Here is a 115,343-nt window from a genome sequence, read left to right as displayed (position 1 = left end):
CGAAGCGGTCGGGGCGTTCTTCGAGGATATCCTGATCGGTCAGGGGGGCTGATGGCTGTCGCCCTTTTGCGTTCAAGCGCAAACAGCCGGCTTTAGCGCCGCCCCTCGACGGCCATGCGCACGGCCAAGCCTGTGAGCACCGTGCTCATCAGCCAGCGTTGCACGATCTGCCACACTGGCCTGTTGGCGAGAAATGCCGCGATGGAACCCGCCATGACAGCGATCAGCGCGTTGACGCTGACGCTGATGACGATCTGGGTAAAGCCGAGCACAAGGGATTGGGTCAGCACGCTGTCATGGCCGACGGGGTCGATGAATTGGGGCAACAGTGACAAGTACATGACCGCGACTTTGGGATTCAACAGGTTGGTGACAAAGCCCATGGTGAACAGCTTGCGCGGGCTGTCCTTGGGCAGGTCGCGCACCTGGAACGGCGAGCGGCCGCCGGGCTTGACCGCCTGCCAGGCCAGGTAGAGCAGGTAGAGCGCGCCGCCGAGGCGCAGGACATCATAGGCGTAGGGAACCGCCAGGAGCAGGGCGGTGATGCCCAATGCGGCGCAAAACATATAGACGACAAAACCCAGTGCCACGCCGCCCAGGGAAATCAGTCCGGCCATGCGTCCCTGGCAGATCGACCGCGAGATCAGATAGATCATGTTCGGCCCGGGCGTCAGCACCATGCCGAGTGAGATCAGGCCGTAGGCAAGCAGGTTGGACAGTTCGGGCATGGCGTAGCTCCTTGAGGCCGATGGGAGGCATCTGGATGGAGCGCAGGATAATAGAGGGGGCGATGTGAGCCTGTTAGATACAGATTGACTGACAAAACGTCATACAGCGCTCGCCGTTGTGATTCGGCCCAATCGGTCACGATTGGGCTTTCTCATCCTCGGGAAATGCTCTCTGCCTGATTCTTACCCGGCCTGGTGGTCTTGCGGCCCATCATGCAGCAGATGAAAGATCTCCCGCTTCATCCGGATAAACCCCGGGTCCATGACCATGTCCAGGTTTCTCGGGCGACCGATGGGCACATCCAGCACCTCCTTGATCCGTCCTGGCCGGGCGCCCATGACGAAGATGCGGTCACCCAGCAGGATGGCTTCGTCGATATCATGGGTCACGAACAGCACGGTCTTCTTGGTGTTCTCCCAGACCTTCAGCAGCAACTGTTGCATCTGCAAGCGCGTCTGGCTGTCCAGCGCGCCGAAGGGCTCATCCATCAGCAGGATCTGCGGGTCGTTGGCCAGGGCACGGGCTATCGCGACCCGCTGCATCATTCCCCCGGAAAGCTGCTTGGAATAGTTATCGGCAAACTTCAGCAGGCCGACTTCATTCAGGTAGTAGTCCACCGTCTCGCGGCGCTCCGCGGTGGCGATGCCACGGCGCTTGAGGCCGAACTCGATGTTCTTGCGCACCGTCAGCCAGGGAAACAGGGTATAGCTCTGGAACACCATGCCACGGTCGGCACCCGGGCCGTCGACCAGTTGGCCGCCGACGTAGATGTCGCCCGAGGTGGGCTCGGCCAGTCCCGCCGTCAGGTAGAGCAGGCTGGACTTGCCGCAGCCCGAAGGCCCGACCAGCACGGCGAACTGCTGGTCGGGGACCTCGAACGAGACCTTCTCCAGGGCGGTGAAGGTGCCGCCCGAAGGCGTTTTGTACTGCAGGCTGACGCTGTCGACACGCAGGCGCGGGGCGGCGCTGGGGGCGATGTTCATTGGCGTGACGAGCCGGGGGGATGTTGCCGTTACTGAGCCCATGCGGCCACCTTCAAGCGAAGAAGTCTGAACAGTTGATCGGTGACCAGCCCCAACAGGCCGATAACAGCGATCGCCAGGAAAATCACGTCGACCTGGAAGCCGCGCATGGCCTTGAGGCTGAGGTAGCCCAGGCCGCTGGAGGCCGCCACCAGTTCGGCCACGACCAGGTAGGTCCAGGCCCAGCCCATGGTCACCCGCAGGGTATCCAGCACCCCCGGCAGTGATGCCGGGGCGATCACATGCAGGACCGCATCCATGCGGTTGGAACCCAGGGTGTAGGAGGCGTTGACCAGGTCCTTGGACACGCCCTTGGACACGTCGGCAATCATCACCAGTTGCTGGAAAAACACCCCGAAGATAATCACCGAGACCCGTTGTTCCAGGCCGATGCCGATCCACAGGATGAACAGCGGCACGAACGAGGTGACCGGCAGGTAGCGGATAAAGTTGACCAGCGGCTCGAGGAACGCCTGCACCACCCGGAAGCTGCCCATCAGCAAACCGATGGGCACCGCCACCAGCGAAGAGATGATAAAACCGACCATCACCACTTCCACACTGGCCCAGACATGCGGCCCCAGGGTGCCGTCACGGCTCAGGCGTAGCGCCGCCTCCAGCACGGCGCCCGGGGTGGGCAGGAACATCGCCGGCACCACGCCGCCATAGGACAGCACCGCCCAGAGCCCGATCAGCAGTACCCAGGCCAGCCCGCTGGCGCTCCAGACCACCTGGACCGGCAAGCCGGTCTTGGGCGTGAGGCAGCGGTTCAACCACGAATTACGCTTGGACATGCCGCCTCCTATTTCGGGGTGATGAAGCGATTGTCGATCAGGTCGGCGTAGCTGACGTTGTAAGGCTTGCCTTGCAACTCGCTGGCGGTCTCGTTGGCCAGCTTGAGCACGCTTTCGGCGGCACCCTTGCTGCCATTGCTGCCCAGCAGGGCTTCGCTCATGGCCTGGTCATAGAAACGCACGCCCTTGGCCGCCGAGGCGAGTTCCGCCGGGTCCGCCAGGTAGCCGCCGACGCCCTTGGCCATGATCGCGTAGGCTTCCTTCGGATGTTCCTGGGTGTACTTCACCGCCTTGTACAAGCCGGCGACCAGGGCTTTGACATCCTCCGGTTGTTTTTCGACGACATCGCAGTTCAAGGCCACCACATCGACGATCACCCCAGGGGTACTGCTGCTGTCGATCAACACCTTGCCGGTGTGTTTTTCGCGCACGGTGCTCAGGTGCGGCTCCCAGGTCACGGCGGCCGGTACGCGGCCGGCGATAAAGGCGGTGGCCGCGTCGTCGGCGGTCATGTTCTGGATGGTCAGGTCGCTCATCTTCATGCCGGCGTTCTTCAGCAGGTAGTTGAGCCAGAACTGCGAGACGGAGCCTTCATTGACGGCCACGGCCTTGCCCTTGAGCTCTTGCAGGCTGTTGACGTCCTTGCCCACCAGGACGCCGTCGCCGCCATGGCTTTCGTCCAGCGCGGCGACGGCCTTGAAGCAGAATTGCGGGCGGTACTTGAGGATTTCATCCAGGGTCGACGCCGAGCCGGACAGTTTGCCCGAGGCCTGCGCGGCCATGTACATGGAGGCTTCTTCGATGGTCGGCAGTTCCACGGTCAGGCCCTTGTCCTTGAAGTAACCCAGGTCCTGGGCCAGGTACAGGGTGCCGTAGCCGACCCAGGTGGTGTGACCGATCGACAGGGTGCCGGCCTGGGCACCACCGGCAACGCCGGCGGCGATAGCGGTCAGGGCCAGCGGACGTATGCAGCGCGAGACGAAAGACTTGATCATTGAGCACTCCCGGAACGTTGGTTTTTAGTTCGTATGTGTCGGGGCAGTGGGGCAAGACGCCAAAAACTGAACAACCTGGGGTCTCTGACGGACCTTGTGCCTCTGTTGGGGCGAGATTGATATTGGCTGATGTGGCGGGCCAGGAAAATTAGTAAATATGTCGTCGCTAAAGAGGAAAAAACTGGGTAGGCCTGCTGGGACGAAAAGCCTCTGCGGCGGGGGTTCTGGCGGGCGGGCAAGCTGAAAAACGCCGCCGCCCGGCTCCGGGTGGCAGCGTTTTTCCTTGGGGGCTGCAATCAACCGGTCAGGCGCTCGTTGTCGCGAATGCCGGCGGCGGTCAGGGGGGCGCGCAGCAGGATCAGATCGGCGGCCTTCTCACCGATCATGATGCACGGTGCATTGGTGTTGCCGCTGATCAGGGTCGGCATGATCGAGGCGTCGACCACCCGCAGCCCTTTCAGGCCATGGACTTTCAAGTCCGGGCCGACCACGCTCATGGGGTCGACACCCATCTTGCAGGTGCCCACGGGGTGGAACACCGTCGAGGCGTAGTCGCGCACGTAAGTCAGCAGTTGCTCATCGGTCTGTACGGCCTCGCCGGGCAGCATCTCCTTGCCGCGAATCCCGTCGAACTGCGGGGCGGCGAGAATGCGTCGGGCCAGCTTCAAACCTTCGATCAGCACCTTGGCGTCGACGGGATCGGAGAGGAAGTTGAAATCGATGACCAGCTTGCGGTCACGGTCCAGGTGCAGCGCGCCGATGCTCTTGGGGCGTAAGACGCAGGTGTGCACGGCATAGCCGTGGCCCCATTCGAACAGCCGGCCGCGATGGCTGCGATAACCGGGGACGAAGTGGAACTGCACGTCGGGCAGAGCGTCCGCCAGGGGCGTCCGGGCAAAGCCGCCGGCCTCGACATAGTTGGTGGTCAGCCAGCCTTTTCTGGCCAGCAGGTAGCGCAGCGGCGCGCTGAGGATGCTGGGCAGGGACCCCAGTGAAAAGCCCAGCGTCAGCGGGCTTCTGGAGCGAACGGTGACCAGTCCGTCGATATGGTCCTGCAGGTTCTTGCCGACGCCGGGCAGGTCATGCTCGACCTCGATCCCGGCGGCTTGCAGCTCCTGCGCCGGGCCGATGCCGGAGGCCAGCAGCAACTGCGGGCTTCCCAGCGCGCCCGCGCAAAGGATGACTTCACGGCTGGCATGCAGGGTTTGTCGGTTGCCTTCCACCTCGACCCTGACGCCTTTGGCCGTGCGCCGCTCAAGGATCAGCGAATGCACGGTGCAGTCGGTGACCACGGTCAGGTTCGGGCGATCGATCACCGGCGCGACAAAGGCCCGGTAGCTGGAGAGGCGGCGGGCATCCTTTTGCGTCAGGTTGTAGATGCCGCAGCCCTCGAGCTGCTCGCCGTTGAAGTCGTCGTTGCGGCGCAGGCCCAGGCGTTCGGCGGCCTGGACGAACAGCTTCGACAGCGGATTGGGATCGCGCGCGGCCTCGACGTTCAGCTCACCGGCGCTGCCATGCCGGCGCGGGTCCTGGCCGAGCCGGTTGTTCTCCGACTTCCTGAAGTACGGCAACACGCTGTCCCAGTCCCAGCCGGGGCAGCCGGCCTGCGCCCAGCGATCGTAGTCGCTGGCGTGGCCGCGAATGTAGATCATGCTGTTCATCGAGCTGGAGCCGCCGAGGGCCTTGCCCCGTGGGGTGTGCAAGGTCCGGCCGGCGAGGTTCTTCTGCGGTGCGGAGAAAAAGTTCCAGCTGTACTTTTTGCTCTTGTACAGGGTAATGGTGCCTGCCGGCGTCTGGATTCGCGGGCTGTTGTCGTGGCCGCCGGCTTCGATCAGGCAGACGCTGAGGGTCGGGTCGGCACTCAAGCGGTTCGCCAGTACACAGCCGGAGGAGCCGGCACCGACGATGACATAGTCGAAGTGCGTGTTCATGCGCTTTTCCCTGCTAGTTGATGGATTGACGCGGGCGGCGACGCCGGCCCGCGAGGTCGTGGGCTACCCGGGATTCAGCGCAACTGAAACCAGGTGGTCTTCAACTGGGTGTATTTGTCGAATGAATGCAGCGACAGGTCGCGGCCGAAGCCCGATTGCTTGCCGCCGCCAAAGGGCACGCTGACGTCCAGCGCATCCACGGTATTGACCGACACGGTGCCGGCATTCAAACGGGCCGCCACGCGATGGGCGCGGTTGAGGTCGTCGCTCCACAGCGACGCGGCCAGGGCATAGATATGGTCGTTGGCCATCCGTACGGCATGGTCTTCATCGTCGAAGGCGGTGATCGCCAGCACCGGGCCGAAGACTTCCTCGCGGGACAGGCGCATGTCGGGGCTGACCTGGGTGAACAGCGTCGGCTGGATGAAGTTGTTCGAGCCGTTGATCGTCAGCCGTTCACCACCGGCTACCCGTCGGGCGCCGTCGGTACTGGCTTGGCCGATGTAGTCCATCACCCGAGCGGCCTGCCGGGCGTCGACCATCGCGCCCATCCGGCTGGCCGGGTCCAGCGGATCGCCAGGCTGCCAGTGGCGGGCCTTTTCCTGCAGGCGCTCGACGAACTCGTCGTGGATGGAGCGCTCGACCAGCAGGCGCGAGTTGGCCGAACAGACTTCACCCTGGTTGAAGAAAATCCCGAAGGCGGCCTTTTCCGCCGCCAGGTCCAGGTCCTGGCAATCGGCGAACACCAGGTTCGGGCTTTTGCCGCCACATTCCAGCCAGACCTGCTTGAGGTTGGATTGCGCCGCGTACTGCATGAAGTATTTGCCGACCTGGGTCGAGCCGGTGAAGGCCAGCGCGTCGATATCCGGGTGCAGGCCCAGGGCGCGCCCGGCCTGTTCGCCGAGGCCCGTGACCACATTGAACACCCCGGGCGGCACACCGGCTTCAAGCGCCAGCTCAGCCAGGCGCAGGGCGGAGAAGGGGGATTGCTCGGCGGGCTTGAGGATCACGCTGTTGCCGGCCGCGAGGGCCGGCGCGACTTTCCAGGCCGCCATGTCCAGGGGGAAATTCCACGGCACCACGGCGGCGATAACGCCCAACGGCACGCGGGTGATGGTCGCCAGGGTGCCCGGGCCGGTGGGCGCCACCTGGTCGTAGAGCTTGTCGAGACTTTCGGCATACCAGGCAAACACCTGGGCCGCGCCGGGAACATCGAGGGTGTAGGCATCCATGACCGGTTTGCCCATGCTCAGGGAGTCGAGCAACGCCAATTCCTCGCGATGGGCCAGGATCAGCTCGCTGAGTCGCAGCAGAATCGCCTTGCGTTCCCTGGGCAGCATCCGGGCCCAGGGCCCGCTGTCGAAACTGTGGCGGGCCACCCGCACGGCCTTGTCGATATCGGCGTCCGCGCAGGCCGTGACCCGTGCGAGCAAGGCGTTGGTGGCGGGGTTGATCACGGCGAATGTGGCGCCGTCCTGCGCTGCATGGGCTCGCCCGTCAATCCAGGCGACATCGATCAGGCGCTGCTGTCCCGCCAGCCGTTGCCACGTGTTCAAGTCAGTCACTGCACCCTCCAAAATAGCCTCTGATGGGCTATGTCCACGATCAGTCGTGCCGATAGTGGGGGAAGTGCGCGGTCCACGAAATGAGTAAAAATGTCTTCGCTATCGATAAAAAAACTCACCAGGCGTGCGCCATCTCGGTGCACGCCTGGAGAGGTTTTTTAGCATCAGGCCCCAGGAATTTACTGGTTTCTCGCGTCTCGCGAACACCGCAAAATCGGCTGGATGCACACGCCGTCAGGGCCGTGCGCGCGGTACGGTTTTTACCGCTGGCGTATAAGCTTCTGACGACCCGGCCCGATTCTTGATGGGCGATGTTGATGCATTCGCTTTGCCACTTGCGAGGTAGCCATGGCCGCTTACAACTTGCGACAACTCAAATATTTCGTCACCACTGTCGAGTGCGGCAGCGTCGCCGAAGCCTCACGCAAGCTCTATATCGCCCAGCCCTCGGTGTCGACTGCGATCAAGCACCTGGAAGAAAGCTTTGCCGTGCAGTTGTTTATCCGCCATCACGCCCAGGGTGTGTCGTTGACACCCAGTGGTGCGCGTTTCTACCGCAAGGCCCAGGAACTGCTGCGAGTGGCCCACGAGTTCGAGCAGAACGCCCTGGCGGACAACGACGTGGTCGCCGGGCAGATCGATATCGGCTGTTTCGAAACCGTCGCGCCGCTCTATCTGCCGCGCCTGATCGCCGGCTTTCGCGACCGCTGGCCGGGGGTGGAGATCCGTATTCGCGATGGCGAACAACAGGAGCTGGTGCAGGCGCTGACGTCGGGCAGTATCGATCTGGCCATTCTTTATGAACATGACCTGGACAGCACCATCGATACCGTACCCTTGATGGCGCCGCAGCAACCCTATGCGTTGTTACCGGAAGGGCATCGTTTCGCCCACCAGGCCAAGGTTTCGTTGCACGACCTGGTGCTGGAGCCGATGGTGCTGCTGGATGTGCAACCCAGTCGGACCTACTTTGTGAGCATCTTCGAGGAGCTGGGCCTGACCCCGCATATCCTGTTCAGCTCGCCTTCCATTGAAATGGTCCGGGGCATGGTCGGGCGCGGGTTCGGCTTTTCAATTCTGGTCACCCGGCCACATTCCGATTACACCTACGACGGGCAGAAGGTGGTGCGCGTGCCGTTGGCCGAGCAGGTCACCGGCTCCGGGTTGTCCGCCGCCTGGTTGCGCCGCGGGCAACTGACCAAGCCGGCGCAGTTGTTTGTCGATCACTGCCGCGAGGTGCTGGCGCCCAAGCTGGACGCCTGAGGGATCAGGTTCGCAGCGCCTGGATCAGGCGCTGGAGCATGGCATCGCAGCCCTGGAGCTGCTCGAGGCTGACAAACTCATCGGGCTTGTGGCCCTGGTCCATGCTGCCGGGGCCGCAGACCACGGTGGGGATGCCGATGGCGTCGAACAGTCCGCCTTCGGTGCCGAAGGCCACGGTGCTGAACTCGTTCGATCCACAGAACTGCGCGATCAACCGCGCGGCCTCGCTCTGCGGGTCGGTGGCCAGCCCCGGGTAGGCCGAGAGTTCGGAAAAGCGGATGCTGCTGGCTTCGTTGACGGCACGCATTCTCGGCAGCACCTGCTGTTCGGCGTACTGCTCCAACTGTTCGGCGACCTCACGCGGGTCCTGGCTGGGCAGGGCGCGTACCTCGAAATCGAAGCGGCAGTCGGCGGGGACGATATTCAGCGCCTTGCCGCCGCTGATCACCCCCGTCTGCACGGTGCTGAAGGGCGGATCGAAGCGCGGATCCTGCAGATGCACGGCGCGCAGCTGCGAACCGATGCGGCCCAGTTCGCCGATCAGTTCGGCGGCGTATTCGATGGCATTGACGCCCTGGGGCGCATACGCCGAGTGACAGGCCGCGCCGTGGACATCGCAGCGCATCGCCAGTTTGCCCTTGTGGCCGAGCACCGGCTTGAGTTCGGTGGGTTCGCCGATGATGCACAGCAGCGGCTTGTGCGGTCGCTGTTCAAGTTCGGCGAGCAGCGAGCGTACGCCCAGGCAGCCGACTTCCTCGTCATAGGACAGGGCGATGTGCACCGGCAGGCGCAACGGCGCGGCCAGCAGTTCCGGCACGGCCGCCAGCACACAGGCGATATAGCCCTTCATGTCGGCGGTGCCGCGACCGTAGAGCTTGCCGTCCTTTTCGCTCAGCTCGAACGGTGGCACCGTCCAGGGTTGCGCATCCACCGGCACCACGTCGGTATGCCCGGACAGCACGATGCCCGGACGGTCGTCCGGGCCCAGGGTGGCGAACAGGTTGGCCTTGCTGCGCTCCTCGTTGAAGATCAGTTCGCAAGGCACATCCAGCCGCGCCAGGTAGTCGCGGACAAACTCGATCAGGTGCAGGTTGGACTCGCGGCTGGTGGTGTCGAAGGCGATCAGCGCGGCCAGTAGATCGCGGCTGCTGTTCATCTATTCATCCCCGGGCACGCCGTAGCTCGGCGCCTTGGTAGGGTCCAGGGCGCGGACGATGTAGTCCTGCACCTGCGGGCTGTAGTCGGCCCACAGTTGCGCCAGTTTGCCGACCGGGTCTTCGTCCGCCCAGTCGACCCGCAGGTCGATGATCGGCCAGACCAATTCGCCGACCACCACCATGGCCGCCGAATGCACCGGACCGGCTTCGCCACCGGCCGCCACCGCGGCTTGCATGGCGGCGATCAGGCGGTCGGCGAGTTGCCCGCCGCTGGTCTCGAAGGTGTACACCAGGGCTTCGATCACCCCCGGGTTCGCCAGCATATTGCCGGCAGCCACGCACTGCTCGCCGGACAGTGCGTGGTGGCAGCCCAGGGTTTCGCTGCCGCTGAAGTGCGCGGTGTTGCCCAGGTGATCGATAGCGGTCAATTGTCGGAATTGACTGTAGCCATTGCGGGTCAGCGCCTTGTCCAGGGCTTGCGCCGGCGACAGCCCGAGCTCCAGCTGGTCGAGCACCTGCGGGCCGAGCGCTGGCAGGGTGATGTTCTGGGTGGCGACCGCCCCCACGCTGGGGCGCAGCCAGGGGCAGCGGGCGCCGACGGCAATGCTGGAAGAACTGATGGCAATGCCCAATTGACCTGTTTCGGCACAACGGGCGACGATTGAAAACGTCATGGTGGGTTGATCCTGTTTCCGTCCAGAGTCGCCATCCGCGCCCCGGACAGCCTGCTCGGAAGCTGTTCGGGCGCGGAGGGGGTATGACTGCATTCTGTCCATCAGTGGCAGCGGGCGAAACGAGGTTTTTTATGGCGCTTGGTTAAGTAAAAACTTGTCAGTGGACGTCGGGCGTCACAGTCGGTCGTACTCACGGGCCGTGCGATCGACCGCAATGAGTGTCTTGTCCACCAGTTCATCGAGCTCCGCCCGCGTGGCGATCAGGGCCGGCGCCATGATCATGCGGCCCAGGGTCGAGCGGATGATCAGGCCTTCCTCGAAACCGAGGGTGCGGCAGCGCCAGGCGATCTCGTTCTCGTTGGCAAAGCGCTTGCGGCTGGCCTTGTCTTCGGCGAACTGCAGCGCGGCGACCAGGCCGACGCCCTGGATCTCGCCCACCAGCGGATGTTCGCCGAACACTTCCCGCAAGCAGTTCTGCAGATAAGGCCCGGTATCGGTTTTCACCTGCCGGACCACGCCTTCATCGCGCAAGGCCTTCAAGTTGGCAATCGCCACTGCCGCCGCCACGGGGTGGCCGGAGTAGGTCAGGCCGTGGGCGAAAACACCGCCTTTTTCCACCAGGGCTTCGGCCATGCGCCGTGAGAGGATCAGGCCGCCCATGGGGATGTAGCCCGAGGTCAGGCCCTTGGCAATCGACAGCGTGTCGGGTTCGAAGCCGAACGTCTGGTGAGCGAACCATTCACCGGTTCGGCCAAAGCCGCCGATGACTTCGTCGGCGCACAGCAGCACGTCGTACTGACGGCAGATGCGCTGGATTTCCGGCCAGTAGGTGGCGGGGGGAATGATCATGCCGCCGGCGCCCTGGAACGGCTCGGCGACAAAGGCGGCGACCTTGTCGGCCCCCAGTTCGAGGATTTTCTCTTCCAGTTGGCGGGCCGCGCGCAGACCGAATGCTTCCGGGCTCAGATCGCCGTCGTGGGCGAACCAGTAGGGCTCGTCGATGTGCGCCACATCCGGGATGGTGCCGCCCATTTCATGCATGAACTTCATGCCGCCCAGAGCGGTCGCCGCCAGGGTGGAGCCGTGGTAGCCGTTCCAGCGGCCGATCATGACTTTCTTCTCCGGCTTGCCCATCACCTGCCAGAACCTGCGTACTGTGCGGATCAGTACCTCATTGGCCTCGGAACCGGAGTTGGTATAGATGGCATGGCTGTAGTGGGGCGGCAACAGGCTGAACAGCAGCTCGGAGAGTTCGATCACCGCCGGGTGGGTGGTGTGGAAGAACATATTGTAATAGGGCAGTTGTTCCAGCTGCGCGTGGGCGGCGGCGGCCAGGTCCTTGCGGCCATAGCCGAGGTTGGTGCACCACAGGCCCGACATGCCGTCCAGGTAGCGCTTGCCATCATTGTCCCAGAGTGTCAGGCGGTCGCCGCCGACCATCACCCGCGGGCCTTCCGCATTGAGCGCTTTCTGGTCGACGAAGGCATGGATGTGGTGGGCGGCGTCGGACGTCTGATAGTCGCGGGTGCTGCGATTGGGGTCGAGTTCGGCGGACATGGCTTTTCTCCGGGGGGCGGGTGAGGTGACTAAATAATATTTGGCACTGAAAAATATTTTTGTAAAGAAAATATTTGTTGGTGGAAAAGTATTTCCGTAGGCTTGGCCCTACGAAAAATAACCTCAGGACCTACATGAGCGGACTCAGAGAGCGGCAAAAGGAACAGCGCCGGCAAGTGATCGCCGAGGCCGCGCTGGTGCTGTTCAAGGCCAACGGTTTCGCGGCCACCAGCCTGGAGCAGATCGCCAACCAGGCCGGTGTCTCGGCACCCACGGTGGTGAATTATTTCGGCGGCAAGCAGGAGATTCTCGTGGCCTTGCTCAAGGCCCCCGACGAGCAGGCGATACGCGAGGCGCGTGCCCATCTCGACGACACCAGCGACCCGCTGGAGGCCCTGTGCGAGCTTGAAGGGCTGATGACCCATTATCAGTTGCAGGCCATGCCCGCCTCCCTGTGGCGGGAGCTGGCGCCGTCGCTGTTTACCGGCGAGCTGTCCCAGGCCTTGCAGCCGTGGAACAGCGCGGTCATTGAAGAAACCAAGGCGCTGCTGGTGCACTTCCAACGCCAGGGCAAAGTGCGCGACAGCGTCGATATCGAGGTGGCGGCGACACTGTTCAACCAGTACGCCAACGTCGCCTTTATCCGCCTGGCCACCGAACCGACCCCCGACCGCGACGCCCACGCCCGGCACATGCGCAGTGTCCTGGGGCTGATGTGTCACGGCATGCTGGTCCGCCAGGACAGCTCCGTTCCAGCGCCGGCCTGAGGTTTCCCCCAGGCCTAGTTTTTTCCTGTCTTGCGACGACAAAAATCATAATTTCGCTATTCCCTGTATCTGCACAGAATGCCTGCACACCCGCCTTCGAGAAGGACACAGGCATGACAGCTGGAATCATTGAAATCGATACGCTTGTTGTGGGCGCCGGCCAGGCCGGCGTGGCCATGAGCGAGCATCTGAGCAAACTCGGCGTGCCGCACCTGGTGCTCGAACGCAATCGTATTGCCGAAGCCTGGCGCACCGGCCGCTGGGATTCGCTGGTGGCCAATGGGCCGGCCTGGCACGATCGTTTTCCAGGCCTGGAGTTCGATGACCTCAGCCCGGATGCCTTTGCACCGAAAGAGCGGGTGGCGGATTATTTCGAGGCCTACGCTCGCAAGTTCAACGCACCCATCCGCACCGGTGTGGACGTGAAGAAGGTCGAGCGCAACAGCGGCCGGCCAGGTTTCACCGTGGAAACCTCCGAGGGTGTGATCCAGACCCGTCGCGTGGTGGTGGCCACCGGGCCTTTCCAGCGCCCGGTGATCCCGGCGATCGCGCCGCAGGACCCCGGCCTCCACCAGATTCACTCCGCGCAGTACCGCAATCCCGGGCAATTGCCCGCGGGCGCGGTACTGGTGGTGGGTGCCGGTTCTTCGGGGACGCAGATCGCCGATGAGCTGCAACGCAGCGGCCGCACCGTGTACCTCTCGGTGGGCCAGCACGACCGGCCGCCGCGGGCCTATCGCCAGCGTGATTTCTGCTGGTGGCTGGGAGTGCTCGGCGAATGGGATGCGGCGGCCATGAAGCCGGGCCGGGAGCACGTGACCATTGCCGTCAGCGGTGCCGAGGGCGGGCGCACGGTGGACTTCCGCGAACTGGCCCAGCGCGGCCTGAAACTGGTGGGCCTGACCCAGTCGTTCCATAACGGTGTGGTCAGCTTCCAGGCCGATCTGGCGGACAATCTGGATCGGGGCGACGAGAATTATCTGGCGTTGCTCAATGCCGCTGACGCCTATATAGAGCGCAACGGCCTCGACCTGCCGCCAGACCCGGAGGCTCGTCGCACCTTCCCTGATCCCGAGTGTGTGACCCGGCCGATTCTCCAGGTCGACCTGGCCGAAGCGGGCATCACCACGATTATCTGGGCCACCGGCTTTGCCACCGATTACAGCTGGATGAAGGTCGATGCCTTCGACGACAAGGGCAAGCCACGCCATCAGCGCGGTGTGTCCAGCGAGTCGGGGATCTACTTTCTCGGGCTGCCGTGGCAGTCACGCCGGGGTTCCTCGTTTATCTGGGGCGTTTGGCACGATGCCAGGTACATCGCCGACCAGATTGCCATCCAGCGCCAATACCTCACCTATCGCGATGCCGCCCAGCGCGAGGCGGATGTGGCCGGTGCCAGCCCGTCGGCGATCCGGTCCGCCGTCAGCGCTTGATGCCCGCCAGCCGCACTGCGCTGTGCGGCGTTGTCTTTCTTTTGAGGAGTTATCAATGTCCACGCCCACCCATACGCGTATCCGCATGTTCAACACCAAGGACACCTACCCGAACCAGTCGCTGGACAACGACCTGTGCCAGGCGGTCCGCGCCGGCAACACGGTCTATGTCCGCGGCCAGATCGGCACCGATTTCGACGGCAACCTGGTGGGGCTCGGCGACCCCGGTGCGCAGGCCGAGCAGGCGATGAAGAACGTCAAGCAATTGCTCGAAGAGGCCGGCTCGGACCTGTCCCATATCGTCAAGACCACCACCTATATCATCGACCCGCGTTACCGCGAGCCGGTGTACCAGGTGGTCGGCAAATGGCTCAAGGGCGTGTTCCCGATCTCCACCGGCCTGGTGATTTCGGGGCTTGGCCAGCCGCAATGGTTGATGGAGATCGACGTGATCGCGGTGATCCCCGACAACTGGCCAGTGCCCCAGGCCCAGGCCTTATCCGGCGGCCAGGCCGAGGAAGTTGCGTAGCGGCGTGACCCGTGACAGCACGCAACGCTCCAGCAGCCATAACGTCAGCATGGAGGCGCCGAGCAAGGGCAGGTACAGGCCGAGCAGCACCAGCACACCGAGCATGACCGCCGGATACCGGCTTTCGGCCAGGGCCGGCGGTGCGCCGAGGGCGCCTTGCGGACGTCGGCGCCACCAGAGCACCAGGGCGCTGAGGGACAGGGTCATCAGGCCGCAGGTGGTGAGCAGCCCGAGCAACTGGTTGGCCAGGCCGAACAGTTGGCCTTCGTGGACTGCCACGCCGTAACCGATAACCCGATCAAGCAGCGGTCGTTGGCTGAAGTCGACACGCTTGAGCAGCGTGCCGCCGACCGGGTCGAGGGTCAGGTTGACCCGCTGCGGGCGGTTTGCCGTGTCGGAGCGGGCGGTCCATTTCGGCGACTGCGCCGAGGGCGGTGTGATCAGCACCGGTGAGGGCAGATCCAGCGCCTGGACCATTGGCACCAGGCGCTCCAGCGGGCTGTAATCCGGAGTGCCGGGTGTGCTCGTCGGCATCGGCATATCGTGGTGCATGCCAGGCATATTGGCGTGCTCGTCGGTCATGGGCATGTTCATCGCCCGCCGCTGGGCCATTTCCGAAGCCCGGCCGGTGGTCCAGTCCTGTTCCACGGCGTGGCTCGCGGCCCACTGCCGGACTTCCTTGAGGGCGCCGCCCCAGACGGTCGCCCAGGGCAGGCCACTGAGGATCAGCAGGACCGCGAACAGCGAGATCCAGAACCCGACCACCGCATGCAGGTCACGCCAGAACAGCCGGCCACGTTGGCCCAGTCGCGGATAGATGACCCCGGCCAGGCGACCGCCTTTCGGCCACCAGAGATAGAGGCCCGAGAGCAGCATGACGAGGGTCCAGCTGGCGGCCAGTTCCACCAGTGCCGAGCCCAGGCCGCCCATCAGCAACTCGCCGTGCAAGTGGAACAGCTGGCGGGTGAAGCGCTCGTCGTCGGCCACCTGGTGTAGGACCTTGGCTGTCACCGGATCGACATAGACCCGCTGCAACGCATCGCCTTTGCCCACCAGGATCTGCGCGGCGTCGGTCGGGCCGTCGGGCAGTTGATAGGCGTTGAGCACGCTGCCCGGCACCAACGCCAGGGCTGCCTCTACCTGTTCGCTGATCGGCCGTCGTGGCGCATCGGCCTGGACCCGGTTGTAGGGACTGTCGAGCAACGCGTCGATCTGCGGACGGAACAGGTAGATCGAACCGCTCAGCGACAGGGCGAGGACAAAGGGGATGCAGAACAGTCCGGCATAGAAATGCCAGCGCCAGATCAGCCGGTAGAGTCCGGCGCGGTTGTTGGCCGTTGTGAGAGTGGTCATGGGGCGAGGCTCCCGCTTTGGTGAGCGGCGTCGTGCAGTGCCAGATCAATAGTCATAGTTGAGCCCCAGGAAGGCGGTGCGCTGCTGATAGGGATGCGGGCTGACGAAGTACTTTTCGTTGCCCAGGTTGTCGACCCCGGCCGAGGCCGTGAGGTGCGCGTCGATCTTGTAGCTGGCCTTGACGTCGAACACGCTGTAGCTGCTGATCCCGCCATAGGTGTCACGGTTGCTGTCGGTGTTCAGCAAGGTGCTGTAGGCGCCGCTGGAATAGCGGTAGCCAAGGGCGTAGGTCAACTTCGCGTTCTGGTGGTAGACCGCCGAGATCCGGCTGCGCCAGCGCGGGATACGCGGGAACTCCTTGCCTTCGGCGGCCGGCGCCAGGCTGTCCTGCTGCACCTCGGATTCGGCGTAGGTGATGCTGCCCGACAGGTCCAGTCCGTCGAGGCCGATGTCGTGGGCATCGAGGGCGGTTTCCACGCCACGAATGCGCGCGCGGTCGATATTCTCGACCTGGGTCAGGTTGGGGCTGACCGTGGTGTCGGTCTGCGAGAACAGGGCGTTGCGGCGATTCTCCTGGAACAGCGAGACGCGCATCTGGTACTGGCTCCAGCTGTACTGCGTGGTCCAGTCATAGGATTGCACGTCCTCGGGTTTGAGGTTGGGGTTGTTCTGCACCAGTTGGTTGCCGCTGGTGACCTGCTGGAACAGCTCGGTCACCGTCGGGTAGCGCACCGCGCGGCCGTAGGAAAAGCGTGTTTGCAGTTCCGGGGTGATGTCGAAGGCCAGCGCCGCCTTGGGCGAGAAGTTGTGGCGACGCTGGTCGGGGTAGCTGACCTGGGCCGGGGTGGTCGCGGTGTTGAGGTTGAAGCCGTCGAAGGCCTCCCAGTATTCCTCACGGCCACCGAGGGTCAGGGTCCAGCGCGGTGCCAGTTTCCAGACGTCCTGCAGGTACAGCGCCTGGGTACGGGTTTCGCCGCCGGAGGCCGCGCTTTTCGCTCCACCGTTGCCGTTCTGCCAGTCGCTGACCTGGTAGGTGTCCTGCTTCAGCAGGTAGTCATCGATGTGATAACCGAAGGTGACTTCATGGGCCTGGCCGAACAACGGTTGCGGCCGCCAGATACCGCGCAGCTCGCCGGTCTGCCAACCGGTGCCGTCCTGCACCTGGCGGGTACCGGCCGAGGTCTGGCCATAGTTGGAAGCCGAGCGCGACTCTTCGTTGAGGTACTGGTAGTTGCTGTAGGCGGCATGCCAGTCGAACGGGCCTTGGGTATCGCTGCCCACCGACAGGGCGTTGAGGATATGCAGTTCGTCGGTGCTGCCGGGGTTGAGGCCGGACACCGTGTAGGCCTTGCCGCCGATATTCACCGGGCCGTTGTAGAAGGTCTGGCCGGTGGCGCTGTTCGTCAGGTAGCTGTCGACGCTGGTATGGGACTCGTCAGCCCACAAACCCAGGGTGTAGATCGCGGTGACGTCCGGGTTGATGTCCCAGCCGAGCTTGAGCTTGCCCTGGTCCTGGACGCTGTGGTCGATGGCGTAGCCGCCGAACACCAGGCGCTGATTGCCATTCTGGTCGGTGTCCTGCTGCGCGCCGCTGACGTGGGTGGCCGAGGCCGCGGCGGTCCTGCTCGAGAGGTTGGAAGTGGCAAAGCTCATCGGCTGGCCCTGGGCGTCGAGATGGTCGTAGGAGACCCAGGCCGAAAACGGCCCGACGCGGTTGCCGCCGGCCAGGCTGACATTGCCGCTGTTGTAGTTCTCGTGGGTGCCGTAGAGCTTGAAGTCCTGTTGCGCGCCGGTGATCGCCGCGTGGAATTCCGGGCGGGTCGGCATACGGGTTTCCAGGGTGACCACGCCGCCCAGGGAGTTGCCCGGGTAAAGCGCGCTGAACGGCCCGTACATGACGTCGACCCGGGAAATCTCGCTGGGCGACACCAGGCCCCAACGCGGCGGGAAGCTGTAGCTGTTGCCCAGCAGGTTGGAGAGCAGCAGGTCGTCGGCGTAGACCAGCGACTGGGCGCTGGACACGGTCCCGGTGGTGCGGGTGGAGACGATGCCGTTGCGGTCGCCGATATAGCGTTCGCGCACTTCGATGCTCGGCAGGTATTTCAGGGCTTCGGCCGAGGTCATCAGGTTGACGCTGTCCTGGATCTGCTCGGCGCTGCGGCTTTCCACCACCGCCGGGGCGCTGGCGATGGCCTGGGGCAGCGGCTGTACCTGGTCGTCGGCGGTCACTGTGACATTGCCGAGGACGATGGGATTGGCGTCGGCGCTGCTGGTGCTCTGTACTGGGGTGTCGGCGCGTACCGGCAGGGCGACCGGCAGTAGTACCAGGCTGCTGGCCAGGGCAGAAAGCAGGGCGTGGTTCAGGTTCGACAGGCGTCCAGCCGGCAAAAGGGCGGCCGGGCGCTTCAACGCGCAGTGGGCGCGTTGATGGGGAGTAATGGGCATCGGTATGGATCCGTGATTCAGGGCGACAAAACACGCGGAAAAACCACGGGCGCCAGGGCGCTCGCGGTGTTCAGCGGGTGGTTTGTTGTTCGGGAAATGCCTGGATCAGGCCTGGGGTGGGCCGCGGGGACACAGGTCCAGCGGCCATTGATAGGCTGGGCTGGGTGTTTTGCAGGAAATCAGCGTGGGGGTGGCCGGCACCAGCGGTGGCAGTACCGCCACGGCCCAGAGCAGGGCGGGGCTGTCGTGAAACAGCGAGCAGTAGCCGCAGGCGTCGAGCGCCTCGTGGGCGCCGGCATGGTCATGGGCGCCCGAGTGGTGGGCCATGCCCATCGCATGTTCGGGGCACTCGATGGCGCTTGGCGGCTGGTGCTCCAGGGCCTGGACGGTACGGGAAATCGTCGGCACGAACAGCAGCAGACCCAGGGCCAACATGGCCATCCAGGTTGCGAATCGCTGCTGAGTTCGAGTGCGCCGCACGTGAGTTCCCGGGCAAGGGCAGGAAGAGGGGCGTGATCTTGCCACGTCGGGCGCGGCGGGCAAAGGCCAGCGGCAATCTGCCGCAGTGTGCTGAGCCGGACTATTTCAGCGGGCTCGGTCAATGCCTCGATGTTTCATGCCACCCCAAGGTGTCTCGACGAAGGGTCGAAGTATCTGGTATTCACAGGTAACGCGGCGCATCCATTCGATCATGCAAGATACGAACGATCACGATCCCATACGCGGTGATACGCAGGTAGATCATGTGCCGTCCAGCGTTGCTGCGGCGATAGCCTGGTCGGATGTGATCACATGCCTGGGCTGTCTTGGGTGATTGCGCCAATTCTGCAAAAGCGGCTGTCATGAGATCTGTATAGCGACTGGCCTGGTCGATGCCCCATTGTTGAACGGTATAAGTCCAGATCACTTCAAGATCGCGTTCGGCAGCAGGTGTAAGACGATATTCAGCCATGCGTGGTCAACATTTTCCGCTTGAATGCCTCGGCGTCGAACGGGCGTGGCTCGCCGCTGGCCTCTCCGTCCAGCAGTGCAGTGCGGATAGCTTCAAGTTCGGCGCTACGTTCCTGCTCACGCCTGATCAGGTCGCGGATGTACTCGCTGTCGTTGGTATAGTGACCCGCGTCGATCTGCGCTTTGATCCAGCCGTCTTGCTTGTCGGTCACAGTGATGGTTTTACGCACGGTTCCCATGATTCAGCCTCAGCGGAATGCTATCGATAGTGCGGAGCGTATCATACTATTGGTGCTGTATTGTGCGTTGCCGTTGTCGATTGATGATCAACAACTGAAGCTGGCGAAACGGCCTGTCACGTCTCGTTGTACCGCAAAAGATCGTCGAGCAGCGTACTGGCTACGGCTTCCTCGGGGACCGCTAGCCCATGGGTATCCATGGCTAAGCGCAGTTCGTTGTCCCATAGTGCTTCGACTCCGAATACCTTTAAGTCGCGCGGTCGCGTGGGCGCCATTTTCAGGGCTTCCAGGTAATCGCTGTGGCCGAAGCGCCAAGGCGTTGCCCGCCAGGTACGTATGACATGGTTGCCGATGCCGATTCCTGGCCAGTCAAAGTCGCCGTGATAGCACCGTTGTGCTCCGGCAGTGGCTAACTGATCGAGCAAGTTAGTTGCCAAGCTTTAATTCAGTCAGTAAGGCTAATGAGTCCGGCGTTAACGGATCAAGGTGGGGTCGCTTCGATATGGACTAAGAGGGTGTACGAAGTATCCTGAAGTTCTGTGGGTATATATTTCTTGATACGTATTCAAGGGAGCATTGGTTTGATTGAATAACCTCAGGCTTTCGCGGACTCCGGCCACAATCCGGCATGGATCAGGGCCGTCACGGTGACCCCCAGCAGTATGCCCACCAGACGGTCGCGGATTTCGCTCAGGTCGGTCATCGGCGCGAAGTCGGCCAGCAGCGCCAGGGCGAAGCCGAAGACGATCTGGATTCCGGCATAGCTGCTGCGCGGCGAGCCGGCGCTGACCCAGGCGGCCAGCCCCAGCACCGGCAGGCTCATCAGCAACAGGCCGACGATGCTGTCGATCTGCGGTACCACCCAGACCATGCACAGCAGGGCCAGGGCGCTGCCGACCAGGCAGCCGAGGACGCGCAGCAGGCCTTTGTGCAGGGTTTTTTCCAGGCTCGGCATGGCGGTGATCAGGCAGGTGAGCATGGCGGTGTGGATACCCGGCCAGTCGACCGCCGTGTACAGCAGGTAGCACAGCAGCGCGGCGAGCAGGGTCTTGAAGGCGAACTGCAGGTAGACCGGGTTTTCAAAGGCATCGGCCACCAGCAGCGGTGGCTTGGGTGCTGGTGCCGCGTCCCCGGGTGGCGGCGGGGCCGGCAGCAGCAGGGTGTTGACCGCCACGGTCACCACCGTCGGATAGACAATCGCGACCCAGGCCCAGAGGCAGGCCCGGGTCAGGGCTTCGGGATCGTTATTGAGGTCCACCTGGCTCTGGATATAGATGGTTATCAGGGCCACCACGAAAAACAAAGGGCTGAGCCGACAAGTGCGCATGAAAAACACACTGGCGAAAAACACCAGGCTGGCACCGGTGATGCGCAGCAGGGGATAGTCGAAGCTGAATTTGAGCAACAGGATCGCCACGCCCACGGCCAGCGTGGTGCTGACGACAAACAGCGTGCCGAGCATCCGGGTCAGGGCCACGCTTGACTGGCTCACGAAGAACACCAGCACCAGGGAGATCGACAGCAACGGTACCTGCAAGCTCATGGCGATCAGGATGACAATCGTGCAGGCGAGCAGATGGCGGAGGACCGCGTTCACTCTGCCGGGGTGATCGCCCAGTTCCTCCTTGAGGATATCCAGTAGCGATTGCCCCTGGGTTTCTCCCTTCATGGCGTGGTGGCCGTCGAGGCGGGTGTCGGGCCGCTACCGGTGTTGATGACGGCCACCGCCGACGCCCCGAGGCGAAACGGCTGCAGGTCGGTGCCATTGACCCGGATGCGCACCGGAAAGCGTTGCGAAACCCGGACCCAGTTGATCGACCGCGCGACCTTGGGCAAGCCGTTGACATCCGTCCCGCCATCGTCCGGAAACACGCCGAAGCCGATCGAGTCGACAGTGCCGCTGAATGTCCGACGGGTGTCGCTCATCAGGTAGACGGTGGAGGCGTCACCCGGACGAATGTTCTTCAGCTCGGTTTCGCGGAAATTCGCGACCACATACCAATGCCCCGTGTCGATCAGGCTGAACACCGACTGGCCCGCCGAGGCGAACTGGCCGGCGGCGGTCTTGAGGCCCACCACGCGGCCGTCGAACGGCGCGCGAACGGTGCTGTACTCGACGTTCAGTGCCGCCCGGGCGATCTGCGCTTCAATCACCGCCCGATGGGCCACCTGGGCGTCGACGCCAGTGACCGCGGTGCTGGCCTGGCGCGCTTGCAGTTGGCTGACAGTGAGTTGCGACAAGGCGCTGCGCCTGGAGGTTCGTGACTGGTCGATGGTTTCCGCCGAGATATAGCCGTGGGATAGCAGCTTTTCCTGACGACTGAGGGTGTCACCACTCTGTTTGGCCAGTGCCTGTGCCCGCTCGATTTCGGCATGCGCGGCCTCGGCGCTCAAGCGTTGGGCGGCGATCTGCCGTTCGTTCAGGCCGATCTGCCGGTCCAGTTCCACCAGCGACGCCCTGGCCTCGTCGAGTGCCGTCTGGTAAGGGCGCGGATCGATGCGCATCAGTACATCGCCCTGATGGACCTGCTGGTTTTCCCGCACGGGCAGTTCGACGATGCGTCCGCTGACCTGCGGGGTGACATTGACGGTATCGGCATAGGCGTAGGCGTCGTCGGTGCGCGGTTGCGCATCCAGCCGGGCGATCACCCAGAGCAGCAGGCCCAGGGCGGCGATGCAGAGGGCGACGATGAGCAGTCGGCGAGGAAAGTGTGAAGACGAGTGTGTTTGCATGGGGAAACGCCCGGGTTAGAAAAAGACCAGCCAGCTCAACAGCGAAAAAACCAGGGCCAGCAGCGGGTAGCTCAGCACCCATGGCCGCAGCCATGGGGTACGCTGTGTCCTGAGCAGCACGGCCCTGACCAGAAGGGTCAGCAGCACGCCGGCGATCGCGCAAAACAACCAGTCCGGGAAATAGGCGCCGAGCACGCTGATCGACGGCGGTTGCTTGCAGCCGGCCAGGGCCAGGCAAACCAGTGTGCCGGCCAGGGCTTTTGCGCTGTGTTGCAGGCGTTTGTCCGGGTGAGGGATGCGGGGCGGGCGGGTATTCATCACGGTCGAGGCTTCTGGTCAGATGGGCGAAATGGAGAGCGTCGCCGACGGCTGGTGCCCGGATCGAAGCGGGCAGGTGTTGCGCAGTCTTTCGTCAGCAATAGTTTAGAGATGGCGTCAGGGGTGAACATGATCTGTTCGGCCATATTATTGATAGGGAGTGCACGGTGATCGACCTTGGGTTCCTTTCGGCGGAGTCGACGCGCGAGTGAATAATCAACAGCGTAGCATCAGCAGTGCGCTCATCATGGCCAGGGTCGGAGTCGAGCGTGGCCTGTCGACCGTGGAGTTTCTCGCGGGCTCGGGGCTAGAGCCCGCCGACCTGGAAAACCCGACCCGGCTGGTTTCCTTCGAACAGGAATTTCACCTGATCCGCAACCTGCTCAAGCATTGCGGCGGCGCCAGTGGCCTGGGCCTGGAAGTGGGGTCGCGCTATCGCTTCACCTCATTGGCCGCACTGGGTTTTGCCCTGGTCAGCAGTTCCACGTTGCGCGATGCCTTTTCACTGATTCCGTATTACTCGCAGTTGAATGCCAGCCTGGTGCGCGTGGTGGTCGACGCCCAGGCGACGGACCTGCGGATCGAATGCGAAGAGAGCGATATCCCCCTGGATTTGCGCCCGTTTATCGTTGGGCGGTCCTTTGTCGCCGGATTGAGGATCGCCAGCGATCTACTCGGACGCACGGCGATCCCTCGGGCCATCGAGTTCAGCTTTGCCGAGCCGGCCGATGTGGAGCTCTATCAGCAATTCACCGGTGTGCGCCCGCGCTTCAATGCGCCGAAAAGTGCCCTGGTCTTCAGCCAGGTCGACGCGGATATCCTGCTGGCGCTGGCCGATCCCCTGGCACTGCATATCGCCCATGACCAGTGCCGCCGGGGTTTGCAGGTCGGCCCGCAGAGCGGCGGGTTGGCCGGGCGGGTGCGCGAGTTGCTGGCCGCGCAGCCGGCCACCATGCCGGCCATGGGGCCGTTGGCCACAACCCTGTGCATGTCGGTGCGGACCTTGCGGCGCCGCTTGCAGGAGGAGGGCGTGACCTATCTCGGCTTGTGCGACGAAGTGCGCGAGGCCATGGCCGAACGTTTGCTGACGGGCTCGCGCCTGCAGATCGAGCAGATTGCCGAGGCGTTGGGGTATTCGGAGTCCGCCAGCTTTATCCATGCGTTCAAGCGCTGGACGGGTGAATCGCCCCATGCGTTTCGCCAGGCCCGGGCCCAGTCGCGTTCCGCGTAGGGGGCGTATGGGGTGCCGCCGGGCGCCTGCCATCACTTTTGGGGAGAGCGCACTATAATTAATCAGCGTCTGTGTGGCGGTGGCGCGTACTCCACAGCCGCGCCCCGGGTATGAACAGTACGTCTGAAGACTCGACAGAGGGTTCTGCCATGAAAAACCATTCCTTGCAGCATTATTCCCACGATCTGGGTATGGCCGTGCACGACACGTGGACCACCGCCCGGGTCAAATCCGCCCTGGCCATGGCGGACTCCGCGCAAAGCCTGCATATCCATGTGAAAACCCATGCCGGTACGGTGGCGTTGAGCGGCCGGGTGCTGACCCATCGCCAGTGCGAGCAGGTCATTGATCGGGTCCGCGCGGTGCCTGGCGTGATGGAGGTCGATGCCCACGGGCTGCTGACCCATGTGTTCATGCCCGCCAGCTCAATGCAAGCGCCCGATGCCGAAGAAGCCAACGAGTACCGGCCGCCGTTGCCGCGTCGCGAGGATGATCAATAGGGCCCTTCAGTGGCAGGGTCGGAGGTTGTCTCCCGATCCTGCCTTGTTTGCCGGTGTCAGCCTTTTCCCCGTCCTGGCGGTCGCCAGGGGGGGCGATCAAGCCGCGGCAGCCGCGCCACGGCGTTTCTGCCGCTCGGACTCCAGCCAGATCACCAGCGCCAGCAGGCTGCCACCGGCTATCAGCAAACTCATCAGCCAACCCAGGGTCTCGGCGATCTGGGTGAAGAACAGCGTGTAGAGCTGGATGATGAAGAAGGTCGAGCCATAGCCCACCAGCATGCCAAAGCGCAAACGAATCCCCAGCGCCAGAATCCCCAGGCTGACCAGCCCCCAGAGCACGTTGTACATCACCAGTTCGCCGGCATCGGCCAGGTGCCAGGGACCGTCGATCAGCTCGTAGCTGCCAAACAGCGACAGCAGCCACAGGGACATTTCGCCGACAAACAAACCGCAGGAAATCCACACCTTGGCAAAACCGCCATAACGCCCCAGCCACCCGGCCTCTGCGCGCAAATGCACCACACCCGCGGCGATCAACGCGACCGCCGCGCCGAGAAAGCGCAGCGGGTAATTCATGCCGAACCAGTAGGCACCCCAGCCGGACTGATAGCCGCTGCGACCGCCAAACCAGACAAAGAACAGCACGCTGCACAGGGTCAGCAGCAAGACGTTGTTCAGCACATAACTGAGCACCAGCAGGATCAGCAGATCGACCAGCAGCAGCGCCGGCCAGTTGCCCGAACCGTCCGAATAGATCATGCCCAGCACAAAACTGGCGCCGATCAAGGTAAAGCCGCCGAGCAACTCAAGGGTGCCCCCCAACAGTTTCAGCTGCTTGCCCATCAGCCAGCGGCCGCCAACAAACAGCCCCAGGGTTACCAGCGCCAGGCCGACGGCCAGTTTCGGCAAGGTGAATTCCAGGTGCTCGCGCAGAAACAGCAGCAACCCCGCCGCCAGGCTGATCGCGCCAAAGGTCAGGAACCAGCGGCCCAGTGAGCGCCAGTCCCAGCGCGTCAGCACATAGCGTTCGCCAATGCGGGCGTGCTGGTCCATGTCGATCTGGCCATCCCGCAGCCATTGATCCAGTGCGTTGTGCACCTGTTGGTTACGTTGATCCGGGCTCATTGTGAGGCTCCCTTGGCGCGCAGGGCCATGCGCTCGAACGACCAGCCCAGTAACAGGCCGATGAGCCCTGCCACCGCGAAAAACGTTGCGATGCCCAGCCGGTCCCATGAGTATTCATAAAAGCGGGTGTACAGGTCGATGCCCAGGAATACGACGGCGAAACCGGTAAAGCTCGGATGCTTGAAGCGCGCGCCGACCACCAGTTGCCCGATGGCCGCCAGGGTAAACAGCAGGGTCCATATCCGCGTGTCGCTGCCCAAATCATCGAGGCTGAGAAACCAGAGGGAGCAGTTGAGGTAGAGCAGCCCGAAGATCACATACAGTCGGCCAAACCCGCAGAAGCGGCGCAATTGGCGCTCTTCGGCCAGTTGATGGACTAAACCCAATGCCGCTGCCAGCGCGGCAATCACGGCCATCGAGCGCGGGTCCTGAATATCGAAAAAATAACCGCCGTGCCCCACGTACCGACCCCAGGCGCCCAGCCCATGGAAGGCACACAGCAGGCCCAGGAGAAGCGGCCAGCGCAGACGATAACGGTAGGCGGTGAGGACGCTCAGCAGCGCCGTGACCAGCAGCGCCAACGACACATTGCCAAACTCGCCCTCGTCATTGTTTGAAGTGCCCAACAACAGGCTTGCTCCGATCAGGATCAGGCCGATGGTCAGGATCGCCACACCGGTGACCGGCGTGCGCTGGGCCGGATCGCGGGCCATGCGCACACCGCCCCACCACAAGCCGGCCCCGGCGAAGAAGAACAGCATGGCGCCGACCGTCACCGACTGGCTGAACAGGCTCAAGCCCCCCAGCACCGCCATGCCGATCAGCAGGACTGCACCGATCCCCAGCCATTGCAGGACGTTGGATAACAGCTGGCCCGGTTGTTCGTAGGGTGCGCTCAGCCGCTTCCGGGCTTCGGCATCGATCAGGCCGCGGTGATGCCAGTCGGCAATTTCGTGAACCAGCAGCTGCTTTGTTGTTTTTTTCATGGTGTCCAGAGGTCCGTGACGTGAAAAATCCAAATGGCCTACAGAACATTAGTGTCATTCTCAACACGCGGCGTCACATTTTGAAAATCGAAGACTTGTCAGCCTTGCACATGGCACCTGACCCGTTGCGACTCCTCTCCCAGCAAAGCCTGGGGTTTTTCGCAGCCGGTCGTGCACAGGCTGCAGCGTTCACGAAAGAAACAGCCTTCCGGAAGGCGGCGGTTGCCCGGCAATTCGGTCGGCGCCGCCACCTGTTCCGCCTGCAGGGGCACGCCGAGTCGCGGCACCGCTTCGAGCAGCAGGCGGGTGTAAGGATGACGTGGCTGCTCAAGCACCTGGGCGGCGCTGCCCAGCTCGACGATCTGCCCCAGGTACATCACTGCCACGCGGTCAGCCATATGCCGCACGACCGACACGTTATGGGAAATCAGGATGTAGGTCAGCTTGCGCGCGCGTTGCAGCTCCGCCAGCAGGTTGAGGATTTGCGCTTGAACCGAGATATCCAGGGCCGAGGTCGGTTCGTCGAGGACAATGATGTCCGGGTCTGATGAGCGGGCCCGGGCAATCGCGATCCGCTGGCGCTGTCCACCGGAGAACTGATGGGGGAAGCGGTCCAGGTACTCCGGGCGTATGCCCACCTGGGACGCGACCCTGGCGGCGATATCGCGCATTTGCCCGCGCGCTGCATGGCCCCTGGCGTACAGCGGCTCGGTGATGATTTTCCAGATCGGCAGGCGTGGGTCGAGAGAGGATTGCGGGTCCTGGAACACGATCTGAACATTGCTGCTGCCTTGGCCGTCGCTGCGGGCGGCCCAGTTCAGTGCGCCGCTGCTCGGTGCCAGCAACCCCATCAACAGCTGGGCCAGGGTGCTTTTACCGCAGCCCGACTCACCGACGATACCCAGGGTTTCGCCGGCCCTGACTTGCAGGTCGATGCCATTCAGCGCATGGGCGTAACCCCTAGGCCGGCCCAGCCAGTCGTTGCTCACCGGGAAACGTACGCGTACATCGTCCAGCCGGAGAATCTCGGGGGCCATGTCGGTCACGGCGTGAATCACGGCACTGTTCATCACGAAAGCTCCTTGACCGGTAACCAGCAGGCGCTTTTGCGTTGCTCATTACCGTTGATGGGGTTGAGGCTCGGGCGCTGGGCGCAGATCGGCATGCTGTGCGCGCAGCGTTCCGCGAAGGTGCAGCCGGCGGGCAGGGCGGCCAGGTTCGGCACTTGCCCGGGAATGGTCATCAGCGGCTGCCCCGGCTCGACCATTTCCGGCAGGCCGCTGAGCAGCCCCTGGGTATAAGGGTGTTGCGGGTTGCTCATCACCTCGGCGGTGAGGCCCTGCTCGACCACGGCCCCGGTGTACATCACATAAACCCGGTCGCAGAACTGCGAGACCAGGGCCATGTCATGGGTGATCAGCAAAATGGCGGTGCCTTTCTGCCGGGCCTTCTCCCTGAGCAGCAACAGCACCTGGCGTTGCACGGTGACGTCGAGGGCGGTGGTCGGTTCGTCGGCGATCAGCAGTTGCGGTTCGCAGGAGAACGCCAGCGCGATCATCACCCGTTGACGCATGCCACCGGACAGCTCGAACGGATAGCTTTCCAACACCTGCTCCGGGCTGGCGATATGCATGTCATGCAGCAGCGCGATGGCCTTGAGGCGGGCCTCGGCGGCGCTGATCTTCTGGTGATGGATGATCACATCGAGCATTTGCCGACCGATGCGCCGGGTCGGGTTCAGGGCGGTCATCGGCTCCTGGAAAATCATCGCGGCATCGCGGCCGCGGATCTGCAGCAGCTCCTTCTCGGAGGCCGCCAGCATGTCGCGATCGAGCATGCTCAAGCTGCCGGCGGTAATGCGATAACTGCGCTCGGGCAGCAGGCGCATGCTGAGCATCGCCGTGACCGACTTGCCCGAACCGGATTCGCCGACCACGCCGACGATTTCGCCGGGATTGACGTGCAGCGAGACGCCGTTCAACGCCTTGACGTTGTTCTTGTACGCCGGGAATTCCAGGCTCAGGTTGTCGATGGCCAATACGGGTGTGGAGGTCGGCATGGTCATTTCCCCTGTTGCCGTGGGTCGAGCAGATCGCGCACGCCATCGCCCAGCAGGTTGAAGCCGGTGGCGGTGATCAGGATCGCCAGGCCGGGAAAGGTCGAATACCACCAGTTATCTAGGATGTAGTTGCGCCCGGTGGCGACCATCGCGCCCCATTCGGCGGTCGGTTGCTGCGCCCCCAGGCCGATAAAACCCAGGGCCGAGGCCATGAGAATGGCGCTGCCGATATCCAGGCTCAGTTGCACCAGCAACGGCGGCATGGCGTTGCGCGCCACGTGCCAGTGGACCATGTGCCAGCGCCCGGCGCCGAAGGTCTGGGCGGCCTTGACGTAGCCCATCTGGCGGATGCTCAAGGCCTGGCCGCGGGCCAGTCGCACATAGGACGGAATCCGCACCAGGGTGATCGCCAGCATGGCGTTGAACAGGCTCGCCCCCAGCGCCGCGGCCAGGGCCATGATCAGCACCAGGGAGGGCACCGACAGCATGATGTCCATCAGGCGCATGATCAGCGCGTCGAAACGCCCACCGATCACGCCGGAAAAACAGCCCAGCAAACCGCCGATAAAACAGGAGGCAAAGGCCACGAACAGGCCGACGCCCACCGACTGCTGGCTGCCGAACAGGACGCGGCTGAACAGGTCCCGGCCGACCTCGTCGGTGCCGAACCAATGCTCGGCGGACGGCGGCATCAGGCGGGCGGCGAGGTCCAGCGCGTTGGGGTCGTGGCTGGCCAGCCAGGGGGCGAAGATCATGCACAGCAGGACGATCAGGCTGATGGTGAGGCCGGCCATGGTCAGCGGGCTGCGGCGGATCTGGTAGGCCAGGTAGGCGAGTTTTTCGCGCCATTGCGGGCCGCGTGCGGCGGTCAGGGTCACGGACATTTCAATTCACCTCGCCGATGCGTGGGTCGATCACGCGGTACAAAAGATCGATGGCCATGTTCAGCAGCACATAGATGAATGACACCAGGATCGCGAAGCCCATCACCGCCGGGAAGTCCAGCGACTGGATCGACTTGACCACATAGGCGCCCATGCCGGGCCAGGCAAACACGGTTTCGGTCAGGACCGCGCCGTACAGCAGGTCACCCAGGGTCAGGCCGAGCACGGTCACCGAAGGGATCAGGGCGTTGGGCAGGGCGTGGCGCAGGATCACCGTCCAGCGCGACAAACCGTAGGCGCGGGCGGTGCGGATGTAGTCCTCGGACAGTTGCTCGAGCATGGCGGAACGGATCTGCCGGGCGACCACGCCGAGGGTCACGAAGCCCAGGGTCGCGGCCGGAAGAATCAGGTGTTGCAGCACATCGAGAAACAGCCCGCCGTCACCGGCAAGCAGCGAATCGATCAGGTAGAAACCACTGAAGGTCGGCGGCGGTGCAAGCCCCTCGGACAACCGGCCACCGCCGGGCAACCAACCGAGCTGGCCGTAGAACAGCACAATCGCCCCCAACCCGAGCCAGAAGGCCGGGGTGGAAATACCGGTGACCGCGAGTGTCCGGGCGATCTGGTCAATGGCCCGGTTGTGATAGACCGCCGACAGCACCCCCAGCGGCACGCCCACCAGGATCGCCAGCACCAGCGCCACCAGCGCGAGCTCCAGGGTGGCCGGGAAGAACGCCTGCAAGTCTTCGAGGACCGGACGGTTGGTGCGGATCGAAGTCCCCAGGTCGCCGTGCAGCAGGTCCATCAGGTAACGGCCATATTGTTGATACAACGGCAGGTCCAGGCCCAACTGGTGACGGATGCCCGCCACCAGCGCATCGCTGGCACGGTCGCCGGCGATCAGTCGGGCCGGGTCCCCGGGAATCAGGTGCGAAATTGCAAAGGTAATCAGCGAAACGCCGAACACGACCAACACCAGGCCGAGCAGGCGCTTGCGCAATAGAGTCAGGAAGGCCATTGGGCACCTCAGTCACAGCAACGACGAGAATCAGACGCCGCGCCAGCCGCGAACGGCCGGCGCGGGGGAGCAGGTTTACTTGCTCATGCTGCCCAGGTTGAAGACCTGTTCGAGCATCGGGTTGAACACGTAGCCTTTGACCGAGTCACGCATCGGCAAGGTGTAGCTCTTCTGATAGAGGTAGGCGTAGACGCTGTCCTTGAGCACCCTCTTCTGCGCCGTCTGGTACAGCTCGACGCGCTTGGCGGTGTCGCTGGTGGCGGCCGCTTCGCGGATCAGCTTGTCGACTTCGGGGTTGCTGTAGAACGAGCGGTTGCCTTGCAGGCCCTGCATCTTCGAGTCGAACCAGAAGTTCATGAACATGTAGGGGTCGGCAAAGTCCGGGCTCCAGGCGCCCGAGGCGATGTCGTAATCGGCCTGGCCGACGCGCTCGCGCAGGGTCGCGTTGGCGAGTTTTTCCATCTTCAGGTTGATGCCCAGGGGGGCCAGTGCCGCTTGCAGCGTCAGGCCGATCGGTTCCCAGTTGGGATCCTTGTCCGAGTACATGTAGCTGAGGGTGGTGATTTTCTGCGGGTCCTTGGCCAGGCTGTCCTTGGCGCCAGCGAGGTCCTGTTTCATCGGCGGCAACGAACTGTCGTAGGCCCACATGCCGTCCGGGATCGGCCCGTTCATCAGCTTGGCCTTGTCCTTGAGAATGCCTTTGACGATGCCGTTGTAATCCACCGCCTGGGTAATCGCCCGACGGGCATCGACGCTGGCCAAGGGACCTTTCTTGTTGTTCAGGTAGAGGTAGGTCACCCGCAACGACGGGAATTCCCGGACCACGACGCCGGACTTCTTGGCCAGCGCGCCGAGCTGGTCTTCGGGCATGTCTTCGATGATGTCCAGGTCACCGTGTTCCAGTTGCAGGCGACGCACGGAAGGCTCGGCGATGATCTTGACCACCACGGTTTTCAGCGCGGGCTTGGGCCCGGCGAAGTAGGTATTCGGTTCCAGGGTCAGCGACTGGCCTTTCTGCCAGGTGCTCAGGCGGAAGGGGCCGGAGCCCGCGGTGTGGCTGGACAGCCAGGCATTGACGTCGGGTGTCTTGGTCACCACATCCGGGTTGATGATCGAGGCACCGTTGTGGGCCAGGGTAAACAGGAACGGCGCAAACGGTGTTTTCAGGGTGAAACGGATGGTCTGCGGATCGACCACCGCCACCACCATGTCCTCGGGGAAGGCCCCGGACGGCCCCTGCTTGAGGGTCATCAGGCGATCAAAGGAAAACTTCACCGCGGCGGCATCCACCGGGGCGCCGTCATCGAACTTGTTGCCGGGTTTGATCTTGAATTCCCAGACCAGGTTGTCCGGGGAAACGGTCCAGCTTTCGGCCAGGTCGCCCTGGACTTCGGTGCTGCTTTTATCGCCCTCGACCTTGTAACCGACCAGGCGTTGATACGACGGATAGGTGATGGTCCAGTCGTTGTTGTCAAAGGTCACGGCCGGGTCGAGGGTCTGCGGGTCGGCGGGTTTGCCGATGACCAGCGTGTCTTTGGGCACCGCCGCGGTCGCGGCCTGCCAGGCGCCGAGGCTCAAGGCGCTGCACAGCACGCTCAGCAGCAGTTTGCCGGTGCCGGGAAAGGGTTTGCGGGTCACGGTGTTCGTTGGGTTCATGCCGGTTTCCTTGATCATTCGATGTATGGAAGTTCGTCAGGTTTTTTATAAAAGCTATAACCGGGCAGTTGCAGGTGAAGCCTGAGTAACGCTGTCTTGTTGTTGTTTTCAGCCGCACCGGAAGTGGGCTGTGCTGTGCTGCCTGCGAAACTCTGTGGTTTCGTCAGTGTTGGCGTTGCGGTCCGATGGGTTTGTCAGGGTTGTGGCTTACACCTCTTCCAGCAGGGGGTAATCGTCGGCATTCGGTAGTTCGTAATGCCACCATTCGGTATCGATCGCCTGGAACCCGGCGCCGAGCATGATCCCCAGCAACAGCAGGCGATTGCGTTGCACGTCGGCGGGCAGGTCGGGGTAGAACTGATGGGAGCGTTCTTCCATGGCGTCGAAGGCGGTGCCCATGTCCAGCGGCTCGCCATCGGCGTCCACCAGGGTCAGGTCCACCGCCACGCCACGGCTATGGTGGGAGCCCAGATGCGGGTCGCGCACGTAGTCGTTGTTCGGCAAGGCTTCCCATAACAGGTACTGGGCATAGGGCGGGCGGTAGGCGTCATAGATGCGCAGGGTCAATCCGGCCAGGCGCGCCAGGTGGCTGGCCTTGTTCAAACAGTCGGCGGCTTGACGATGCAGCAGGCAACGGGCAGTCGGGTAGATCACTCTTCCAGCCAGGTTGTCTGCGCTGGCGTAGATCAGGTCGATTTGCACCTGATAACGCTGGGCATCAATCTCTACAAGGGGGCTGTTGTTCACACAAACACTCCAGTTGGGATTCGCAGAGGCGGTGGGTCAGCCTTCGAACTGGCCGAAGGCTTTTTGCAATTGACGGTTCTTGGCCAGGCGCTCATCGAGACGCTCGCCATATTTTTCCGCGACGGCCGAGACCACCAGGTTCAGCAGGCAGGCCAGTGGAGCGGGGGAGTCCCAGAACTGGCCGACATCGGTTTTCAGTTGCAGCAGATCCAGCAGCGGGTAGTCCCGGGCCCAGGGGCATTGCAGGTCGGTGATCAGGGCCAGGGGAAGGTTGTTTTCCAGCGCCGCGTCACAGAAGGTCTGGGTCACGCTGGAGTACGCGCGGAAGTCGGCAATGATCGCGTAGGGATTGGCAAAGCCGGAGTTCAGGGTTTCCGCGTAGATGCCTGAAAGGCCATCGACGTAGTAGACCTTGGGACGAATGTATTCGAGGTGGCTATGGAAGGCCGTGAGAATCCCGCGGGTCGACTGGATCCCGAGAATGAACACCGCATCGGCTTCATGGATGCGCTGGACGATCCTGCCAAAGGCCTCGCTGCGCGCCAGGCCATAAGCGTGCTGGATGGCCTCGATCTCGCGACTCATGGAGCGGTCGAGCGCGTCGTCCTGGTTGGTTTCGGCGCGAAAGGCGGCAATCCGGTCGGTGATCAGCCATGAGCTCGGCGCTTCACCGCGCAGGCTTTTTTTCACCTCATCGAGGTTGCGGTAACCCAGGGAGCGCAAAAAGCGCCCCACGGAAATCCCGGTGGTGGAGGCTTGCTGCGCGATGCTGTCGGCCGACTCGAACGGCAGTTGCTCCGGATTACCCAGCAGATAGCTGGCGATGCGCTTGCCGGTGGGGGTCAGGCTGGAGAACTGTTGCTCCAGTAACAGAAGAAAGCTGTTCTTTTCCGTGGACATATCGGCGCGCCGGGATTGTTATGTTTGTGTCATTTTGTGCTCTGTTGTTATAAACATAACATCGGCTTTCGAAGCAACACAACGCCTTTTTCAGACGATCTCACAGGGGGGCAGTCAGGTTTTGTGTGCGGACGGGGCCGATGGCCCCGTCCGGAAACAGCGATTACTCGGTTTTCGCCGCCATCAAGGTATTCAGTTCGCCGTAGGTATGGGCTTTCAAGGCGTGGGTATCGAGCTGGCCGTTGTCCAGGAAGCTGCGGACCAATGTGCCCATGGCGCCGTGCAGGAACTCGGCGATGCTCGAGCCCGCGCTGAGGCGTCTGACACCCAGACGCTGCAATTCGGCAGGGGAAGCCAGCCCGTCCCGGGACAGCAGGTTGACCGGCAGTGGGGTGGCCCGGCAGATCGCGGCAATTTCGTTCGAATCGACCACGCCCGCGGCAAACAGCCCATCCGCCCCGGCGCCGGTATAGAGTGCGGCGCGTTTGAGCAGTTCTTCAAGACGCTGTTCGGCGGGGAACAGGTTTTTCAGGTAGACGTCGGTGCGTACGTTGATGAACAGCTTGACGCCCGTCTGGTTCGCCACCTTTCTCGCCACATCGATCTTGCGCACCAGCAGCTCTGGCGAGCCGAGGCCGTCTTCGATATTGATCCCGACCGCCCCGGCGGCGATCACGGCGTTGATCACCTGGCCGACCTGCTCCAGGTCATCCGAGTAGCCGGCTTCGATATCCACCGTCAGCGGTACGCTGAGCACCCGTGCCATCGACTTGACGGTGGTGCTCAGCAGATCGAGAGGCAGCTGGTTGCCATCCTGGTAGCCATGGGACCAGGCCATGGCGGCGCTGCTGGTGGCCACGGCCTTGCCGCCGAGGCGTTCGACGATGCGCGCACCGCCCGCATCGGCCACGTTGGCCAAAACCAGCAGTCCATTCTGATGCAGGCTGTGAAAAGCGTTATCCAGTGCGGTCATGACCATTCAACTCCTTTGAAAGTTATATTTTTTAATGACAAGGGGCGGCGCGTAGGGGCCGGTTATTACAACGATTCGATAGACTGAAGGTTCGCTGCGAATAAAAGAATATGTCCCGGCAAACAGGGTCAGGGGAGAACACTGTTTCAGGGATAGGCCGATAACGGAATTATCTTGGAGTCATACACTTCGCGAAGTGTGATGGATGTTCTGATTTGCGTAATACACGGAATCTTGCGCAGTGTTTTTTCAATGAACACAGTATATAAGGCAATGCTTTTGCAGACGATTTTTACCAGGAAATCATAGTCGCCCGTCACGTTGTAAAGGGCCACGACTTCCGGGCACAAGGTGATTTTCTCTTCCAGCTTGCGGGTCACTTCTTCGGTATGCGAATCGACAGAAAGATGAACGAAGGCAGTGACTTCGAAGCCCAGGGCTTCCTTGTTGAGCATGGCTTGATAGCCTTGGATGAAACCCTCTTCTTCAAGGCGTTTCAGACGGCGCCAGCACGGTGTCTCACTCATGGAAAGAACTTCCGCAAGTTTCGATGTGGTGGTAAGGCAATTAGCCTGCATGATACTCAAGATTTTTAAATCTATTGCATCAAGCGCCATAGAGTTCTTTTTCAAAACAGAATCCTTTCTAGATTGCATCGGCAAGTACAACGTCCATCTTCATTACGATGCCATTGATTTTTAGGTGATGCAATTTTTTTTCAGACGGGCGGGCAGGCGTCGGCCGGAAGTGATTCTGAATGTCACTTGGAGGTTACAAAATGTCGCCCAAACAACCGTTGAAGTCATGGGGCAAATAGAGAAGGCAGGGGGTATGCGCTGTTAACACGAGTTGTTGATACAGACTGGTAATACCAGGGACACACTTGTGGCCCTGGGGTTCGATGATTGACGGACGGGGGATCAGGCCTGCGCGCCGCTGGCGCTCATCCCGCCGGCAGCGGCAGTTGCGCTTTGCCGGCTCGCGGAGCGGGCCAGAAGCGGGGTGGCGATGCCGGCCAGGGCGAAGACGATCGCCAGGCCGATCCAGCCGGTGGAGCCGCCTTCCACGACAGCGATGGGCAGGATCCCGGGGAACACGACGGTCATCAGGTTCGCTCCCAGGGCATAGACGCTCAGGTAGTAGGCGCGATTTTCCGCCGGCGACAAGTAATACGAAATGCCCCACGCACCCGCGCATTGCCATAGTTCGCCAAACGTCATCACCACACAGGCGAACAACAGGATGCCGGCGACCAGGTAGGAGGGTTGCTCCGCGGTGGTGAAGGCCACCAGTGCGCAGGAAAGCGCCAGTGTGACCCCAGCGTACAGGTGCTTGCGGGCCGCATAGATGACCTCATTGCCGCGCTTGCTGAAGTGCAGTTGCAGGGTAATCGCCATGATGCCATTGACCACCAGGATGATACCGATCAATGACTTCGGTGCCTGGGTCTTGGTCAGCAACCACAGGGGAATGGCGATGGTCATGACCGCCTGATGCAACGACAGGATGCCATTGCACAGTGACAGCGAGAGGAAGTTCAGGTTCTTCAGCGGGTGCGCGGGCGGCGTCACGCGCTGGGTTTGTGCCGGCTCCTTGGGAGTGGAGTGAGGCAGCTTGGCGGTGACCAGCAGGATCGCGGAAATCAGGAACGCCAGGGCGTTGGCGATCAGCAGGCCAATCACCCCGCCCGGACCGCTGGTGAAGCTGACCACGATGGAAAACACCCCGGCGGCCAGCATGTAGGCGACGTTCCTGACGATCGCCACCTTGGACATCGTCTTCACATAGGCGTCCGCCTTGACCGCCGACCCCACCAGCGACTGGATGATGGGCCAGACGGCCTGCTCGACGCAGCCGATAAAGCAGGCAATCAGCAGGAAGGTGTAGAACTCGTTGACGAAGGGATAGATCAGAAAGCCGATCATCCGCCAGACCTGCAGGAAAGCCAGGACCCGCGCGGCGCCCAGGCGATCCGCCAGGCGGCCGATGGGTACCGCGCAGACCAGGCCGCAGAGGCCGGCCAGGGCCAGGCCGATACCGACCTGGACGTTACTCAGGCCTACGACCTGGGTATAGAAAAAGGTCGCGCCGGCGAGAAAAAGTCCGCGGCCGGCGGCGTCGACGAAGGCGATAAGCAGGAGCAGCAGGGAGGCTCGGTCGTCTGAAATGGGTGCCTTGGCAGAGACGTGATTGCGCACGGACATCAGGCTATTCCTTTAGATAAAAACCTGCGCGCCCTCCAGAAACCGACAGATGCCTGGCGGGGCAGGAGGGCAGGGCACGGGGTTGAACATTGCCATGCCTGGCGGAGGGCGAACCCCTCCGCGCGGCAACCGACTCAAGCCTGCAAGCGTTGCTGCAGACTCAAGGGACGCATGTCGGTCCAGACTTCCTTGATGTGCTCCAGGCACTCGGACTTGCTTCCACGCTTGCCCGCCAGGCGCCATCCACCCGGCAGCGGCAGGTCGGCCGCCCAGATGGAGTACTGCTCTTCAGCGTTGGCGACGACCAGGTAAACGTCCTGGTCTTTATCTTCAGTGGTCATGGTTGCACTACCTCGGAATTGAAAGTGGTCGTTAGATTTTTCTGATAATCAGCATGTACATCTGGCCGTGCAGGTCTGGAAATTTGGCCTTGAAGGCCAGGTCCATATCCAGCAGATTCCTGATGCGGTCCGGGCCGTCCTGTTGCAGGTCGAGTTCATAACCCAGGGATTCCGGGAACAGGCCCACGCCCCTGATTTCCTCGACGACAAAGCCTTGCGCGGCGGCAATCCGGCTGACGTCGGCGCGGCTGATGGCGTTCTGGCGCATCAACTCCTTCTGTTCGTGGGAGTAGATGGAGAGGTAGGTCAGGTGCGGGCATTCGATGTCCCAGGTCGAGATGACGCAGAACCCGCCGGGCACCAGGCAGCGATGGATTTCCGACATGACGGTGGGGAAGTCTTCCCGGGGGAAGTGTGCCGCGGTGCCCATCATGCAGGTGATGAGGTCGAACTGGGTGCTCTCGAACGGCAGGGCCCGGGCGTCGCCCTGGTGGAAGTTGGGGTTGAGTGCGCCGTTGCTTTTCTGCCGGGCGTATTCCACCGCCATGGGTTCGAGGTCGACGCCAAAGGCCTGGATGCCTTGCTGGGCCAGCAGGGTCGGGTAGCGGCCGGTGGCGGCGCCGATATCCAGGCTTTTGCCGAACGGACCGTAGTGCTTGATGCAGTCGAGCATGTTGACCAGTTCCAGGGATTTTTTCGCCTCGTCTTCAGGGACGGAACAGTCATAGCGCATATACGCGGCCACGTCGTAGTCGAGCTTGGCATCGGCGACCTTGTCGACGCTGTCCAGGGCGAACTCGGCAATGATCGACAGCAGGCGCTGGCGGTGCTCGGCCACCGACGTCAGCTCCGTGGTCCGCGGGTGCGCGGTGGTGTCTTGCTGGGCAAGGTCGAAACCGCGCTGCGAGACCGGGCTGAGCAGTTCGAGGATCAGGCTGCCATACCAGTCCTTGTCTTCGGCGCCGGTCTGGGCCGTGAGCACTGAAGGCTGGTTGTTGAGGTTCTGCAGCCTGGCGCAGACATCCAGGTAATTGGGGTTGAGGGTAAACACCACCTCGTAGTACTTCTGGGCTTCGGTGATGGAACCTTGTTCCTCATGGATGCGGCCCAGGGTGTAGAGGGTTTTTTTCGCCTCTTCGGTGACGGTCAGTTCCCGTGCCCGACGGAACGCGGACTTGGCCGCGAACGGCAGGCCGGCCTTGAGAAAGCTTTCTCCGGCGAGAGTGAAGCTCTTCAGTTTCATCCGTTCATCCTGGCCGGCCCAGGTGAAGTGCCGCGCGGCCTGGTGCCATTCCTGGCGCTGCTGGTGAGCCTGGGCCAGGAGGAAATGGCTGGTGTAGTGCTTGGGAAAGAGTTGCACGTCTTCGCTGAGCAGCTTGATGACGAGCTCTTCCAGGTGCTCCTGGCCCAGCTTCAACGAGCCTTCATTCAGCCAGTTCACGGCATATTCGGTGAGGCCCGTCTGGCTCAGGCTGGCGAGGGTTTCGCTGACCGCGAAACGTTGTTCCGCGACACTGTCCAGGCGCTCGGCGCTGGATTGCAGGACGCTGATATGTTCGTTGTAGGCATCGTGGGCGTGGTTGGCGAGCAGTTTGACGGTGCCGTCGGTGCAGCCTGAAACAATGATCGAGCCGTTTTCCGAAATGGCCAACGCCCAGACCTCGCCATCCACTTGCCGGGACCAGAGCGGTTTGCCGTGGTGGTTGAGCAGATGGATCTTGCCGTCCAGCGAGCCGATGGCCGCGGTGCCGCCCTGGGAGAGCGCGACGCTGGAAGTCCGGGCGTATTGCTCCTGCCCGCTGAGCACACGGTCCTTGAACGCCAACAAGCGATCGCTATGGCCCGAGTCTTGCGGATGCGGGTCGCGGGTCTGGCTGAACTGATAGGTGTTTTCCACCCGCGTGACGATGTGGCGCGTCTGGTTTTTGCAGAGGATGGTCAGGCGCGCACCATCAGCCGAGAGAGTGACGCTGTAGACCGGCGACTCCAGGACGGCGTTGAACAGTTCCTTGCCGTGGGCATCGAAGAGATAGGCCGTGCCGGTCCCATCCAGGGGCCGCTGGGTACCCACCGCGACGTGATGCGTGGAAGCGATCGCCGTGGCGGTGACGTCATCGGCAAACCGATGGGACCAGTGCAACTCGCCGTCACGGGACAGCACCGTCAGGTGGCGGTTCTTACAGGCAACGGCGAGCAGCGCGACGTCCGCCGTGATCGACAGGCTGACGACCGCGGAACCGAAGTGCCGACTCCAGAGTTCGCTGTAAGGGGTTTCCAGGAACAGCGGGGTCGGGTGGGCGACTTCGCTCAAACCATGGGCCATGGTTGCCGAAGCGCGTTGCACTCGTGCCGGGGTGTAGACATCAGTGTTGAAGTTGGTCATGGAATTTCCTTATCAAACCATCTTGTTTGTTCGGTTTTTAATTGAAGAACTTGCAGATATAGGGCGTGGCAGCTTCGAGAATGCTGTAGTGGTCGGCCTTCAAGGCGTGGGCGATAAACGACTGCTCGCACCATGGCTGCCACCGCTCGCGAAGTTCGGCACTTTCTTCTGTGTGCAGTAACGTCAGGTTGCTGTTGATCCCGGTTTCAGGGAGGTAGGCGTCCAGGGCCTGCTGGTTGGCCTGGAAGACCTTCAGTCGGCGCATCAGTTGCGGGTCGTCCAGGCTGTCCGGGATCAAGCCGATCCGCCGCGCGGCGGCGATGGCCAGAAGGTCCCGGTCCGGATGCTCGATCAATTCGCTCATCTCGCTGGCCGAGAACGGCAGGCTCAGGGAAAGCGAGTGGGCCATGTCCATCAGGTAGGCACCCAGCGGCCAGGTCTGCGCCTGTGCCGGACGGCCCGGTGCAGGGGCATCGACCAGCAACAGCCGGCGCACTTGCAGGTCGCGCATTTCAAGTTGGCGGGCCATCTCGAAGGCAATCACTCCACCCATCGACCAGCCACCCAGCAAGTACGGACCCTCGGGTTGAACCTGGAGCATCTCCTCGATGTAGGTCACGGCCAGTTCTTCCACGGTTTCGATGGCCCGGGCAGCGCCTTCGAGGCCCTTGGCCTGGAAGGCATGCACGCTCAAATCGTCGGGCAACAGCTGGGAAAGCTTGATATAGGGCGATACCACGCCGCCGACGGCATGCACCAGGAAGAGGTGTTTGTGCGTCCCTTCCTTGAGCCTGATACGGGTCGAGTTGCGTTCGCCGAGTCCCTGGCTGATGGTCTCGATGAAGGTGCCCAGGTCCGCCGACTCGAAGACGTCGCGTACGGAGGCCGCGAGTCCCAGTTCGCGGTTGACCTGGTCGATCATTTTCATCGCCAGCAGCGAGTGCCCGCCCTTGTGGAAGAAGTTGTCGTTCAGGCCGATCACCTCAAGCTTCAGCGTGCGCATCCAGATAGCGGCCACGCTTTTTTCCAGTGGCGTGCTCGGGGCGAGTCGTGGAGCAACGGGTTCCAGGGCCGTGGTGACCGGCTGGGGCAGTCCGCGCCGGTCGACCTTGCCGTTCGAGGTCAATGGCAGCTGGTCGAGGAACTGGAATGAGACATCCGCCATGTGGCTGGGCAGCGTCTGGGCCAGGAAGGTTCTCAGCTCGGCGGTACTCGGCTGCGCTCCGGCAACGGCTACCAGGTACGCCGTGAGGGTCGGGTTGTCCGCTTCGCTGGCGTTCACGCTGACGACGGCCTGACTGATCCGCGGGTGGGCGCACAGCTGCATTTCAATCTCGCCCAGCTCGACCCGGAAGCCGCGCAGCTTGATCTGCTGGTCGTTGCGGCCCAGGTATTCGATATCGCCGCTGGGGCGGTAACGGGCGGTATCGCCGGTCATGTACATGCGGCTGCCCGGTGTGCCGTGGGGGTCGGGCAGGAACCGCTCGGCGGTCAGGTCCGCACGCTTCAGGTAGCCCCGGGACAGTTGCACGCCGGCCAGGTAGAGATTGCCGGTCACACCGATGGGAACGGGTTGCAGCGCCTCGTCAAGAATATAGGTCCGGGTGTTCGCGACGGGCCGGCCTATCGGCACGGCATGGCTGGTGTCATCGGGCTGGCAATGCCAATGGGTGACGTCGATGGCGGCCTCGGTCGGGCCATACAGATTGTGCAGTTGCGTTGCCGGGTACCGCTTGAAGAAAGCGTTCTGCACCGAGGTGGAAAGCGCCTCGCCACTGCTGAACACCCGGCGCAGAGAGTGGCTATGACTGGCCTGGGTGCAGGCCATGTAGGCGCTGAGCATCGAGGGGACGAAGTGCGCGGTGGTCACGCCCTCGCGTTCGATCAGGGCTTCCAGATAGCCCGGGTCCTTGTGCCCTTCGGGTTTGGCCAGCAGCAGGCGAGCGCCCACGGACAGCGGCCAGAAAAACTCCCAGACCGATACGTCGAACGCAAACGGGGTCTTTTGCAGCACCCGGTCCGTGGCGTCCAGCGAGTAGGTGTCCTGCATCCACAGGATGCGGTTGATGATCGCCTGGTGGCTGTTCAATGAGCCTTTCGGTTTGCCCGTCGAGCCCGAGGTGTAGATGCAGTAGGCCAGGCCGGCCGGGTCTATCGAGCGCTCGGGGTTGGTTTTCGGGTGGCGTGTAAACAGCGCCGCGTCCGCGTCCAGGCACAGGCTGTCGGTATTGCGCAGCACGGCCCGTTCGGACAGGCTCCGTTGCGTCAGGGTCATGACCGGCGCGGCATCTTCGAGCATGTAGGCAATGCGCTCGTCGGGGTAGTGCGGATCGATCGGCACATAGGCGCCGCCGGCTTTCAGGATCCCCAGCAGGCCGATGGTCATCTCGAAGCTGCGTTCGATGCAGATCGCGATCAGATCGTCCGGCCGCACACCCTGTTGAATCAGGTGATGGGCCAGTTGGTTGGCTTTCTCGTTGAGTTGCCGATAGCTGAGGTGTTGTCCTTCAAAGCTGACCGCGATGGCATTCGGGGTTTGCTCGACCTGTTGTTCGAACAGCTGGTGCAGGGCCGCCACGGGAGGGAAATTCACCTCGGTTGCGTTCCACTGTTCGAGGATCCGGGTTTTTTCCGAGGCTGACAGCAGGTCCAGGGTCGTGATGGTTTTCTCGCAGTCGCCGACGACCGATTCCGCCAGGGTTTGAAACTGTGTGGCCAGGCGTTCGAGGGTGGCGGCGTCGAAGAGGTCGCAGTTGTATTCCCAGCGCAACTGATAGCCCTGGGCCGACGGTGTCAGCTCCAGGCTCAGGTCGAACTTGGCCGTCGTGGCGCCAATGTCGAAAGCGCCGATAGCCAATCCGGGCAGTTGCAAGGCCTCGGGTGCGGTGTTCTGCAGGACGAACATCACCTGGAACAGCGGCGAGCGGCTCATGTCCCGGGGAACATCCAGGGCCTCGACGACTTTTTCGAATGGCAGGTCCTGGTGGGCGTAGGCGCCGAGGGTGGTGTTCCTGACCTGTTCCAGCAACTGGCGGAAGGTCGGGTTGCCCTCGAGGCGCGTGCGCAGGGCCAGGGTGTTGACGAACAGGCCGATCAAGGGCTCGACTTCGGCACGGGTCCGATTGGCGATGGGCGTGCCGACGACGATGTCGTGTTGACCGCTGTGGCGGCTCAACAGCAGGTTGAACAGGGCCAGCAGGGTCATGAACGGCGTCGCGCCGAGGCTCTGGCTCAAGCTGTCGATCTGCCGGGACAGGACCGGGTCCAACGTCCGGCTGATCACTTCGCCGCGATAGGTCTGGATCGCCGGGCGCGGTCGGTCGGTTGGCAGCTCGAGGCTGGTGGGGGCCTGGGCCAGTTGCTGACGCCAGTAACCGGTCTGTGCCGCGAATACGCTCGGTGCCTGGGTTTCCCGTTGCCAGAGGGCGTAGTCGCTGTACTGGATCTCCAGGGGCGGCAGGGGTGATGCCTGGCCCGTCGCGAAGGCCTGGTAGAGGGCCATGACTTCACGGGTGAGCACGGCGATCGACCAGCCATCGGCAACGATGTGATGCACGGTAAACAGCAGGATATGGTGCTGGTCGGCGACCCGCAGCAGCGAAACCCGCAGCAGTGGGCCGTCCTCCAGGGAGAACAGGTGCCGGGCGTCCCTGCGTGCCTGATCCCGGGCCAGTGACAGCGGCTGCGGGGCATGGCGCAGATCGGTATAGATCAGGGTGTCGGGCACCTGCGGGTGAACGAAGCTCACCACCTGACCGTCTTCTTCCAGGGCAAAGGTCGTGCGCAGGGGCTCGTGGCGCTGGATCAATTCGTCCAGGCAGTGTTGCAGCACCGACACGTCCAGCGGGCCGCGCAGTTCCAGGGCCAGGGGAATGTTGTAGGCGCTACTCGAACGATCCAGGCGGTTCAGGAAGAACAGACGTTCCTGGGCAAAGGACGCAGCTTTCACACCCGCTCCGCTGCCGGCGGCGACGATGGCCGGCAGGGCCGCGGCGGGGCTTGTATTCAGGCGCGGCAGCAGTTGTTCGATCGTCGGCGCTTCAAACAGGGTGCGCAGGGCCAGGTCGACATTCAGTTGCTTGCGAATGCGCGAGACCACCTGGGTGGCGAGCAGGGAGTGCCCGCCGAGTTCGAAGAAGTCATCGGTGATACCGACCCGGGGCAGGTTCAGGACATTCGCCCAGATCGTGGCGAGCTGCCTTTCACTGTCGCTGCGGGGGGCGACATAGTGGTCTTCGAGGGCGTCGGCCTCCGGCTGCGGCAAGGAGCGCTTGTCGACCTTGCCGCTGGGGGTCAGGGGCAAGGATTCGAGGATGACGAAGGCGGTCGGCACCATATAGTCCGGCAGCGTCCGTTTCAGATGCTCCTTGATGTCCGCGATCACCAGGGCGCAATCGCCTTTGGCGACCAGGTAGCCCACCAGCTTTTTCAGCCCCGGACGATCTTCCCTGACCACCGCGGCCGCGCTGGCCACCGTCTCCAGGGCCATCAGCGCCTGCTCGACCTCGGCCAGTTCGATACGGAAACCGCGAATCTTGACCTGATGGTCCGAGCGCCCCAGGTATTCGATATTGCCGTCGGGCAGGTAGCGCGCGACGTCACCGGTCTTGTACATCCGTGCCCCCGGCGTGAAGCCGTGGGGGTTGGGCACGAAGCGCTCGGCGGTAATGTCCGGGCGTTCCCAGTAGCAGCGGGCCAGGTGAATACCGGCAATGTAGAGGTCACCTCGGACCCCGACGGGAACCGGCTCCAGGCTGGCGTCGAGGACGTACATCTGCGAGTTGAACAGTGGTTTGCCGATAGGCGGCAGCGCCGGCCATTGCGTGGCGTCGCCACTGAGCCGGTAGCCGGTGACGAAGTGCGATTCCGTCGGGCCGTACTGGTTGTGCAACAGGCCATCAGGCAACTTCTGGAACAGCTCGACGACTTCCTGGGTGACTTGCAGTTGCTCCCCGCCGCAGACGATCTCCTTCAGGCAGGCCAACTGATCGAGGTCCCGGGCGGCATCGGCGATGCCTTGCAGGGCCACGAAAGGGATAAACAGGCGGGCGATGTCCTGTTGCTGGATAAGCGCCAGCAGCAGTACCGGGTCGCGGCGGGTTTCTTCGCTGACCATGACCAGCGTGCCGCCGCTGGCCCAGGTGGAGAAGAACTCGTCGAAGCTGACGTCGAAACTCAGCGGCGAGAACTGCAGCGTGTTGTCGCCCTGGCCCAGGCGTGATTCGGTGAGTTGCCACTGGACCAGGTTGGTCAGCATTTCGTGGGTCAGGGCCGCGCCCTTGGGTTGGCCGGTCGAGCCCGAGGTGTAGATGACGTAACACAGGTCCAGCAGGTTCTGCGGCTTGGCCGGATTTACCGACGGCTCATCCCAGGCGCTGGCGCACTGGTCCATGCAGACGATGGTGTTGCTGCACCCTTCGACACGGGGGCGCAGGTCGGTCTGGGTGACGATCAGGTCGGCGCGGGCATCCTGGGCCATGAAGCGCAGGCGTTCGGTCGGATAGCTCGGGTCCATGGGCACGCACACGGCACCGGCCTTGAGGATAGCGAGAATCGCCACGGGCACGTGCATCGAGCGTTCCAGGCAGATCCCCACCAGGGTGCCCGGGCGGACGCCCGAGCGCTGCAAGTAGTGGGCGAACTGGTTGGAGCGCGCCTCCAGTTGCTGGTAGGTCATCGACTCGCTGCCGAATACCACCGCGGGCAAGCTGGCACATTGCTCGCTCATTTCGGTGAAGAGCTGATGCACCGCCAGTGGACGATAGTCGCGCTGCGTTGCGTTCCAGTCGTGGAGGATGCGTTGCTTTTCCTCCACGGTGATCATCGGCAAGCGTTGGATCGGCTGTTGTGCGTTGTCCACCGCCGAACGGGCCAGGGTTTCGAAGTGGCTGGCCATGCGTTCGAGGGTGTCGGCGTCGAAGAGGTCGCAGTTGTATTCCCAGCGCATCTGGTAACCCTGGGCCGACGGGGTCAGTTCCAGGCTCAGGTCGAACTTGGCGGTGCTCGACTCGACGGCAAAGTGGCCGATCTCCAGGCCCGGCAGGACCAGTGCCTCGAGTGGGGTGTTCTGCAGGATGAACAGCACCTGGAACAGCGGTGAGCGACTCATGTCCCGGGGGATGGCCAGGGCCTCGACGACTTTCTCGAACGGCAGTTCCTGATGGGCGTAGGCGTTGAGGGTGGTGTCGCGAACCTGCTCCAGCAGTTCGCTGAAGGTCGGGTTGCCCTCCAGACGGGTACGCAGGGCCAGGGTGTTGACGAACAGGCCGATCAGCGGCTCGACCTCGGGACGGGTTCGATTGGCGATCGGGGTGCCGATCACGATGTCCTGCTGGCCGCTGTAGCGGTTCAACAGCACATTGAACAGCGCCAGCAGGGTCATGAACGGCGTGGCGCCGAGGGTCTGGCTCAACGCATCGATCCGGGCGGACAGCGTCTTGTCCAGCGCGCGGCTGATGACCTGGCCACGGTAGGTCTGGATCGCCGGGCGCGGCCGATCGGTCGGCAGCTCCAGGGTGGTCGGGGCCTGGGCCAGGTGCCGGGACCAGTAGGCGACCTGTGAATCGAATTCGAAGGGCGCCTGCCACTGTCGTTGCCAGAAGGCATAGTCGCTGTACTGGATTTCCAGGGGCGGCAGCGGCGAGGGCTGACCCTGGGTGAAGGCCTGGTAGAGGGCCATGACTTCACGGGCGAGCACGGCGACCGACCAACCATCGCCGATGATGTGATGCAGGGTCAACAGCAGGACATGTTGCTGGTCGGCGACCTGCAGCAGCGAGGCCCGTAGCAACGGACCCAGCTCCAGGGAAAACAGCTGTTGCGCCTCGGCATTGGCCCGGGCCTGGGCGAGCAAAAGCGGCGTCGAGTGATGACGCAGATCGCTATGGACCAGTTGACCCAGGGCTTCGGGATGAACCCGGGCTTGTGGCTTTCCGTCCTCGTCGAGGGTGAAGGTGGTGCGCAGGGACTCATGGCGGCGGATCAGTTCATCCAGGGCCTTGTGCAGCGGCGCAATCTCCAGCCGCCCGTTCAGTTCAAGGGCCAGCGGAATGTTGTAGGCCGCGCTGGCCGGCTCGAAATGATTCAGGAAATACAGGCGTTCCTGGGCAAATGACAGCGGCTGGGGTTTTTCCGGCAGCGAATACGGGACGATCGGCGGAGTCTGTCGAGCCGTCTCCGAGCCCAGGTGGGCGATCAGTTGCGCAATGGTCGGCGCTTCAAACAGTGCGCGTACCGAGAGCTCGACCTGCAGGGTCTTGCGCAGCCGGGAGACCACCTGGGTGGCGAGTATCGAGTGGCCGCCCAGTTCGAAGAAGTTATCGGTGATGCCGATGTTTTCCAGCTTGAGCACTTGTTGCCAGATGTCAGCCACGGCCTTTTCCATGGCCGTGCCGGGAAGAGCGCCGTGTGCGCTTTGTGGCGTTACGCTGGGGGCCGGCAAGCGCTTGCGGTCGATTTTGCCGTTGGGGGTGAGGGGCAGTTGCTCAAGGACCACGAAGTGATTCGGAATCATGTACCCCGGCAGGGTCTGTGCGAGGTGTTGGCGCAGTTGCGCCGAATCGGCCGAATACTGCTCGCCGACCAGCAGGTAAGCCACGATCTGCTGCTCGCCCGGCTGATCTTCCCGAACGATCACCACGCCCTGGCGCACATCGGGGTAGCTGACCAGTTGGGTTTCGATTTCCCCCAGTTCGATACGGAAGCCGCGCACCTTGACCTGGTGATCGATGCGTCCGAGGAATTCGATTTCACCGTTGGGCAGCCACCTGACCAGGTCGCCGGTCTTGTAAAGACGTTCTCCCGACGCCGATCCATAGGGATCGGGCACGAACTTCTCGGCGGTCAGGTCCGCCCGATTGAGGTAACCCCGGGTGACGCCTTCGCCGCCGATATGCAGCTCGCCCGGACTGCCGATGGCACACAGGCGGGCGTTTCCATCAAGGACACGCAGCACGGTATTGGCAATCGGGCGGCCAATGGAACTGGTGTCGTCTGTCACGCGGCTGATGGCCGACCAGATGGTGGTTTCGGTCGGCCCGTACATATTCCACAGCGACTCGCTGCGTTGCAGCAGCTTGTGCGCCAGGGCCGGTGCCAGGGCTTCGCCACCGCAGAGCACCTTGAGCGCCAGGGTGCTGGGCCAGCCGGCTTCAAGCATCAGCCAATAGGTCGAGGGGGTGGCCTGGATCAGGGTGACATCCTGGTGGATGGCCAGCTTGATCAATGCCTGCCCGTCGGCGGCCGCTTCGCGTTCTGCCAGGACCAGGCTGGCGCCATTGATCAGCGGCAGGAAAAGTTCGAGGACGCTGATATCGAACGAAATCGAGGTGACTGCCAGCAGCCGGTCCTGGGCCGTGATGCCGGGCTGCGCCGTCATCGAGCGCAGGAAGTTGACGACCGCCCGGTGCGGCACCTGGACGCCCTTCGGCAAGCCGGTGGAGCCCGAGGTGTAAATCACATAGGCCGTGTTCAGGGCGGCGACGGGGTAGCGGATAGCGGAGGAGAGAGTCTCGGGTTCAGCGTTGTCGAGCAGGACAATGTGGAGCGCTTCGTCGCTGAACGCCTCGGCGTACGGACGCTCGCTGAGCAATACCTGCGCACGGGAATCCTGGAGCATGTGCAGCAGGCGGGCATGGGGGTAGCCGGGGTCCATCGGCACATAGGTCGCGCCGGCCATCCAGGTACCGAGCAAGGCTGCGACCATGGTGATCGAGCGGTCGAGGCAGACCGCCACGCAGGTCTCGGGACCCGCGCCCAGCGCCACCAGCCGTGCCGCGATGGCCCGTGCCTGCTGCTCAAGCTGGCGGTAGCTGACCTGTTGTCCGGCGCAGAGGATGGCGGGCGCGTCGGGGGTCAGTTGCGCCTGGGCCAGGAACAGGTCATGCACGCATTGATCGTCGCTGAGCAGGTAATTGGAGGTTGCCGCTGGCGCCAGTCGGGACAGCCGCTCTTCCTGGGGCAACAGTTCGAGGTCGCCGATACGGGTGTTGGTGTCGGCGACGATGGACTCCAGCAATACGCGGTAGTAGCCGCTCAGGCGCTCGATGGTGGCCTGGTCATAGAGTGCGGTCCGGTATTCGAAGAAGCCCCCCAGCAGGCCCTGGCTGGTGTTCATTTCGAGGGACAGGTCGAACTTCGCGAAGCGGCTGTTTTGCGCCAGTGCGCTGGCGGTCGTTCCGCTGAGTGTCAAGGCCTCGGCCACGTCCTGGTTGAAGAAGGAAAACAGGACCTGGAAGATCGGTGAGTGGTTGAGCTCCCGGGCAGGGCGCAGCGCCTCGACCAATCGTTCGAACGGGATGTCCTGGTTCAGGTCCGAATCGAGCAAGGTCGATTGGGCCTGTTGCAGGTAGTCGGCAAAGGGTTGCTCCGCGCGCATCTGGCTGCGCAGCACCAGGGTGTTGACGAAGAAGCCGATCAGCGGCTGGATTTCCGCGCGATTGCGATTGGCCACCGGGTAACCGACGCTGATGTCGGGCTGATTGCCCAGGCGGAACAGCAGCGTGTTGAAGGCGCAGATCAGCGTGGTGAACAGGGTCGTGTGGTGACGCTGGCTGAGTTGCTGGAGTTGTGTCGCCAACTCGGCGGGAAGGCTGAAATAGACGCGGTTGCCGGCGTAATCGAGCCGGGCCGGGCGGGGACGGTCGGTCGGCAGTTCGAGGACGCTCGGTGCATCCTTGAGCTGGGTTTCCCAGTAGTCCAGTTGTGGTTGCAGCACCTCGTCCTGCAGCCATTCCCGTTGCCAGACGGCGTAGTCGGCGTAATGCACTTCCAGCTCTTGCAGGTCCGCCGCGACGGCGTGCAATTCGGCGTTGTAGAGACGGCTCAGCTCGTTCAACAACACCGCCATGGACCAGCCATCGGCAACGATATGGTGCAGGGTCAGCAGCAGAATATGTTCGTCTGGCTGGACTTCGATGGCCGTGGCGCGGATCAGCGGGGCGCTTGTCAGGTCGAAGGGCTTGGCCGCTTCTTCATCCATGAACTGTTGCAGTGTGATGTTCTGTGCCAGGAGTGCCGCCAGTTGGACAGGCTTGATCTGCAACGCGGCCTTGCGGGCGACCACTTGCACGGGCAGGTCGTTGTCCACGGCGAACGTGGTGCGTAGCGCTTCATGCCGCTGGATGATGGCGTTGAGGCTGCGCTCCAGGACGTCGAGCCGCAGCCCGCCCTTGATCCGGCAGGCCGCCGGAATGTTGTACAGGCCCGTGCCGGGTTCATATTGCTCAAGAAACCACAGGCGTTGTTGAGCAAAGGAGGTACTGAATTGATCGGCTGACATGACTCAAACTCTCTTTTTATTCCCTGTTCGAGGTTTCCCGGTTCTGGAAGCGGCGCCTGGCGTGGCGACATGCATCGAGAACAATCGATCCTGAACTGGGGCACTAGGGCATGCTTTTTAAGGGGGGGGGCCGACCCGTGATCGGCACTGGGCGAGTCGGGCGCTCACTCAACCGTCTGGTTTCGCGCCAGGCGCTTGATCGGCGGTGCCGACGCCCGTGGCATTCGGGCCGCCTGGTCCACATAAACCGCCATGGCCGCGATCGTCGGCGACTCGAACAACAGCTTCAGCGGCGGGCTGACCGAGAAGATCTCCTGGGTCCTGGCGAGAATCTGCGTGGCCAGCAACGAGTGCCCGCCCAGTTCGAAGAAGCTGCTGTTGATGCCGATGCGCGGGACCTTCAACGTCTCTTGCCAGAGGGCGACCAGGGTTTTTTCCGTGGCGGTGGTCGGCGCCAGGTACTCCTCGGCCGGTGCGTGGGCCTGATGCCCGTGGGTCGGCAGCGCCTGTCGATCGATCTTGCCGTTGGCACTCAGGGGCAGCGCCGCGAGGCCGACGAAGAAACTCGGCAGCATGTAGTCGGGCAGCACTTTGCCGAGCTGTTTGCGCAGCTCCGTGCTGTTGATTTCGCCGCTACCGGAGGCGATGTAGGCCACCAGGCACTGGCCGCCAAAAGCATCGTCCCTGGGCACGACGACGGCTTCGCGCACGGATGGACATTGCAGCAAGGCATTTTCGATCTCGCCCAGCTCGATGCGAAAACCACGGATCTTGATCTGATGATCGATGCGTCCGAGGTACTGGATATCGCCCGATGGCAAGTAGCGGCCGCGATCCCCGGTGAGGTACATGCGCCGGCCGTGGCTGTCGTAAGGGTCCGGGATAAAGCGCTCGGCGGTCAGGTCGGGGCGTCCGAGATAGCCTCGCGCAAGCTGCACGCCGGCGATGTAGAGATCGCCGATGACCCCGACGGGGACGGGCTGCAGGGCCTCATCCAGGATGTACAGCCGGGTGTTGGCCACGGGACGGCCAATCGGTACGAGCGGGTGGCGATAGCCGGGCAGGCACTCCCAATACGTGACATCCACGGCCGCTTCGGTCGGACCGTAGAGGTTGTGCAGCCGGGTCTGCGGATGGCGCTCGAGGAATTCATTGGCCACCGCCACCGGCAGGGCTTCGCCACTGCTGAACACCTGGCGTAGCGAGTCGGCGGACGGCGCGGCTGCGGACTGGAGGAAGGCTTGCAGCATCGAGGGCACGAAGTGTGCGGTGGTCACACCTTGCTGGCGAATGATGGCCTGAAGATAGGCCGGGTCCTTGTGGCCCTCGGGTTTGCAGATGACCAGCCGGGCCCCCTGGAGCAGGGGCCAGAAGAACTCCCAGACCGACACATCGAACGAGAAGGGGGTCTTTTGCAAGACACGGTCGTTGCTGGATAACTCGTATTGCTCCTGCATCCACTGCAACCGGTTGACCACGGCGCCATGGGCGTTCATCACGCCTTTCGGACGACCCGTGGAACCTGAGGTGTAGATGCAGTAGGCCAGGCCATCGGTATCGCCGATATTCAGGTTGTGCGGTGAGTGCCTGGCGATCCCTGGCTGTTCGGTATCCAGCCAGAGGGTCGGCACCGAATGCCCGGGCAGGCAGTGCCGCATATTCTCCCGGGAGACCAGCACCTCAGGTTTCGAGTCTTCCAGCATGTACGCCAGGCGCTCGGCCGGATAGCCGGGATCCAGGGGCACATAGGCGCCGCCAGCCTTGAGGATGGCCAACAGCGCAATGACCATCTGTGGGCTGCGCTCGATGCACAGGGCGACCCGCGAGTCGGGCTTGACGCCGTAGTCGAGCAGATGACGAGCCAGCTGGTTGGCTTGGGCATTGAGCTGCGAGTAGCTCAGTTGCTCTTCCTCGAAGACCAGGGCGATGGCCTCGGGGGTGCGTTCAACCTGTTGCTGGAACAACCCGTGCAGGGTTTGTCCGCTGGGGTAGTCGCGGTCGGTGTTGTTCCACTGGCTGGTCAGCTGTTGTCGCTCGGCGTCCTGCAGCAGGGGCAGGGTTCTGACCGGCACCTGTGGCTGGGCCGTCGCATTGGCGAGCAGGACGAGAAAGTGATTCATCATCCGGTCAATGGTCGAGGGGGCGTACAGCGCCTTATTGTACTCGAACGCGATGGCCAGGCTTTCCGCCGCCCCATGGACTTCCACTTTCAACTCGAAGGCCGCGTGGTTGACTGTGTTCGGGTGATGGCCGGCGAGGCTGATGCCGTTGTTTTTGCGCAATCCCGGACGCTGTTTGGGCTCGGCAATTTCATTGTGGAAATTCATCACGAGCTGGGCGTAAGGCGTGCCGCTGGTCTGTCTGGGCGGGGCCAGGTGCTTGAGGATCAACTCAAAGGGAATCTGCCGGTCGTACGTTGCCAGCAACTGCCGGGCCGTAGTGCTCAGCAGGCTGCTGAAGTCCTCGTCGCCATGGATATGGCTGTGCAAAGGCACCACGTTGATGAAGTTGCCGACCAGGCCTTCGGTCCCCTCCGGACGGTTGGCCGACATCACGCCGATGCACAGGTCATCCTGGCCGGTCATGCGCTGCAGCAGGACATTCATGGCGGTCACCATGACCATGAACAGCGTGGCGTTATGCGTTCGGGCGAAGGCTTCGAGCTGCCGGACCAGGGGCTGCGGCACCGCCATTTTGCGTACGTCGCCTTCCTGGCGGGTGTTCTCATGACGTGGAAAGTCGGTCTGCAGATCCAGTGACGTCGGGGCATTGGCCAGGTGCGCCTGCCAGAAGGCCAGTTGCTCTTCAAGCCACGGGCCGGTGAGGTTCTGCTGTTCCCACAGGGTGTAGTCGGCGTACTCGATGGGCAGCGCGGGCAGCGGGGAGGCGTGACCCTGCGCAAGGGCGTCATAGAGTGTCGAGAAGTCACTTTGCAGCACATTGCTCGACCAGCCATCGCAAATAATATGGTGCAGGGTCAGCAGCAGGACATGGCGTTGTGGAGCGCTTTGCAACAGGCGTGCGCGAATCAGCGGCCCTTGTGCCAGGTTGAACGGCTGATAGGCCTCCTGTCGTATGGCCTCGGCGATTTCGGGCGCGGCGTTGTCGCCCAGTTGACTGAAGTCGACCCGGGTCACGGGGACTTCCAGCGTCGGCAGGATCTGCTGCTGGAGCACGCCGCCTTCGCTCTTGAACAGGGTTCGCAACGGCGCGTGGCGGGCGACCATCAGGTTCAGGACCTGCTGGACAATCGCTACGTCCAGCGGACCGTCGATGGTCAGTGCCAGGGGCAGCGAATAGAACGGATTGTCCGGTTGGTACTGGTCGAGAAACCAGAAGCGTTGCTGCGCATAAGACAGTGGCGGAGGCCCTTGGCGGGTCGAGCGGGCAATGGCCGGCAGGGATTGACCCGATGGGGCTTTCGCACCGGCGATTTCAGCCGCCAGGGTACGCAGGGTCGGCGAGTGGAAGAGGGTGCTCAGCGGGAGTTCAACGTTGAAGCGCTTGCGCACCTCCATCATCATCTGCGTGGCCAGCAGTGAGTGCCCGCCCAGCGGGAAGAAACTGTCGGTACTGGAAATATCCTCCCGATCCAGCGTGGTTTGCCAGATCGACAACAACTGCGCCTCTATTTCCCCATGGCGCGGGTCGTCCTGAACGTCCGCCGGATGGGGTTCGTCGTCCCGGCTCCAGGACCACGCCGCCTTCAGTTCCGCGGCCTCGAACAGTTGCCGGCAGCGTGCACGCTGGATCTTGCCGCTGGAGGTCCTGGGGATGGCGCCGGTCTTGACCAGCAGCAGGGCCGACAGGTCGAAGATTTCATGGCGGTCGGCCAATTCGGCCCGCAGGCGGGCAACCAGGTTGTCGGTATCGACCTCCTGGCGCGACTCCAGCTCCTGCACGATCACCAGGTGACTGATCTCGCCGTCCTCGATGGAGAAGGCGGCGCAGCCGTTGGCGCGAAAGGCCGGGTCGATGGCTTCGACCGTCATCTCGACATCCTGGGGGTAGATATTGCGGCCGCTGAAGATCATGACCTCCTTGAGCCGGCCGGTGATGTAGAGCTCGCCGTCACTGATGAAGCCCAGGTCGCCGGTACGGAACCAGCGGCGCTCCTCGACTTCGGCCTCACCCTCGGCCCGGGTATGGAAAACGCGGCTCTCTTCTTCCCGTTGCCAGTAACTCAGGGCGGTCGACGGACCGCTGATCCAGACTTCGCCCACCTGTTCCTCCGCCAGCCGCACGGCTTGTTGCGGATGGAAAATCCCGACCTGGTGATCGCTGGTGAACTCGGTGCCCGTGGCCACGATCTCCACCCCATCCGCAGCATGCAGTTGAGGCTTGACCTGGCCCCCCTCCAGGGCACTTTTGCTGATCGTGCGCAGACGTGGCAGCTGTCCGACAGGGGTCTGCATATTGGCGGTCACCAACAGTACGGACTCGGCCATGCCGTAGGCCGGGACCATGGCGTGAGGTTGCAGGCCACAGTCGGAAAACGCCTCGACGAACGACTTCAGGGTCGCCGGACGGATACGCTCCGCGCCGTTGACGGCAATTTCCAGGGAGCTGAGATCGAGGGATTGCTTCTGCTCCTCGGTGATGCGCTGAACGCAGAGCTGGAAGGCGAAATTGGGGCCGCCGGTGATCCGCGCGCGGTAGTCGGAGATCAATTTCAACCAGCGGTAGGGGCGCATGACAAACGCTGCCGGAGGGAACTGCACGCAGTGGCTGGCCATGTAGACCGGGAGGATGATCGCGCCGATCAGACCGAAATCGTGATGGGACGGTAGCCAGGAGACGAAGACATCCTGTTCGCGTATCCGGTAGGTCTGTTTCGACAGCTCGACATTCGCCAGCAGGTTGGCGTGGCTGACCATCACCCCTTTCGGCGCGCCGGTCGATCCCGAGGTGTACTGCAGGAACACGATGTCGCTGGCCACGGTCGGCGGGCAGTGCCACTGGGCACTCGCATCCTCCAGGGTGTTGCTGGCCAGCCAGGTGAGGTCTTTCAGCGGGTTGTCGGTCTCGCTGGCGGCGGCCATGCGTTCGAGCCCGTTCAATACCGTGTCGACCGTCAGGGCGAGGGCCGGCTGCGAGTCCTGCGCCAACAGATGCAGGCGCGGCAGTGTCTTGGCATTGGCCGGCGACAGCGCCGGAACCGCAATGACCCCGGCATAGACGCAGGCATAAAAGGCAATGGTGTATTCCATGCACGGTGGATACACCAGCAGCACCCGGTCGCCGGGTTGCGTATGGCGTTGCAGATGGGCCGCCAGGCTACGGGCTTTTTGATCCAGTTGAGCGAAGGTCAGGCTGTCGCTGACCGACTCGCCGTCGGCCAGGTAAGTAAAGGCCAGACGTTCCGCACTGTCTGAGCTGTGCGCCGCTCTGTGCCGAACAACTTCCAGGAAAGTATTAAAGTGTTGCGTAGTGGGCTTATTCATTTGACGGCTCTAAAGAATTCGCGGTGTTGTTGGCGGCAGCGGGGTTCTGCTGGGCGGCAAAGTTTCAGGACGAAACATCGGCCGTGCTTTCTTTACTGAGCTCGGCTGAACGCTCTGGAAACATCAAGGGCGAATTGAAGTAGTGCGAATAAGGCACGGTGTGGCGGTCGCTGGGTAACTCTTTGGTCAGTTCTGGAAGTTTCAGCCAATGCAGGCCGGGCTTGTAGTGGTGCTCCTGGTGATAACCCAGGTTGAAGGTCAGCAGGTTGTAGAGTTTTCCATAACAACTGACGGAGTCGCGTTTCGGGTCGAAGGGATCGGTGGCGCCCCAGTGCTGGAAGTAGTTTTCCCCTTGTCTCAGGGTGTCGATGAGGTAGGTGACCGGGATGAAGTAAAAGAAGAAAAACTGCCAGTCGATCAGGCACAGCACCAGGCGAAACAGGAACCACGCCGCCAGGTCGTATTTCGCCGCCTTCAGTTTCGAGGGTTCCAGCAGTTTCTTTAACGCCCGGGTCGCCAACTCCGGATCATCCGGTGAGGCCAGGGCCGCGACGCGCTCGATGGGCCAGTATTTCAGCAGGACCAACAAGGTGAAGTACTTCAGTCCCACCGATTCGAAGACGAACAGGCCGAAGCTGATGAGCTGTTTGGAGAGCGGGCGTTTCAGGCCGAAGATCGCCAGGATGGACTTGTCATTCCATGACTGATGCGTGGCGTGGTGGATGCCGTGGCCGATGTTATAGGGGGTTTTAGGTGCTTCCGTCATGGAGAAGCCCATGCGCACCAGCGTATTCATCCAGCGGATACGAAAGAACGGGGTGTGGTAGTGATTGTGGTTGGCCCCGGCGTTCTGCAGGGACAGGGCAAACAGGACGGGAATCATGCCGAGCAGGGCGAGCAGCGACATGGATTGATAGTTATAGGCCAGTAGGGAGTAAACACTGATCTGGAAAGGGATCACCAGGCAACATGCAATATCCCAATGGGAATACCTGAATACTTTGCTTTGAAGCATGTCCACTCCTTGTGTGACGTTCTTCTGCAGGATGACGCTCTCCCGGGCGAACCAGGTTGAGGGAAGGCGGTATTGTGCGAAGGTGTGTTCCAGCCGGGTACCGTTGCAGCTTCGGTTTGCCGAGCCTGTGTTTTTTATGGGTGCATCGATAAGAGGGGCATGTCGATGACGAATTTTGTGGAACTATTATCTGTTTCTCCGTGAGAGGTTTTTTGCTTTTTTCGCGGTCTGCGGCGGCGTTTCAGGAGGGATTTTTCTTTTTTGTGCTGTTAATCGGAGAAAAAATTCTCAGTCCTCGTGGGGCTTGTTCCATGTGGCGGTGATCGCGGTGATGGCACTGTCGGGAAATCCGCTTTACCTGCTACGAATCGAAAGCGTTTTCCCTTAGTCTGCAGCCCATTCAATGGAATGGGTTTTTAATAATGGATTTTGACTCGCTGAGTATTCCCGGCATGGCGCAGGCTATTGCGAAGGGGGAAACAACCAGTCGACAACTTGTTGAGTTTTATCTGGGCCGAATTGCCGAAAACAATGAACGGATCAATGCCATCGTCCAGCAGCCGGAGAGGGCTAAACTGCTCGAACAGGCGGATGAGGCGGATCGCCGGGTGGCGGCCAGGCTGCCGTTGGGGCCACTGCACGGCGTGCCCATCACCATCAAGGATGTCTGTCATGTCGAGGGCTTCAAGATGTCCTGCGGCATGCCCGAGTGGCATGGTCCCGCCAGTGTGTTCGATGCCACGGTGGTTCAGCGGCTGCGCCAGGCTGGGGCGCTGATCCTGGGGATCACCAATGTGCCTGAGCTGTGCATGTCCTTTGAAACGGAAAACTTCCTCTATGGGCGCACCCGCAATCCCTTCGATCTTTCCAGGACCCCAGGGGGCAGCAGCGGAGGGGAGGCGGCCGCTATCGCTGCGGGTTGCAGTCCTGGCGGGCTGGGTTCGGATGCCGGTGGCAGCTTGCGCATACCGGCGCATTTCAACGGGGTTTGCGGGCTCAAGCTGACCCAGGGGCGGGTGCCGTTGACCGGCCAGTATCCGGTCAACGGCACCGGGTTGATTCATATGACGTCGGCTTACGGTGTCATGGGCCGTTACGTCGATGACATCAAGACATTGGGCTATCTGATCGCAGGGTCCGATGGTCATGATCCGGATACGGTCGATGTGCCGTTTGAGGACGATCTGGAGATCGGCCAGATCCGGGTTGCGCTGTTTCATGAGCTGCCGGGCGTGGCGGTCAGGCCCTCTGTTCTTTATGCGATGGACAAGGTCGCGGAACTGCTGCAGCCGGTTGTCCGCAGTGTGAGCCAGGCTTGCCCGGAAGGCATGGACCTGGCTTGTGACAGCCTGTGGAATATCTTCCTGTCCGGAGGTGATGGGGGCAGGGCCTGGGACAAGTTCCTTCCCGGTCTGGGGCGCGAACAGCTGTCACCTTGCCTGGAAGGGCTGGTGCGGGCGAGCCGGGAGACGGAATTGAGTGTCGACCAGTTCAAGGCTGACCTGGCGTATATCAATACCTTCCGCCGTGGTCTGAGCCGGTTCTTCAGGGAGCATGATGTGTTGGTGTGTCCGGTTTTTCCGGATGTTGCGTTTAAACCTGGTGAGTCGTTGGAGGGGCGTGCGCGTTATTCCTATGTGTTTCCCTTCAGCCTGTCCGGTTCGCCGGTGGTGGTGGTACCGGTGGGTTTCGATCCGGATCTTGGGTTGCCGATTGGTATTCAGATTGTCGGGCCGCACTGGAAAGAGGAGCGCATTCTGGCCCTGGCAAAAGTGCTTGAGAGCAGGCTGGCGGGGTGGCAGCGAGCGATTTCTGGTGCCGGGGACTACGGGTCGTGAAGATCGCACACGATGAGGCGATGCTGAACCAATGCTGAACGGGTTTGAAGTTGCCGAATCAGGAGGGGAGAAAGCAAGAGGCGTTTCTTGTTTGCGGGAGCGTTTTGTAGACATGCAAGGTACAGGTATCTGAGTCAATTGTATGATTGACGTTACCAGTCGACTTAATTGAAGTAGTGGCTGCAGCCACCGGAACCTATGGTTTGTTTAGTCTGCAGAGCGCATTCAATGTGTCGATTGGTAGTTTAATGTTTTGTTTTTGATACAAATCGGAGGTCTGAAATTTTTGACCAGCGGTGAAGTTTTCTGGGTAAAAACAGTGCTTCTTCTTGGTAGTGAGAGGTGCTAGTCTTTTGATGGCTTTTTGATATCTTGCCTTAGTTGGTATCAAGTTAAAGTTTTGGTAAGTCTGATTTTTAGCTGCAACCTCTTTTTGATGTATTAGCCTTCCCAAGGTTGGTTTGTCGTGCCTGTAATAGCGCGATGTACTTTCTTCTTTTGTAAATGCCGTTGAGTTGACATGTCTGATCGTAACGCAGGGAGCAGCGTTTCGTCCGAAACGCGACAACACACAGGAAGTGAAGACAGTGGCATTGCCTCACTCGTCGTCATCGCCCAACTTTCGGGTGTCGCCGTCAGCGCCGAACGTCTCAGGCACCTGTCGGGGCTTTCCCGGCCTATCGATGCCCTGACGCTGGTACGTCTGGCGCGGCAGGTCACGCTCAAGGCCCGTTCCACCACGAGCCAGATCAGTCGCCTTGCCCAGACACCACTCGGCGGCCAGTCTGAACGATGCCGAGTTGCAAGTGGCCTCCAGCGTCTGGTCGGACTATCAGACGTTGAAAGTCGGCACGCAGAACGTGCGGACCAGCCAGGAAATTCTCGACAGTGCCAACCAGGCCTTTGATGCGGCGCAGGCGCGTTATGCGAAGGGCGTGACGGGGATCCTCGAGGTCATCACGACCCAAACGGCACTGGCTAACGCCGAGCAGCAACAGATCAGCGCTTTGGCCGGGTGGCAGAATGCGCGCATTCAACTGGCATCGAGTTTGGGCAGTCTGGATTTGAGGAGCCTGTATCCGACGTTATGACGCTAGTCAGTTTGCTAAACCGCGAGAGGATAGATTTGTTTTCGGAGCGATGTGCTGTGAAAATAAATTTGCCCTCCATTTTTTCTGAAACTGAATGAGGGGGCTGCAATATGAAATTTTCGCTCTTGAAAAAACAGTCCAGTTACCTGTGGTTTACGTTTGGACTGGTGTTATGTCACGGGATATATATGACATATTTTTTTCCACATGAATGGGCGGAGTCCGCCAATGCCAGAACGTTCGTGGATGCGGTAGCTGTTGTTGTTCCAGTGCTTCAGGGTCTAAAAAATCACACCCCTCCCTATACACCTTGTTGGGGCGTTTTTTATGCAAGCTTTTGGTGTTTGGTTCCCCTGTTTTTTGCCGCTGGAGCAATGTCCACATTTTTCCTTTTTACTAAGGAAAGCTATGAGAAAATCAAGCTTAATAAGCCGCTAGGATACGTTTTTGGGTTTTTGTTTTTTCTCATGGTTTTTATGATTCCATTTTTTCTTCCGTTTATTGGGGATTTCCCCAATCCTCTGATGAATCAAATGAGTCGTTTTTTACCCCTGCGATTATTGGCTTGGGGCACGACAGCGATAATCCCATTTGCCTTAGGGTGGTCTGTCGGTTGCACTTATCAACGATTTATTGTTAGCAGAAAATACTGAAGGGGCACGGGTTTGCCAGCCTCAGAGAGCGGCAAGCCGAGCATCGAGCGTATCAAGAAACACCTTCGTCTTGCTCGGCGTAAACATCTGGAAGGCAGCAGGGCGTAGATCGGCGCAGGAGCGCTGTGTCATGTCGATTTCGCAGGAGGCGGTGAAGGATGACAAGTTGGGATTGATTTATCCGGCTCGGATTCAGTTCGGTGCGCATGTTATTGTGGCGGATGGCAAGGATGTTTCGTTGGAATCGGGTATGTCGAGTTCGGTGGAGATCAAGACCGAGCAGAGAGGGATTATTGAGTATTTGTTGACACCGTTGTTGAAGTATCTGCGTGAGGCATTGGGGGAGCGCTAATTGAGAAAAAGCAGTGTGCATTGCGTTGGCCGGTTGAGCCCGCTGCGGCCATATTTTATGGCAGTACTTTATTAAAAAGGAACCAAGATAATGGACCTGCCTATTACTCCAGCCCCTGAAGCGGGTCGTCCGATAAAGCCTATTCCTTGGTTTCGAACCGGGCCCTTTGTGCTGATTAGTTCAGCTACGATTACTGTTTATGCATTGTTGGGTAATTTTTCTCCGTATTATAGAGCTGTTGTGGATGTTTTTATAAGTCCGATAATTGATAGTCTGGGGTGGGTTTTTCTGAATATTCGAACCTCGCCTATGAGTGGGGAGCTTGACCCTGTTTACTATCGTAATTTGATGGGGTTGTGTGTGCTCTTTAGCGCTTTGTATAACATTGCATCTGCTTTGTATATGGTTAAGGTTAAGAAAATAGCGGCTGCCAGTTGCGAAGATACGCATAAAAATATAATGATTATGCAAGGGATTGGTGTCAAAAAAGGGTGGGTGTTATTGCATCTTGGTGTGTATTTTATTGTTGGTGGAATTGCAGCTTTTACCACATTTATTTTTTTGAACTGTATGTTTGGCTGGTTCGAATTTTTGCCTTCAAGGTATGACATGCTATTCACGTTGATCGTCTGCTTGGCATTGATTTTGCCGTCAAGTTTCTGTGTGGCGATGTGGTCGATTGTTGGGCAGCTTGTTTTTTTTGATTTTCGGAAAATTTTTGAATTTATTGTAAAAAAATAGGGAGTTTAGTCATGGCGGAAAAAACAGCTTTCGATACTTTTTGGGGGAAGTTCACAGCGCCTGGAACCGGGGATGTCGAGTTCGGTGGAGATCAAGACCGAGCAACGACGGATTATTGAATATTTGTTGACACCGTTGTTGAAGTATCAGAGTGAGGCGTTGAGAGAAAGGTAAATTCGATATTTGGGTTTCCCATGAGCGCTTTTCTTATTTTTTCTAGACGGGTGATGAAATGTTAAGTTGGATTGGGGCTGTGCCGAGATTTCGCAAGAAAAACGCTTTTGTTTTTTGTTAAACCCCAAAGGGGGTCTCTGATGTGTTGCCTTTTTCTTGCAATAACTGCTTTGCAAGCCGGAATCATTATCGACCAAGAAGGAAATTTCAGCATGAAAATTCGTACGCAGCTAAAAAATTTTTTGGCAAACTCGCTATGACGCAAATTGTGCCTGGCTCATCCGCAGGAGAACTTCGTGAACAGTGGTTTGACGCTACTCCAATATATGTGGCTTTTCCTGTCCTTATAGTATTTTATGCGTTTTCAGGATTTTATTTTCATCGATTAAATGGAGTTATGAACGAGTTCCTTACTCCCCTAATTAATGGACTTGGCTTCATTGGAATAAAGATCGCCCCCATCTTGATAGGACCATTTGACGAGATCTTTTTAACAAACCTTAGCGGATTATCTTTTCTCGGGGCCGCCACATATAATCTCGCCTCAATTATATATATAATAAAAAATAAAAGATTTGCCGGGATAAGTTGTATTGAAACCCATGCATTGCTAATGAAGCGAAAGCAATGGGAGGCAAAAAAAGCGTGGATAATGCTGCATTTAAACATCTATATTGGCGTAAACGCTATCGTAGTATTTATTGCATTATGCTTTCTGAATAGCATATTCCACTGGCAAGTTTTTACGATAGCTAGCAACGGAATACTAAAGGCATGCTTGGTATCAGTATATTTTTGTTTCTCGGGCATGATGCCAGTTTATCTGTTCTCTGTGGTTTTAAGATTTGTAGTGTTTGATGTTTCTTGCATTTTTAAAGAAAAGCAAACTAATCGGTAATATGGCCGCAATCATAATCAAAGGTGCGTTTTTAGGAGAAATCGCGGCGTTAAGTCAAGGTGCTAAAGCAGCAGGCAATGCCGGAAATTACCTTTTTTGTAGGAAAGGGAACAGCTTTTGTTTTTAGAAGGGGTGTACCACAAAGATAAATCTGTGCCAGTGATGATCGCGTTTTGCATTTTGAAAATTTAATGTTCTGATTGGCTAATGATGAGTAAGTATCATGAGCGACAATGAAAAGAAACTGTCTTGGCTTTCTGCGTTCGATATGATGTTGAACGGGACGGCTTTAGGGCTTGGGAAAAATCACTGGGCAAAATCATTGTGGTTGAAGTTTGCGATAGTGTTTATGGTTGTAGGGCCCATGTTTGAATGTATCGATGCTCAAGATTACGCGGGTGCTATGCCGCCAGAAGCTCCGATGATTAAAGCGACAGGCACGTTCATACGCTATATCGGTTATGCTGGCGTTAAGGAAGTGTCATATATCCAGTTTAACGCTGATAACGGCATGACGTATCGTACTCAGCATTCTGTTGTCCCTGCGGAGCTTGATGACTTAGGGGGGTTGAAGTCACCCATTAAAGTATATGTTGAAGGGTTTCTTCTTAAAAATGGAGGAGGGTCGTTTTATCCCCTTAAGTTAACCACTCTCAATGGAGTTGATTTGGCATCGACGGATAAGCTGATGAAGTCGCTTTTAATAGGTAGAAATCCATTTTACATTGGAAAATTAGAAGCGCTTTTCTTTATAGCTCTGGTTCTATGGGGGTTTTCGTTTTTTTATGCTAATCAATTAAGGCGTTTTGATTCAAAGAGGCGTGACAAGGTCCGAAATGCCAAGGGTTGATACAGCTGGAATTGGCTTGTAGGCCGAGTCATCGCTCCTTTGATACCCGCCTGGTCGCGATGGTCAACGGTTGAAATGTATGCTCGGCACTTTGTGGGAGCAGTTATAGGGTGACATTCAAACCCCCTATTTTCGCTCTGGATCCCTTGGTTTTACTCATCAAGAAGCGCTATACGTAACAGCTCGTATGAAGGTGCTGACTGTTGTCCAAGGTAGAAATTATTATCCGCATGATAGTGGATACGCAGTTTTCACTGCCCATGAAAGCCTTGAGCGTTCGCTGTGTAAGCTGTTCTCGCTTCTGGGTGCTGAAGCAAACTAATCGCTATTCAGGAAAGGATCCCGACACATGGAAGATTTCCACGCCACCAATCCAGACTTTGACAAACATGTCCAAGGCGCCGTGCTCAGTATGCCCGCGGCCAAACTGCTGGGATTTCACTACAACTACCTGAAGCCGGGCTATTGCGAAATCGAGCAGCCCACCCGCAAGGAACTCACCCAGCACAGCGGATTCTTTCAAGGCGGCATCATCGGTGCGTTGGCCGATTTTGCCGGTGGCTCGGCCGCTGGCACCCTGTTGCCGCCGGGCTGGATCAATATGACGACCGACTTCACGGTCAAACTGATCGCTCCAGCGGACGGTGAAAAGCTGCTGGCCAGGGGGCGTGTCATCAACGCCTCGAACAATACGACGATTGCCGCTGCCGACTTGTTTGCCGTGAAACAAGGCAAGGAAACACTGTGTGCCACCGCACTGGTGACGATGCGCAATATTCCCCTCAAGGCCTGAAGCGTTCGCCGGCTGATTAAAGCCTCTGAGATCGGCAACTCCCCTACGGGTTTGCCGGCCTCAGAGAGCGGCAAGCCGAGCACCAAGCGCATCCAGGAACACCTTCGTCTTGCTCGGTGTAAAGCGCCGGGAAGGCAGCAGGGCGTAGATCGGCGCAGAAGCGCTGTGCCAGTCACGCAGGATATGTACCAGGCGACCTGTCGCCAGGTCGTCTGCCACATCGACACTGGATTTGAGCATGATCCCGTGGCCATCAATCGCCCAGTCGCGCACGGCATCGCCACTGTTGGCATGGAGCCGCGAGCGCGGTTGGACCTCGATCACTTCGTTCCCCGGACCTTCCAGGCGCCAGGGCAGGGAAGGGTCGTCATAGCGCAGACACCCATGACGCTCCAGATCCTGGAGACACCCAGGCTCCCCATGACGCTCGAGATAGGCGGGCGCAGCCACCAGAATCCGTTGATTGTCAGCCAGCTTGCGCAGGATCGCGCTGCTATCCCGAGGTTGGCCGATACGCACCGCGACATCGATCCGTTCGTACGTCAGATCGATCAGGCGGTCGTCGAGCCTGAGTTCGATATCCAGCTTGGGATGGCGCTGGACCAGCTCGGCGACCAAGGGCACCAGGTGAATACGCCCGAAAGAAATGGGCGAACTGACCCGGAGCATGCCGAACGGCTCTTCACCGCCCATCGTCATGCGTGACTCCGCCGCCTCCAATTCCTCGAGTATCCGATCAACGTGAACCATCAGGGCCAAGCCCTCATTGGTCGCCGACAGTGTTCGTGTGGTCCGGTTGATCAGCCGTTGTCCTGCTCGTCGTTCCAATGCCATAAGCCGTTTGCTGACCACCGCCAGCCCTACGCCCAAGTCCCGCGCCGCCGCTGACAGGCTGCCGCAGGCGAGGATCCGCTGGAAGGTACGAAGCTCGTTGAGGTCGTCCAACATACTATCAACCCATGTTCAATAATCTATCTACCAATAGCCATATTCTAATCATCAGGGCAAGAGGCAACACTCTCCGCAGTTGAACGAAAAGCCTCTATTCAAACGGCCTCTCCGGTTTGCTGTCCCCTCAAGGAATCCTGACCATGCAACAACACTCCAACCCATCCCGCTCCCGTATCGCGACCTTGTTCTTCGCTCTGGTGCTCTCTTCGGGTGCTGCATTCGCCGCGCCTGAAGTGTTGGTGACGCCCGGCGCACTGGTCGTCGACAAGAGCCTTGCGCCCGCGCAACTGAAGATCATGGAAACCGCCGCCCGACGTTATGACACGTTCTGGAATACCGGCGACGAAACCTTCGCCCGTGAAGCGCTGGCGGACAACTTTATCGACAAGACCCCGCCTGCCGGTCGTAAGCAGGGGCCGGAGGGACCCTTGCTGGCCTCCCGGGCGTTTCGTGGTGCGGTGCCTGACCTCCGTTGCGAGGTCGAGCAAATGATCATCGCCGGAGACCGGGTCGTGGCCCACCTGCATTTTCGCGGGCACTTCACCGGCACCTTTGGCAAGATCAACGGCAGCGGTCAAACCGTGGATTTCATCGCCACCGATATCTACCAGATTGAAAACGGCAAGATCACCGCAAACTGGCACATCGAAGATAACCTGGCGCTGATGAAGCAACTGGGGGCGTTATGAAGGGCAGAGTGATGGGGGCATCAATGGGCGGAATATTTATCAATCGATCAGCAGGGTGCCGAGCATGACGATTCAACATCTCGATCACTTCACGCTGCGCACCGCCAAAGTCGCTGAGACAGTGGCGTTCTTTCGTGATGCTATCGGGCTCGAAGAGGGCTGGCGGCCTGCGTTCCCATTCCCGGGGAGTTGGCTCTACTCGGCGGGCCGCCCACTTCTGCACATTGTCAGCCTGGAAAACCATGGGACGGAGCTTGATGCCTATATTGGAGCACGTGCCATTGCTGAAGGCTCGGGCGCGCTGGATCACGTCGCGTTCCGCTGCAGTGATCTGCAGGGGCATCGGCAGCGTCTGCTCGACCTGGGTTTGCAGTTCAACGAGCGCGTGGTGCCCGACCTGTTGGAACATCAGATTTTCGTGGAAGATCCGAACGGCATGGCAGTCGAGCTGATATTTGCCTATTCGCCGGAATCACGGTGACAGTGGCTTGCGCTCGGCCAGCTCCTCCAGCAGATCGGCGGACGGCACGAAGAACAGGCCGCCGGTGACCGCCGTGCTGAAATCCAGCAGACGATCATAGTTGCCCGCCGGCCTGCCGACGAACATGTTCTCGAGCATCTGCTCGACGGGGGCCGGGGAGCGCGCATAGCCGATGAAATAGGTGCCGAACTCGCCCGCGCCGGGCCGGCCGAAGGGCATGTTGTCGCGCAGGATCTTCACTTCCTGGCCGCCCTCGTCGAGGGTGGTCAGGGAACTGTGGGAACAGCTCGGCTTGACCGACTCATCGAGTTCGATATCGGACAGTTTGGTGCGGCCGATAATACGTTCCTGCGCCTCGACGGTCAGTCCGTTCCACGCCGTCATATTGTGCAGGTACTTTTGCACCAGCACATAACTGCCGTTGGTAAACGCCGGGTCTTCATCGCCGACCATGGTGAAGTCGACCGCCTCGTGACCGACGGGGTTTTCCGTGCCGTCGACAAAGCCGACCATGCTGCGCATATCGAAATAACGGAAGCCCTGGACTTCATCGACGACCGTGACCGCCTCGCCAAGACGGCTGAGCAATTGCGTGGCCAATTCGAAGCACAGGTCCATCTGATCGGCGCGGATATGCAGCAGGATATCGCCCGGTGTCGCCACCGCTCGCCGGCCCTCGACGCCCATCTCGCGAAAGGCGTGCAACGAGGCCGGGCGCGGGCCGCCGAACAAGCGGTCCCAGGCCGCGGAGCCAAAGCCGCAGACACAGGACAGATTGCCGGCGGGTACACGCTTGCCGACGGATCGCGTCAGGGCGGCGACATCTTCGCACCAGCCGCGCACTGTCTCGGCGGCTTCGCTGCCGGGGGCCAGGGTGGCGACGATGAAAATCGCGCTGCTGGTGATGGGGCTATAGACCGCTTGCGGGTCAGGCTTGCGCTCGGCCGATGGCGAAAGGGGTGTCATTGAAGGCTCCACAGACTGCAGGACAGGTTTGAAAGAGTGGAAAATAGCAGATTGCGGTTCTGAAGCTACAATCGAGTGAAGAGCGCGCAAACGCAGTGGAGAAAACCCAGGCGCAGCCGATACACTGCTGTCCTGATTTCTCGAGTGCGTTTGCGATGACCCTCACCGACGTTGTCCTCATTCTCCTGTTGGCGGCCCGTATCCATGGCACGGACGACGCCGTGCGGGCATCGGCCAGGAGCTGTGTGAAGAAACTGCCCCGTGGCAAGCGCGAGTTGATCTACAACGTGATCAACAGCCGCAGTCCGATGGATATGGTGGCGCTGATGGCCGAGAACCTGCAGTTGGACGACTAGGCAACCGGGTCGCAGCCCGGCTAGTCGTCGAAGCCGACCTGCTCGTGAATTCCATCCACTTTCAATTCCAGTCGATAGGCCACGGCGATAAACAGCGCCTGGCACAGGCACAGGCTCGCACTCAACGAACGGAAAGCGAACGAGCTGCCCTCATTGACCAGCAGCGCCGTGCTGGCGCGCTTGACCAGCGGCGACAGGTTGCTGTCGGTGATGGTCAGGGTTTTTGCCTGGTGCAATTGCGCGATGCGCAGGCACTGCTGGGTTTCCTTGGCGTATGGCGAGAAGCTGATGGCAATCACCAGGTCGTTGGCACGCACGCTACGCATCTGTTCGCGATAACTACCGCCCAGGCCCGAAACCAGGTGAATGCGCTTGTTGGTGTGCTGCAGGTTGTAGACCAGGTAATCGGCCACCGCGAATGAGCGGCGCACCCCCACCACATAGATGTTGTCGGCATTCACCACCAGGTCCACGGCGGCGTCGAACGCCTGGTCGTCCAGCTCCAGGCCCAGGCGCTCAATGCCCGACAGGGTGGCATTGATGCATTCGCGCGCCAGGTCGGCGGCACTGGCTTTTTGCGACTTGTTGTCGATCAGGCTGCGAATGCGCTGCTGGTAGTTCTGTGCCGGCGTGGTCTTGTGGGTATAGGCCTGGCGAAACAACGCCTGCATTTCACTGAAACCGCTGAAACCGAAACGCTGGGAAAAACGCACGATGGCCGAGGGATGCACCTCGCATTCCTGGGCGATATCGCTGATGCGGTCGACCATGATCCGGTCGCTCTGCTGGCTCATATAGGTGGCGATACGCTTGAGCTGGCGCGGCAGGCTTTCGTATTCCTCGGTGATCAGCTGCAGCAGACGCTCGGCATTGATCGGAGGGCTGGCGATATCGCCCTCGGGTGCGCTGTCGGTCATGGCCGGCTGATCGGTGCGGGACATAGAAAATCCTTCTGGTGTGTGCTTGTGGCTGGGTAGCTGCGCCTAGTCTACAGGGGCGACGCCAATAAAATCTTGAGTGCGGAGTCAGGTAGAGCGATGCTGAAACGATCCACCTTGTAGGTTCCGTCCTATTCGAGCCTTATGGAAAATATATTCTATATAAAAAATAATAGAAAATATATTGAATGTCGCTTCGAGACGTTCTAGTCTGGCCTCACACCAAAAGTGTTCGTGGCCACCTCGCGGCGAACGCAGGCTGATAAAAATAACAGGAGCCAGCATGGGCCAGACTCGTTTTGCCAGTGGGCGTCAATTGGATCTGATCTGCCTCGGACGCCTTGGCGTCGACCTCTATGCGCAGCAAGTCGGGGCGCGGCTGGAGGATGTCTCGAGCTTTGCCAAATACCTCGGCGGGTCCTCCGCCAACATTGCTTTCGGCACGGCCCGGCTGGGGGTGAAGTCGGCGATGTTGAGCCGGGTAGGGGACGACCACATGGGTCGCTTCCTGGTCGAATCCCTCGCCCGTGAAGGCTGCGATACCCGGGGTATCAAGGTCGATCCGGAGCGTCTGACCGCCATGGTGCTGCTCGGTCTCAAGGACCGCGAAACCTTCCCCCTGGTGTTCTACCGCGAGAACTGCGCCGACATGGCCCTGCGCGCCGAAGACATCCGCGAGGACTTCGTTGCCTCCAGCAAGGCCTTGCTGATCACCGGCACCCATTTCTCCACCGCTGGGGTCTACAAGGCCAGTATCCAGGCCCTGGACTACGCGGAAAAACACAACGTCCGGCGCGTGCTCGATATCGATTACCGCCCGGTGCTCTGGGGGCTGACCGGCAAGGCCGACGGCGAAACCCGTTTTGTCGCCGACCAGCAGGTCAGCCAGCATGTGCAAGCCATCCTTCCACGCTTCGATCTGATCGTCGGTACTGAAGAGGAATTCCTGATCGCCGGTGGCAGCCAGGACTTGCTCACGGCGCTGCGTACCGTGCGTGGGCTGACCGCCGCGACCCTGGTGGTCAAGCTCGGTGCACAAGGTTGCACGGTGATTCACGGGCCGATTCCGGCGCGCCTCGAAGAGGGTGCCATCTACCCGGGCGTGCGGGTCGAAGTCCTCAACGTGCTGGGCGCCGGCGATGCCTTTATGTCGGGCTTCCTCTGCGGTTGGCTGGAGGAGGCCAGCGATGAACGCTGCTGCCAGCTGGCCAATGCCTGTGGCGGTCTGGTGGTGTCGCGGCATGCCTGTGCCCCGGCGATGCCGACCCGCGCCGAACTCGATTACCTGTTCAACAGCCCGGTGCCGATCACCCGGCCCGACCAGGACATGACGCTGCAACGCCTGCATCAGGTCAGTGTGCCGCGCAAAGCCTGGCGGCAGCTGTTCATCTTCGCCTTTGACCATCGTGGGCAACTGGTGGAACTGGCCCACAAGGGCGGTCGCGACCTCAATAGCATCGGTGAACTCAAGCTGCTGTTCATCAAGGCCGTGGAGCGGGTCGAGGCCGATCTGCGCCGGCAGGGGATCGAAGCGGATGTCGGTCTGCTGGCCGATCAGCGCTTTGGCCAGGACTCGTTGAACGCCGCCACCGGTCGTGGCTGGTGGGTTGCGCGTCCGGTGGAAGTCCAGGGTTCGCGGCCGCTGGCCTTCGAGCAGGGCCGCTCCATCGGCAGCAACCTGATTGCCTGGCCCCAGGAGCAGATCATCAAGTGCCTGGTGCAATTCCATCCGGATGACGAGCCGATGCTGCGTCTGGAGCAGGAAGCGCAGATCAAGGCGCTGTACCAGGCCTCGCAGGTCAGCGGTCATGAGTTGCTGCTGGAAATCATCCCGCCCAAGGATCATCCATCGACTTATCCCGATGTGCTGTATCGCGCCCTCAAGCGCCTCTACAACCTGGATATCTACCCGGCCTGGTGGAAGATCGAAGCGCAAAGCGCCGCCGAATGGGAACAACTCGATGCCCTGATTCAGGAGCGCGATCCGTATTGCCGAGGCGTGGTGCTGCTGGGCCTGAATGCGCCGGCCGCGACCCTGGCGCACGGTTTCCAACAGGCCAGCCGAAGCCGGACCTGCCGCGGCTTTGCTGTCGGCCGGACGATTTTCCAGGAGCCCAGCCGGGCCTGGATGGCCGGTGAAATCGATGACGAAGCGTTGATCCAGCAGGTGCAGGCGACATTTGTCGGCCTGATCGATGCCTGGCGTACAGCGCGCAGTGGTTTGTAGGCAGCAGGCTTTGCCCGTCCGGCTGACGACAACGGGTGCGATTTTCAACGGTATATAGAAAACAATAAAAGGTGCAGCCATGCCCGCTATCCGAATTGGCATCAACCCGATCTCCTGGAGTAACGACGACCTGCCTTCCCTCGGCGGCGAGACACCGCTGAGCACCGCCCTGAGCGAAGGCAAGTCCATCGGCTACGAAGGGTTCGAACTCAACGGCAAATTCCCCAAGGACGCCAAGGGCGTCGGCGATGTGCTGCGGCCTTATGACCTGGCACTGGTCTCCGGCTGGTATTCCAGCCGCCTGGCCCGGCGTTCGGCGGCCGAGGAAATCGACGCCATTGCCAGCCATGTCGAGTTGCTCGCGCAGAACGGCGCCAAGGTACTGGTCTACGGTGAAGTTGCCGACTCCATTCAAGGCCAGCGTATTGCGCTGGTGGAACGCCCGCGCTTTCACAGCGAACAGGCCTGGCAGGAATATGCCGACAAGCTCACCGAACTGGCGCGCTTCACCCTGTCCCGGGGCGTGCGCCTGGCCTATCACCACCATATGGGCGCCTACGTCGAATCCCCGGCCGACATCGATAAATTGATGGCGCTGACCGGCAACGAAGTCGGCCTGCTGTTCGATTCGGGCCATTGCTACATGGGCGGTGGCGAGCCGCTCGAGGTGCTGCGCAAACATATCGGGCGGATCTGCCACGTGCACTTCAAGGACGTGCGCAAACCGGTGGTGCAACTGGCGCGCAACAACCTCTGGAGTTTCCCGGACTGCATCGTCAACGGCACCTTCACCGTGCCCGGCGACGGCGATATCGACTTTGCCGCGCTGCTCGATGTGTTGCTGGCCGCCGATTATCACGGTTGGCTGGTGGTCGAGGCCGAGCAGGATCCGGCTGTTGCACCGAGCTATATCTACGCCAAGAAAGGCTTCGACACCTTGCGTGGGTTGCTCGATCAGAGGACCGGACTATGAACCTGCTGGTCAAGAGTCACGCCAAGGGCCGGACCCTGGTCGAGTTGCCGACCGATGCCCTGGAGTATGTCGGCTTCGCCGCCTATCGCCTGAGTCTGGGGGAAAACCTGCCGGTCAGCGCCGGTGACCAGGAGCTGTGCCTGGTGCTGCTCGGCGGTCGGGTCAGCATCAAGGGCGAAGCGCCGGGGCAGGGCACCTTCGACTGGGACAATATCGGCGATCGCCAGTCGGTGTTCGAAGACAAATCGCCCTATGCCGTCTACCTGCCGCCCGGCAGCCAGGCCCAGGTGGTTGCCTTGAGCGATGTGCAGATTGCCGTCTGTGCCGCGCCCGGTTCGACCGCCGCTGGCCATGGACCACGGCTGATCACCCCGCAAAGCATGAAGCGCAGCGTGCGCGGCAAGGGCGCGAACACCCGCTATGTCTGCGACATCCTGCCGGACACCGAGCCGGCGCATTCGCTGCTGGTGGTGGAAGTACGCACGCCGTCCGGGCATTCGTCGAGCTATCCGCCGCACAAGCACGACACCGACGACCTGCCGCACCAGAGCTTTCTCGAAGAGACCTATTACCACCAGGTCAACCCGCCCCAGGGTTTCGTCTTTCAGCGCGTCTACACCGATGACCGTTCCATCGACCAGGCCATGGCCGTGGAAAACAGTGACCTGGTGGTGGTGCCCAAGGGGTATCACCCGGTCAGCGTGCCCTACGGCTACGAGTCGTATTACCTGAACGTGATGGCCGGACCCAAGCGCGTCTGGCAGTTCCATAACGACCCACGGCACAGCTGGTTGCTGGACCTGTAGGTCCGGCGGAATTTCAACTTTCGGATGGAGAATAAAAACAATGAGTGAGGCTCCGGTTCTAGGCCACTACATCAATGGCCAGGTGCGCGACAGCGGCAGCGAGCGCTTCAGCAATGTCTTCAACCCGGCCACCGGCAGCGTGCAGGCGCGGGTCGGCTTGGCCAGCCAGCAGACCGTCGATGACGCCGTCGCCAGTGCCCTGAAAGCTTTCCCGGCCTGGTCCGAGCAATCGTCCCTGCGTCGCTCGCGGGTGATGTTCAAGTTCAAGGAGTTGCTCGATAAACACCACGATGAACTCGCCGAGATCATCTGTCGGGAACACGGCAAGGTGTTTTCCGATGCCAGGGGCGAAGTCACCCGCGGTATCGAGATTGTCGAATACGCCTGCGGCGCGCCGAACCTGCTGAAAACCGATTTCAGCGACAACATCGGCGGTGGCATCGACAACTGGAACCTGCGCCAGCCCCTGGGCGTCTGCGCCGGGGTTACACCCTTCAACTTCCCGGTGATGGTGCCGCTGTGGATGATCCCGCTGGCACTGGTGACCGGTAACTGCTTCATCCTCAAGCCCTCCGAACGCGACCCATCGGCGAGTCTGCTGATGGCCCGCCTGTTGACCGAAGCCGGTCTGCCGGATGGTGTCTTCAACGTGGTGCAGGGCGACAAGCTGGCGGTCGACGCCTTGCTCCAGCACCCGGATATCGAGGCGATCTCCTTTGTCGGCTCGACACCGATTGCCGAATACATCCACCAGCAGGCCACGGCGCGTGGCAAGCGGGTACAGGCCCTGGGCGGGGCGAAGAACCATATGATCGTCATGCCCGACGCCGACCTGGACCAGGCCGCCGACGCGCTGATCGGCGCTGCCTACGGCTCGGCCGGCGAGCGCTGCATGGCGATCTCGATTGCCGTGGCGGTGGGCGAGGTTGGCGATGAGCTGATTGCCCGGCTGCTGCCGCGCATCGATCAACTGAAGATCGGCAACGGCATGCAGCGCGACAGCGATATGGGGCCGTTGGTCACCGCCGAGCACAAGGCCAAGGTCGAAGGGTTTATCGGCGAAGGCGTGGCCCAGGGCGCACGACTGATTGTCGACGGTCGCGGCTTCAAGGTGCCGGGCGCGGAAAACGGCTTCTTCGTCGGTGCCACGCTGTTCGACAACGTCACCCCCGAGATGAGCATCTACCAGCAGGAAATCTTCGGCCCGGTGCTGGGGATCGTGCGGGTGCCGGACTTTGCCAGCGCCGTGGCGCTGATCAACGCCCACGAGTTCGGCAATGGCGTGTCCTGTTTCACCAGCGATGGCGGGATCGCCCGGTCCTTTGCCCGCAGCATCAAGGTCGGCATGGTCGGCATCAACGTACCGATCCCCGTGCCCATGGCCTGGCACTCGTTCGGCGGTTGGAAGCGCTCGTTGTTCGGCGACCACCATGCCTACGGCGACGAAGGCCTGCGTTTCTACAGCCGTTACAAGAGCGTGATGCAGCGCTGGCCGGACAGCATTGCCAAAGGCCCTGAATTCAGCATGCCCACCGCCAAATAGGCGATCTTCATCTTTGTCTGCGGAGAACAAGAATAATGAACCAGCCCCTGCGTTTCGCCCTGAACCGTATGGTTGCCCCACGTTTGTCACTGCCGCAATTCATTGAGCTGGCGGTGGCCCTGAAGGCCGATGCCATCGAGATCCGCAACGACCTCATGGGTGTCGAGATCGAAGATGGCACGCCGGCCGTTCGGGTCCGTGAGTTGTGCGTGGCCCACGGCATCAAGGTGCTGTCGATCAACGCCCTGTACCCCTTTGATGTCTGGAATGCCGAGCGCCGTGCGCAAACCCTGGCGCTGGCGGCCTATGCCCGTGATTGCGGGGCCGAGGGCCTGGTGATGTGCCCGTTCAACGACCGTGATGATCCGCGCTCGGAAGCACAACGCAACGCCGGGTTGCGCACGGCCTTGAGCGAGCTGGCGCCGATTCTGCGCGAATACGGGATTCTCGGTTTCATCGAACCGCTGGGGTTCGAAGAATGTGCCCTGCGACGCAAGCGTACGGCGGTGGACGCGATCAAGGCGATTGGCGGGCTGGATGTGTTCCGCCTGGTGCACGACACCTTTCATCATCATCTGGCCGGCGAACAGGAATACTTCCCCGAACTGACCGGCCTGGTGCATATCTCCGGGGTCGAGGACGCGCAAGCGCCGCTGGCGACCATCCGCGACGGCCACCGGGTGCTGGTGGGCGAGGCCGATATCCTCGGTAACGCGGCGCAGATCGAGGCTTTGCGGGCCAGCGGTTACAGCGGCTACCTGTCGTTCGAACCCTTTGCCGAAAGCGTGCATGGGCGGGCGGATATCCAGCAGGCCCTGGGCGCCAGCATGGCCCATCTTCAACAGGTATTGGCGGTGCAAGCATGACCACGACCCGACTGACCATGGCCCAGGCGCTGGTGAAGTTCCTCGACAACCAGTACGTCGAGGTCGATGGGGTGCAAAGCAAGTTCGTCGCCGGGGTCTTCACCATCTTCGGCCACGGCAATGTGCTCGGCCTCGGCCAGGCGCTGGAGCAGGACAGCGGCGACCTGGTGGTTCACCAGGGCCGCAACGAGCAGGGCATGGCCCACGCCGCCATCGGTTTTGCCAAGCAGCACCTGCGGCGGAAAATCTACGCTTGCAGCTCATCGGTCGGCCCTGGCGCGGCGAATATGCTCACTGCCGCCGCGACGGCGACCGCCAACCGCATTCCCTTGCTGTTGCTGCCCGGTGACGTCTACGCCAGTCGCCAGCCGGACCCGGTGCTGCAACAGATCGAACAGTTCCACGACCTGAGCATCAGCACCAACGATGCCTTCAAGGCCGTCAGCAAATACTGGGACCGTATCAACCGCCCGGAACAGTTGATGAGCGCGGCGATCCACGCCATGCGGGTGCTCACTGATCCTGCGGAAACCGGCGCGGTGACCCTGGCCTTGCCCCAGGACGTCCAGGCCGAGGCCTATGACTACCCTGATTACTTTCTGCAAAAACGCGTGCACCGCATCGATCGCCGCCCGGCCACCGAGGCCATGCTCGGCGACGCCGTGGCGCTGCTCAAGGGCAAGCGCAAGCCGCTGATCATCTGTGGTGGCGGGGTTCGGTATTCCGGGGCGAATGCAGCCTTGCAGGCCTTTGCCGAACGCTTCGACATTCCTTTCGCCGAGACCCAGGCCGGCAAGAGCGCGGTGGTCTCCAGTCATCCGCTGAACGTCGGCGGCATCGGTGAAACCGGCTGCCTGGCGGCCAACCTGCTGGCCAAGGAAGCCGACCTGATCATCGGCATCGGCACCCGCTACTCGGACTTCACCACCGCGTCGAAATGGCTGTTCCAGCATCCCGAGGTGCAGTTCCTCAACCTCAATATCAGCCCCTGCGATGCTTTGAAACTCGATGGCGTGCAGGTGCTGGCCGATGCCCGCTCCGCTTTGCAGGCGTTGTCTGCGGAGCTGGGCGAGTACCGGGCCAGCTGGGGCGAGCAGACACGCCAGGCCAAGGCCCAGCTGGACGAGGAGGTCGACCGGGTCTATCAGGTCGAGTACCAGGCCAAGGATTTCGTCCCGGAAATCAACGACCACATGGACCCGGCGGTACTGCGCGAATTTATCGAGCTGACCGGTTCCTGCCTGACCCAGAGCCGGGTGCTCGGCGTGTTGAATGAAACCCTGGCCGATGACGCGGTGATCGTCGCGGCGGCCGGCAGCTTGCCCGGCGACCTGCAGCGCAGCTGGCGCAGCAAGGGCGTGAACACCTACCACGTCGAGTACGGCTATTCCTGCATGGGCTACGAGGTCAATGCCGCCCTCGGGGTGAAACTCGCGGAACCGGCGCGGGAGGTCTATGCGCTGGTCGGCGACGGCTCCTACATGATGCTGCATTCGGAGCTGGTCACCTCGATCCAGGAGCGGCGCAAGATCAACGTGATCCTGCTCGACAACATGACCTTCGGCTGCATCAACAACCTGCAGATGGAACACGGCATGGACAGCTTCGGCACCGAGTTCCGCTTCCGCGATCCGGCCACCGGCAAGCTCGACGGTGACTTTGTCCCGGTGGACTTTGCCATGAGCGCGGCGGCCTACGGCTGCAAGACCTACAAGGTCAACACGGTCGAGCAGTTGCAGGCGGCCCTGGCCGATGCGCGGTTGCAGACGGTGTCGACGCTGATCGACATCAAGGTCCTGCCCAAGACCATGATTCACAAATACCTGTCCTGGTGGCGGGTCGGCGTGGCGCAAGTCTCCACCAGTGCGCGCACCGATGCCGTGGCCAAAAACCTTAATGAGCAACTGGCCAAGGCGCGTCAGTACTAAGCCCTTGCACCGAACAACAAACACGCCAACAGGAGTTTTCCCATGTCTTTAAAGCTAGGTGTCATCGGCACCGGTGCCATCGGTCAGGATCACATTCGTCGTTGCAGCAAGACCCTGCTCAACAGCCAGGTGGTGGCGGTGACCGACATCAACCTGCAACAGGCGGCCAAGGTGGTCGCCGACCTGCAACTGACCGCCGAGGTCTACCCGGACGGTCATGCGCTGATCAAGGCGCCGGAAGTCGAGGCGATCCTGGTCACCTCCTGGGGCCCGAGCCACGAGGAGTTCGTGCTGGCGGCGATTGCGGCCGGCAAGCCGGTGTTCTGCGAGAAGCCGCTGGCGGTCACCGCCGAAGGCTGCCGCAAGATCGTTGCCGCCGAAGTGGCCCACGGCAAGCGCCTGGTGCAGGTCGGTTTCATGCGTCCCTACGATGAAGGCTACCGGGCCCTCAAGGCGGTGATCGACAGCGGCCAGATCGGCGAGCCGTTGATGCTGCATTGCGCCCATCGTAATCCGACCGTGGGTGAGAACTACAAGACCGACATGGCCATCACCGACACCCTGATCCATGAGCTGGACGTGCTGCGCTGGTTGCTGGCCGACGACTATGTGTCGGTGCAGGTGGTGTTCCCGCGCAAGACCAGCAAGGCCCATGCCCACCTGAAGGACCCGCAGATCGTCCTGCTGGAAACCGCCCGGGGTACGCGGATCGACGTCGAGGTCTTCGTCAACTGCCAGTACGGCTATGACATCCAGTGCGAAGTGGTCGGCGAAACCGGCATTGCCAAGTTGCCGGAGCCTTCGCAAGTGCAACTGCGCAGCGGCGCCAAGTTGTCCAACGCAATCCTGATGGATTGGAAAGACCGCTTTATCGCCGCCTATGACGTCGAGTTGCAGGCGTTTATCGATGGTGTGCGTGCCGGCCAGGTCGGCGGCCCGTCGGCCTGGGATGGCCTGGCGGCGGCGGTAGCGGCGGATGCCTGCATCGAAGCCCAGGGCAGTGGGGCGATTGTCCGCATCGGGCTGCCGGAGCGCCCGCACTTCTACGGCTAAGGCATTGCTATTGAGCGTTCCCACCCCGCGGGTGGGAGCGCAAGGAGAACCCATCATGCGTATTGCACTCGACCCCTACATGTACCGCAACTTGCCCCTGGGCAAGATGGTCGACAAGGTCGCCGAGCTTGGTTACCAACATATCGAGCTGTCGCCCCGGGAAGATTTCCTGCCGTTCTACAAGGCACCGCGGGTTGACCGGGCGCGGATCAAGGAGTTTCGCAAAGCCCTGAGCGACACCGGGGTGCAACTCTCGTCGCTGTTGCCGATGTATCACTGGGCCGCCGCCGACGAAGGCCTGCGGGCGGCGGCGGTGCGCAACTGGAAGCGGGCGATCCAGATCGCCGTGGACATGGATTGCGAGCTGGTCAACACGGAGTTCACCGGGCAGTCGGACAACCCGCTGGTCTGTGAAAACCAGTTCATGCGTTCGATGGACGAGTTGATGCCGGAGTTCGAACGCGAAGGCATCAAGCTGGATATCCAGGCGCACCCCTATGACTTCTGCGAGCGCAACAACGAGTCGGTCGACATCATCCGTGGCCTCGACCGCGACTGGATCAACTACCTCTATGCGGCGCCGCACACCTTCTTCTATGACGACGGCAAGGGCGATATCGCCTCGATGCTCAAGTACGCCGGCTCCAAGCTCAGCCACCTGATCATCGCCGACACCTATAACCACAAGGCCTCGTCGAGCCTGCGTTATATCGTCAACCCGCCGGGGGTAACCGCCACCGTGCACCAGCACCTGGATATCGGTCAGGGCGAGGTCGACTGGGAGGCGTTTTTCGGCACTTTGCGCGAAATCAAGTTCGATGGCATTGCCACGGTGTCGGTGTTCGCCTGGGAAGATCGCCCGGACGAATCGAACCGGATGATGCTTGAGCGCGTTACCCGCGAGCTTTGCCGGTAAGGCTAAAAGTGAAAAAGAAAATAAATTTCTAAAACAGATTGATATGGAAATTATTTTCCAATAAAGTCAATTTCAGGTTGTCGACTGCTGACGATCGTTCGCTTGCCGGTCACTGAAAGAGTCACGTTTGATCCATAAAACCAACAAGAATGTGGAGAAAGACTTTTCATGAAAACCAAGATTCGCTTCACCTCCCTTGCCCTGTCCCTGATGCTCGCCAGCGGTGCCGCCTTCGCCGACATGAAGATCGGCGTGAGCATGTCGCAGTTCGATGACACCTGGCTGACCTACCTGCGTGAATCCATGGACCAGAAAGCCAAGTCCATGCCCGACGGTGTGAAACTGCAGTTCGAAGACGCCCGCGGCGACGTGGTCAAGCAACTGAGCCAGGTGGAAAGCTTCGTCAGCCAGAAGGTCGACGCCATCATCGTCAACCCGGTGGACACTGCCGCCACCCGGAAAATCACCGATGCGGCGGTCAAGGCGGGGATTCCCCTGGTCTATGTCAACCGCCGGCCGGATGACCTGAACCTGCCCAAGGGCGTGACCACCGTCGCCTCCAACGACCTCGAAGCCGGCCAGATGCAGATGCAGTACCTCGCCGAGAAAATGAACGGCAAGGGCGACATCGTGATTCTCCTCGGCGACCTCGCCAACAACTCCACCACCAACCGTACCAAGGGCGTCAAGGACGTCCTGGCCAAGTACCCGAACATCAAGATCGAGCAGGAGCAGACCGGCATCTGGTCGCGGGACAAGGGCATGACCCTGGTCAACGACTGGCTGACCCAGGGCCGCAAATTCGATGCCGTGGTCGCCAACAACGACGAGATGGCCATCGGCGCGTCCATGGCGCTGGAGCAGGCCGGGGTGAAAAAGGGTAGTGTGTTGATTGCTGGTGTCGACGGCACTCCCGATGGCCTGCGTGCGGTGACAAAAGGCGATATGACGGTCTCGGTGTTCCAGGATGCCAAGGGCCAGGCGGTCGGTTCCCTCGACGCCGCGGTGAAGATGGCCAAGCATGAACCGGTCGAGCAGGCGGTGTGGGTGCCGTATCGCCTGATCACCCCGGAAAACGTTGCTCAGTTCAAATAGTCAGTCCGTTCAATAACAACAATAAGCAAGCAAGGTCGCACTGCCCGCCTTGCTGATGGAGTACCTGATCATGTTCGCTTCAGCGACTGCTTCGAGCAACCCGCTGGTGGGTATCCAGCCAGCCGCCATACCTGTCGATGAGCCGTACCTGCTGGAGATTGTCAACGTCAGCAAGGGTTTCCCCGGGGTAGTGGCGCTGTCCAACGTACAACTGCGGGTCCGCCCGGGGTCGGTGCTGGCCCTGATGGGCGAGAACGGTGCCGGCAAATCCACCCTGATGAAAATCATCGCCGGCATCTACCAGCCGGACGCCGGTGAGCTGCGCCTGCGCGGCAAGCCGGTGGTCTTCGACACGCCGCTGGCCGCCTTGCAGTCCGGGATCGCGATGATCCACCAGGAACTCAACCTGATGCCGCACATGAGCGTCGCCGAGAACATCTGGATCGGCCGCGAACAGCTCAACGGCTTCCATATGATCGACCACCGGGAAATGCACCGCTGCACGGCGAAACTGCTGGAACGGCTGCGCATCGACCTCGACCCGGAGGAGCACGTCGGCAACCTGAGCATCGCCGAGCGGCAGATGGTCGAGATCGCCAAGGCAGTGTCCTACGACTCCGACATCCTGATCATGGACGAACCGACCTCGGCCATCACCGACAAGGAAGTCGCCCACCTGTTCTCGATCATTGCCGACCTCAAGTCCCAGGGTAAGGGCATCATCTATATCACCCACAAAATGAACGAAGTGTTCGCCATCGCCGATGAAGTGGCGGTGTTTCGCGACGGCGCCTATATCGGCTTGCAACGGGCCGACAGCATGGACGGCGACAGCCTGATCTCGATGATGGTCGGGCGCGAGCTGAGCCAGTTGTTCCCGGTGCGTGAAAAGCCCATCGGCGATCTGCTGCTGTCGGTGCGCGACCTGCGCCTGAACGGAATCTTCAAAGGGGTTTCATTCGACCTGCATGCCGGCGAGATCCTCGGTATCGCCGGGTTGATGGGCTCGGGAAGGACCAATGTCGCCGAAGCGCTGTTCGGCATCACCCCGAGCGATGGCGGTGAAATCCGCCTCGATGGCCAGCCGGTACGGATCAGCGATCCGCACCTGGCGATCGAGAAGGGGTTTGCCCTGCTCACCGAGGACCGCAAGCTCAGTGGCCTGTTCCCGTGCCTATCGGTCATGGAAAACATGGAAATGGCGGTGTTGCCGCATTACGTCAGCGGCAATGGCTTTATCCAGCAGAAAGCCTTGCGTGCCCTGTGCGAGGACATGTGTAAGAAGCTGCGGGTGAAAACCCCGTCGCTGGAGCAGTGCATCGATACCTTGTCCGGGGGCAACCAGCAGAAGGCCTTGCTCGCCCGTTGGCTGATGACCAACCCGCGCATCCTGATTCTCGACGAGCCGACCCGTGGCATCGATGTCGGTGCCAAGGCCGAGATCTACCGGCTGATCGCCTACCTCGCCAGCGAGGGCATGGCGGTGATCATGATTTCCTCGGAGCTGCCGGAAGTGCTCGGCATGAGCGACCGGGTGATGGTCATGCACGAGGGCGACCTGATGGGCACCCTCGACCGTGGCGAGGCGACCCAGGAGCGGGTCATGCAACTGGCCTCCGGGATGACCGCGGTTCACTAGTTGTTCAACGAACAGAGGCCGGCGGCGGTGCTCCGCGCCGGTAACGCGATAGAAGGGTGAGTGGTTATGAACGTGATACTGGAAAACAAGCCTGCAACGGTACCGGTCAAGAGTCGCCGGCGCCTTCCCACCGAACTGAGCATCTTCCTGGTACTGATCGGCATCGGCCTGGTCTTCGAACTGTTCGGCTGGATCGTCCGTGACCAGAGTTTCCTGATGAACTCCCAGCGGCTGGTACTGATGATCCTGCAGGTCTCGATCATCGGCCTGCTGGCGATCGGGGTCACCCAGGTCATTATCACCACCGGTATCGACCTGTCGTCGGGCTCGGTGCTGGCGCTCTCGGCGATGATCGCCGCGAGCCTGGCGCAGACCTCGGACTTCGCCCGGGCGGTGTTTCCGTCGCTGACCGACCTGCCGGTGTGGATCCCGGTGATTGTCGGGCTCGGGGTGGGACTGCTGGCGGGGGCGATCAACGGCAGCATCATTGCCCTGACCGGGATTCCACCCTTCATTGCCACCCTCGGCATGATGGTCTCGGCCCGTGGCCTGGCGCGTTACTACACCGAAGGCCAGCCGGTGAGCATGCTTTCGGATTCCTATACGGCCATCGGCCACGGCGCGATGCCGGTGATCATTTTCCTGGTGGTGGCGCTGATCTTCCACATCGCCCTGCGTTACACCAAGTACGGCAAGTACACCTACGCCATCGGCGGCAACATGCAGGCGGCGCGCACCTCCGGGATCAACGTCAAGCGCCACCTGGTGATCGTCTATAGCATCGCCGGGCTCTTGTCGGGACTGGCGGGGGTGGTCGCGTCGGCACGTGCCGCCACCGGGCAGGCGGGCATGGGCATGTCCTACGAGCTGGACGCGATTGCGGCGGCGGTGATCGGCGGTACCAGCCTGGCAGGTGGGGTGGGGCGCATTACCGGCACGGTGATCGGCGCGCTGATCCTCGGGGTCATGGCCAGCGGCTTCACCTTTGTCGGGGTCGATGCCTATATCCAGGACATCATCAAGGGCCTGATCATCGTGGTCGCGGTGGTCATCGACCAATACCGCAACAAGCGCAAGCTCAAGCGCTGAGCGAGCCGTCAGCAAAAAGGGCCTTTTCAGGCCCTTTTTGCGTACCGGGGTTTCTCTCTGGCGAAGATCAGGCCACGGTTGATGGTGTGGCGACTGCAGCCCGTTTTGTCGATGCTTCAGGCAGATAGCGCACAACGGCCTGATAAACCTCGTCCACCGAAATATTATCCATCCCGTCTTTTCGGATGATGCTGTGATGGCTGTGCATGGGATACGGGCCTGTCTGCGCCGGATCGGTCTTCCCGCAGAGCAGGACCATCGGTCGATCTACCGCACAGGCGACGTGCATCGGGCCGGTATCGCCGGTCAGCAGTAACTGGCAACGCTGGAGTACCGCCGCGAGTTGGCCGACATTGGTCTTGCCGATGAGATTCAGGATATGGGGGTGAGCGGTCAGTGCGTCGGCCGCAAAGGCTTCGCTGGACGAGCCCGTGAGCACGATATGGACAGCCGGGTGCTGCGTCAGCAGGCGCTGTACCAGTTGATCGAAGCGCTTGAACGACCAGCTCCGGGTGTCTTTGGTCATCAGGAAAGGAAACAGCTTGTACAGGAAGCGCTGGCCCTTTTTCGAAATCTGATGGCAGCCCATGTGCAAGGCAATCACAAAAGGTTCAGGGGCCGCGGGGATACTCTTCAGTAACCGGTCGGCGTCCGCCTTGTCCTGTGCGTTGACATTCAGCTCATAGGGGCCCGCTGGAAATTCAGCCGCTGACGGCAGTTGCTGAAGCACAAAGCGATAAAAGTTTTCCGAGTAATGAAAGGCGCCTTCATAACGGGGCAGCATCAAGACCCCGGGGACATCTTTCAGATATTCGGTGACCTTGTTGATGTTCTGGAGTGGCAATACAGCGTCATACTCGGCGGCCAGTTGGGCAATCGGCCGTTCTTTGGCGGTGTAGAGGGTGTTGATGCAACTGTTGTGGGCGAGCAATTCATGGGACAGCGCCGACAACGCCACGGCATCTATCTGAGCATGCGGTTTTGCCTGGCGCAGGGCACGGATGCCGGGCGTTGCAAACAGCGTATCGCCCAGGCGGTGCGGAGCAACCAGGAGAATTTTTTCTGCGGCCTGTAGAGGACTGGTTGTCATGCGCAATGGATCCGGTTCGGGTTTCGAGGGCGACGGTTCGCGGGGTGACAGACTATCGTAAAAAGGGGGAGATTTTCCAATCGGCGGGTCTTTCCGACGATTGCCCAGGCTCCAGAAGCAGCGCCAGCATGCGGCGCTGAAGAAAACCGCAGCCAGGCCGATAGCCTTTGGCCAGGATCGCCCGCTATCCTGCCGTGGCCAGTTGTCCTCCGTCCCTGTTCAATGCGAGATCCCGTCCATGTTGTTGAGAAATATCCGGATTGCACCCCGAGCGTTCATCGGTTTTGCCGCCATCGCCTTGCTCAGTGTGTTCCTGGGCGTGTTCGCGTTGAAGCAGATTCGCGATGTCCAGGCCCAGGCCGCCGATATCCAGAACAACTGGTTGCAGCGGGTGCGGGTGCTGGCGTCGGCGAATGCGTCGCTGGACCGTTATCGCCTGGGCTCCATGGCCCACATCCTGTCCTCCAGCGCTGCGGACATGAAAGTCTACGAGGACAAATCGGCCGGACGCCTGCAAAGCGTGCATGAGCAGATGTCGATTTACGCGGGTTTGCTGACCAACGGCGACGACAAAAGCCGGCTGGACGCTTTCAACCGCAGCCTGGAAGCCTATGCCAAGAATCACCTGGAGTTGCTCAGGGTATCGCGGCAGGGGGACAAGGCCGCCGCCAACACCTACCTCTCGACCATCCGCGAATCCTACGAGCAGATGACCAAGAACCTCGATGACCTGATCGAGCGCGCGAACCAGGGCGCCGAACAGGCCGGTAAACAGTCGGCCAGCACCTATGACAGCGCGGTGGCGGGCATCGGCCTGGTGATCCTGCTGGTGGGTATCGGCACCGTGCTGGTGGCCTGGCTGCTCACCCGCAGCATTACCGTACCGATCATCGAGGCGGTCCTGGTCGCGGAAACCATCGCCAAGGGCGACCTGACCCAACCGATCAACCCGGCCGGCAGCGACGAAGCCAGTCGCTTGCTCGCGGCCCTGGCGGTGATGCAGGGCAGCTTGCTCACCACCCTCAAGCAGATCACCCATTCATCGACCCAACTGGCCTCGGCGGCCGAAGAGTTGAACGCGGTGACGGCCGAGGGCAGTCGCGACCTGCAACAGCAGCATGGGGAAATCGAACAGGCCGCTACCGCGGTGACCGAGATGACCAGCGCCATTGAAGAGGTGGCCAGGAACGCCTCGTCCACCTCGGACCTGTCCCAGGAGTCGCGGACCATTGCGCTGAAGGGCCAGCAGCGGATGATCGAGGCGGTGACGGCGATTGCCGCGCTGACCCGTGGCGTCGAGGTCAGCTCCGAGCAGATCGGCGGCCTGGCGGCGCAGGCGCAGGGCATCGGCAAGGTGCTCGATGTGATCCGCACCATCGCCGAGCAGACCAACCTGCTGGCGCTCAATGCCGCCATTGAAGCGGCGCGGGCCGGTGAGGCCGGTCGCGGCTTTGCGGTGGTGGCGGATGAAGTGCGGGCCCTGGCTCATCGGACCGCGCAGTCGACCCGGGAAATCGAAGAGATGATCGGCAGTATCCAGACCGGTACCGCCAGCGCCGTGAGCGGCATGCACAACAGCAGCAACATGACCCGCCAGACCCTGGAGCTCGCTGAAGCGGCCAAGACCGCGCTGGCGGAAATCGTCGAGGCGAATGATGAGATCAATAACCGCAACCTGGTCATCACCACCGCTGCCGACGAGCAGGCCCACGTCGCCCGCTCGGTGGATCGCAACCTGCTGAATATCCGCGAGTTGTCGATCCAGTCTTCCGAAGGCTCGCACCAGACCACGGCGGCCTCGCAGTCCCTGGCCCACCTGGCCACCGAGCTCAACACCCTGGTCAAGCACTTCCAGATCTAGAGGTCTTGCGCCTGTCAGCCGGTACTGTGCCGCTGACAGGCTTCAGATCGCCCTGAGGACCACGATGCCCGGGGTTTTCTTGACGTAATCCATGAACGGCGAATCCACCACCTTGTGGTTGGCTTCGCGGGCGGAGGCATTGCGCAGCACCGGGCCCTTGTCGGTCATGATGAAGATACCGGTGTGGGTCACATCCAGTCCTTCGGCCGGGGTGTAGATGCCGATGTAGTCACCGGTTTTCAGGCGGCTGACCACGGCGTCGTCGATCCACTCGCTGGGAATGTAGGTGATGGCGCGCTCGACCTTGCCCACCGACGGGATCAGCGTGCCGCCGCTGCCGTCGCCTTGGGCGTTGAGGATCTTGGTGACGGTGGTCGCCCTGGGGCTGGCCTGCGTCGTCACGTCCCGGGCGTTGAGGGGCTGGGTATGGGCCCAGTCGGTGAAGAAGTGCTTGCGCTCGGTGTAGCTGACCTTGCCGTCGGCGTAGCGTGTGCGCACCAGGTTTTCGACGAAGCGCGGCAGGCTGTCGGACTTGCGCAGGGCCTCGACGTAATCCAGGTAGGTAAAGCAATCCAGGCCGCGGAAGTCGATCACCAACTGTTCCGGCGCGGTCGCGGAGCCGACCAGCATATGCGCCACATAGGGCGTGCCGAGGAAGTTGGCGGAGATATTCCTGATCCGTTCGCCTTGCTCGTGGCCGGCGTGCTTGAGGATCCGGGTTTCGATGAACTCGATCTTGTGGCGTGTGTAGTCGTCCAGCGTGACCTGGTCGCCTGGGTGTTGCCGGGTGGTAAAACCACTCAGCGCCAGCATCAGGGGCAAGCCCGATACCAGCGCGATAACCTTCTTCATGCGCTCTCCGCAGGGGCGCTGGAGCTTTTGATCGGCCTCCGCGCTGGGACGTCGATTTTACACCTCTGGGGTGACGACTCAATGAAACCTGCTGGCTTTTCCTTTCTTATATCCTAATCGAATAAAATCATTATTATTAATTCCTTTTATAAGTTGCAGGGCTGGCGCATTTTAGCCTTCAGCATCTGATGCCCAGGTGCACCTCCCACCACGAAAAGGAAACAACCCCATGACGATCAAAGCGATCAACGTTCGTAACCAGTTCCGCGGCGTCATCAAGGAAATCCTCATTGGCGAGGTGTTGTCCGAGATCGACGTGCAAACCGCGTCGGGGATTGTCACTTCGGTGATTACCACACGTTCGGTGCGCGACCTGGAGTTGGCGGTAGGCAGTGAAGTGATCGCCTTCGTCAAATCCACCGAAGTCTCGATCGCCAAGCTCTGACGCAGCGGTCCCTGTTCATGAGCACGCTTGAAGGGCTGCCCAGTCCGATCCTGACCTTGCCCCGGGGCGACAAGGATTCGTTGTCGATACGGGCCAAGGCGCTGGTCTTCGCCGACCCGCGCTCGCGACAGTTGCTCGACTATCTGCAGCGGGTCGGCCCCAGCGACGCGCCGGTGCTGATCAATGGCGAAACCGGCACCGGCAAGGAGCTGGTGGCGCGCTACATTCATTCTTCCAGTGGGCGGGCCGGGGCTTTTGTCGCGGTGAACTGCGGCGCCATCAGCGAGACCCTCGCCGAAAGCGAATTCTTCGGCCATGAAGCCGGGGCGTTTTCCGGTGCGGTAGGGCGTCGGGTCGGCTGGTTCGAAGAGGCCGATGGCGGCACCTTGTTTCTCGACGAGATTGGCGATCTGCCGCTGCCGTTGCAGGTCAAGTTGCTGCGTGCCCTGCAGGAGCAGGAGATCGTGCGCGTCGGTTCGCGCAAGCCGATCAAGATCAATATCCGCCTGGTGACGGCGACCAACATCGACCTGGAACAGGCGGTGGAGGCGGGTAATTTCCGTCTCGACCTGTTTTATCGGATCAACGTGGCCCAGGTGCAGGTCCTGCCTTTGCGTGAGCGCCCGCTGGACATCCTGCCGCTGGTTGAACATTTTCGAAAAATCTACAGCCAACGGCTGAAGATTGCCGAGCCGATGCTCTCCGAGGCGGCCACCCAGGCGCTACTCGACTACCCCTGGCCGGGGAATATCCGCGAGCTGGAAAACGTCGTGCACCTGGCCTTGCTGGTGGCCGGCGACAAGCCGATCCGCCCCGAACACCTGAAGTTTTCCGCAGGTTTGAGTGGCCGGCATGTGGCGAGCAGTACAGGCGTGTCGCGGGTCCCCCAGGAAGTGATTCGCGAGCAGTTGCTGCGCCTGTTCGAAGTGCCGGGGGAAACCCTGTTGCATGATATCGAGGACCTGCTGGTGCGCGAGGCGTTTGCCTTTTGCGGCTTCAACCAGCTGCGCACCGCCGAACTGCTGGGCATTACCCGTAATGCCATGCGCACCTTGCTGGTCAATCACGGCATGCTCAAGGGCCGCGCCAAGCCCTGATCCCCTTTTTGAAAACACCACAAACCTGTAGGAGCCGGGCTTGCCCGCGAAGCTTGTGGCGATCTCAAGGCCCTCTTCGCTGGCAAGCCAGGCTCCTACAGGACGATTTCGAACCGAGAGTTTGCATACGACCGAAGATCCAATCCGGGCGCCTACAGGACCGTGCGCTGCTCGACGCTCCTGCTTGAGATACGCCGCAATAGCGGCAACAACTCAGCCCCCAGATGAATCGCCTCCTCCAGATGCGGAAAACCCGACAGGATAAAACTGTCGACGCCCAGCTGGTGATATTCCTCGATCCGATCCGCCACCTGTTCATAGCTCCCCACCAGGGCCGTCCCGGCGCCGCCTCGAACCAGACCGACACCGGCCCACAGATTGGCCGACACCTCCAGCTCACGGGCGCCGCGCCCGCGACCTTCAGCCAGGCGCGTCTGGCGCGTCTGCCCGACGGATTCATACGCGGCCATCTGCACTTGCGCGCGGTCGATGGCGTCCTTGGGAATCTCCGCCAGCAACCGCTCGACATGGGCCCAGGCCGCGTCGTCGGTGGGCGCGGCGAAAATATGCAGGCGCAGACCAAAGCGCAAGGTTCGCCCCTGGGCCGCCGCCAGTTCGCGCATCCGGTGGATACGCTCGGCAATCAGCAAGGGCGGCTCGCACCACATCAGGTGGGTCTGTGCATGGGACGCGCCGACCCGTTCCGCGGCCTCGGACGCACCGCCGAAATAGATCGCCGGCGCGGGCGCCGCAGGGGCAATCGGCGAGGCGTTGACGCTGCGGTAGTAGCGTCCGTGATGGGGCTGGCCGTTGCCCGCCCAGACGGCCTGGAACACTTCGAGAAACTCGGCGGTCCGCGCATAACGTTCATCGTGCTCCAGAAAATCCCCCAGCGAACGCTGCTCGAAACGGCTGGAGCCGCTGACCACATGCAGGGCCAGGCGGTTGTCGCTGAGCAACTGCAGGGTCGCGGCGCGGTGGGCGGTGTAGGCGGGCAGTTCCAGGCCCGGGCGCAAGGTCAGCAGGAATTTCAGCCGCCGCACTTCCTGGGCCAGCACCGCGGTGATCAGCCAGGGGTCTTCGAAGCCGCTGGCGGTGGGCACCATGATCGCGTCGAAGCCGCCGTATTCGGCGGCGCGGACGATCTGGCGCAGGTAATCGAGGGTCGGTGCCCGTTCGCCTTGCTGGAACAGCCCGACCTTGGGCAGGCCGCTGCTGGTCAGGTGGCGACCGTCGCCATTGGTGGGCAGGAACCAGTCGATCTCGAGGGGATGGCGTGGATTATTCGACATGCTGGGTGCGCTCCTTGCGCAGGCCTTGGGCGCCAAGCAATGGCAGGATCTGTTCGCCGAAGCGCAGGACTTCATGCACCGCCGGCTGGCCGACCAGGATGATCTGTTCGATGCCCAGGCCGTGCAGCTCCTGCAGGCGGGTAGCGACCTGATGCGGCGTCCCGACGATAAACACGGGTTGGTCGGCGCGTGGTTGCCAGAGATTCGGGTGCAGTTCGAAGTGCCGCACCGGCTGGTGCTCGCGGGTGAGCCTGGGCAGCGACGGGGTGCTGTCCGGTGGCTTGATTCCCAGTGATTCCAGGCGGGCGGCGGCCGCTTCCCAGGCTTCGTCCTCGGTGTCCCGGAACAGCAGTGCGAAGGGGCAGGCGAAGCCAAGGTCCGGTGAGTCGGCCCGCAAGCGCTGGATTTCCTGTTGCAGCGGGTTCGGTGCCCGGCTGCGCAGCAGGCAGGTTCGGGCATGGCTGGCGATCAGCGCGCTTTCCTGGGAGTCGTCGAGCAGCAGCGGTGGTGCCGGAAGCGGGCGGCGGGCGACACCGGCGCTCTCCAGCTGAAAGTAGCGCCCGTTGTAGTGGAACTCGCTGCCGTCAGGGGAGAGCAGGCGCGTAAGGATGTCCAGGTACTCGCCGATACGTTCATGGCGCTGGTCACGGTTGAGCCATTCACCGAACACCTGGCGCAGGCTGCCCTGTTCGCCGTCGGGCAGGTGCAGGCGCACGCGATTGGCGCTGATCGATTGCAGGCTTTGCACGGTGGCGGCGAGGGCCGCCGGCAACATGACTTCGGGCGGTACGCTGACTGTCAGGTGGACCCGGCGGGTGTGGGCGCACAAGGTCGCCGCCACGCCAAGGCTGTCGGCGCACTGCGCGCCGCCGGGCACCCAGAGGCCGTCGAGGCCGGCGTATTCCACGGCCTGGGCCAGCTGAATCCACTGCTCGGGGCGGTGCGCCCAGGGGGTTGTACCGTCGGTGTCGCACAGCGGCAACTGCCAACTGAACTCAAGTGCCATGCATGGGCTCCATCAGAGGGGCGCACACCCGCCGCCCGAATAAACCCATCCTACCCTCGACGGGGGGCCGGCCGCTCATGATCGGCTGAACCGGTTGGCCGGGCGTGGCAGCCCGAGGTTTTCCCGCAGGGTGCGGCCTTCGTATTCGCGACGGAACAGCCCGCGTTCCTGCAATAACGGTATCACCTGGTCGACAAACCCTTCGATGGCGCCCGGGTAGTACGGGAAGAACACATTGAAGCCGTCGCAGGCCCGGCTCTGGAACCAGGCCTCGAAGCTGTCGGCGATATCCGCCGGGGTCCCGATCAGCGGGTTGCCACCGGCCAGGCGCAGGTACAACTGGCGAATGCTGAGGTTTTCCTTGCGGGCCAGCTCCAGCACCTTGTCCCGGCGACTGCCGCGCTGGCCGACCGGTGTCTCCGGCAGCGGGCCGTCGAGGTCGTAAGCGCTGAGGTCGATATCGTCGCCGAGGGTATCGGCCAGCAGGCGCAGGCCGAGTACCGGGTCGATCAGCGCCTGGAATTCTTCGAACAGGGCCTGGGCCTGTTCGCGGGTCTCGGCGATAAAGGGCGTGACGCCGGGGAGGATCTTGAGGTGATCCGGGTTGCGGCCGAAGTCGGCGGCCCGGGCCTTGATATCCTGGTAGAAGGCCTGGGCCCCGGCCAGGTCGTGGTGGACGACGAAGATCAGTTCGGCCACCCGCGCCGCGAGGGTCTTGCCGGCTTCCGAGGCTCCGGCCTGGACCAGTACCGGATGGCCCTGGGGCGGTCGGGCGACATTCAGCGGACCGCGCACCGAGAAGTGCTCGCCGTGGTGGTTCAGGGTGTGCAGTTTGCCCGGATCGAAGTACTGGCCGCTGCTCTTGTCGCGGACAAAGGCGTCATCGTCCCAGCTGTCCCACAGGCCTTTGACCACATCGTGGAACTCCTCGGCGCGCTGATAGCGGTCGCCGTGGTCGATATGGTTTTCACGGCCGAAATTCCAGGCTTCGTCGGAGACCACCGAGGTCACCAGGTTCCAGGCCGCACGGCCCCCGGAGAGGTGGTCGAGGGAGGCGAATTTGCGGGCGATATGGTAGGGCTCGTTGTAGCTGGTGGTGGCGGTGGCGATCAGGCCGATATGCCGGGTGACGGCCGCGAGGGCGGACATCAGGGTCAGCGGTTCGAAGTGTTCGGCCCGGGCGCTGCGGCTCAGGGCGTCGTGATGATGGCCCCACAGCGCGACCACATCGGCGACGAACAGGGCGTCGAACTTGCCGCGTTCGGCGGTTTCGGCAATTGCCTTGAAGTGCTCGAAATCCAGGCTGGCATCGGCCTGGGCCAGGGGGTGGCGCCAGGCGGCGATATGATGGCCGCTGTTGGCGAGGAAGGCGCCGAGCTTGAGGTGATCGGTACGACGGGTCATTGCAGGCTCCCGGTAAACAAGGCGGCAGCGCCGGGCCATCGGGCCGGGTGTGCCGCCAGGGGGTCAGAAGTTGTAGGTCAGGCCGGTGTACCAGTAGCCGCCCGTGGTGCCGTAGGGCGAGAAGTTGCCGTAAGGGTAGGCACCCGAGGCACTGGGCAGGTTGGTGCGTTCCGGGTACAGGTTGAAGACGTTGTTGGCCCCGGCATTGAGGGTCAGGCTCTTGGTCAGGTGGTAGTCGACGTTCAGGTCGGTGATCCAGGCCGCCGAGAAACTGCGGTCGTAGATCGCCGCGGTGCCGTACTGGGTGTACTCGCCGTAGCGGGTCAGGTTCAGGCCGATCTCGAACTTGTCGATGCTCCAGACCGTGCCCAGCAACAGCTTGGAATCCGGCAGGCCGTACTTGAGGTTGCCCTGGCGCTGGCGGTCGTAACCGCCGTCCGGGCCCAAGGCCTGCTGGGCGGCGTCGGAGGCGTGGATGGCATCGATCGCGGTGGTGTTCCAGTTGAAGCCCAGGGTGTAGCGCAGGTTGCCGTAGGCACCGATGTCCTGCCGGTAGTCGCCGACCAGGTCGACGCCGCGGGTGGTGGTGTCGAGGGCGTTGGTGAAGTAGGTCACCGCCTGGTTGGTCGGCAGCCCGGCCGCCGCGAGGATCGCCTCGATCTGCGGGGTGCCGCCCAGGTAGCCGGTCTGGGCGATGCGGTCCTTGATCTTGATCTGGTAGGCATCCAGGGTGACGCTGGCGTTGTCGATCGGTTGCAGGGTCAGGCCGAAGCCGATGTTGGTCGACTTCTCCGGTTTCAGGGTGGTGGCGCCGAGGGCCTTGGCCACCGTCGAATCCACCGCGACATTGCGGTAGTCGAACAGGTTGCCGTTGACGCTGGTCTGCGAGGTCGAGCTGTAGATCTGCTGCGACAGCGACGGCGCGCGGAAGCCGGTGCTGAAGGTGCCGCGCACGGCGAGGATCGGGGTCAACTGGTAACGGGTGGAGAACTTGCCGTTGGTGGTGGTACCCGAACCGTCATTGTAGTGCTCGTAGCGCCCGGCGAGGTCGACGTGCCACTTGTCGGTCAGGTCCTGGCCGATCTCGCCATAGCCGGCCACGCTGGTGCGGCTTTTCTCCGCGGCGTCGGCCGGAGTGGTGCCGGCACCGGAAATGGTTCCCGGCGCAATCGGCGCGCCGCTGGCACCGGTGCTGAAGTCGCCGAGGGCATAGGAGTCATAGTCGCCCTTGCCGATCTTGTAGCTCTCGAAGCGTTGTTCCAGGCCCCAGGAAATCTGCGTCGGCTTGGCCAGGCCGAGGTCGAAGGCGCGGGTCAGGTCGAGGTTGTTGGTCCATTGGCTGAAGGTCTTGGCGCCGGTGTCGACCGAGGTCGGCGAGTCCGGGCCGAAGCTCAGGTTATAGGTGTGGCGCAGGGTGGCCTCGGCATGATCCTGGCCGTAGGTGCTGGACAGGTCGTAGTCCCAGCCGGCGGCCTTGCCCTTGCCGCCGAAGGCCACCTGGAAGTCGTTTTCGATAAACCGCAGGGTGTCTTCGATGCCCTCCGGGAACGGCGTGGCGATCCCGTCGAAGCTCGCCGGCTGGTGGAAGGCCAGGGGTTTTTCCGAGTTGCGCCGGGTGTAGGTGGAGAACGAGTACAGGGTCAGGGCGTCATCCACCGGCAGCTCGGCGTTGTAGCCGAAACTGAAGTTGCGCGCCTGGGGCAGGCCGGTGCCGTAGTAGGTATGGCGCTCGCTGGTGTTGCCGGCGCTGTCGGTGTAGGGCGCATCGTCGGAGCGGTCGGAGGTGTTCTGCTTCTTCACGTCCAGGGCCAGGTTGATAAAGCCGTCGTTGGGCAGTGACAGCCCCAGGTCGCCGGTTTGCCGGGTGGTGGCGCCGTCGCCGTTTTCAAAGTTCTGGCCGTAGCGGGTGGTGAGGCTGCCGCCGTGGTCGGTCTGCTTGAGCACGATGTTGATCACGCCGCCGATGGCGTCCGAGCCGTATTGCGCCGAGGCGCCGTCGCGCAGCACTTCGACATGGTCCACCAGGGCGGTGGGGATCATGTCCAGGTCCACCGGTTGCGAGCCGGAGTTGAGGTAGGTGCCGTTGTTCAGCAGCGCGCTGTTGTGGCGGCGCTTGCCGTTGACCAGGACCAGCACCTGGTCGCCGTTGAGGCCGCGCAGGCTGATGGGGCGCACCACCGAGGTCGAGCCGAAGCCGGAGGAGGTCGGCTGGTTCAACGAGGGCAGCACCTTGTTCAGGGCCGCAGTGAGGTCGCCCTGGCCGGTGGCGAGCAACTGCTTGGAGGAAATCACGTCCACCGGCGCCGGGCTGTCGGCCAGGGTGCGGGCCTGGCCACGGTTGCCGATGACCACCACGGTGTCCAGGGGGTTATCGCTGGTGGTGTCGGCGGCCAGGGTCAGGCTGCTGTAGCTCAGGGCCTCGCACACGGCCAGGAACAGCAGGCTGTGGGTGAAGGTGTTGCGGGTGGGTCGCCGGTTGGCGGCGCGTGTTGAACTCATGATGTGAATCGCTCCAGTGTGGTCCCCGCTCTGCGCCCGGGTGGGGGGCGATCGTGGCGGGTGAGGCGACGGGTATGGGGGCGTCGCCAGTGAGGTCAGTGGCGGCTTGTTGCCGGGCCGGGGGGCGGCCTGCGGTCTCAAGCTCTGGTCAGGGCAGCACAGCAAAGCCTGTGCCATTCTTTAAAATCCTTTTTAAACAAGTAGTTAGGTTGTTGGTCGGACAGGAATTGGTGTTTTTCTAGCAGCGGCGATTCAGGCTGTTGGTTTTTCTACAGCGCGCCAGTGGCGGGAGGTGCGGGGGTATCGGTTGTTGGTTTTCCAGCAGTCGCCCGGGGCGTTGGTGAGTTAGCAACAGTGGTGAAAGCGGGGGAGGTAATGAAGTCGGGTGCGGGAGCGCTGGCACAGGCTTTGCTGGACCGTTGCGTTCACGCTCCTCTATGGAAGCCAACTACTTGTCAGGAAGTTTTTTATGCCACAACCGGGTTCCCGCAATTTGCTCACCGATGTGCCGGGCGTGTACGTCGGGCATGCCACCGATGAGCATGTCGACACCGGCGTGACGGTTATTCGCACCGACGGCGCCTGGACGGCGAGCGTCGATATTCGCGGTGGCGGTCCGGGCGGGCGCGAGTCGGCGGCCCTGGAGCCGGAAAACATGGTCGGGCAGCTGCATGCGCTGGTGTTTGCCGGCGGTTCGGTGTTCGGCCTGGGGGCGGCGGATGCGGTGGCGGCGGCGTTGTCACAGCAGGAAGTGGGACTGCATCTCAAGCCTGGTGCGCCGGCGATTCCCATTGTTCCTGCGGCGGTGCTGCACGATCTGGCCAATGGTGGGGACAAGAGCTGGGGGCTTGAACCGCCTTATCGTCGTTTGGGCTTCGAGGCGTTGCAGAACGCGGCACAGGCGTTTGCCCAGGGCTCGGTGGGTGCCGGGCGCGGGGCGATGGCCGGGGTGCTCAAGGGCGGACTGGGGTCGGCGTCGCTGGTGCTTGGCGATGGTTTGGTGGTGGCGGCGCTGGTGGTCGCCAACCCGATCGGCTCCGTCTATATGCCGGATGGCGAGACGTTCTGGGCCTGGCCCTGGGAGATCGCCGGAGAGTTCGGCGGCGGGCGTCCGGGGGCGCCGATGGACGCCAGTGATCCGATGCCGGAATTGTCACGGCTGGACTCCATGGGCCGCTTGCAGGCCGGGGCCAATACCACGCTGGTGGCGGTGGCCTGCAATGCCCGGTTGAGCACCGCCGAGTGCAAGCGCGTGGCGATCATGGCCCAGGACGGTATTGCCCGCGCGGTGCGTCCGGCGCACCTGCCGTTTGATGGCGATACCGTATTTGCCATGGCTTCCGGCGCGGTCGAACTGGTGGACGGGCCACGTCGCCAGGTGCAGATCGGCTGCATCGGCAGTGCCGCCGCCGATTGCGTGGCGCGGGCGATTGCCCGGGGTGTTTTCGAAGCCCGGCGCGACGCACCGGCTGGCCTGTAGGGTCGAGATCTTGAATACGCCGCGATCCCCTGTAGGAGCCAGCAAGCCGGCTCCTACAGGGGATCGCGTTCAGCCTGGAATAACATGGGTTGCCAGCACCCGCTTGACCCGTTCCCCGGCCTGGCGGGCTTGCTCAGGCAGGCCCAGCGCCGAATAAACCTGTTCCAGCTGGCGGTTGGTCGGGACGTCCAGCGGGTCGTAGCCACGGCGCAGTTCCAACGTCTGCTGCGTTGCCCGCCAGTCTCCGGAGCGCAGGCGGGCGTCGAGCTCGATTTGCGCGAACAGGTCCCGTTGCGCGTGGCTGCCGCCGATATCGTTGAGCCGTGGCAGCACGCTGCCCAGCCGTTGCACCGCCAGTTCCCAATCCCCCCGGGCTTGCGCCAACAGGCCTTGCGCCAGCGGTACCGTCACCTCGACCCAGGTCATGCGGCTGAAGGCGGGTGCCCGAGAGGCGTGGGCCTGCAACGCCGCAAGCAGATGGTCGGCCTCGGGCTTGCCGGCCCGGGCCAGCCCGTAGAGGTACTGCACGCTGAGGAAGGGTTGCACCGTATCCTCCGTGCGTTTCTGCAGATAGGGCGCCAGTGCCTGCCAGCGCTCACCGATGTCGATGCCCGCCAGTTCCAGCCGGGTCAGCAGCGACACCGCGCCGACCTGATCCTGGGAGTACTCCGGCAGGATGCCCCAGACATGCCGGTCATAAATCTCCAGCGCCCGCTGCTCATGACCACGGGCCAGATAGAACAGCGCCAGGTGCCACCAGTTGTGGGTGTACATGAAGGAGTTGAGGCCCTGCCAATGGCCCTTCACGCTTTCCAGGAAGTCGATGCCTTCCTCGATCCGGCCCCGGGTCAGCAGCACATGGGCCAGGGCGTGCTGGGCCCAGGGCTCGTCGGCTTGCAGGGCAAGGGCCTGGCGAGCGGCGGCTTCGGCGTCTTCCAGCAGGTGGCATTGCTCATAGGCGAAGGCCAGCAGGCCGTGGCTGTGGGCGCTATCCGGCGCCGCATCGCGGGCCTTGAGGGCGATGCGCAACAACGCCGGCCAGTTGCCGCGATTGAACTCCACGTATTGGGTGAGTTTGGCGGCGAACAGGTCCCGGGGAAAACGCTCCAGCAGTTGCTCGCCGAGGCCCAGCACTTGTCCCAAGTCGTCGGCGATCCAGGCGCGCAACAGCGCCAGGTACAGGTCGGCCCGGGCATGTCCGGCGGGGGCGGCGCTTGCTCGCTGCCGGTAGCGCTCGGCCAGGCCCGGGCCTTCGGGGGACTCGCTGAACATCAGCAGGATGCCGGCGAAAGCATTGGCCAGGCGCGACTGCGGATCGGCATCGGCGGTGGCGAGGATCGACTCGGCGCGGGGTTGATAGCCGAGAAAACCGCCGATGAATGCGTCGATGCCTTCGCGGGTCGCGGCGTGCTCGGTGTCGATGGGGTTGCCCAGGTAATCCAGTGACATGCTCTTGAGACTCGGTGGTTCGAAGACAGCGGGCCTCGCAAGGCTTGTGCCAGTCCTGCGATGTGCTCCCTCAAGTCATGCTCAGTACCATTGTGGCGAGCGGGCTTGCCCGCGCTCGGCTGCGCAGCAGCCGTAAATCGGACACCTTGTCCTATCTGATGTACCGAAATCACTGGTTTTGGGGCCGCTTCGCGGCCCGGCGCGGGCAAGCCCGCTCGCCACAGGTAGCGGCTGCTGCTTTTTCCACAGTCGGGACAGTGGCTGTGGTTTTTTCATCAGTGCCAGCGTCCTCGAAAACCGCTCAAAGCCCGCAAAAGACCGCCTTCCAGGCCCTGGCACAGGCCTTGCTAAACCGCTTCAAAGGGCCGGGCGCCTGTCTGTGGTTGCCTGCCTGATGAATCTTTTTTGCGGAGCCCGCCATGCCTGAATTCACCCCGACCCATTCGTCTCGCACCCGGCCCCTGCGCCGGGTGTTGCTCGGCCTTGCGGCCGGTGCGTTGATCCTGGCCGGCAGCGTCCAGGCCGAACCCCGGGAGGGCGGCGTGCTGAACCTGGTGGCCCAGCCGGAGCCGCCGTCGCTGATGCACGGGGTGGTCAGCCATGTCTCGACCCAATACGTCAGCGGCAAGATCCTCCAGGGCCTGCTGACCTACGACACCACGCTCCAGCCCAAACCGGTGCTGGCGAAAAGCTGGACGATTGCTCCCGACGGCCTGACCTACACCTTCGACCTGCAGGACGGCGTGCGCTGGCATGACGGCCAGCCCTTCACCTCGGCCGACGTGGTGTTCAGCTTCCAGACCTTCTACCCGGAGGTGGACAAACGCCTGGGCGGGATCTTTACCGACTATGTGGCCTCCATCGAGGCCACGGGGCCGTTGCAGGTGATCTTCCACTTGAAGAAACCCTTCGCCCCGTTGCTCTCTTCCCTGGGCAGCGGCCTGCGCCCCGTGGTGCCCCGGCACCTGTACCAGGGCACGGATTTTCGCAACAACCCCTACAACCTCAAGCCCGTGGGCACCGGGCCGTTTGTCTTCGAAGAATGGAAGCGCGGCGCCTATATCAAGCTGGGCAAGAACAAGGACTACTGGAAAAAGGGCCTGCCGCACCTCGACGGTATTGTCTTCCACGTGATTCCCGACGCCTCGTCCCGTGCCGCCGCCTTCGAGCGCGGGGATATCCAGGCCCTGCGCAGCGGCGATGCCGACTACTCCGATCTCAAGCGTCTGACGGCCTTGCCCGGCGTACAGTCCTCGGAGCAGGGCTGGGAGCTGTATGCCGGCCTGGCGTTTCTGCAGATCAACACCCGCAAGCCGCCGCTGAACAACCCCAAGGTGCGCCAGGCGATCCTTTATGCGCTGAACCGACAGTTCATCGTCGACAATATTTTCTTCGGCTCCGGCAAGGTCGCCCAGGGCCCGTTCGTCTCCACCACGCCGTACCACGACCCGAACCTGCCGCAATACGCCTATGACCTGAAGAAGGCCAAGGCGCTGATCGTCGAATCCGGCGTGGATGTCGGCGCGGTGCGTATCCGTCTGCTCAACGGTGAGAAGGGCGGCGCCTGGGAGCGCCTGGCCGAGTACACCAAGCAGGCCCTGCAACCCCTGGGCTTCAAGGTCCAGGTGGTCACCTCGGATGCCGCGACCTGGTTCCAGCGGGTCAGCGACTGGGACTTCGACCTGACCTACAACTTTATCTTCCAGATCGGCGACCCCTACCTGACCACCGCCTACCTCTATCGCTCGGACTACATCCTCAAGACCTCGCCGTTCGCCAATGTCAGCGGTTACAACAGCCCGCAGGCCGATGCCTTGTGGAACCAGGTCGCCGACACCCCGGAAGGCGAGCAGCGCCGCCAGGTCTACAGCCGCCTGGAAAACCAGTTGAACAGCGACCTGCCCATCGCGCCGATCTTCGAAATGCGCTACCCGACGCTGTTCCACAGCCAGGTCAAGAACCTGCTGCAAACCGCCACCAGCCTCAACGAGGACGATGAAAGCGTCTACCTCGACGGCCCGGCGCCATGAGCGCATTGCTGTTCCTCGGCGCCCGCCTGGGGCGGGCGCTGTTGATGATCCTCGGGGTACTGGTGCTGAGCTTTTTGCTGATCCGCCTGGCCCCCGGCGATCCGGCCTTGCTGATGGCCGGCGAGGCCGGTGTCGACGACGCGGGTTATATCGACAGCCTGCGGCATGACATGGGCCTGGACCAACCGCTGGCCCGGCAACTGCTGATCTACCTGGGCAAGGCCGCGCACCTGGACCTGGGCTATTCCTACCGCAACCAGACCCCGGTCTGGACGCTGATCGCCGAGCGTCTTCCCGCGACCCTGGCCTTGATGGGCTCAGCCTTCCTGCTCTCGTCCCTGGCGGGTATCGCCCTCGGCGTGCTCGCGGCCCGTAGCCGGGAGCGGCGGCCCTGGCTGGACGGGTTGATCTCCCAGGGTGCCTTGCTGCTCTACGCCGTGCCGACCTTCTGGCTGGCGATGCTGCTGATCCTGCTGTTTTCCGTGCACCTCGACTGGTTGCCGGCCTTTGGCCTGGAGACCGTGGCCGCGGACCTCCATGGCGGGGCCGGGTTGGCGGACCGGATGAGCCACCTGCTGTTGCCGTGCCTGTCCCTGAGCTTCCTGTTCCTGGCCCTGTATATCCACCTGACCCGCGCCGCGACCCTTGAGGCAATGGGCCAGGAGTATGTCTACACCGCCCGGGCCAAGGGCCTGACCCCACGACGGATCCTCTGGGCCCATGTGTTGCGCAATGCACTGTTGCCGGTGGTGACCTTCGCCGGCCTGCAACTGGGACAACTGGCCAGCGGTGCCTTGCTGGTGGAGGTGGTCTATTCCTGGCCGGGCATCGGCCGGCTGATGTACGACGCCCTGGCGCAACGTGACTACGGCGTACTGATGGGCGGCTTCCTGGTGATCTCGACGCTGGTGGTCGGCTTCAACCTGTTGACCGATCTGGCCTGCCGACTGCTGGACCCGCGTATCGGCGCCCAGGGGCAATCCTGATGAATGAGGTTTCGGTGATTCGACGTTTTCTCGCACAACCCTCGGCGCTGATCGGCGCCGGCTTCCTGCTGCTGCTGAGCCTGCTGGCGCTGGCCGCGCCGTGGCTGACCGACAGTAGCCCCTGGGAGATGAACAGCACGCCGTTGCTGGCGCCGTTCCAGGATCCGGCCCATTGGCTGGGCAGCGATATGCTCGGTCGCGACCTCGGCAGTGGCTTGCTCTATGGCGCTCGGGTGTCCCTGGCGATCGCCACCTTGTCGAGCCTGGCGACCTTGCTGGTGGGCGCCCTGGTGGGCGCGGTCGCCGGCTATTTCGGCGGCTGGCTCGATGGCGTGCTGATGCGCATCGCCGAGTTCTTCCAGATCATTCCGCAACTGGTACTGGCGGTGATCCTGGTGGCGGTGCTGGAACCGTCGTTGAGCTCCACCGTACTGGCGATCACCCTGGTGGCCTGGCCGGCGGTGGCGCGCCTGGTACGTGGTGAATTCCTCAGCCTGCGCCAGCGTGAGTTCGTCCTGGCGGCACGGGTGCTCGGGCAGTCGCCGCTGGCAATCATCAGCCGGCAGATCCTGCCCAATGCCCTGGCACCGTTGCTGGTGACCCTGACCTTCGTGATGGCCACGGCGATCCTCACCGACGCCGCACTGGCGTTTCTCGGCCTCAGCGATCCCGATGCCATGAGCTGGGGCTACATGATCAATGCCTCGCGCGGACTGCTGCGCGAAGCCTGGTGGATGAGCCTGCTGCCGGGGCTGGCGATCCTGCTTTGCGTGCTGGCGGTCAATCGCGTGGGCGAAGGACTGCGAGTGGCGTTCGAGCCGGCCCGTCGACAGGGAGCGAACTCATGAGCCCGGAGCGCACACCGTTGTTGAGCGTCGAGCAATTGCGTATCGCCTTGCCCGCGGGGGCCGACCGCAGCCATGCGCTGTATGACCTGTCGTTGTCGCTGACGGCGGGGGAGTGCCTGTGCCTGGTCGGTGAGTCGGGTTCCGGCAAGTCGATGCTGGCCAAGGCGCTGTTGCGCTTGCTGCCGGCGCCCCTGCACATCGAGCGTGGCCGCCTGCGTTTTCGCGGCGAGGACCTGGCCGGGCGCGACGAGGAGGGGATGCGCCAGTTGCGCGGCCGGACCCTCAGTATGGTGTTCCAGGAGCCGATGAGTGCGCTCAATCCGTTGCTGAGCGTGGGCCGGCAGATCGACGAAACCCTGCGTGCCCATGGCGAGCGTTCGGCCCGGGTGCGTGAGCAGCGGGTGATCGATTTGCTCGGTTATGTCGGCCTGCCTGATCCGCTGCGGCTGCGCCAGGCTTATCCGTTCGAACTGTCCGGCGGTCAACGCCAGCGGGTGGTGATCGCCATGGCCCTGGCCTTCGATCCGGACCTGCTGATCGCCGACGAACCGACCTCGGCGCTGGACGTGACCACCCAGGCGCAGATCCTCGACCTGTTGCGCCGCATCCAGCGTGACAAGGGCATGGCGATAGTGTTTATCACCCACGATTTTGCCGTGGTGCGGGCGATTGCCGACCGGGTGCTGGTGCTGGAGCGCGGCCATGTGATCGAGCAGGGTTCGGCCCGCCAGGTGCTTGAGGCGCCCCGCGAAGCCTATACCCAGCGCCTGCTGGCGGCGGTCACGGCGCAGCCGCTGGCGCCGCGTTCGTTGCCGGTTGATGCGCCCGAGGTTCTCGCTGCCCGGCAGCTGGAAAAACATTTCGGCGGCCGTGGCGGTTGGTGGAGTCGCCGCCAGACCCAGGCCCTGGCCGGGCTCGATCTGCATCTGCGTGAAGGCGAGACCCTGGGCATTGTCGGCGAATCGGGCTCCGGCAAGTCGACCCTGGGCCGTTGCCTGGTGCGCTTGCTACAGCCGGACAGCGGCAGTCTGGAGTGGCAGGGCCATGAGGTCGCGAGCCTGTCTCAACGCCGGCTGCGGCCGATGCGTGGCGAGATCCAGATGATTTTCCAGGACCCCTTTGCCTCGCTCAACCCACGCCAGACGGTGGGGCAGATTGTCATGACCGGCCCCCAGGCCCAGGGCGTTTCCAAGGCCGAGTCGGCGCGGCGTGCCCGTGAGTTGCTCGAACAGGTCGGCTTGCCTGCCGCGGCCTTCGAGCGTTTTCCCCATGAGTTTTCCGGCGGTCAACGGCAGCGCATCGGCATCGCCCGGGCCCTGGCCGTACGGCCGAAAATCCTGATTGCCGACGAGTGCGTCTCGGCCCTGGATGCCTTGGTCCAGGTGCAGATTCTTGAGCTGCTGGAGGCCCTGCAACGGCAGTTTCGCCTGAGCCTGGTGTTTATCACCCATGACCTGCGGGTGGCGGCCCGGTTGTGCGACCGCATCGCCGTGATGCAGGGCGGGCGGATTGTCGAGCAGGGCGACACGGCCCGATTGTTTGCCGAACCGCAACATCCTTACACCCGGACGTTGCTCGGGGCCGCCGCGCTGGCGCTGCCCGATACCTCCGCCGAACCGGCGGTGGCTGGCGCACTGTGAGTGCACCCTTTTTCTCTTGCACAGGACTGTCACACCCATGACCGAGTTTCAATCCTTTGGCCACCTGCCCCTGGTGCGGGGTGAACTGTTGGAAGTCCGTCCCGGGCGACGCCTCAGCGTGGCCCATCGTCCGGGTAAAGAGAACGCCGGGACCGTGGTGTTTTTCTGCCATGGCGCGGGCGGCAACAAGGACCAGTGGCGTGAGCAATGGCAAGCCCTGGGCGAGCAGGGTTACAGCCTGGTGGCCTGGGATCTGCTCGGTCATGGTGAGAGTGACAAGCCGCGGCGGGCGGCGGCCTATGCCTGGGATGAATTGGTGGCGGACGTTGTGGCGTTGCTGCGCCGCTTTGGCGGCGAGCGCAATCTGATCGTCGCTCATTCCTTCGGCACCGGCTTGACCCTCAGCGCGTTGTTGCAGGTGAATTCGGTCAGTGGCGCCTTGTTGCTCGGCACGCAGCTGCATCGGCCCTTGAGTCGCGGCGGCCTGCTGGCGTTGCCGGCCTGGATACTGGAACTGATCCGACCGGTGTTGGCCAAGGGATTTCGCGAGCGGGCCTGGCATCCGTCTGTTGATCCACGCTTGCTGGCGTATGAGGAAAAGCTGACCGAGCGTAATCGGCTGTATGTATTCAAGGGGCTGATACAGGGTGTGCAGTGGCCAGAGGCCGAGCGGGTGGCGCAACTGACATTGCCGGTCCAGGTACTGGCCGGCGACAGCGACGGCCTGATTCCGGCCAGTGGGGGTGAAGCGCTGGCGCGGCAGTTGCCGGACGCGCAGTTCCAGGTGCTGGAGGCGTGCGGGCACCAGTTGATGTTGGAGAAGCCGCAGCAGGTGCTGGCGGCGTTCGAACAATTGCTGCAACGCCTTCCTCAAGGCTGAACGCGGTCCCTGTAGGAGCCGGCTTGCTGGCGATAGCGATTATCCAGTCGACGACGATATCGGCCATAAGATCGCATCGCCAGCAAGCCGGCTCCTACAGGGGAGCGTGTTTCATGTTCTCAGGCGCTGACGATCAACTCGATCCGGCAACCCGGCTGGGCGTCCTGCACCTCTAGGCGCATGTCATGCAGTCGCGCCACTGCGGCCACCATGCTCAACCCCAGCCCGTTGCCCGCCGTATGCCGACTGGATTCGGAACGGTACAGCCGTCGAAACACCGCCTCGCGCTCAGCTTCGGGAATCCCCGGACCATTATCCACCACGCACAGCCCACGCCTGTCCGGGGTATCCATCACCGCCACCTGCACCCGACTGTGGTCCGGCGAAAACTTGATGGCGTTGTCCAGCAGGTTGCAAGTGGCATCGAACAGCAACTGCGCATCGCCGAAGATCAGGCACGGCGCCGGCGCGTTATTCAAGGTCAGCTCGATACCACGCTCCTCGGCCAGCGGCTCGAAAAACTCGGCGGCATCGGCGGCGATGCGGTTCAGGTCGATCTCGGCAAAGCTGCTACGGCGGGCACTGGCCTCGATCTCGGAAATCCGCAACAGGGCGCGGAAGGTCGACAGCAAACCCTGGGCATCCTCGATGGCATTGTCGATGGCCGCCTGGTATTCGTCCTCGCGCAGGTGCCGGCGTTGGGCGCGCTCCAGGCCCGCGAGCAGGCGGGTGAGGGGCGTGCGCAAGTCGTGGGCGATATCGTCGCAGACGCCCTTGACCTCGCTCATCAGCCGCTCCAGCTCGTCGAGCATCTGGTTGACCACCGTGGCGATCCGGTCGATATCGTCGCGATTGCCACGGGTCGGCAGGCGTTCGTTGAGGTCGCCCTTGACGATGCGTTCGATGGAGCGGGTCAGCACATCCAGCCGCCGGCGTGCCGCGTAGCCCAGCCCGACCGCTCCGAGCAGTCCCACCACCAGCAGCAAAGAGCCGCCGGAGACCATTGCGTTGACCAGCAACTCGTCGAACTCGCTGAGGTCATGGATATCCTGGGCCACCATCAGGGTCTGGCCATTGTCCAGGCGATGCATGATGAAGCGGATCGGCCGGTTCTTTTTTTGCGGCTGCTTCCAGGAGAATTCGGCGGGTTTGTCATAGCCCTTGAAGGCCGGCATTTTCCCGACCGCCCCGGCAATCAGCTGGCCCTGGGCATCGTAGAGGCCGTGGGGCAGGCGACCGTCGATATCCTGGTCGGAGTGCTTGCGAATTTCCGCCAGGCGCAGGTCTTCGGGCTGCGCGCTACGGTTGTCGATCTGCCGGTAGAGGGCGGTATCGACCTCGGCCATCAGGTAGCCGGCGGTTTGCCAATAGATATAACCGAACAGCGCAAGGAACGAACAACTGAACAGCGCCAGGGACATCAGCGCCGTGCGGAAACTGATGGTGCGGGGGATTTCACGCAGGTGAACGGAGAACATAGCCTGCCCCGCGAATGGTGTGGATCATCGGTTCTTCACCGTCGCCATCGACCTTGCGGCGCAAACGGCCCATATGCACTTCGATGACATTGGTACGTTCGTCATAGGCGTAGTTCCACACCGCCTCGAACAGCATGGTTCGCGTCACCACCTGTTCGGCGTGCTGCACCAGGTATTCGAGCAGGGCGTATTCCCGAGGCAGCAGGTCCACCGTCCGTTCGCCGCGCTTGACGCTACGCTTGAGCAGGTCCAGTTCCAGGTTGCCGACCCGCAGGCGGTTGACCCGTTCCTCGCTGGGGGCGATCCGGCGGCGGCTCAGGGCATCGAGGCGGGCGGTCAGTTCGATAAATTCGAAGGGCTTGGTCAGGTAGTCGTCGCCGCCGGCCCGCAGGCCGCGAACCCGTTCGTCCAGGGCGCTGAGGGCACTGAGAATCAGCACCGGCGTGGCGATGCCCGAGGCGCGCAGGGCGGTGAGCATGCCGAGGCCATCGAGGGCACCGGGGAGCATGCGGTCGAGGACGATAACGTCGTAGCTGTCGCTGATGGCGCGCACCAGGCCTTCTCGACCATTATCGACATGGGTCACGTCGAAGCCGTGGTCTTGCAGGGCGGCTTCGATCTCCCGGGCAGTGGCGGGGTCGTCCTCGACGACCAGAACATGGGTCATGGGCACTTCGCAGAATGAGAGAGGGTGGTAGTCTTGCACGGACCCCGGAGGAGTCTGCTGGCCAGTGAATCGTGGTTGGCTGGTCGACCGGCATAGTGTGCCAAACCGGGTTTATCTGAAAGGTCGCGTCAATATGAAAAAAAGTTTAGCTGAGTCAGTGCGGAGCCGGCCGTGAGAATTCTGGTTGTCGAGGATGATGCCCGGGCGGCCAGTTATCTGGTGCGCGGTCTCAACGAAAGTGGACATGTCGCCGATACCGTCGACGATGGTCGCAGTGGCCTGGACATGGCCCTGGAAGGGATCTACGACGCCTTGATCGTCGACCGCAAGCTGCCGGGACTGGACGGTCTCGCGCTGGTCCAGGCGCTGCGGCGCCAGGGTTTGCGCACGCCGGTGCTGATGCTCAGTGCCCTGGACTCCACTGCCCAGCGGGTCGAAGGTTTACGCGCCGGGTGTGACGATTACCTGGCCAAGCCCTATGCCTTTGTCGAGGTGCTCGCCCGGCTCGAAGCCTTGCAGCGTGGTCGTGACCCGGCGGTGGGGTTGTCGCGGACCTTGCGGGTCGGCAGCCTGCAACTGGACTGCGCCGCGCGCACCGCCACCCGTGAAGGGCAGGTCATTGCCTTGCAGCAGCGCGAGTCGCTGATCCTGGAAAAGCTCATGCGCCACTGCGATGAGGTGGTGACCCGCGGCATGTTGCTGGAGAGCGCCTGGGACTATGACTTCGACCCCATCGACAACGTGATCGATAAACACATCTATCGGTTGCGCCGAAAACTCGATGCCGGGTTCAGCCATTCGCTGATCCAGACCGTGCCGGGGGTCGGGTACCGATTGCTACAGGACGGTGAAGAGCCGGTGTAGGGTAAAGATGAATTTACCTAAACTAAAATTTAGCTTTGGAGGAACGGGACGCGGGCCTGCGCCTGATAGCTTCGGAATCTGATCGATGGCTCTGCCACACAGGTTCTGGAGATATCCCGTAGATGCTTCTCACGCCGAGATTCGAGGCTTTTCATCCACCTCATACCCCAAGCCGACTGTTGCGCGCCCTGGCTTTGGCCGGCCTGACGCTGTTGGGCGGTTGCTCGCTGGTGCCGGGCTACCAGCAGCCGGCCTTGCCCCTGGCCCCGCAATGGTCGGCCAAGGACCCGTCCGCGACCCCAGCCGACGCGGCGGGCGGCCCTTGGTGGCATGAGTTCCAGAGTGCCGAACTCGATGGCCTGATCGCCCGTGGCCTGAACGACAACTACAGCCTCAAGGCCGCCGTGAGCCGGGTCGACCAGGCTCGGGCCATCGCCCAGGTGGCCGGTGCCGGGCAATACCCCAACCTGTCCCTGGGCGGCAACTATCAGCGGCAGAACAACTACGGCAGCACGAAAAAATCCAGCGTCTTCGCCGAGGCCACCTATGAAGTGGACTTCTGGGGCAAGCAACGCGCTACCGCCGATTCCTCCCAGGCCCTGGCCAACGCCAGCCAGTTCGATGCCCAGACCCTGCGCATGACCCTCGGTGCGAGCATCGCCGACACCTATTTCCAGGTCCTCTCGCTGCAAGACCGCGTGCGCCTGGCCCAGTCCATCGCCGCCGATGCCAGCCAGGTCCTCGACCTGGTGCAGGTGCAGGCCAGCCAGGGCGCGGTGTCGAGCCTGGAAGTCGAACAGCAGCGCAATGCCCAGCAAACCTTCCAGGCCGCGGTGCCGTTGTTGCAACAGCAACTCGACGCAGCGCAGTACCAACTGGCGACGCTGGTGGGTGTGCCACCGGAAGGTTTCAAGGTCCAGCAGACCGGGCTCGACGCCCTCCAGGTGCCGCAACCCAAGGTCGGCCTGCCCGTCGGCCTGGTGCGCCAGCGTCCGGATATCCAGGCCGCCGAGGCCCGCCTGGTGTCGGCCAACTTTGACGTCGGCGTGGCCCGGGCGGCGTTCCTGCCCAATCTCTCGCTGGACCTGCTGGGCGGTATCGACACCCTGGCCGGCGGGCATATCTGGAGCATCGTCGGCAACCTGACCCAACCGGTATTCAGCGGCGGCCAACTGACCGGGCAACTGCACGCCGACCAGGCCCATGTGCAGGAACTGACCGCCAGCTATCGCGCCTCGATCATCGAAGCCCTGCGCGACGTGGAAACCCAGCTCAGCGCCGCTCGACAACTGGACCAGGCCTATGCCCTGGACCAGGCGGCCGTCGGCTCGGCCCGCGAGGCCGCGCGCCTGGCCCAGGTTCGCTACCGGCTCGGCTCCACCGATTTCCAGACGCTGCTGGTGGTCGAGCGCACCCAGTACCAGGCCGAAGACAGCCTGTTGCAGGTGCGCCTCCAGCATTTGCAGGCCGCCGTCGGCCTGTTTCGCGCCATTGGCGGCGACTTCAGCGTGCCCACCCTGGCCGCCGCCACTCCTTCTTCTCCCTCTCAGGTCGTTCAGCCATGAAGCTCTCACCCCAGGCGCCATCCCAACCCCGTCGTCTGCGCCTCGGCCTGCTGGTCGTGGCCATGCTCGGTGCTTCGCTGTTGATCAAGAGCCAATGGATCGACCGGGCCCAGGCGGCACCGGCAGCCCCCGTGGATAGCGCCATCCCGGTGGTGATGCAGGCGGCGGGGCAGAAGGACCTGCCGATCTGGATCGATGCCATCGGCAATGTCCAGCCTCTGAATACCGTCAATGTGCGGGTGCGGGTCGACGGCGAATTGCAGAAAGTCCTGTTCACCGAAGGCCAGATGGTCAATGCCGGCAGCCAGTTGGCGCAGATCGACCCAAGGGTCTACCAGGCGCAAATGGCCCAGGCCCAGGCGCTGGTCAGCAAGGACCAGGCGCAGTTGGCCAACTTGCGGGTCAACCTCGATCGGGCCAGCAAGCTGGCGGCGGCCAAGGCCGGCCCGACCCAGGATGTCGACACTTATCGCGCGCAACTGGCGGCCCAGCAGGCCACGGTCCAGGCCGACCAGGCGGCGCTGGAGAATGCCCGCCTGCAACTGGCCTTCACCCGGATCGATGCGCCGTTCACCGGTCGCACCGGGCAACGCCTGCTGGACGTCGGTTCGATTGTCCACGGTGCCGATGCCACCGGTTTGGTGACCCTGACGCAGATGGACCCGATCTCGGTGGCCTTCTCGGTGTCCCAGGACGATCTGGCGCGGATCCTCAAGGAAAACGCCGTGGCACCCTTGCAGGTGCTCGCCATGAGTCGCGATGGCCGTCAGCAGTTGGCGAGCGGGTCGCTGAATTTCATCGACAGCCAGGTGATTGCCGCCAGCGGGCAGATCCAGCTCAAGGCGCAATTCCACAACGGCGGCCAGCAACTCTGGCCCGGCCAACTGGTGGGCGCGCGCCTGCTGGTGAATACCCAGAAGGCCGCCACCGTGGTGCCGGCCAATGCCGTGCAGCAAGGGCAGAAGGGTGACTTCGTCTATGTGGTCAATGCCGACCAGCGGGTCGAACCGCGGCAGGTGAAGGCGGCGACAGTGGTCGACGGCCAACAGTGGATCAAGGACGGCCTGGCGCCGGGTGAAGTGGTGGTGGTCCAGGGCCAGTCGCGGATTGCCCCTGGGCTCAAGGTCAAGCCGGTCAGCCTGGAGTCGGACCCGGCGGCCCCTGAGCTGGCGCTGACCGGCAGCGCCGGAGGCAAGCGATGAACCTGCTCGCTGGCCTGATCCAGCGCCGCACCGGCCTTTGCCTGCTGGCCCTGGGGGTGATGCTGCTGGGTACCGTCGCCTATTTCCAACTGCCGGTGGCACCGTTGCCGACGGTGGATTTCCCCACCATCCAGGTCACCGCCAAGCTTTCCGGAGCCAGCGCCGAAACCATGGCGACCTCGGTGGCGACACCGCTGGAGCGGGCGTTCGCGGCCGTGCCGCAGGTCACCTCGATGACCTCTTCGAGTTCCTCGGGCAAGACCCAGATCGTCCTGCAGTTCGACCTGTCGCGTAATATCGACGGCGCGGCCGAGGACGTGCAGACGGCGATCAACACTGCCAGCGCGACCTTGCCGAAAACCATGACCAGCACGCCGACCTTCAACAAGGTCAACCCGGCGGAGTTCACCGTGCTGTCCCTGGCCCTGACCTCGCCGACACGGCCCTTGCCGGAGCTCGACCGCTACGCCGACAACTACCTGGCCCAGCGCCTGTCGCAGATGTCCGGCGTCGGCCTGGTGGATTTCCATGGTGAACAGAAGCCGGCGGTGCGCATCCAGATCGATCCGGATGCCCTCGCAGCCCGTGGCCTGACCCTGGAAGAAGTGCGCAGCATCGTCGGCCTCAGCACCCTCGATCAACCCAAGGGCAACCTCAACGGCCAGTACCGCTCGGTGACCCTCGATGCCACCGACCAGTTGCTCGACCCCAAGGGCTATCGCGAGCAGGTGGTGGCCTACAAGGCCGGGGTGCCGATCAAGCTCGGCGATCTCGGTCGGGTCATCGATGGCGCCGAGGACACCCAGCAGGCGGCCGGTATCGACGGCCAGCCGACGGTGATCGTCGACATCCACAAGCAGCCGGGTTTCAACGTGCTGTCGACCATCGCCAATATCCGCGCCAGCCTGCCGGCCCTGACCGCGTCCTTGCCCCGGGACGTCCAGGTCCAGGTGGTCGGCGACCGTACCCAGACCATCAACGCCTCGGTCAACGACGTGCAGTTCACCTTGCTGCTGTCCATCGCCCTGGTGGTCGTGGTGATCTTCGTGTTCCTGCGCAAGGCCACCGCGACCCTGATCCCGACCCTGACCATCCCGCTGTCGCTGGTGGCGACCTTTGCCGTGATGTACCTGCTGGGCTACAGCCTGGACAACCTGTCGATCATGGGCCTGGCGATTGCCGTCGGTTTCGTGGTGGACGACGCCATCGTGGTCATGGAAAACATCGTCCGTCACCTGGAGATGGGCAAGTCGCGGATTCAGGCGGCGGTGGACGGTCTGCGCGAAGTGGGTTTCACCATTGTCTCGATGACCGTGTCGCTGATCGCGGTGTTCCTGCCGATCCTGTTGATGGGCGGCATTGTCGGGCGACTGATGCGTGAGTTCGCGGTGACGGTCAGCGTGGCGATCCTGATGTCCGGCGTGGTCTCCCTGACCGTGACGCCGATGCTCTGCGCCTGGCTGCTCAAACCGGAACACGACTCGCGTCCGAGCCGTTTCGGTGATGCCTGCGAGGCGGTCTACAACCGGATTCACGAGCGCTACCGGCGCAGCCTGGAGTGGGTGCTCGATCACCAGCGCCTGACCCTGGCGGTGGCGGTCGCCACCTTCGTCGCCACGGCGATGCTCTACCTGTATATCCCCAAGGGCTTTTTCCCGCAGCAGGACACCGGCCTGATCCAGGGCGTTGCCGAAGCCGCCTCGGACATCTCGCCGGAGGCCATGCGCCAGCGCGTCGCGCTGCTGGCCGATATCGTCAGCGCCGACCCGGCGGTGGCCAAGGCCTATTACTGGATCGGCCCCAACCCGACGGTCAGCCAGGGCCGGGTGATGGTCAACCTCAAGCCGTTCGACCAGCGCACGGCCAGCGCCCAGCAGGTGATCGCGCGCTTGCAGCCGGCCCTCGACAAGGTCCAGGGCATCAAGCTGTTCCTGCAGGCCAACCAGGATATCCAGATCGGTGGCCGGACCAGCAAGACCCAGTACCAGTACACCTTGCAGGACCCGGACAGCCAGGAACTGGACCACTGGAGCGGCTTGTTGCTGGACCGTCTCAAGCAGTTGCCGCAATTACGCAACGTGACCTCCGACCAGCAGCGTGCGGCACCCCAGGCGACCCTGGTGATCGACCGGCCCTCGGCGGCGCGGTTGGGGGTCAATGTGCAGGCGATCGACGACGTGCTCTATGACGCCTTCGGCCAACGGCAGATCGCGACCATGTTCACCCAGCTGGACCAGAACCACGTCATTCTCGAACTCGATCCGCGCTGGCAGATGTCCATCGACACCCTCAAGCACCTGTATGTGCGTTCGACCACCGGGGGCATGGTGCCGCTGGACATGCTGGCGAGTATCCGCAACGAACTGGCGCCGATCATCATCAACCACCAGGGCGTGTTCCCGGCCATTACCCTGTCGTTCGACCTGGCGCCCGGGCAAGCCCTGAGCGACGCGGTCAATGCCATCGAGAAGGCCTCGCTGGCGGTGGGCCTGCCTGACACGGTGTCGGGGAGTTTCCAGGGCACCGCCCAGGCCTTCAAGGACTCGCTCAAGTCGCAACCCTGGCTGATCCTGGCGGCGATCCTGACGGTCTATATCGTCCTCGGCGTGCTCTATGAAAACGCCATCCACCCACTGACGATCATTTCCACCTTGCCTTCGGCCGGCTTCGGCGCCTTGCTGGCGTTGATCATCTGCGGGCAGGACCTGTCGGTGCTGGGCATGATCGGGATCATCCTGCTGATCGGTATCGTCAAGAAGAACGCGATCATGATCGTCGACTTCACCCTGGAGGCCGAGCGCGCTGGCATGGCGCCGCGGGAAGCGGTGCACGAGGCCTGCCTGCTGCGCCTGCGGCCGATCCTGATGACCTCGCTGGCGGCGCTGCTCGGTGCCGTGCCACTGGCGTTCGGTCACGGCGCGGGTTCGGAATTGCGCCAGCCCCTGGGGATCGCCATCGTCGGCGGGCTGGCGGTGTCGCAACTGCTGACGCTCTACACCACGCCGGTGGTCTACCTGTGGTTCGACCGGTTGCGCGGGCAAAAAAAGACCCGCAACGAAGGCGAGTCCAATGGGATTGAAACGAGGAGTGAGCCCATCCTAGGCGCGCAGAAGTGAAATCCGTGTGAAAGCCTGGCCAGGAAAATAAAAATTTCGTGACCGGGCGGTCATTCGTCGGAACCTTGCACCAGAGCCTGCGAGTCGCCGTCGGTCGACTACGCTCAATGTTTTTGAAGCCGCCGGGGATTTGCCGGTACGGCCCAATTATGTTGAAAAGGAGATGGCTATGAAGGATGCGTACATTTACGACAACGGGGACGAGTTTCCCATCAACAATCGACTGCGTTGTGGCCAGACGGCTTATGTCGCGGAGTTTGGTGGGGAGGTGCCGGTCGAGGTGGTTGCGACGAAGGCCGTGAAGCCCGCGTCGACGGTGCTGGTCAAGCAGCCGTATTTCCCCAAGGCCAAACCGCGCCTGAAAAAACAGGCCTGACCCCGTTCAGCCAAGTCTGAACACGGTCCCTGTAGGAGCCGGCTTGCTGGCGATAGCGGTTTTCCAGGCGACAGCGATGTCGACCATCGGATCGCATCGCCAGCAAGCCGGCTCCTACAGGTTGTGTGGTGTCTTCAAGATCCCATTTCCGTAGCAGGCCGGCATCGTGTTTTCAGCGCCGACGCAGACTCTGCTCCATCCGGCTGATACCTTCCTCCAGCAATGCCCTCGGGCAACCGAAGTTCAAACGCACGAACTGCTGCGCGTCGTCGCCGAACTCGATCCCCGCGCTCAAGCCCACCTTGGCCTCTTCCAGGAAAAACTGGTACGGGTCCGCAAGGCCCAACGCGCTGCAATCCAGCCAGGCCAGGTAAGTACCCTGGGCCGGACGCAGGACCACGCCCGGCAAGCGGGTTTCCACCGCGTGTTGCAGGTAGTCGCGGTTGGCCTGCAGGTATTCCATCAAGCCTGCGAGCCAGCCTCCGCACTCGGTGTAGGCCGTGCAGGTCGCCTCCAGCCCTAGGGCGTTGACGCTGTCGACCATCCCCGAACGGGCGGCGTTGAAACGCTCGCGTACCGCCGGGTCCTGGACAATGGCGTAAGCGGTCTTCAGCCCGGCGATGTTATAGGCCTTGCTCGCCGACATCAGGGTGATGGTGCGCTGGGCGATCTCCGGACTCAGGGAGGCGATCGGCACATGGCGACGGCCATCGAAGCAGAGGTCGGCGTGGATTTCGTCGCTGACGATCAGTGCGCCCTGTTCCAGGCAGATATCCGCCACCTGCTGCAATTCTTCCCGTGGGAAGACCTTGCCCAGCGGGTTGTGCGGGTTGCTCAACAGCAGCGCGCCGCCGCCTTGCAAGGCGTTACGCAGGGCGCCGAAGGGCGTGACATAGTCACCTTGGGCATCGCGCTCGAACTCCAGCTCGACTTTCGGCAGGTTCCAGTGACCTGGCGCCAGGCGCAGGGGACGGTAGTTCGGTGTCTGCACCACAACGTTCTGGCCCGGTTGCACAAAGGCGTGCAGCGCCATGTTGAAACCCGGCTCGACACCGGGCAGGAAAATCAGCTCCTGGGGTTCCACGCGCCAGGCGTACTTGCTCCAGAGGTCGGCGATGATGGCCTGGCGCAGGGCGTCCTGGGCCACGCTGTAACCCAGTTGCGGATGTTCCAGGCGCTTGTGCAGGGCCTCGGTGATCGCGTTCGCCACCGGCAGGTCCATATCGGCCACCCACATGGGCAGGACGTCGGCCGGGTAGCGGCTCCACTTGGTGCTGCCAGTGTCGCGGCGGTCGATCAGCGTGTCGAAGTTGAAGGTCATGCTGGTGGTCAAACTCGAAAGAAATCCCCGAAAGCGTCGGGTGTTCATGGCCTGGGACGGCGGTCCGATGCGTGTCGCCAGGGAGGTGTCAGTCTAACTGTTCGGGGCATCCGGCGGGGTCTCGTCATCGCTGCGCACCACGCGATTGCGCCCGCCATCCTTGGCCCGGTAGAGGGCCTGATCCGCTTCCCTGAGCACCTGGGCCACGCTCTTGCGGTCCTGGGGCCAACTGGCCACGCCCAGGGAGATGGTCACCGGAATGCCGTTCGGGCTTTCGGTATAGGCCATCGCCGCGCGCAATCGCTCGGCCACCAGTGCCGCCTGGGCCACGGGAGTGGAGGGCAGCAGCATGAGGAATTCCTCGCCGCCCTGGCGGCAGAGCACGTCGCTTTCCCGGGAGTGGCGGCGGATCTGTTGGGCCAGGTGTTGCAGCACCAGGTCGCCGGCGCTGTGCCCGTAGCTGTCGTTGACCTGCTTGAAGTGGTCGATATCCAGGGCGATCAGCGAGAACGGCTGGCGGTGGCTTTCCCAGTCGTCGAGGATCAATTGCAGGCCGCGTCGGTTGGTCAGACCGGTCAGCGGGTCGGTGACGCTTTCCTGGTTGAGCTTGCCCAACTGCTGGTGCAGCGACATCAACGCCTTCTGCATGGTGTTCTTCAACTGCGCGGCCTCGTAATACCAGGCCTTGACCTTGCTCACCGACTGGGCGGCGGTGGAGGAGCCCCAATACTGCGTGGTATTGGCCAGTTGCCAGAGCGGTTTGCTGATCAGTGTCGAAATCCACCAGATGCCCAGCAGCGACAGGAGCAACAGCGGCACGGCGTAACCGGCGACTTCCAGCATCAGCCGTTGCAGGCCCTCCAGGGTGATGGAGGTGGGTCGCTGGCTGATCACGCCCCAACCGATTCGCGGCACCGGGGCATAGCCGGTGAGCATGTCGACGCCCTTGGAGTTTTTCAACCTCAGGCTGCCGGTCTCGCCGGCGATCACCGCGTCGATGGCCGGGTTGCCCTTGATCACGTCGCCGACGCGCTCGGGGTCCTGGTGATAGATCAACTGGCCCTGGGGGTCGACCACATAGAGATAGGAGCCGTCACGGTAATATTGTTCGCCCAGCAGTGAGTGCAGGATGTTCGGTTCGTTGAGGTAGATACCGGCGCCCAGGTAGCCCAGGTAGTTGCCGTCGCCGTCGAAGATCGGATGGGAGATCTGGATCATCAGGTGGTTGTTGGCCCCGACGTAGGGGCTGGAAATATAGGGCTGGCGCGCCATGCTGGCCTGGCGAAAGCCTTCGCTGGCGGAAAAGGTGCCGGTCAGGTTCATCGAGGTGGGCGACGAGGCGATGATCTTGCCATCCGCGCGGATGACGATCACCGAGTTGAAGCTGCCGGTCTGGCGACGCAGTCGGTGCGCTTCCTGCCACAGTTGCTCCGGCTGGTCCCAGATCGCCGGGAGCAGGCCGGCGCTGAAGGCCAGTTGTTGCTGGGTCGACTTGAGGAAGTTGTTGGTGGTGTTGGCCAGCTTCAGGGCATAGATCCGATTGGCTTCCAGGGTCTGTTCCATCAGGAAGTTGCGCTGGGTCTGGTAGCTGGCGAAGAAAAGATTGCCGGCCGTCAGGGTGACGGCGGAAAGCGACAGCAACAGGATCAATCGGCGGAGGTCGATGCGTGGCATGGATTTCTTATGAGAGTAATGGCGGGCCCGGGCAGCCTGAGGTGCAATGATAGATCAGAGCGCCCGGCAGCCCTATGGGCCAGGCATAAAAAATCGACATGCCCTTGTAGGCGCC

92 protein-coding genes and 2 pseudogenes (1 of these 94 running past the window's edge) are annotated in these 115,343 nt (G+C 62.3%); 45 read left to right on the top strand and 49 right to left on the bottom strand.

The features are described from left to right. Positions 1-52 carry the end of an NAD(P)H dependent flavin oxidoreductase family protein gene (locus tag CWE01_RS16860; RefSeq protein WP_100941675.1) on the top strand. 1,619 nt of this gene lie to the left of the window's left edge, so the window shows 52 of its 1,671 coding nt (coding positions 1,620-1,671); its start codon lies off the left edge, out of view; it ends in the stop codon at positions 50-52. A gap of 40 nt (positions 53-92) precedes the next feature. Here the strand turns inward: CWE01_RS16860 and CWE01_RS16855 are convergent, their stop codons facing one another. The 6 genes from CWE01_RS16855 to CWE01_RS16830 form a co-directional block, all read right to left on the bottom strand. After that, positions 93-728, bottom strand: coding sequence for a LysE family translocator (locus tag CWE01_RS16855; protein WP_100941674.1), 636 nt, complete (start codon positions 726-728; stop codon positions 93-95). 183 nt (positions 729-911) lie between these two features. Further along, positions 912-1,754 (bottom strand): ABC transporter ATP-binding protein, encoded by an 843-nt coding sequence (locus CWE01_RS16850; protein ID WP_100941673.1) that lies wholly within the window; start codon positions 1,752-1,754, stop codon positions 912-914. Beyond that, positions 1,742-2,545 carry an ABC transporter permease gene (locus CWE01_RS16845; RefSeq protein WP_100941672.1) on the bottom strand — a complete coding sequence of 268 codons (804 nt, stop codon included), beginning with the start codon at positions 2,543-2,545 and terminating at the stop codon, positions 1,742-1,744. Before CWE01_RS16845 ends, CWE01_RS16850 begins: the two co-directional genes overlap by 13 nt. Positions 2,546-2,553: 8 nt before the next feature. Next, positions 2,554-3,540, bottom strand: a complete 987-nt coding sequence (locus CWE01_RS16840) for an ABC transporter substrate-binding protein (protein WP_100941671.1) — start codon at positions 3,538-3,540, stop codon at positions 2,554-2,556. A 296-nt stretch (positions 3,541-3,836) separates the two neighbouring features. Next, entirely contained in the window at positions 3,837-5,471 is a 1,635-nt protein-coding gene (locus tag CWE01_RS16835) for a GMC family oxidoreductase (protein ID WP_100941670.1), read from the bottom strand. Between the two features lie 74 nt (positions 5,472-5,545). After that, positions 5,546-7,036 carry an aldehyde dehydrogenase gene (locus tag CWE01_RS16830; RefSeq protein ID WP_100941669.1) on the bottom strand — a complete coding sequence of 497 codons (1,491 nt, stop codon included), beginning with the start codon at positions 7,034-7,036 and terminating at the stop codon, positions 5,546-5,548. A 348-nt stretch (positions 7,037-7,384) separates the two neighbouring features. Between CWE01_RS16830 and CWE01_RS16825 the strand changes: the two genes are divergently transcribed. Further along, positions 7,385-8,299, top strand: coding sequence for a LysR substrate-binding domain-containing protein (locus tag CWE01_RS16825; protein WP_100941668.1), 915 nt, complete (start codon positions 7,385-7,387; stop codon positions 8,297-8,299). A 4-nt stretch (positions 8,300-8,303) separates the two neighbouring features. Here the strand turns inward: CWE01_RS16825 and argE are convergent, their stop codons facing one another. From argE to CWE01_RS16810, 3 genes are all read right to left on the bottom strand, one after another. After that, positions 8,304-9,455: an acetylornithine deacetylase gene (argE, locus tag CWE01_RS16820; RefSeq protein ID WP_100941667.1), complete on the bottom strand. Its 1,152-nt coding sequence runs from the start codon at positions 9,453-9,455 to the stop codon at positions 8,304-8,306. Next, complete coding sequence (locus CWE01_RS16815; RefSeq protein WP_100941666.1) at positions 9,456-10,130, bottom strand: DUF1028 domain-containing protein; 675 nt, start codon at positions 10,128-10,130, stop codon at positions 9,456-9,458. A gap of 174 nt (positions 10,131-10,304) precedes the next feature. Then, positions 10,305-11,687 carry an aspartate aminotransferase family protein gene (locus CWE01_RS16810; RefSeq protein WP_100941665.1) on the bottom strand — a complete coding sequence of 461 codons (1,383 nt, stop codon included), beginning with the start codon at positions 11,685-11,687 and terminating at the stop codon, positions 10,305-10,307. A gap of 134 nt (positions 11,688-11,821) precedes the next feature. Here CWE01_RS16810 and CWE01_RS16805 point away from each other — a divergent pair, with 134 nt between their 5' ends. The 3 genes from CWE01_RS16805 to CWE01_RS16795 all read left to right on the top strand — a co-directional run bounded on the left by CWE01_RS16805 (position 11,822) and on the right by CWE01_RS16795 (position 14,416). Then, positions 11,822-12,454, top strand: coding sequence for a TetR/AcrR family transcriptional regulator (locus CWE01_RS16805; RefSeq protein ID WP_100941664.1), 633 nt, complete (start codon positions 11,822-11,824; stop codon positions 12,452-12,454). A gap of 113 nt (positions 12,455-12,567) precedes the next feature. Next, on the top strand, positions 12,568-13,887 hold the full coding sequence (locus CWE01_RS16800) for an NAD(P)/FAD-dependent oxidoreductase (protein WP_100941663.1): 1,320 nt from the start codon (positions 12,568-12,570) through the stop codon (positions 13,885-13,887). A gap of 55 nt (positions 13,888-13,942) precedes the next feature. After that, on the top strand, positions 13,943-14,416 hold the full coding sequence (locus tag CWE01_RS16795) for a RidA family protein (RefSeq protein ID WP_100941662.1): 474 nt from the start codon (positions 13,943-13,945) through the stop codon (positions 14,414-14,416). On the opposite strand, the gene CWE01_RS16790 is transcribed toward CWE01_RS16795, so the two are convergent. From CWE01_RS16790 to CWE01_RS16750, 9 genes are all read right to left on the bottom strand, one after another. Continuing rightward, positions 14,384-15,769, bottom strand: a complete 1,386-nt coding sequence (locus CWE01_RS16790; RefSeq protein WP_100941661.1) for a PepSY domain-containing protein — start codon at positions 15,767-15,769, stop codon at positions 14,384-14,386. The two genes, CWE01_RS16795 and CWE01_RS16790, sit on opposite strands and share 33 nt — an antisense overlap. A 45-nt stretch (positions 15,770-15,814) precedes the next feature. After that, entirely contained in the window at positions 15,815-18,214 is a 2,400-nt protein-coding gene (locus CWE01_RS16785; RefSeq protein ID WP_100941660.1) for a TonB-dependent receptor, read from the bottom strand. Between the two features lie 105 nt (positions 18,215-18,319). Next, complete coding sequence (locus tag CWE01_RS16780) at positions 18,320-18,649, bottom strand: DUF2946 domain-containing protein (protein WP_157815234.1); 330 nt, start codon at positions 18,647-18,649, stop codon at positions 18,320-18,322. 226 nt (positions 18,650-18,875) lie between these two features. Next, the gene (locus tag CWE01_RS16775) at positions 18,876-19,166 is read right to left on the bottom strand and encodes a type II toxin-antitoxin system RelE/ParE family toxin (protein ID WP_100941658.1); all 291 of its coding nucleotides are present in this window, start codon (positions 19,164-19,166) and stop codon (positions 18,876-18,878) included. Next, positions 19,159-19,404 carry a type II toxin-antitoxin system ParD family antitoxin gene (locus CWE01_RS16770; RefSeq protein WP_100941657.1) on the bottom strand — a complete coding sequence of 82 codons (246 nt, stop codon included), beginning with the start codon at positions 19,402-19,404 and terminating at the stop codon, positions 19,159-19,161. Before CWE01_RS16770 ends, CWE01_RS16775 begins: the two co-directional genes overlap by 8 nt. A gap of 116 nt (positions 19,405-19,520) precedes the next feature. Further along, positions 19,521-19,829: a DUF2399 domain-containing protein gene (locus tag CWE01_RS16765; RefSeq protein ID WP_157815233.1), complete on the bottom strand. Its 309-nt coding sequence runs from the start codon at positions 19,827-19,829 to the stop codon at positions 19,521-19,523. Positions 19,830-19,999: 170 nt separating this feature from the next. Further along, positions 20,000-21,073, bottom strand: coding sequence for an FUSC family protein (locus tag CWE01_RS16760; RefSeq protein ID WP_100941655.1), 1,074 nt, complete (start codon positions 21,071-21,073; stop codon positions 20,000-20,002). After that, positions 21,070-22,137 (bottom strand): multidrug transporter subunit MdtN, encoded by a 1,068-nt coding sequence (mdtN, locus tag CWE01_RS16755; protein ID WP_100941654.1) that lies wholly within the window; start codon positions 22,135-22,137, stop codon positions 21,070-21,072. Before mdtN ends, CWE01_RS16760 begins: the two co-directional genes overlap by 4 nt. 15 nt (positions 22,138-22,152) lie before the next feature. Further along, positions 22,153-22,455, bottom strand: coding sequence for a YtcA family lipoprotein (locus CWE01_RS16750; protein WP_100941653.1), 303 nt, complete (start codon positions 22,453-22,455; stop codon positions 22,153-22,155). A gap of 208 nt (positions 22,456-22,663) precedes the next feature. On the opposite strand from CWE01_RS16750, the gene CWE01_RS16745 reads away from it, so the two are divergent. Then, complete coding sequence (locus tag CWE01_RS16745; RefSeq protein ID WP_100941652.1) at positions 22,664-23,686, top strand: AraC family transcriptional regulator; 1,023 nt, start codon at positions 22,664-22,666, stop codon at positions 23,684-23,686. Between the two features lie 149 nt (positions 23,687-23,835). Beyond that, positions 23,836-24,186: a BON domain-containing protein gene (locus tag CWE01_RS16740; protein WP_100941651.1), complete on the top strand. Its 351-nt coding sequence runs from the start codon at positions 23,836-23,838 to the stop codon at positions 24,184-24,186. 96 nt (positions 24,187-24,282) lie between these two features. Here the strand turns inward: CWE01_RS16740 and CWE01_RS16735 are convergent, their stop codons facing one another. The 17 genes from CWE01_RS16735 to CWE01_RS16655 form a co-directional block, all read right to left on the bottom strand. Beyond that, positions 24,283-25,311, bottom strand: coding sequence for a DUF2157 domain-containing protein (locus CWE01_RS16735; RefSeq protein ID WP_100941650.1), 1,029 nt, complete (start codon positions 25,309-25,311; stop codon positions 24,283-24,285). Beyond that, positions 25,308-26,297 carry a DUF2157 domain-containing protein gene (locus CWE01_RS16730; RefSeq protein WP_100941649.1) on the bottom strand — a complete coding sequence of 330 codons (990 nt, stop codon included), beginning with the start codon at positions 26,295-26,297 and terminating at the stop codon, positions 25,308-25,310. The genes CWE01_RS16735 and CWE01_RS16730 overlap by 4 nt, the downstream gene beginning before the upstream one ends. Positions 26,298-26,395: 98 nt before the next feature. Next, entirely contained in the window at positions 26,396-27,367 is a 972-nt protein-coding gene (locus tag CWE01_RS16725) for an oligopeptide/dipeptide ABC transporter ATP-binding protein (protein ID WP_100941648.1), read from the bottom strand. Next, positions 27,367-28,362, bottom strand: coding sequence for an ABC transporter ATP-binding protein (locus CWE01_RS16720; RefSeq protein WP_177410489.1), 996 nt, complete (start codon positions 28,360-28,362; stop codon positions 27,367-27,369). The genes CWE01_RS16725 and CWE01_RS16720 overlap by 1 nt, the downstream gene beginning before the upstream one ends. Then, positions 28,359-29,240 carry a D,D-dipeptide ABC transporter permease gene (gene ddpC / locus CWE01_RS16715; RefSeq protein ID WP_100941646.1) on the bottom strand — a complete coding sequence of 294 codons (882 nt, stop codon included), beginning with the start codon at positions 29,238-29,240 and terminating at the stop codon, positions 28,359-28,361. The genes CWE01_RS16720 and ddpC overlap by 4 nt, the downstream gene beginning before the upstream one ends. A gap of 1 nt (position 29,241) precedes the next feature. Beyond that, the gene (locus tag CWE01_RS16710; RefSeq protein ID WP_100941645.1) at positions 29,242-30,258 is read right to left on the bottom strand and encodes an ABC transporter permease; all 1,017 of its coding nucleotides are present in this window, start codon (positions 30,256-30,258) and stop codon (positions 29,242-29,244) included. Positions 30,259-30,333: 75 nt separating this feature from the next. After that, positions 30,334-31,914, bottom strand: coding sequence for an ABC transporter substrate-binding protein (locus tag CWE01_RS16705; RefSeq protein ID WP_100941644.1), 1,581 nt, complete (start codon positions 31,912-31,914; stop codon positions 30,334-30,336). A 207-nt stretch (positions 31,915-32,121) separates the two neighbouring features. Beyond that, positions 32,122-32,661, bottom strand: coding sequence for a D-alanyl-D-alanine dipeptidase (gene ddpX, locus CWE01_RS16700; RefSeq protein ID WP_100941643.1), 540 nt, complete (start codon positions 32,659-32,661; stop codon positions 32,122-32,124). Between the two features lie 36 nt (positions 32,662-32,697). Next, positions 32,698-33,561, bottom strand: a complete 864-nt coding sequence (locus CWE01_RS16695; RefSeq protein WP_100941642.1) for a MurR/RpiR family transcriptional regulator — start codon at positions 33,559-33,561, stop codon at positions 32,698-32,700. A 163-nt stretch (positions 33,562-33,724) separates the two neighbouring features. Next, complete coding sequence (locus CWE01_RS16690) at positions 33,725-34,534, bottom strand: isocitrate lyase/phosphoenolpyruvate mutase family protein (RefSeq protein ID WP_100941641.1); 810 nt, start codon at positions 34,532-34,534, stop codon at positions 33,725-33,727. Positions 34,535-34,680: 146 nt separating this feature from the next. Then, a complete protein-coding gene (locus tag CWE01_RS16685) occupies positions 34,681-35,166 on the bottom strand; it encodes an Lrp/AsnC family transcriptional regulator (RefSeq protein ID WP_177145813.1) in 486 nt (161 codons plus the stop codon). A gap of 288 nt (positions 35,167-35,454) precedes the next feature. Further along, positions 35,455-36,738, bottom strand: a complete 1,284-nt coding sequence (locus tag CWE01_RS16680; RefSeq protein WP_100941640.1) for an MFS transporter — start codon at positions 36,736-36,738, stop codon at positions 35,455-35,457. Positions 36,739-36,872: 134 nt separating this feature from the next. Then, on the bottom strand, positions 36,873-37,079 hold the full coding sequence (locus CWE01_RS16675; protein WP_100941639.1) for an MbtH family NRPS accessory protein: 207 nt from the start codon (positions 37,077-37,079) through the stop codon (positions 36,873-36,875). A 31-nt stretch (positions 37,080-37,110) separates the two neighbouring features. Further along, the gene (locus tag CWE01_RS16670) at positions 37,111-39,462 is read right to left on the bottom strand and encodes a methyltransferase domain-containing protein (RefSeq protein ID WP_100941638.1); all 2,352 of its coding nucleotides are present in this window, start codon (positions 39,460-39,462) and stop codon (positions 37,111-37,113) included. Between the two features lie 37 nt (positions 39,463-39,499). Continuing rightward, positions 39,500-49,741 carry a non-ribosomal peptide synthetase gene (locus CWE01_RS16665; RefSeq protein WP_100941637.1) on the bottom strand — a complete coding sequence of 3,414 codons (10,242 nt, stop codon included), beginning with the start codon at positions 49,739-49,741 and terminating at the stop codon, positions 39,500-39,502. Between the two features lie 164 nt (positions 49,742-49,905). Next, entirely contained in the window at positions 49,906-55,185 is a 5,280-nt protein-coding gene (locus tag CWE01_RS16660; protein ID WP_100941636.1) for a non-ribosomal peptide synthetase, read from the bottom strand. Positions 55,186-55,249: 64 nt separating this feature from the next. Then, positions 55,250-56,200, bottom strand: coding sequence for a fatty acid desaturase (locus CWE01_RS16655; protein ID WP_100941635.1), 951 nt, complete (start codon positions 56,198-56,200; stop codon positions 55,250-55,252). A 422-nt stretch (positions 56,201-56,622) separates the two neighbouring features. Between CWE01_RS16655 and CWE01_RS16650 the strand changes: the two genes are divergently transcribed. The 9 genes and pseudogenes from CWE01_RS16650 (at position 56,623) to CWE01_RS16610 (ending at position 63,590) form a co-directional block, all read left to right on the top strand. Further along, entirely contained in the window at positions 56,623-58,038 is a 1,416-nt protein-coding gene (locus CWE01_RS16650) for an amidase (RefSeq protein WP_256579369.1), read from the top strand. A gap of 520 nt (positions 58,039-58,558) precedes the next feature. Then, positions 58,559-58,753: pseudogene (locus CWE01_RS34330) on the top strand (hypothetical protein); the annotation flags it as partial. A gap of 43 nt (positions 58,754-58,796) precedes the next feature. Further along, complete coding sequence (locus CWE01_RS16640) at positions 58,797-59,129, top strand: TolC family protein (protein ID WP_100941633.1); 333 nt, start codon at positions 58,797-58,799, stop codon at positions 59,127-59,129. Positions 59,130-59,239: 110 nt separating this feature from the next. Further along, entirely contained in the window at positions 59,240-59,782 is a 543-nt protein-coding gene (locus CWE01_RS33310) for a hypothetical protein (RefSeq protein WP_157815231.1), read from the top strand. A 130-nt stretch (positions 59,783-59,912) separates the two neighbouring features. After that, entirely contained in the window at positions 59,913-60,134 is a 222-nt protein-coding gene (locus tag CWE01_RS16630) for a hypothetical protein (RefSeq protein ID WP_100941631.1), read from the top strand. A gap of 90 nt (positions 60,135-60,224) precedes the next feature. Then, positions 60,225-60,875, top strand: a complete 651-nt coding sequence (locus CWE01_RS16625) for a hypothetical protein (RefSeq protein WP_157815230.1) — start codon at positions 60,225-60,227, stop codon at positions 60,873-60,875. Between the two features lie 316 nt (positions 60,876-61,191). Next, a complete protein-coding gene (locus CWE01_RS16620) occupies positions 61,192-61,947 on the top strand; it encodes a hypothetical protein (RefSeq protein WP_157815229.1) in 756 nt (251 codons plus the stop codon). A 223-nt stretch (positions 61,948-62,170) separates the two neighbouring features. Then, positions 62,171-62,797: a hypothetical protein gene (locus CWE01_RS16615; RefSeq protein WP_100941628.1), complete on the top strand. Its 627-nt coding sequence runs from the start codon at positions 62,171-62,173 to the stop codon at positions 62,795-62,797. A gap of 349 nt (positions 62,798-63,146) precedes the next feature. Further along, positions 63,147-63,590, top strand: a complete 444-nt coding sequence (locus CWE01_RS16610) for a PaaI family thioesterase (protein WP_100941627.1) — start codon at positions 63,147-63,149, stop codon at positions 63,588-63,590. A gap of 60 nt (positions 63,591-63,650) precedes the next feature. Here CWE01_RS16610 and CWE01_RS16605 read toward each other — a convergent pair whose 3' ends face one another. Next, positions 63,651-64,538 (bottom strand): LysR family transcriptional regulator, encoded by an 888-nt coding sequence (locus CWE01_RS16605; RefSeq protein WP_100941626.1) that lies wholly within the window; start codon positions 64,536-64,538, stop codon positions 63,651-63,653. Between the two features lie 143 nt (positions 64,539-64,681). Here CWE01_RS16605 and CWE01_RS16600 point away from each other — a divergent pair, with 143 nt between their 5' ends. Together CWE01_RS16600 and CWE01_RS16595 are read left to right on the top strand one after the other, a co-directional pair. Beyond that, a complete protein-coding gene (locus CWE01_RS16600) occupies positions 64,682-65,230 on the top strand; it encodes an ester cyclase (RefSeq protein WP_100941625.1) in 549 nt (182 codons plus the stop codon). Between the two features lie 64 nt (positions 65,231-65,294). Next, positions 65,295-65,711 carry a VOC family protein gene (locus CWE01_RS16595; protein ID WP_100941624.1) on the top strand — a complete coding sequence of 139 codons (417 nt, stop codon included), beginning with the start codon at positions 65,295-65,297 and terminating at the stop codon, positions 65,709-65,711. Here CWE01_RS16595 and CWE01_RS16590 read toward each other — a convergent pair. After that, positions 65,703-66,677, bottom strand: a complete 975-nt coding sequence (locus CWE01_RS16590) for a Dyp-type peroxidase (protein WP_100941623.1) — start codon at positions 66,675-66,677, stop codon at positions 65,703-65,705. The genes CWE01_RS16595 and CWE01_RS16590 overlap by 9 nt on opposite strands. A 155-nt stretch (positions 66,678-66,832) precedes the next feature. Here CWE01_RS16590 and CWE01_RS16585 point away from each other — a divergent pair, with 155 nt between their 5' ends. Then, entirely contained in the window at positions 66,833-67,033 is a 201-nt protein-coding gene (locus tag CWE01_RS16585) for a hypothetical protein (protein ID WP_100941622.1), read from the top strand. A 20-nt stretch (positions 67,034-67,053) separates the two neighbouring features. Here the strand turns inward: CWE01_RS16585 and CWE01_RS16580 are convergent, their stop codons facing one another. After that, positions 67,054-67,974 carry a MurR/RpiR family transcriptional regulator gene (locus CWE01_RS16580; RefSeq protein ID WP_100941621.1) on the bottom strand — a complete coding sequence of 307 codons (921 nt, stop codon included), beginning with the start codon at positions 67,972-67,974 and terminating at the stop codon, positions 67,054-67,056. A 280-nt stretch (positions 67,975-68,254) separates the two neighbouring features. Between CWE01_RS16580 and iolC the strand changes: the two genes are divergently transcribed. The 11 genes from iolC to CWE01_RS16525 all read left to right on the top strand — a co-directional run bounded on the left by iolC (position 68,255) and on the right by CWE01_RS16525 (position 82,106). Next, positions 68,255-70,198 carry a 5-dehydro-2-deoxygluconokinase gene (iolC, locus tag CWE01_RS16575; protein ID WP_100941620.1) on the top strand — a complete coding sequence of 648 codons (1,944 nt, stop codon included), beginning with the start codon at positions 68,255-68,257 and terminating at the stop codon, positions 70,196-70,198. 79 nt (positions 70,199-70,277) lie between these two features. After that, positions 70,278-71,171: a myo-inosose-2 dehydratase gene (gene iolE / locus CWE01_RS16570; RefSeq protein ID WP_100941619.1), complete on the top strand. Its 894-nt coding sequence runs from the start codon at positions 70,278-70,280 to the stop codon at positions 71,169-71,171. Further along, positions 71,168-71,977 carry a 5-deoxy-glucuronate isomerase gene (gene iolB, locus CWE01_RS16565; protein ID WP_100941618.1) on the top strand — a complete coding sequence of 270 codons (810 nt, stop codon included), beginning with the start codon at positions 71,168-71,170 and terminating at the stop codon, positions 71,975-71,977. The genes iolE and iolB overlap by 4 nt, the downstream gene beginning before the upstream one ends. 40 nt (positions 71,978-72,017) lie before the next feature. Then, positions 72,018-73,520: a CoA-acylating methylmalonate-semialdehyde dehydrogenase gene (locus tag CWE01_RS16560; RefSeq protein WP_100941617.1), complete on the top strand. Its 1,503-nt coding sequence runs from the start codon at positions 72,018-72,020 to the stop codon at positions 73,518-73,520. A gap of 35 nt (positions 73,521-73,555) precedes the next feature. After that, a complete protein-coding gene (locus CWE01_RS16555) occupies positions 73,556-74,386 on the top strand; it encodes a TIM barrel protein (RefSeq protein ID WP_100941616.1) in 831 nt (276 codons plus the stop codon). Further along, the gene (gene iolD / locus CWE01_RS16550; RefSeq protein ID WP_100941615.1) at positions 74,383-76,314 is read left to right on the top strand and encodes a 3D-(3,5/4)-trihydroxycyclohexane-1,2-dione acylhydrolase (decyclizing); all 1,932 of its coding nucleotides are present in this window, start codon (positions 74,383-74,385) and stop codon (positions 76,312-76,314) included. Before CWE01_RS16555 ends, iolD begins: the two co-directional genes overlap by 4 nt. 42 nt (positions 76,315-76,356) lie before the next feature. Next, positions 76,357-77,367 carry a Gfo/Idh/MocA family protein gene (locus CWE01_RS16545; RefSeq protein WP_100941614.1) on the top strand — a complete coding sequence of 337 codons (1,011 nt, stop codon included), beginning with the start codon at positions 76,357-76,359 and terminating at the stop codon, positions 77,365-77,367. A 55-nt stretch (positions 77,368-77,422) separates the two neighbouring features. Beyond that, on the top strand, positions 77,423-78,283 hold the full coding sequence (locus tag CWE01_RS16540) for a sugar phosphate isomerase/epimerase family protein (protein ID WP_100941613.1): 861 nt from the start codon (positions 77,423-77,425) through the stop codon (positions 78,281-78,283). A gap of 168 nt (positions 78,284-78,451) precedes the next feature. After that, positions 78,452-79,378 carry a sugar ABC transporter substrate-binding protein gene (locus CWE01_RS16535; protein WP_100941612.1) on the top strand — a complete coding sequence of 309 codons (927 nt, stop codon included), beginning with the start codon at positions 78,452-78,454 and terminating at the stop codon, positions 79,376-79,378. A gap of 70 nt (positions 79,379-79,448) precedes the next feature. Beyond that, entirely contained in the window at positions 79,449-81,017 is a 1,569-nt protein-coding gene (locus tag CWE01_RS16530; RefSeq protein ID WP_100941732.1) for a sugar ABC transporter ATP-binding protein, read from the top strand. 66 nt (positions 81,018-81,083) lie between these two features. Then, positions 81,084-82,106, top strand: coding sequence for an ABC transporter permease (locus CWE01_RS16525; protein ID WP_100941611.1), 1,023 nt, complete (start codon positions 81,084-81,086; stop codon positions 82,104-82,106). A 67-nt stretch (positions 82,107-82,173) separates the two neighbouring features. Here the strand turns inward: CWE01_RS16525 and CWE01_RS16520 are convergent, their stop codons facing one another. Further along, the gene (locus CWE01_RS16520; RefSeq protein WP_100941610.1) at positions 82,174-83,196 is read right to left on the bottom strand and encodes a glycosyltransferase family 9 protein; all 1,023 of its coding nucleotides are present in this window, start codon (positions 83,194-83,196) and stop codon (positions 82,174-82,176) included. 238 nt (positions 83,197-83,434) lie between these two features. Between CWE01_RS16520 and CWE01_RS34325 the strand changes: the two are divergent. After that, a pseudogene (locus tag CWE01_RS34325) lies at positions 83,435-84,199 on the top strand (MCP four helix bundle domain-containing protein); the annotation flags it as partial. After that, positions 84,194-85,057: a methyl-accepting chemotaxis protein gene (locus CWE01_RS34320; protein ID WP_371315484.1), complete on the top strand. Its 864-nt coding sequence runs from the start codon at positions 84,194-84,196 to the stop codon at positions 85,055-85,057. The pseudogene CWE01_RS34325 and the gene CWE01_RS34320, both read left to right, overlap by 6 nt. Positions 85,058-85,099: 42 nt before the next feature. Here the strand turns inward: CWE01_RS34320 and CWE01_RS16510 are convergent, their stop codons facing one another. Beyond that, positions 85,100-85,909 carry a DUF1460 domain-containing protein gene (locus CWE01_RS16510; protein WP_100941608.1) on the bottom strand — a complete coding sequence of 270 codons (810 nt, stop codon included), beginning with the start codon at positions 85,907-85,909 and terminating at the stop codon, positions 85,100-85,102. Positions 85,910-86,138: 229 nt separating this feature from the next. Here CWE01_RS16510 and CWE01_RS16505 point away from each other — a divergent pair, with 229 nt between their 5' ends. After that, positions 86,139-86,354: a molybdopterin-binding protein gene (locus CWE01_RS16505; protein ID WP_100941607.1), complete on the top strand. Its 216-nt coding sequence runs from the start codon at positions 86,139-86,141 to the stop codon at positions 86,352-86,354. A 17-nt stretch (positions 86,355-86,371) separates the two neighbouring features. Next, the gene (locus tag CWE01_RS16500) at positions 86,372-87,451 is read left to right on the top strand and encodes a sigma-54-dependent Fis family transcriptional regulator (protein WP_100941606.1); all 1,080 of its coding nucleotides are present in this window, start codon (positions 86,372-86,374) and stop codon (positions 87,449-87,451) included. A gap of 152 nt (positions 87,452-87,603) precedes the next feature. Here the strand turns inward: CWE01_RS16500 and CWE01_RS16495 are convergent, their stop codons facing one another. The 4 genes from CWE01_RS16495 to CWE01_RS16480 all read right to left on the bottom strand — a co-directional run bounded on the left by CWE01_RS16495 (position 87,604) and on the right by CWE01_RS16480 (position 93,652). Continuing rightward, positions 87,604-88,743, bottom strand: a complete 1,140-nt coding sequence (locus tag CWE01_RS16495; protein WP_100941605.1) for an LLM class flavin-dependent oxidoreductase — start codon at positions 88,741-88,743, stop codon at positions 87,604-87,606. After that, positions 88,733-89,749, bottom strand: coding sequence for an LLM class flavin-dependent oxidoreductase (locus CWE01_RS16490; RefSeq protein WP_100941604.1), 1,017 nt, complete (start codon positions 89,747-89,749; stop codon positions 88,733-88,735). Before CWE01_RS16490 ends, CWE01_RS16495 begins: the two co-directional genes overlap by 11 nt. 75 nt (positions 89,750-89,824) lie before the next feature. After that, positions 89,825-91,153: an LLM class flavin-dependent oxidoreductase gene (locus CWE01_RS16485; protein ID WP_100941603.1), complete on the bottom strand. Its 1,329-nt coding sequence runs from the start codon at positions 91,151-91,153 to the stop codon at positions 89,825-89,827. 63 nt (positions 91,154-91,216) lie between these two features. Continuing rightward, complete coding sequence (locus CWE01_RS16480; protein ID WP_100941602.1) at positions 91,217-93,652, bottom strand: TonB-dependent siderophore receptor; 2,436 nt, start codon at positions 93,650-93,652, stop codon at positions 91,217-91,219. 469 nt (positions 93,653-94,121) lie between these two features. Between CWE01_RS16480 and CWE01_RS16475 the strand changes: the two genes are divergently transcribed. Then, positions 94,122-95,132 carry a P1 family peptidase gene (locus CWE01_RS16475; RefSeq protein WP_100941601.1) on the top strand — a complete coding sequence of 337 codons (1,011 nt, stop codon included), beginning with the start codon at positions 94,122-94,124 and terminating at the stop codon, positions 95,130-95,132. A gap of 69 nt (positions 95,133-95,201) precedes the next feature. On the opposite strand, the gene CWE01_RS16470 is transcribed toward CWE01_RS16475, so the two are convergent. Beyond that, positions 95,202-96,581: a tetratricopeptide repeat protein gene (locus CWE01_RS16470; protein ID WP_100941600.1), complete on the bottom strand. Its 1,380-nt coding sequence runs from the start codon at positions 96,579-96,581 to the stop codon at positions 95,202-95,204. A 419-nt stretch (positions 96,582-97,000) separates the two neighbouring features. Between CWE01_RS16470 and CWE01_RS16465 the strand changes: the two genes are divergently transcribed. The 5 genes from CWE01_RS16465 to CWE01_RS16445 are packed head-to-tail and all read left to right on the top strand — an operon-like array spanning position 97,001 to position 102,965. Next, complete coding sequence (locus tag CWE01_RS16465; protein ID WP_100941599.1) at positions 97,001-98,611, top strand: ABC transporter substrate-binding protein; 1,611 nt, start codon at positions 97,001-97,003, stop codon at positions 98,609-98,611. Next, positions 98,608-99,597 (top strand): ABC transporter permease, encoded by a 990-nt coding sequence (locus CWE01_RS16460; RefSeq protein ID WP_100941598.1) that lies wholly within the window; start codon positions 98,608-98,610, stop codon positions 99,595-99,597. Before CWE01_RS16465 ends, CWE01_RS16460 begins: the two co-directional genes overlap by 4 nt. Beyond that, entirely contained in the window at positions 99,597-100,445 is an 849-nt protein-coding gene (locus CWE01_RS16455) for an ABC transporter permease (RefSeq protein ID WP_100941597.1), read from the top strand. Before CWE01_RS16460 ends, CWE01_RS16455 begins: the two co-directional genes overlap by 1 nt. Further along, the gene (locus tag CWE01_RS16450) at positions 100,442-102,085 is read left to right on the top strand and encodes an ABC transporter ATP-binding protein (protein ID WP_100941596.1); all 1,644 of its coding nucleotides are present in this window, start codon (positions 100,442-100,444) and stop codon (positions 102,083-102,085) included. The genes CWE01_RS16455 and CWE01_RS16450 overlap by 4 nt, the downstream gene beginning before the upstream one ends. Before the next feature lie 37 nt (positions 102,086-102,122). Then, positions 102,123-102,965, top strand: coding sequence for an alpha/beta fold hydrolase (locus CWE01_RS16445; protein WP_100941595.1), 843 nt, complete (start codon positions 102,123-102,125; stop codon positions 102,963-102,965). 119 nt (positions 102,966-103,084) lie between these two features. Here the strand turns inward: CWE01_RS16445 and CWE01_RS16440 are convergent, their stop codons facing one another. Together CWE01_RS16440 and CWE01_RS16435 are read right to left on the bottom strand one after the other, a co-directional pair. After that, entirely contained in the window at positions 103,085-104,443 is a 1,359-nt protein-coding gene (locus CWE01_RS16440; RefSeq protein WP_177410488.1) for a HAMP domain-containing sensor histidine kinase, read from the bottom strand. After that, the gene (locus tag CWE01_RS16435) at positions 104,421-105,110 is read right to left on the bottom strand and encodes a response regulator transcription factor (RefSeq protein WP_100941594.1); all 690 of its coding nucleotides are present in this window, start codon (positions 105,108-105,110) and stop codon (positions 104,421-104,423) included. Before CWE01_RS16435 ends, CWE01_RS16440 begins: the two co-directional genes overlap by 23 nt. A gap of 171 nt (positions 105,111-105,281) precedes the next feature. On the opposite strand from CWE01_RS16435, the gene CWE01_RS16430 reads away from it, so the two are divergent. From CWE01_RS16430 to CWE01_RS16410, 5 genes are all read left to right on the top strand, one after another. Next, a complete protein-coding gene (locus CWE01_RS16430; RefSeq protein ID WP_100941593.1) occupies positions 105,282-105,974 on the top strand; it encodes a response regulator transcription factor in 693 nt (230 codons plus the stop codon). Between the two features lie 122 nt (positions 105,975-106,096). Continuing rightward, positions 106,097-107,539: an efflux transporter outer membrane subunit gene (locus CWE01_RS16425; protein WP_100941592.1), complete on the top strand. Its 1,443-nt coding sequence runs from the start codon at positions 106,097-106,099 to the stop codon at positions 107,537-107,539. Beyond that, entirely contained in the window at positions 107,536-108,741 is a 1,206-nt protein-coding gene (locus CWE01_RS16420; RefSeq protein WP_100941591.1) for an efflux RND transporter periplasmic adaptor subunit, read from the top strand. Before CWE01_RS16425 ends, CWE01_RS16420 begins: the two co-directional genes overlap by 4 nt. After that, positions 108,738-111,857: an efflux RND transporter permease subunit gene (locus tag CWE01_RS16415; protein WP_100941590.1), complete on the top strand. Its 3,120-nt coding sequence runs from the start codon at positions 108,738-108,740 to the stop codon at positions 111,855-111,857. The genes CWE01_RS16420 and CWE01_RS16415 overlap by 4 nt, the downstream gene beginning before the upstream one ends. Before the next feature lie 169 nt (positions 111,858-112,026). Next, positions 112,027-112,233 carry a hypothetical protein gene (locus CWE01_RS16410; protein ID WP_100941589.1) on the top strand — a complete coding sequence of 69 codons (207 nt, stop codon included), beginning with the start codon at positions 112,027-112,029 and terminating at the stop codon, positions 112,231-112,233. A gap of 172 nt (positions 112,234-112,405) precedes the next feature. Here the strand turns inward: CWE01_RS16410 and CWE01_RS16405 are convergent, their stop codons facing one another. Then, on the bottom strand, positions 112,406-113,554 hold the full coding sequence (locus CWE01_RS16405) for a MalY/PatB family protein (protein WP_100941730.1): 1,149 nt from the start codon (positions 113,552-113,554) through the stop codon (positions 112,406-112,408). Positions 113,555-113,647: 93 nt separating this feature from the next. Then, positions 113,648-115,228, bottom strand: coding sequence for a sensor domain-containing diguanylate cyclase (locus tag CWE01_RS16400; protein ID WP_100941588.1), 1,581 nt, complete (start codon positions 115,226-115,228; stop codon positions 113,648-113,650). Positions 115,229-115,343 lie beyond the last annotated feature (115 nt).

It is taken from the genome of Pseudomonas sp. QS1027, assembly GCF_002814235.1.
GTDB lineage: Bacteria > Pseudomonadota > Gammaproteobacteria > Pseudomonadales > Pseudomonadaceae > Aquipseudomonas.
This window is presented reverse-complemented; position numbering and strand designations above follow the sequence as displayed.

Coding starts and splice junctions, on each gene's coding strand:
- CWE01_RS16630 (WP_100941631.1), top strand. CDS start 59,913: ATGTCGATTTCGCAGGAGGCGGTGAAGGATGACAAGTTGGGATTGATT.
- CWE01_RS16730 (WP_100941649.1), bottom strand. CDS start 26,297: ATGAAAAAAACAACAAAGCAGCTGCTGGTTCACGAAATTGCCGACTGG.
- CWE01_RS16790 (WP_100941661.1), bottom strand. CDS start 15,769: ATGACCACTCTCACAACGGCCAACAACCGCGCCGGACTCTACCGGCTG.
- mdtN (WP_100941654.1), bottom strand. CDS start 22,137: ATGCAAACACACTCGTCTTCACACTTTCCTCGCCGACTGCTCATCGTC.
- CWE01_RS16540 (WP_100941613.1), top strand. CDS start 77,423: ATGCGTATTGCACTCGACCCCTACATGTACCGCAACTTGCCCCTGGGC.
- CWE01_RS16785 (WP_100941660.1), bottom strand. CDS start 18,214: ATGCCCATTACTCCCCATCAACGCGCCCACTGCGCGTTGAAGCGCCCG.
- CWE01_RS16585 (WP_100941622.1), top strand. CDS start 66,833: ATGACCCTCACCGACGTTGTCCTCATTCTCCTGTTGGCGGCCCGTATC.
- CWE01_RS16665 (WP_100941637.1), bottom strand. CDS start 49,741: ATGTCAGCCGATCAATTCAGTACCTCCTTTGCTCAACAACGCCTGTGG.
- CWE01_RS16460 (WP_100941598.1), top strand. CDS start 98,608: ATGAGCGCATTGCTGTTCCTCGGCGCCCGCCTGGGGCGGGCGCTGTTG.
- CWE01_RS16435 (WP_100941594.1), bottom strand. CDS start 105,110: ATGACCCATGTTCTGGTCGTCGAGGACGACCCCGCCACTGCCCGGGAG.
- CWE01_RS16485 (WP_100941603.1), bottom strand. CDS start 91,153: ATGACCCGTCGTACCGATCACCTCAAGCTCGGCGCCTTCCTCGCCAAC.
- CWE01_RS16835 (WP_100941670.1), bottom strand. CDS start 5,471: ATGAACACGCACTTCGACTATGTCATCGTCGGTGCCGGCTCCTCCGGC.
- CWE01_RS16780 (WP_157815234.1), bottom strand. CDS start 18,649: ATGTTGGCCCTGGGTCTGCTGCTGTTCGTGCCGACGATTTCCCGTACC.
- CWE01_RS16450 (WP_100941596.1), top strand. CDS start 100,442: ATGAGCCCGGAGCGCACACCGTTGTTGAGCGTCGAGCAATTGCGTATC.
- CWE01_RS16555 (WP_100941616.1), top strand. CDS start 73,556: ATGAACCAGCCCCTGCGTTTCGCCCTGAACCGTATGGTTGCCCCACGT.
- CWE01_RS16400 (WP_100941588.1), bottom strand. CDS start 115,228: ATGCCACGCATCGACCTCCGCCGATTGATCCTGTTGCTGTCGCTTTCC.
- CWE01_RS16475 (WP_100941601.1), top strand. CDS start 94,122: ATGCCACAACCGGGTTCCCGCAATTTGCTCACCGATGTGCCGGGCGTG.
- CWE01_RS16800 (WP_100941663.1), top strand. CDS start 12,568: ATGACAGCTGGAATCATTGAAATCGATACGCTTGTTGTGGGCGCCGGC.
- CWE01_RS16560 (WP_100941617.1), top strand. CDS start 72,018: ATGAGTGAGGCTCCGGTTCTAGGCCACTACATCAATGGCCAGGTGCGC.
- CWE01_RS16680 (WP_100941640.1), bottom strand. CDS start 36,738: ATGTCCGTGCGCAATCACGTCTCTGCCAAGGCACCCATTTCAGACGAC.
- CWE01_RS16440 (WP_177410488.1), bottom strand. CDS start 104,443: ATGTTCTCCGTTCACCTGCGTGAAATCCCCCGCACCATCAGTTTCCGC.
- CWE01_RS16415 (WP_100941590.1), top strand. CDS start 108,738: ATGAACCTGCTCGCTGGCCTGATCCAGCGCCGCACCGGCCTTTGCCTG.
- argE (WP_100941667.1), bottom strand. CDS start 9,455: ATGAACAGCAGCCGCGATCTACTGGCCGCGCTGATCGCCTTCGACACC.
- CWE01_RS16710 (WP_100941645.1), bottom strand. CDS start 30,258: ATGGCCTTCCTGACTCTATTGCGCAAGCGCCTGCTCGGCCTGGTGTTG.
- CWE01_RS16690 (WP_100941641.1), bottom strand. CDS start 34,534: ATGACCGCACTGGATAACGCTTTTCACAGCCTGCATCAGAATGGACTG.
- iolD (WP_100941615.1), top strand. CDS start 74,383: ATGACCACGACCCGACTGACCATGGCCCAGGCGCTGGTGAAGTTCCTC.
- CWE01_RS16705 (WP_100941644.1), bottom strand. CDS start 31,914: ATGAACCCAACGAACACCGTGACCCGCAAACCCTTTCCCGGCACCGGC.
- CWE01_RS16495 (WP_100941605.1), bottom strand. CDS start 88,743: ATGTCGAATAATCCACGCCATCCCCTCGAGATCGACTGGTTCCTGCCC.
- CWE01_RS16480 (WP_100941602.1), bottom strand. CDS start 93,652: ATGAGTTCAACACGCGCCGCCAACCGGCGACCCACCCGCAACACCTTC.
- CWE01_RS16760 (WP_100941655.1), bottom strand. CDS start 21,073: ATGAAGGGAGAAACCCAGGGGCAATCGCTACTGGATATCCTCAAGGAG.
- CWE01_RS16625 (WP_157815230.1), top strand. CDS start 60,225: ATGGACCTGCCTATTACTCCAGCCCCTGAAGCGGGTCGTCCGATAAAG.
- CWE01_RS16520 (WP_100941610.1), bottom strand. CDS start 83,196: ATGACAACCAGTCCTCTACAGGCCGCAGAAAAAATTCTCCTGGTTGCT.
- CWE01_RS16590 (WP_100941623.1), bottom strand. CDS start 66,677: ATGACACCCCTTTCGCCATCGGCCGAGCGCAAGCCTGACCCGCAAGCG.
- CWE01_RS16770 (WP_100941657.1), bottom strand. CDS start 19,404: ATGGGAACCGTGCGTAAAACCATCACTGTGACCGACAAGCAAGACGGC.
- CWE01_RS16810 (WP_100941665.1), bottom strand. CDS start 11,687: ATGTCCGCCGAACTCGACCCCAATCGCAGCACCCGCGACTATCAGACG.
- CWE01_RS16725 (WP_100941648.1), bottom strand. CDS start 27,367: ATGAACAGTGCCGTGATTCACGCCGTGACCGACATGGCCCCCGAGATT.
- iolC (WP_100941620.1), top strand. CDS start 68,255: ATGGGCCAGACTCGTTTTGCCAGTGGGCGTCAATTGGATCTGATCTGC.
- CWE01_RS16410 (WP_100941589.1), top strand. CDS start 112,027: ATGAAGGATGCGTACATTTACGACAACGGGGACGAGTTTCCCATCAAC.
- CWE01_RS16815 (WP_100941666.1), bottom strand. CDS start 10,130: ATGACGTTTTCAATCGTCGCCCGTTGTGCCGAAACAGGTCAATTGGGC.
- CWE01_RS16795 (WP_100941662.1), top strand. CDS start 13,943: ATGTCCACGCCCACCCATACGCGTATCCGCATGTTCAACACCAAGGAC.
- CWE01_RS16490 (WP_100941604.1), bottom strand. CDS start 89,749: ATGGCACTTGAGTTCAGTTGGCAGTTGCCGCTGTGCGACACCGACGGT.
- CWE01_RS16405 (WP_100941730.1), bottom strand. CDS start 113,554: ATGACCTTCAACTTCGACACGCTGATCGACCGCCGCGACACTGGCAGC.
- CWE01_RS16510 (WP_100941608.1), bottom strand. CDS start 85,909: ATGAAGAAGGTTATCGCGCTGGTATCGGGCTTGCCCCTGATGCTGGCG.
- CWE01_RS16840 (WP_100941671.1), bottom strand. CDS start 3,540: ATGATCAAGTCTTTCGTCTCGCGCTGCATACGTCCGCTGGCCCTGACC.
- CWE01_RS16455 (WP_100941597.1), top strand. CDS start 99,597: ATGAATGAGGTTTCGGTGATTCGACGTTTTCTCGCACAACCCTCGGCG.
- CWE01_RS16825 (WP_100941668.1), top strand. CDS start 7,385: ATGGCCGCTTACAACTTGCGACAACTCAAATATTTCGTCACCACTGTC.
- iolE (WP_100941619.1), top strand. CDS start 70,278: ATGCCCGCTATCCGAATTGGCATCAACCCGATCTCCTGGAGTAACGAC.
- CWE01_RS16420 (WP_100941591.1), top strand. CDS start 107,536: ATGAAGCTCTCACCCCAGGCGCCATCCCAACCCCGTCGTCTGCGCCTC.
- CWE01_RS16470 (WP_100941600.1), bottom strand. CDS start 96,581: ATGTCACTGGATTACCTGGGCAACCCCATCGACACCGAGCACGCCGCG.
- CWE01_RS16505 (WP_100941607.1), top strand. CDS start 86,139: ATGACGATCAAAGCGATCAACGTTCGTAACCAGTTCCGCGGCGTCATC.
- CWE01_RS16855 (WP_100941674.1), bottom strand. CDS start 728: ATGCCCGAACTGTCCAACCTGCTTGCCTACGGCCTGATCTCACTCGGC.
- CWE01_RS16595 (WP_100941624.1), top strand. CDS start 65,295: ATGACGATTCAACATCTCGATCACTTCACGCTGCGCACCGCCAAAGTC.
- CWE01_RS16500 (WP_100941606.1), top strand. CDS start 86,372: ATGAGCACGCTTGAAGGGCTGCCCAGTCCGATCCTGACCTTGCCCCGG.
- CWE01_RS16445 (WP_100941595.1), top strand. CDS start 102,123: ATGACCGAGTTTCAATCCTTTGGCCACCTGCCCCTGGTGCGGGGTGAA.
- CWE01_RS16845 (WP_100941672.1), bottom strand. CDS start 2,545: ATGTCCAAGCGTAATTCGTGGTTGAACCGCTGCCTCACGCCCAAGACC.
- CWE01_RS34320 (WP_371315484.1), top strand. CDS start 84,194: ATGCAGGGCAGCTTGCTCACCACCCTCAAGCAGATCACCCATTCATCG.
- CWE01_RS33310 (WP_157815231.1), top strand. CDS start 59,240: ATGAAATTTTCGCTCTTGAAAAAACAGTCCAGTTACCTGTGGTTTACG.
- CWE01_RS16465 (WP_100941599.1), top strand. CDS start 97,001: ATGCCTGAATTCACCCCGACCCATTCGTCTCGCACCCGGCCCCTGCGC.
- CWE01_RS16610 (WP_100941627.1), top strand. CDS start 63,147: ATGGAAGATTTCCACGCCACCAATCCAGACTTTGACAAACATGTCCAA.
- CWE01_RS16600 (WP_100941625.1), top strand. CDS start 64,682: ATGCAACAACACTCCAACCCATCCCGCTCCCGTATCGCGACCTTGTTC.
- CWE01_RS16525 (WP_100941611.1), top strand. CDS start 81,084: ATGAACGTGATACTGGAAAACAAGCCTGCAACGGTACCGGTCAAGAGT.
- CWE01_RS16580 (WP_100941621.1), bottom strand. CDS start 67,974: ATGTCCCGCACCGATCAGCCGGCCATGACCGACAGCGCACCCGAGGGC.
- CWE01_RS16670 (WP_100941638.1), bottom strand. CDS start 39,462: ATGACCAACTTCAACACTGATGTCTACACCCCGGCACGAGTGCAACGC.
- CWE01_RS16720 (WP_177410489.1), bottom strand. CDS start 28,362: ATGACCATGCCGACCTCCACACCCGTATTGGCCATCGACAACCTGAGC.
- CWE01_RS16750 (WP_100941653.1), bottom strand. CDS start 22,455: ATGAATACCCGCCCGCCCCGCATCCCTCACCCGGACAAACGCCTGCAA.
- CWE01_RS16655 (WP_100941635.1), bottom strand. CDS start 56,200: ATGCTTCAAAGCAAAGTATTCAGGTATTCCCATTGGGATATTGCATGT.
- CWE01_RS16675 (WP_100941639.1), bottom strand. CDS start 37,079: ATGACCACTGAAGATAAAGACCAGGACGTTTACCTGGTCGTCGCCAAC.
- CWE01_RS16530 (WP_100941732.1), top strand. CDS start 79,449: ATGTTCGCTTCAGCGACTGCTTCGAGCAACCCGCTGGTGGGTATCCAG.
- CWE01_RS16775 (WP_100941658.1), bottom strand. CDS start 19,166: ATGGCTGAATATCGTCTTACACCTGCTGCCGAACGCGATCTTGAAGTG.
- CWE01_RS16650 (WP_256579369.1), top strand. CDS start 56,623: ATGGATTTTGACTCGCTGAGTATTCCCGGCATGGCGCAGGCTATTGCG.
- CWE01_RS16615 (WP_100941628.1), top strand. CDS start 62,171: ATGAGCGACAATGAAAAGAAACTGTCTTGGCTTTCTGCGTTCGATATG.
- CWE01_RS16805 (WP_100941664.1), top strand. CDS start 11,822: ATGAGCGGACTCAGAGAGCGGCAAAAGGAACAGCGCCGGCAAGTGATC.
- ddpC (WP_100941646.1), bottom strand. CDS start 29,240: ATGTCCGTGACCCTGACCGCCGCACGCGGCCCGCAATGGCGCGAAAAA.
- iolB (WP_100941618.1), top strand. CDS start 71,168: ATGAACCTGCTGGTCAAGAGTCACGCCAAGGGCCGGACCCTGGTCGAG.
- CWE01_RS16695 (WP_100941642.1), bottom strand. CDS start 33,561: ATGTCCACGGAAAAGAACAGCTTTCTTCTGTTACTGGAGCAACAGTTC.
- CWE01_RS16425 (WP_100941592.1), top strand. CDS start 106,097: ATGCTTCTCACGCCGAGATTCGAGGCTTTTCATCCACCTCATACCCCA.
- CWE01_RS16660 (WP_100941636.1), bottom strand. CDS start 55,185: ATGAATAAGCCCACTACGCAACACTTTAATACTTTCCTGGAAGTTGTT.
- CWE01_RS16605 (WP_100941626.1), bottom strand. CDS start 64,538: ATGTTGGACGACCTCAACGAGCTTCGTACCTTCCAGCGGATCCTCGCC.
- CWE01_RS16740 (WP_100941651.1), top strand. CDS start 23,836: ATGAAAAACCATTCCTTGCAGCATTATTCCCACGATCTGGGTATGGCC.
- CWE01_RS16850 (WP_100941673.1), bottom strand. CDS start 1,754: ATGGGCTCAGTAACGGCAACATCCCCCCGGCTCGTCACGCCAATGAAC.
- CWE01_RS16535 (WP_100941612.1), top strand. CDS start 78,452: ATGAAAACCAAGATTCGCTTCACCTCCCTTGCCCTGTCCCTGATGCTC.
- CWE01_RS16735 (WP_100941650.1), bottom strand. CDS start 25,311: ATGAGCCCGGATCAACGTAACCAACAGGTGCACAACGCACTGGATCAA.
- CWE01_RS16545 (WP_100941614.1), top strand. CDS start 76,357: ATGTCTTTAAAGCTAGGTGTCATCGGCACCGGTGCCATCGGTCAGGAT.